Source organism: Microbacterium sp. TPD7012 (assembly GCF_003075395.1).
Classification (GTDB): Bacteria; Actinomycetota; Actinomycetes; order Actinomycetales; family Microbacteriaceae; genus Microbacterium.
Genome location: NZ_QDFV01000002.1, coordinates 286,487 through 401,829, shown reverse-complemented (window position 1 = coordinate 401,829; position 115,343 = coordinate 286,487). Strand labels below are relative to the sequence as shown.

At 67.7% G+C, this 115,343-nt stretch carries 101 protein-coding genes and 2 tRNA genes (2 of these 103 running past the window's edge); 36 read left to right on the top strand and 67 right to left on the bottom strand.

Annotation, left to right across the window (positions count from 1 at the left end):
* The 16 genes from DC434_RS05880 to DC434_RS05805 all read right to left on the bottom strand — a co-directional run.
* Positions 1-1,434 carry the 5' portion of an AAA family ATPase gene (locus DC434_RS05880; protein ID WP_165808012.1) on the bottom strand. 501 nt of this gene lie to the left of the window's left edge, so only the first 1,434 of its 1,935 coding nucleotides appear in the window; the start codon lies at positions 1,432-1,434; its stop codon lies off the left edge, out of view.
* 217 nt (positions 1,435-1,651) lie between these two features.
* Positions 1,652-2,002, bottom strand: a complete 351-nt coding sequence (locus DC434_RS05875; protein WP_165808011.1) for an ArsR family transcriptional regulator — start codon at positions 2,000-2,002, stop codon at positions 1,652-1,654.
* Between the two features lie 108 nt (positions 2,003-2,110).
* Positions 2,111-2,488: a RidA family protein gene (locus DC434_RS05870; RefSeq protein WP_116634350.1), complete on the bottom strand. Its 378-nt coding sequence runs from the start codon at positions 2,486-2,488 to the stop codon at positions 2,111-2,113.
* Between the two features lie 26 nt (positions 2,489-2,514).
* Positions 2,515-3,618 carry an alanine racemase gene (locus DC434_RS05865; RefSeq protein ID WP_116634349.1) on the bottom strand — a complete coding sequence of 368 codons (1,104 nt, stop codon included), beginning with the start codon at positions 3,616-3,618 and terminating at the stop codon, positions 2,515-2,517.
* On the bottom strand, positions 3,615-4,613 hold the full coding sequence (locus DC434_RS05860; RefSeq protein WP_116634348.1) for an oligopeptide/dipeptide ABC transporter ATP-binding protein: 999 nt from the start codon (positions 4,611-4,613) through the stop codon (positions 3,615-3,617). The genes DC434_RS05865 and DC434_RS05860 overlap by 4 nt, the downstream gene beginning before the upstream one ends.
* Positions 4,610-5,587 carry an ABC transporter ATP-binding protein gene (locus DC434_RS05855; RefSeq protein ID WP_243408864.1) on the bottom strand — a complete coding sequence of 326 codons (978 nt, stop codon included), beginning with the start codon at positions 5,585-5,587 and terminating at the stop codon, positions 4,610-4,612. The genes DC434_RS05860 and DC434_RS05855 overlap by 4 nt, the downstream gene beginning before the upstream one ends.
* Before the next feature lie 14 nt (positions 5,588-5,601).
* Complete coding sequence (gene opp4C, locus DC434_RS05850; protein WP_165808010.1) at positions 5,602-6,474, bottom strand: oligopeptide ABC transporter permease; 873 nt, start codon at positions 6,472-6,474, stop codon at positions 5,602-5,604.
* An 8-nt stretch (positions 6,475-6,482) separates the two neighbouring features.
* Positions 6,483-7,442, bottom strand: a complete 960-nt coding sequence (locus DC434_RS05845; protein WP_116634345.1) for an ABC transporter permease — start codon at positions 7,440-7,442, stop codon at positions 6,483-6,485.
* A 17-nt stretch (positions 7,443-7,459) separates the two neighbouring features.
* Complete coding sequence (locus DC434_RS05840; RefSeq protein ID WP_116634344.1) at positions 7,460-9,073, bottom strand: ABC transporter substrate-binding protein; 1,614 nt, start codon at positions 9,071-9,073, stop codon at positions 7,460-7,462.
* Between the two features lie 36 nt (positions 9,074-9,109).
* Entirely contained in the window at positions 9,110-9,967 is an 858-nt protein-coding gene (locus tag DC434_RS05835) for a fumarylacetoacetate hydrolase family protein (RefSeq protein ID WP_165808009.1), read from the bottom strand.
* Between the two features lie 82 nt (positions 9,968-10,049).
* Positions 10,050-11,591, bottom strand: a complete 1,542-nt coding sequence (locus DC434_RS05830) for an amidohydrolase family protein (protein ID WP_165808008.1) — start codon at positions 11,589-11,591, stop codon at positions 10,050-10,052.
* Positions 11,588-12,910: a glutamate-1-semialdehyde 2,1-aminomutase gene (locus tag DC434_RS05825; RefSeq protein ID WP_116634341.1), complete on the bottom strand. Its 1,323-nt coding sequence runs from the start codon at positions 12,908-12,910 to the stop codon at positions 11,588-11,590. Before DC434_RS05825 ends, DC434_RS05830 begins: the two co-directional genes overlap by 4 nt.
* A gap of 17 nt (positions 12,911-12,927) precedes the next feature.
* Positions 12,928-13,770, bottom strand: a complete 843-nt coding sequence (locus DC434_RS05820; protein WP_116634340.1) for an amidohydrolase family protein — start codon at positions 13,768-13,770, stop codon at positions 12,928-12,930.
* Positions 13,767-14,573, bottom strand: a complete 807-nt coding sequence (locus DC434_RS05815; protein WP_116634339.1) for an IclR family transcriptional regulator — start codon at positions 14,571-14,573, stop codon at positions 13,767-13,769. Before DC434_RS05815 ends, DC434_RS05820 begins: the two co-directional genes overlap by 4 nt.
* Before the next feature lie 117 nt (positions 14,574-14,690).
* Positions 14,691-16,367 carry a sialidase family protein gene (locus tag DC434_RS05810; RefSeq protein ID WP_165808007.1) on the bottom strand — a complete coding sequence of 559 codons (1,677 nt, stop codon included), beginning with the start codon at positions 16,365-16,367 and terminating at the stop codon, positions 14,691-14,693.
* A gap of 122 nt (positions 16,368-16,489) precedes the next feature.
* Positions 16,490-17,485: a zinc-binding alcohol dehydrogenase gene (locus DC434_RS05805; protein ID WP_165808006.1), complete on the bottom strand. Its 996-nt coding sequence runs from the start codon at positions 17,483-17,485 to the stop codon at positions 16,490-16,492.
* A 170-nt stretch (positions 17,486-17,655) separates the two neighbouring features.
* Between DC434_RS05805 and DC434_RS05800 the strand changes: the two genes are divergently transcribed.
* The 3 genes from DC434_RS05800 (at position 17,656) to DC434_RS05790 (ending at position 20,514) form a co-directional block, all read left to right on the top strand.
* Positions 17,656-18,630: an acetylxylan esterase gene (locus DC434_RS05800; protein ID WP_116634336.1), complete on the top strand. Its 975-nt coding sequence runs from the start codon at positions 17,656-17,658 to the stop codon at positions 18,628-18,630.
* A gap of 23 nt (positions 18,631-18,653) precedes the next feature.
* Positions 18,654-19,832 carry an SGNH/GDSL hydrolase family protein gene (locus DC434_RS05795; RefSeq protein ID WP_165808005.1) on the top strand — a complete coding sequence of 393 codons (1,179 nt, stop codon included), beginning with the start codon at positions 18,654-18,656 and terminating at the stop codon, positions 19,830-19,832.
* A gap of 205 nt (positions 19,833-20,037) precedes the next feature.
* Entirely contained in the window at positions 20,038-20,514 is a 477-nt protein-coding gene (locus DC434_RS05790) for a hypothetical protein (protein ID WP_133192781.1), read from the top strand.
* Between the two features lie 18 nt (positions 20,515-20,532).
* On the opposite strand, the gene DC434_RS05785 is transcribed toward DC434_RS05790, so the two are convergent.
* On the bottom strand, positions 20,533-20,910 hold the full coding sequence (locus tag DC434_RS05785; RefSeq protein ID WP_116634333.1) for a hypothetical protein: 378 nt from the start codon (positions 20,908-20,910) through the stop codon (positions 20,533-20,535).
* An 85-nt stretch (positions 20,911-20,995) separates the two neighbouring features.
* Positions 20,996-21,418 (bottom strand): hypothetical protein, encoded by a 423-nt coding sequence (locus tag DC434_RS05780; RefSeq protein WP_133192780.1) that lies wholly within the window; start codon positions 21,416-21,418, stop codon positions 20,996-20,998.
* A gap of 261 nt (positions 21,419-21,679) precedes the next feature.
* Between DC434_RS05780 and DC434_RS20415 the strand changes: the two genes are divergently transcribed.
* A complete protein-coding gene (locus DC434_RS20415; protein ID WP_116634331.1) occupies positions 21,680-21,964 on the top strand; it encodes a helix-turn-helix transcriptional regulator in 285 nt (94 codons plus the stop codon).
* A gap of 1 nt (position 21,965) precedes the next feature.
* Here the strand turns inward: DC434_RS20415 and DC434_RS05770 are convergent, their stop codons facing one another.
* From DC434_RS05770 to DC434_RS05755, 5 genes are read right to left on the bottom strand one after another with little or no spacing between them, the layout of a single operon-like run.
* Entirely contained in the window at positions 21,966-23,012 is a 1,047-nt protein-coding gene (locus DC434_RS05770; protein ID WP_116634330.1) for a TniQ family protein, read from the bottom strand.
* 5 nt (positions 23,013-23,017) lie between these two features.
* The gene (locus tag DC434_RS19950) at positions 23,018-23,974 is read right to left on the bottom strand and encodes a hypothetical protein (RefSeq protein WP_133192779.1); all 957 of its coding nucleotides are present in this window, start codon (positions 23,972-23,974) and stop codon (positions 23,018-23,020) included.
* Positions 23,971-25,062 (bottom strand): TniB family NTP-binding protein, encoded by a 1,092-nt coding sequence (locus DC434_RS05765; RefSeq protein WP_116634329.1) that lies wholly within the window; start codon positions 25,060-25,062, stop codon positions 23,971-23,973. The genes DC434_RS19950 and DC434_RS05765 overlap by 4 nt, the downstream gene beginning before the upstream one ends.
* Positions 25,062-27,071: a DDE-type integrase/transposase/recombinase gene (locus tag DC434_RS05760; RefSeq protein ID WP_116634328.1), complete on the bottom strand. Its 2,010-nt coding sequence runs from the start codon at positions 27,069-27,071 to the stop codon at positions 25,062-25,064. Before DC434_RS05760 ends, DC434_RS05765 begins: the two co-directional genes overlap by 1 nt.
* The gene (locus tag DC434_RS05755) at positions 27,068-27,811 is read right to left on the bottom strand and encodes a TnsA-like heteromeric transposase endonuclease subunit (protein WP_116634327.1); all 744 of its coding nucleotides are present in this window, start codon (positions 27,809-27,811) and stop codon (positions 27,068-27,070) included. Before DC434_RS05755 ends, DC434_RS05760 begins: the two co-directional genes overlap by 4 nt.
* A 386-nt stretch (positions 27,812-28,197) precedes the next feature.
* Between DC434_RS05755 and DC434_RS05750 the strand changes: the two genes are divergently transcribed.
* The 3 genes from DC434_RS05750 to hrpB all read left to right on the top strand — a co-directional run bounded on the left by DC434_RS05750 (position 28,198) and on the right by hrpB (position 33,079).
* Complete coding sequence (locus DC434_RS05750; protein WP_116634326.1) at positions 28,198-28,626, top strand: MarR family transcriptional regulator; 429 nt, start codon at positions 28,198-28,200, stop codon at positions 28,624-28,626.
* Positions 28,627-28,721: 95 nt separating this feature from the next.
* Entirely contained in the window at positions 28,722-30,317 is a 1,596-nt protein-coding gene (locus DC434_RS05745; RefSeq protein WP_116634325.1) for an SPFH domain-containing protein, read from the top strand.
* Between the two features lie 209 nt (positions 30,318-30,526).
* Positions 30,527-33,079: an ATP-dependent helicase HrpB gene (gene hrpB, locus DC434_RS05740; protein ID WP_116634324.1), complete on the top strand. Its 2,553-nt coding sequence runs from the start codon at positions 30,527-30,529 to the stop codon at positions 33,077-33,079.
* A gap of 112 nt (positions 33,080-33,191) precedes the next feature.
* Here the strand turns inward: hrpB and DC434_RS05735 are convergent, their stop codons facing one another.
* The 5 genes from DC434_RS05735 to DC434_RS05715 all read right to left on the bottom strand — a co-directional run bounded on the left by DC434_RS05735 (position 33,192) and on the right by DC434_RS05715 (position 37,933).
* A complete protein-coding gene (locus DC434_RS05735) occupies positions 33,192-33,926 on the bottom strand; it encodes an ABC transporter permease (protein ID WP_207769912.1) in 735 nt (244 codons plus the stop codon).
* Positions 33,923-34,705, bottom strand: coding sequence for an ABC transporter ATP-binding protein (locus tag DC434_RS05730; RefSeq protein WP_207769911.1), 783 nt, complete (start codon positions 34,703-34,705; stop codon positions 33,923-33,925). The genes DC434_RS05735 and DC434_RS05730 overlap by 4 nt, the downstream gene beginning before the upstream one ends.
* Positions 34,706-34,900: 195 nt before the next feature.
* Complete coding sequence (locus tag DC434_RS05725; RefSeq protein WP_116634323.1) at positions 34,901-35,497, bottom strand: TetR family transcriptional regulator; 597 nt, start codon at positions 35,495-35,497, stop codon at positions 34,901-34,903.
* 30 nt (positions 35,498-35,527) lie between these two features.
* Positions 35,528-36,286 carry an AAA family ATPase gene (locus tag DC434_RS05720; RefSeq protein WP_116634322.1) on the bottom strand — a complete coding sequence of 253 codons (759 nt, stop codon included), beginning with the start codon at positions 36,284-36,286 and terminating at the stop codon, positions 35,528-35,530.
* Between the two features lie 150 nt (positions 36,287-36,436).
* Positions 36,437-37,933, bottom strand: a complete 1,497-nt coding sequence (locus DC434_RS05715; protein ID WP_116634321.1) for an L-serine ammonia-lyase, iron-sulfur-dependent, subunit alpha — start codon at positions 37,931-37,933, stop codon at positions 36,437-36,439.
* A 125-nt stretch (positions 37,934-38,058) separates the two neighbouring features.
* On the opposite strand from DC434_RS05715, the gene DC434_RS05710 reads away from it, so the two are divergent.
* Complete coding sequence (locus DC434_RS05710; protein WP_116634320.1) at positions 38,059-38,370, top strand: hypothetical protein; 312 nt, start codon at positions 38,059-38,061, stop codon at positions 38,368-38,370.
* A 91-nt stretch (positions 38,371-38,461) separates the two neighbouring features.
* Here DC434_RS05710 and DC434_RS05705 read toward each other — a convergent pair whose 3' ends face one another.
* On the bottom strand, positions 38,462-40,192 hold the full coding sequence (locus DC434_RS05705) for an FAD-binding protein (protein ID WP_116634319.1): 1,731 nt from the start codon (positions 40,190-40,192) through the stop codon (positions 38,462-38,464).
* Between the two features lie 77 nt (positions 40,193-40,269).
* Here DC434_RS05705 and DC434_RS05700 point away from each other — a divergent pair, with 77 nt between their 5' ends.
* Positions 40,270-41,199 carry a LysR family transcriptional regulator gene (locus tag DC434_RS05700; protein WP_165808004.1) on the top strand — a complete coding sequence of 310 codons (930 nt, stop codon included), beginning with the start codon at positions 40,270-40,272 and terminating at the stop codon, positions 41,197-41,199.
* 85 nt (positions 41,200-41,284) lie between these two features.
* A complete protein-coding gene (locus tag DC434_RS05695) occupies positions 41,285-42,625 on the top strand; it encodes an alpha/beta fold hydrolase (RefSeq protein ID WP_116634317.1) in 1,341 nt (446 codons plus the stop codon).
* 102 nt (positions 42,626-42,727) lie between these two features.
* Here DC434_RS05695 and DC434_RS05690 read toward each other — a convergent pair.
* Both DC434_RS05690 and DC434_RS05685 read right to left on the bottom strand, forming a co-directional pair.
* Positions 42,728-42,800 (bottom strand) — tRNA-Arg (locus DC434_RS05690).
* 77 nt (positions 42,801-42,877) lie between these two features.
* Positions 42,878-43,462, bottom strand: a complete 585-nt coding sequence (locus DC434_RS05685) for an asparagine synthase (protein WP_116634316.1) — start codon at positions 43,460-43,462, stop codon at positions 42,878-42,880.
* Positions 43,463-43,593: 131 nt separating this feature from the next.
* On the opposite strand from DC434_RS05685, the gene DC434_RS05680 reads away from it, so the two are divergent.
* Positions 43,594-44,433, top strand: a complete 840-nt coding sequence (locus DC434_RS05680) for an SDR family oxidoreductase (protein WP_116634315.1) — start codon at positions 43,594-43,596, stop codon at positions 44,431-44,433.
* A 16-nt stretch (positions 44,434-44,449) separates the two neighbouring features.
* Here the strand turns inward: DC434_RS05680 and DC434_RS05675 are convergent, their stop codons facing one another.
* The 6 genes from DC434_RS05675 to DC434_RS05650 all read right to left on the bottom strand — a co-directional run bounded on the left by DC434_RS05675 (position 44,450) and on the right by DC434_RS05650 (position 48,869).
* Positions 44,450-45,298 carry a hypothetical protein gene (locus DC434_RS05675; protein WP_243408828.1) on the bottom strand — a complete coding sequence of 283 codons (849 nt, stop codon included), beginning with the start codon at positions 45,296-45,298 and terminating at the stop codon, positions 44,450-44,452.
* Positions 45,299-45,318: 20 nt separating this feature from the next.
* Positions 45,319-45,564, bottom strand: a complete 246-nt coding sequence (locus tag DC434_RS05670; RefSeq protein WP_116634313.1) for a hypothetical protein — start codon at positions 45,562-45,564, stop codon at positions 45,319-45,321.
* A 106-nt stretch (positions 45,565-45,670) separates the two neighbouring features.
* Positions 45,671-46,330 carry a GntR family transcriptional regulator gene (locus DC434_RS05665; RefSeq protein ID WP_116634312.1) on the bottom strand — a complete coding sequence of 220 codons (660 nt, stop codon included), beginning with the start codon at positions 46,328-46,330 and terminating at the stop codon, positions 45,671-45,673.
* An 88-nt stretch (positions 46,331-46,418) separates the two neighbouring features.
* The gene (locus DC434_RS05660; RefSeq protein ID WP_116634311.1) at positions 46,419-47,060 is read right to left on the bottom strand and encodes an NAD(P)-binding domain-containing protein; all 642 of its coding nucleotides are present in this window, start codon (positions 47,058-47,060) and stop codon (positions 46,419-46,421) included.
* A gap of 70 nt (positions 47,061-47,130) precedes the next feature.
* Positions 47,131-47,565, bottom strand: a complete 435-nt coding sequence (gene sufU, locus DC434_RS05655) for a Fe-S cluster assembly sulfur transfer protein SufU (protein WP_116634310.1) — start codon at positions 47,563-47,565, stop codon at positions 47,131-47,133.
* The gene (locus DC434_RS05650) at positions 47,562-48,869 is read right to left on the bottom strand and encodes a SufS family cysteine desulfurase (RefSeq protein ID WP_116634309.1); all 1,308 of its coding nucleotides are present in this window, start codon (positions 48,867-48,869) and stop codon (positions 47,562-47,564) included. The genes sufU and DC434_RS05650 overlap by 4 nt, the downstream gene beginning before the upstream one ends.
* A gap of 161 nt (positions 48,870-49,030) precedes the next feature.
* Here DC434_RS05650 and DC434_RS05645 point away from each other — a divergent pair, with 161 nt between their 5' ends.
* The 3 genes from DC434_RS05645 to DC434_RS05635 all read left to right on the top strand — a co-directional run bounded on the left by DC434_RS05645 (position 49,031) and on the right by DC434_RS05635 (position 51,150).
* A complete protein-coding gene (locus DC434_RS05645; protein WP_116634308.1) occupies positions 49,031-49,921 on the top strand; it encodes an RNA polymerase sigma-70 factor in 891 nt (296 codons plus the stop codon).
* Positions 49,918-50,298: a siderophore-interacting protein gene (locus DC434_RS05640; RefSeq protein WP_133192778.1), complete on the top strand. Its 381-nt coding sequence runs from the start codon at positions 49,918-49,920 to the stop codon at positions 50,296-50,298. Before DC434_RS05645 ends, DC434_RS05640 begins: the two co-directional genes overlap by 4 nt.
* Positions 50,299-50,397: 99 nt before the next feature.
* Positions 50,398-51,150, top strand: a complete 753-nt coding sequence (locus DC434_RS05635; protein ID WP_116634306.1) for an NAD(P)H-binding protein — start codon at positions 50,398-50,400, stop codon at positions 51,148-51,150.
* A 90-nt stretch (positions 51,151-51,240) separates the two neighbouring features.
* Here the strand turns inward: DC434_RS05635 and DC434_RS05630 are convergent, their stop codons facing one another.
* Positions 51,241-52,002: an SDR family oxidoreductase gene (locus tag DC434_RS05630; protein WP_116634305.1), complete on the bottom strand. Its 762-nt coding sequence runs from the start codon at positions 52,000-52,002 to the stop codon at positions 51,241-51,243.
* A 91-nt stretch (positions 52,003-52,093) separates the two neighbouring features.
* On the opposite strand from DC434_RS05630, the gene DC434_RS05625 reads away from it, so the two are divergent.
* The gene (locus DC434_RS05625) at positions 52,094-52,741 is read left to right on the top strand and encodes a LysE family translocator (RefSeq protein ID WP_116634304.1); all 648 of its coding nucleotides are present in this window, start codon (positions 52,094-52,096) and stop codon (positions 52,739-52,741) included.
* Between the two features lie 13 nt (positions 52,742-52,754).
* Here DC434_RS05625 and DC434_RS05620 read toward each other — a convergent pair whose 3' ends face one another.
* The 3 genes from DC434_RS05620 to DC434_RS05610 form a co-directional block, all read right to left on the bottom strand.
* On the bottom strand, positions 52,755-53,555 hold the full coding sequence (locus tag DC434_RS05620) for a DUF1206 domain-containing protein (protein ID WP_116634303.1): 801 nt from the start codon (positions 53,553-53,555) through the stop codon (positions 52,755-52,757).
* 61 nt (positions 53,556-53,616) lie between these two features.
* Entirely contained in the window at positions 53,617-54,267 is a 651-nt protein-coding gene (locus DC434_RS05615; RefSeq protein ID WP_116634302.1) for a GyrI-like domain-containing protein, read from the bottom strand.
* Positions 54,268-54,361: 94 nt separating this feature from the next.
* Complete coding sequence (locus DC434_RS05610; protein ID WP_116634301.1) at positions 54,362-55,225, bottom strand: GyrI-like domain-containing protein; 864 nt, start codon at positions 55,223-55,225, stop codon at positions 54,362-54,364.
* Positions 55,226-55,390: 165 nt separating this feature from the next.
* Between DC434_RS05610 and DC434_RS05605 the strand changes: the two genes are divergently transcribed.
* Positions 55,391-55,906: a hypothetical protein gene (locus DC434_RS05605; RefSeq protein WP_116634300.1), complete on the top strand. Its 516-nt coding sequence runs from the start codon at positions 55,391-55,393 to the stop codon at positions 55,904-55,906.
* Between the two features lie 7 nt (positions 55,907-55,913).
* Here DC434_RS05605 and DC434_RS05600 read toward each other — a convergent pair whose 3' ends face one another.
* The gene (locus tag DC434_RS05600) at positions 55,914-57,242 is read right to left on the bottom strand and encodes an aspartate aminotransferase family protein (RefSeq protein WP_116634299.1); all 1,329 of its coding nucleotides are present in this window, start codon (positions 57,240-57,242) and stop codon (positions 55,914-55,916) included.
* 121 nt (positions 57,243-57,363) lie between these two features.
* Here DC434_RS05600 and DC434_RS05595 point away from each other — a divergent pair, with 121 nt between their 5' ends.
* Entirely contained in the window at positions 57,364-58,890 is a 1,527-nt protein-coding gene (locus tag DC434_RS05595; protein ID WP_165808003.1) for a PucR family transcriptional regulator, read from the top strand.
* Between the two features lie 34 nt (positions 58,891-58,924).
* On the opposite strand, the gene DC434_RS05590 is transcribed toward DC434_RS05595, so the two are convergent.
* Positions 58,925-60,490 carry a CoA-acylating methylmalonate-semialdehyde dehydrogenase gene (locus tag DC434_RS05590; RefSeq protein ID WP_116634297.1) on the bottom strand — a complete coding sequence of 522 codons (1,566 nt, stop codon included), beginning with the start codon at positions 60,488-60,490 and terminating at the stop codon, positions 58,925-58,927.
* Positions 60,491-60,674: 184 nt separating this feature from the next.
* Here DC434_RS05590 and DC434_RS05585 point away from each other — a divergent pair, with 184 nt between their 5' ends.
* From DC434_RS05585 to DC434_RS05565, 5 genes are all read left to right on the top strand, one after another.
* Positions 60,675-61,058, top strand: a complete 384-nt coding sequence (locus DC434_RS05585) for a hypothetical protein (RefSeq protein ID WP_116634296.1) — start codon at positions 60,675-60,677, stop codon at positions 61,056-61,058.
* Between the two features lie 53 nt (positions 61,059-61,111).
* Positions 61,112-62,113, top strand: coding sequence for a LacI family DNA-binding transcriptional regulator (locus tag DC434_RS05580; RefSeq protein ID WP_116634295.1), 1,002 nt, complete (start codon positions 61,112-61,114; stop codon positions 62,111-62,113).
* A 115-nt stretch (positions 62,114-62,228) separates the two neighbouring features.
* Positions 62,229-63,149, top strand: a complete 921-nt coding sequence (locus tag DC434_RS05575; RefSeq protein ID WP_116634294.1) for an NAD(P)-dependent oxidoreductase — start codon at positions 62,229-62,231, stop codon at positions 63,147-63,149.
* Positions 63,149-64,048, top strand: a complete 900-nt coding sequence (locus DC434_RS05570) for a 5-dehydro-4-deoxyglucarate dehydratase (protein WP_116634293.1) — start codon at positions 63,149-63,151, stop codon at positions 64,046-64,048. Before DC434_RS05575 ends, DC434_RS05570 begins: the two co-directional genes overlap by 1 nt.
* The gene (locus DC434_RS05565) at positions 64,045-65,115 is read left to right on the top strand and encodes a mandelate racemase/muconate lactonizing enzyme family protein (protein ID WP_243408827.1); all 1,071 of its coding nucleotides are present in this window, start codon (positions 64,045-64,047) and stop codon (positions 65,113-65,115) included. Before DC434_RS05570 ends, DC434_RS05565 begins: the two co-directional genes overlap by 4 nt.
* Positions 65,116-65,143: 28 nt before the next feature.
* Here the strand turns inward: DC434_RS05565 and DC434_RS05560 are convergent, their stop codons facing one another.
* The 5 genes from DC434_RS05560 to DC434_RS05540 all read right to left on the bottom strand — a co-directional run bounded on the left by DC434_RS05560 (position 65,144) and on the right by DC434_RS05540 (position 71,354).
* Positions 65,144-67,174: a beta-galactosidase gene (locus tag DC434_RS05560; RefSeq protein ID WP_116634292.1), complete on the bottom strand. Its 2,031-nt coding sequence runs from the start codon at positions 67,172-67,174 to the stop codon at positions 65,144-65,146.
* 10 nt (positions 67,175-67,184) lie between these two features.
* Positions 67,185-68,123, bottom strand: a complete 939-nt coding sequence (locus DC434_RS05555; protein WP_116634291.1) for an aldo/keto reductase — start codon at positions 68,121-68,123, stop codon at positions 67,185-67,187.
* Positions 68,120-69,037: a carbohydrate ABC transporter permease gene (locus DC434_RS05550; protein ID WP_243408825.1), complete on the bottom strand. Its 918-nt coding sequence runs from the start codon at positions 69,035-69,037 to the stop codon at positions 68,120-68,122. The genes DC434_RS05555 and DC434_RS05550 overlap by 4 nt, the downstream gene beginning before the upstream one ends.
* Positions 69,034-69,987 carry a sugar ABC transporter permease gene (locus DC434_RS05545; RefSeq protein ID WP_116634290.1) on the bottom strand — a complete coding sequence of 318 codons (954 nt, stop codon included), beginning with the start codon at positions 69,985-69,987 and terminating at the stop codon, positions 69,034-69,036. The genes DC434_RS05550 and DC434_RS05545 overlap by 4 nt, the downstream gene beginning before the upstream one ends.
* 68 nt (positions 69,988-70,055) lie before the next feature.
* The gene (locus DC434_RS05540) at positions 70,056-71,354 is read right to left on the bottom strand and encodes an extracellular solute-binding protein (protein WP_116634289.1); all 1,299 of its coding nucleotides are present in this window, start codon (positions 71,352-71,354) and stop codon (positions 70,056-70,058) included.
* A 165-nt stretch (positions 71,355-71,519) separates the two neighbouring features.
* Between DC434_RS05540 and DC434_RS05535 the strand changes: the two genes are divergently transcribed.
* A complete protein-coding gene (locus DC434_RS05535; RefSeq protein ID WP_116634288.1) occupies positions 71,520-72,674 on the top strand; it encodes an ROK family transcriptional regulator in 1,155 nt (384 codons plus the stop codon).
* A 114-nt stretch (positions 72,675-72,788) separates the two neighbouring features.
* A complete protein-coding gene (locus DC434_RS05530; protein ID WP_116634287.1) occupies positions 72,789-74,951 on the top strand; it encodes an alpha-galactosidase in 2,163 nt (720 codons plus the stop codon).
* Positions 74,952-74,997: 46 nt separating this feature from the next.
* On the opposite strand, the gene DC434_RS05525 is transcribed toward DC434_RS05530, so the two are convergent.
* The 7 genes from DC434_RS05525 to DC434_RS05495 all read right to left on the bottom strand — a co-directional run bounded on the left by DC434_RS05525 (position 74,998) and on the right by DC434_RS05495 (position 84,830).
* Positions 74,998-77,037, bottom strand: a complete 2,040-nt coding sequence (locus DC434_RS05525; protein WP_116634286.1) for a beta-galactosidase — start codon at positions 77,035-77,037, stop codon at positions 74,998-75,000.
* Positions 77,027-79,222 (bottom strand): glycoside hydrolase family 36 protein, encoded by a 2,196-nt coding sequence (locus DC434_RS05520; RefSeq protein WP_116634285.1) that lies wholly within the window; start codon positions 79,220-79,222, stop codon positions 77,027-77,029. Before DC434_RS05520 ends, DC434_RS05525 begins: the two co-directional genes overlap by 11 nt.
* Positions 79,215-80,111, bottom strand: a complete 897-nt coding sequence (locus DC434_RS05515; protein WP_116634284.1) for an ATP-binding cassette domain-containing protein — start codon at positions 80,109-80,111, stop codon at positions 79,215-79,217. The genes DC434_RS05520 and DC434_RS05515 overlap by 8 nt, the downstream gene beginning before the upstream one ends.
* Positions 80,108-81,004, bottom strand: coding sequence for an ABC transporter ATP-binding protein (locus tag DC434_RS05510; RefSeq protein ID WP_116634283.1), 897 nt, complete (start codon positions 81,002-81,004; stop codon positions 80,108-80,110). The genes DC434_RS05515 and DC434_RS05510 overlap by 4 nt, the downstream gene beginning before the upstream one ends.
* Positions 81,001-82,014 carry an ABC transporter permease gene (locus DC434_RS05505; RefSeq protein ID WP_116634282.1) on the bottom strand — a complete coding sequence of 338 codons (1,014 nt, stop codon included), beginning with the start codon at positions 82,012-82,014 and terminating at the stop codon, positions 81,001-81,003. The genes DC434_RS05510 and DC434_RS05505 overlap by 4 nt, the downstream gene beginning before the upstream one ends.
* 61 nt (positions 82,015-82,075) lie before the next feature.
* Positions 82,076-83,065 carry an ABC transporter permease gene (locus DC434_RS05500; RefSeq protein ID WP_116634281.1) on the bottom strand — a complete coding sequence of 330 codons (990 nt, stop codon included), beginning with the start codon at positions 83,063-83,065 and terminating at the stop codon, positions 82,076-82,078.
* 61 nt (positions 83,066-83,126) lie between these two features.
* Positions 83,127-84,830, bottom strand: coding sequence for an ABC transporter substrate-binding protein (locus DC434_RS05495; protein ID WP_243408824.1), 1,704 nt, complete (start codon positions 84,828-84,830; stop codon positions 83,127-83,129).
* A gap of 156 nt (positions 84,831-84,986) precedes the next feature.
* Between DC434_RS05495 and DC434_RS05490 the strand changes: the two genes are divergently transcribed.
* Positions 84,987-87,209: an alpha-galactosidase gene (locus tag DC434_RS05490; RefSeq protein ID WP_116634279.1), complete on the top strand. Its 2,223-nt coding sequence runs from the start codon at positions 84,987-84,989 to the stop codon at positions 87,207-87,209.
* Between the two features lie 58 nt (positions 87,210-87,267).
* Here DC434_RS05490 and DC434_RS05485 read toward each other — a convergent pair whose 3' ends face one another.
* Positions 87,268-88,284, bottom strand: coding sequence for a Gfo/Idh/MocA family oxidoreductase (locus DC434_RS05485; protein WP_116634278.1), 1,017 nt, complete (start codon positions 88,282-88,284; stop codon positions 87,268-87,270).
* Between the two features lie 13 nt (positions 88,285-88,297).
* Positions 88,298-90,796 carry a glycoside hydrolase family 2 protein gene (locus DC434_RS05480; protein ID WP_116634277.1) on the bottom strand — a complete coding sequence of 833 codons (2,499 nt, stop codon included), beginning with the start codon at positions 90,794-90,796 and terminating at the stop codon, positions 88,298-88,300.
* Between the two features lie 127 nt (positions 90,797-90,923).
* Here DC434_RS05480 and DC434_RS05475 point away from each other — a divergent pair, with 127 nt between their 5' ends.
* Positions 90,924-92,078: an ROK family transcriptional regulator gene (locus DC434_RS05475; protein WP_116634276.1), complete on the top strand. Its 1,155-nt coding sequence runs from the start codon at positions 90,924-90,926 to the stop codon at positions 92,076-92,078.
* 29 nt (positions 92,079-92,107) lie between these two features.
* Here the strand turns inward: DC434_RS05475 and DC434_RS05470 are convergent, their stop codons facing one another.
* Positions 92,108-93,103, bottom strand: coding sequence for a nitrilase family protein (locus DC434_RS05470; protein ID WP_116634275.1), 996 nt, complete (start codon positions 93,101-93,103; stop codon positions 92,108-92,110).
* A 95-nt stretch (positions 93,104-93,198) separates the two neighbouring features.
* Between DC434_RS05470 and DC434_RS05465 the strand changes: the two genes are divergently transcribed.
* The 4 genes from DC434_RS05465 to DC434_RS05450 all read left to right on the top strand — a co-directional run bounded on the left by DC434_RS05465 (position 93,199) and on the right by DC434_RS05450 (position 99,674).
* Positions 93,199-94,083: a LysR family transcriptional regulator gene (locus DC434_RS05465; RefSeq protein WP_116634274.1), complete on the top strand. Its 885-nt coding sequence runs from the start codon at positions 93,199-93,201 to the stop codon at positions 94,081-94,083.
* Between the two features lie 195 nt (positions 94,084-94,278).
* Positions 94,279-98,259: an Ig-like domain-containing protein gene (locus DC434_RS05460; protein ID WP_207769910.1), complete on the top strand. Its 3,981-nt coding sequence runs from the start codon at positions 94,279-94,281 to the stop codon at positions 98,257-98,259.
* 89 nt (positions 98,260-98,348) lie between these two features.
* Positions 98,349-98,954: an SGNH/GDSL hydrolase family protein gene (locus tag DC434_RS05455; protein ID WP_116634273.1), complete on the top strand. Its 606-nt coding sequence runs from the start codon at positions 98,349-98,351 to the stop codon at positions 98,952-98,954.
* A gap of 39 nt (positions 98,955-98,993) precedes the next feature.
* Entirely contained in the window at positions 98,994-99,674 is a 681-nt protein-coding gene (locus tag DC434_RS05450; RefSeq protein ID WP_116634272.1) for a GntR family transcriptional regulator, read from the top strand.
* On the opposite strand, the gene DC434_RS05445 is transcribed toward DC434_RS05450, so the two are convergent.
* Genes DC434_RS05445 through DC434_RS05415 form a run of 7 tightly spaced genes read right to left on the bottom strand, consistent with a single transcriptional unit; the run spans position 99,653 to position 107,368 of the window.
* On the bottom strand, positions 99,653-100,474 hold the full coding sequence (locus DC434_RS05445) for an amidohydrolase family protein (protein WP_116634271.1): 822 nt from the start codon (positions 100,472-100,474) through the stop codon (positions 99,653-99,655). The genes DC434_RS05450 and DC434_RS05445 overlap by 22 nt on opposite strands.
* Entirely contained in the window at positions 100,471-101,427 is a 957-nt protein-coding gene (locus tag DC434_RS05440; RefSeq protein ID WP_116634270.1) for an aldo/keto reductase, read from the bottom strand. Before DC434_RS05440 ends, DC434_RS05445 begins: the two co-directional genes overlap by 4 nt.
* Positions 101,406-102,188 (bottom strand): ribonuclease activity regulator RraA, encoded by a 783-nt coding sequence (locus DC434_RS05435; RefSeq protein ID WP_243408823.1) that lies wholly within the window; start codon positions 102,186-102,188, stop codon positions 101,406-101,408. Before DC434_RS05435 ends, DC434_RS05440 begins: the two co-directional genes overlap by 22 nt.
* Positions 102,189-102,238: 50 nt before the next feature.
* A complete protein-coding gene (locus DC434_RS05430) occupies positions 102,239-104,161 on the bottom strand; it encodes a hypothetical protein (protein ID WP_116634268.1) in 1,923 nt (640 codons plus the stop codon).
* A gap of 4 nt (positions 104,162-104,165) precedes the next feature.
* The gene (locus DC434_RS05425; RefSeq protein ID WP_116634756.1) at positions 104,166-105,089 is read right to left on the bottom strand and encodes a carbohydrate ABC transporter permease; all 924 of its coding nucleotides are present in this window, start codon (positions 105,087-105,089) and stop codon (positions 104,166-104,168) included.
* Between the two features lie 29 nt (positions 105,090-105,118).
* Entirely contained in the window at positions 105,119-106,051 is a 933-nt protein-coding gene (locus DC434_RS05420; protein ID WP_116634267.1) for a sugar ABC transporter permease, read from the bottom strand.
* A gap of 60 nt (positions 106,052-106,111) precedes the next feature.
* Entirely contained in the window at positions 106,112-107,368 is a 1,257-nt protein-coding gene (locus tag DC434_RS05415; protein ID WP_116634266.1) for an extracellular solute-binding protein, read from the bottom strand.
* A gap of 90 nt (positions 107,369-107,458) precedes the next feature.
* Here DC434_RS05415 and DC434_RS05410 point away from each other — a divergent pair, with 90 nt between their 5' ends.
* Entirely contained in the window at positions 107,459-109,837 is a 2,379-nt protein-coding gene (locus DC434_RS05410; RefSeq protein ID WP_116634265.1) for a glycoside hydrolase family 95 protein, read from the top strand.
* 12 nt (positions 109,838-109,849) lie between these two features.
* On the opposite strand, the gene DC434_RS05405 is transcribed toward DC434_RS05410, so the two are convergent.
* A tRNA-Ser gene (locus tag DC434_RS05405) sits at positions 109,850-109,938 on the bottom strand.
* An 86-nt stretch (positions 109,939-110,024) separates the two neighbouring features.
* The gene (locus DC434_RS05400; protein WP_116634264.1) at positions 110,025-110,753 is read right to left on the bottom strand and encodes a FadR/GntR family transcriptional regulator; all 729 of its coding nucleotides are present in this window, start codon (positions 110,751-110,753) and stop codon (positions 110,025-110,027) included.
* Positions 110,754-110,875: 122 nt separating this feature from the next.
* Here DC434_RS05400 and DC434_RS05395 point away from each other — a divergent pair, with 122 nt between their 5' ends.
* The 5 genes in view from DC434_RS05395 to DC434_RS05375 are tightly spaced (each overlapping or abutting the next) and all read left to right on the top strand, a layout consistent with a single transcriptional unit that may run on beyond the window.
* Positions 110,876-112,234 (top strand): MFS transporter, encoded by a 1,359-nt coding sequence (locus DC434_RS05395; RefSeq protein WP_243408822.1) that lies wholly within the window; start codon positions 110,876-110,878, stop codon positions 112,232-112,234.
* The gene (locus tag DC434_RS05390) at positions 112,231-113,970 is read left to right on the top strand and encodes a dihydroxyacetone kinase family protein (RefSeq protein WP_116634262.1); all 1,740 of its coding nucleotides are present in this window, start codon (positions 112,231-112,233) and stop codon (positions 113,968-113,970) included. Before DC434_RS05395 ends, DC434_RS05390 begins: the two co-directional genes overlap by 4 nt.
* Positions 113,963-114,433, top strand: a complete 471-nt coding sequence (locus DC434_RS05385) for a ribose-5-phosphate isomerase (RefSeq protein ID WP_116634261.1) — start codon at positions 113,963-113,965, stop codon at positions 114,431-114,433. The genes DC434_RS05390 and DC434_RS05385 overlap by 8 nt, the downstream gene beginning before the upstream one ends.
* Positions 114,433-115,224, top strand: a complete 792-nt coding sequence (locus DC434_RS05380) for a triose-phosphate isomerase family protein (protein WP_116634260.1) — start codon at positions 114,433-114,435, stop codon at positions 115,222-115,224. The genes DC434_RS05385 and DC434_RS05380 overlap by 1 nt, the downstream gene beginning before the upstream one ends.
* A protein-coding gene (locus DC434_RS05375; RefSeq protein ID WP_116634259.1) for a TIM barrel protein crosses the window boundary here: on the top strand, positions 115,221-115,343 show its 5' portion. 672 nt of this gene lie beyond the right edge of the window; only the first 123 of its 795 coding nucleotides appear in the window; the start codon lies at positions 115,221-115,223; the stop codon falls past the right edge of the window. The genes DC434_RS05380 and DC434_RS05375 overlap by 4 nt, the downstream gene beginning before the upstream one ends.

Here is a 115,343-nt window from a genome sequence, read left to right as displayed (position 1 = left end):
GGCCTGTCGAAGCAGGGTGGGCAAGAGGATCGCCTCGCAGGGCCCCTCTCCGATCAGTGCGTGACGAGCAGGCGTGAACGTCGCCGCGACAGCACCCATGCTCTTGAGCAACGGTGAGAACCCGGCACCTGCCTCCCAGAACCCGTTGCGCAGCAACGATGTCCCCGCGTCGATTGGTTCCACGACGCGCACCCCGTTGCCGAGATCATGCGGAAGGCAACCGAAGGAGTGCGTCGTGTACAGCACTTTCGATGTGTACTCTTGACGCGCAAGGACCCCGACGAGGTCGGCTTGCGCGTCGTAGTGAAGGTGAGTCTCGATCTCATCCGCAAGCAAGATCGGACGACCGCGACCACCATGGGTGAACGCGAGCAACGCAGCGAACCATCGCAGTCCATCACTCCGATCCGCAAGGCTCGAGTATCCCTTGTCGTTCGGCGTCGTCACTTGAACGACGAGAAGGCCATTCTGGACATCGATCTGCAGAGCGATTTTCTCCTGATTCCAGCTCTCTGCGTAGACGTCTCGTAGACGATCATTCGCGTACGTCCGTCGGGTTGAAACGTCAGCGTAGTTGGCGTCTCTTACTTCCTGGCGCAGCGCGACGAGATCGAGTTGAGCCAGCCGCGCAAGATGTGCCAGAGCCGGGCTCGGTTGATCGGCTTCGGACTCTAGATCGTACTCGGACCGCAAGTTGTGATCCTCAGGGCCAAGGAGCCGCATTTCGGGCAGGCGGGCAAGAAGCACAGCTGCCGCTATCGCGGCCGGCTCGGGTTCAGCCTCCTCCTGGACACTCGCTCTCAGGCCCGCGACGAGGCTACGCAGCCGATCCGGCCACACCGAGATGGCTTCGTTGGGGAAGGCCGTGGCGTCGATTGCTCCTGCCTCCAGGACCCCCGCAGCACCCTCGGCAGAATCAGCGATGACGTCCAAACTCCCCACTGCCGTCGGCATCTCACCTTCCGCGAGGATTGCGATGACGCTGTCGATCAAGTCAAGGTCAACCGCGACGTACTCAGCCATCCTCGCGAAAGCAGGCCTCAACTCGCCCATCAAACCACTGAGCGCTACCCGAGGCTCCGGGTCTCTGCTGGGCCTCGACGGGTGAAAGTCGATCACTCGACCGTCAGTCCCTATCTTCGAGACGACGATTTTCTCCACATCGCCACCACCGCGAATGTGCTCGATTGCTTGCCTGTCGTCCTCCTCGAGCTGGAGTTGCCAGCGGAGCGAAGGAACGGTGTCGACCGATCGCCTCGGGTGTTCCGAGCGATCGAACGGCTCGTCGTGGTTCAGATGCGTGAGAGCCCGTAGCAACGAGCTTTTCCCGGCTTCGTTCGGCCCGACGAACGCGATCAAGTCGCTGTGCAGTTTGACCGATGTCGGCGCAAGGAAACGGCGATACCCCTCGAGCGTGAACGTGATGAGTTTCATGACGCGTACCGGCGTGCCTCTCGGTAGGGGAATGTTCTCCGAATCTAGCGCGACGCGCCGAGCCATGATCCTTTCTCGATTCGCCCCAGGCTCAGGACCATCTCCTATCGCGCGTCTCGCGCGACCTCGCACGACGGCAATTGGTCAATTGGGCTCGACCTCAGAGCGGAAACGTTGCCAAGCCGCGTTCGAGATCGGCGCCTCGTTTGGGGCAGCATTACTCCCCGGCGACCGCGTCGAATAGCGCCCAGGCGGCATCCTCGCACCGCTCGGATATCGCCGCGTACACGCGGACCGGCTTGTCGCTCCAGTCCACGTGTCGCACATCGTGCACGACAAATCCGCCCGCCTCGAGGATGCGAAGGTGATTGTGGAGCGCGCTGCGACAGCACTCCACATGCCGCATCAGTTCCGTTCCCGTTGAGTAGGGCGCGTTTCGAACGGCCATCAGGATACGAAGCCGGAGAAGCGGTATGCCCAAGGTCTGGACAATCTCGCTGAGTTCCAACTGCAACTTCCCCTCGCGACCTCGATCTTCGTTCGGTTGGCTGACCGCATGCTTGGACATCGTCGGCGAGCTAACTCGAGGCTCGAAGTAAACCGCGAGCTGAGAAGACTCGGGCCCTTGGTCTCGCGTCGTCGTCATCTCCCGCGTTGCCACCTCAACCCCGCGACCTCAGTTGTTGGCGACGACGACAACGACAGCATCAAGCTCGATGTCGAAACCGCGGAGCGCGACCTCGATGGTGGTCCGCGCCGGGAACGGTTCAGAAAGGTACTCGCGAGCGATCTCGTTGAACACGGGAAAGTCGTCCAGGGAACGCAGATACGCGCCGAGACGGACCGCGTTGTGGAGGGTGGAACCGGCCGCTTGCGCAACGGTCTCCAGGTTCTGGAATGTTGCGCGCACCTGGTCCGCAAAGGAGTCGCCGACCCGCTGACCTTGCGCGTCGAACGGACCTTGGCCCGCGAGAAAAGCCAGATCCCCGGCCACGACCGCCTGTGAGTACGGCCCTCCGGGTGCGGGTGCCTCAGTGCTGGTGATCTTGTTCATGTGCAGTCTCCTCCGTTGGATTGTTCTCAATGCCGGGCGAGGACTCGCCAGGTCTCGACCACGATGTCGTTCTCGGTGATGACGACTGTGCTGTGCATGTTCACGACACCGCACGCATGATTGGGGCGGATGCGGACAATATCCCCGACGCGAAGGCTGGTCGCGTGCCGGAGAAATCCGTGCTCCTCGTGCGCTGTTGCGATCTGCCCTCCGCCGGGCGACACGACGGTGCCGAGTCGCCCATCACCGTGAAGAGATCCGTCACTCGACAGCGCCTTGATTCCTGCATCGACAATGACCACGGAGTCACGTTGCGTGCTGACGACACGGCTCAGCACAGAGACGGCAACGTCGGCCGCCTGCATTGTGCCGATTGCCACCTGGTTCTCGTCGCCGAGCACGTACGTCCCCGGACGAGCCTCAGTGATGCCAGGGACGGTGGGCGCTGACCACGCGCCTGCGGTCGATCCGACCGAGACATCGCGGAGGTCGAAGCCCTCATCCCGCAACGCATCAGCGACCTCGACGAGGAGCCTCCCTGCCGCAATGCCCGTCAGATGCCGCAGGGCGGAATCGGCCCCCATCCCCTGAACGTGCCCCTCGTGCGTCCACACTCCCCGCAGATGAAGACCCGGCAACTCGGAGATAGCGTGTGCGACCTCGATCGCGCGCGACGGGTCGACTCCTGTACGCCCGAGACCGGTGTCGATGTCGAGCCTGATCGGAATGGTCATGCCGACGGAAGATGCGGCATCCGATAGGTCTGACAAGCACTCTGCGGAATCGACCCCCACGATGATCTCCGTGCTCCGCGCCGCAGAAAGAACGGAACGGACGCGCGCCTGCCCGACGGGCGGGTAAGCGATGAACACGGAGGGAGAGCCCTCACCCGCCAGCGCCTCGAGCTCAGCAGTCGTGGCTGCGGTATGCCCGATCGCGCCGTGACGCAACTGAAGTTGGGCTGCTTCAGCCATTTTGGTTGTCTTCCAGTGAGGCCGAAGTGCGACACCTAAAGTCTCAGCGTGGGTGGCCATGGTCCGGATGTTGCGCATCAGCACATCGCGGTCGATGACAACGACGGGTGTCGGGAGGTTCCGAACATCCTCTCCGATGAAATGATCGAGGGTCATGCGCCTGACCGCCTAAAATCGATCGCCACGTCCAACGGATAGAAGCATGCGACCGTGCGGTCGGTCTGACCAATACGCGTGAGTTCCGGTCGTTCTTGGGCGCACTTCTCGTCGGCGCGCCAGCAGCGAGTGCGGAAGCGGCAGCCGGACGGCGGGTTGATGGGGGAAGGTACGTCGCCCGTCAGGACAATGCGCTCGCGTCGCTGAGTCGGATCCGATGACGGAGTCGCGGAAGCGAGGGCCGCGGTATACGGATGCGCTGGATTGGAAAGGACGGACGAGACGGGCCCCTGCTCGACGACTGTTCCCAAGTACATGACCAGAACGCGATCCGCGACGTGGCGGACGACGTCGAGGTCGTGCGAAATCATGATGTAACTGAGGTCTCGATCGTGCCGCAGATCCATCAACAGGTTGAGTACCTGGGCCTGGATCGAGACGTCCAGCGCTGAAACCGGTTCGTCCAGGATCAAGAGATCCGGATCGAGAGCCAAGCCACGTGCGATGCCTATGCGCTGGCGTTGGCCACCAGAGAATTCGTGCGGATATCTGTTGAGCGCGCTTTGAGGAAGTCCAACACCATCGAGTATCCGTTCGACATCCTTGCGCGACTGAGTCCCGTGCCACATACCGAAGGCACGGAGGGGCTCTGCCACGATTTCCTGAACCGTCATTCGAGGGTTCAGCGACGAATGGGGATCCTGGAAGACGAATTGCACGTTTCTACGGAGCTGATGCCGGCGCGATCTCTTGGCAGCACCGAGATCCTCGCCGCGAAACGAGATTCGACCGCCCGAGGCATGCTCGAGTTGTGCGATTGTCTTTCCGGTCGTTGTCTTGCCGCAACCCGACTCTCCAATGATCCCGAGAGCCTCACGCTCGCGTACCGAGAATGAAACGCCGTCAACCGCGCTGACCGTCTGGCCACGGGGAGCACGGTAGGTCACGGAGAGGTTCTCGACGGAGAGGATCTCGGACGCATCATCCTTTTTCACTGAGCCACCTCCTGCATGTCACGGAAGTGACACGCGCTCAAACGACCGTCGGCACTTGGTGCTAACACTGTGGGTTCTTCAATGCACCGGGCAGATTTGAAAGGAGCGGTGCACCTGACGGCGAAGGGACATCCTTGGCCCAGATCGGAAAGCGAGGGAGGTTGTCCCGGAATCGCAGCGAGACGCAACCCCGGGGTTGATCCACTGGGGCGACTCTTGATCAACGCAACGGTGTATGGGTGGCGGCTGTCGGAGAAAAGTTGGGCTGTGGTCGCCGACTCGACTACTTGTCCCGCGTACATCACAACGACCCTGTCCGCGTATTGGGCTATCACACCGAGGTCGTGCGTGATGAGCATCATCGCCACACCGAGTTTCGCTTGGGCGTGTCGGAGAACTTCGAGAACCTGCGCCTGGATGGTCGCATCGAGCGCGGTCGTCGGTTCATCCGCGATCACGAGTTCCGGATCGTTCACCAGGGCCATTGCGATGACTGCTCGCTGGCGCATCCCGCCGGACCACTGGTGAGGAAATTGCTTCATCCGCCGCTGCACGTCCGGAACCCCCACAAGCGTAAGTACATCGGCGGCACGCTGGCGCGCCTGATCGCGGGGGGCACGGCGATGGTGGATTCGATAAGCCTCCTCGATCTGCTTACCGACGCGTATGACGGGGTCCAGTGTTGTCATCGGGTCCTGGAAGATCATGCTGATCCGCTTGCCTCGAATACTGCGCATCACCGCAGGGGAGACTTTTGACAAGTCTTCACCATCGAAATCGAGCGAACCAGCGGTGATGCTCACGGCGGCCGGCAGCAGACCCATCATCGAGAGAGCAGTCATGCTCTTTCCTGAGCCGCTCTCGCCGACAACTCCCACCACCTCACCCGACCTCACATCGAATGAAACATCGCGGAGAATCCGAAGCGAATCGCTCTTGCGCTCGACTCCCGCGCTAAGACCGGAGACCTCCATCAGGGACCGAGTAGTCATTTGTTCCTCTTCGGGTCGATCGCGTCACGGATTCCGTCGCCCACAGCCATCGCGCACAGCACTGTCAATGCGATCATGATTCCCGGTGGCAACCACAACCACGGCATGGAAGAAAGAACGGTCAGTGACTGTGCTTCGGTGAGCATGTTTCCCCAACTCGCTTGCGGCGGACGCACTCCGGCACCAAGAAATGACAACGCCGATTCCAGCAGTACTGCTTCGGACACCAGGAGGGTTGCCGCAACGATCACGGGTGGCAGGACTCCAGGGAGAAGATGTCGGCGGATGATGAACCAGTTGCCGGAACCCGACACCCTCGCCGCCTGAATGAACTCCTGCTCTCTAAGACCCAGCACTACTCCTCGGGCAATACGAGCTGACGCCGGCCAAGCAAGGCCCGCGATGATTCCGATCAGCATCGTGGCGCTCGGCCCGAGTATCCCGGCCACGACGATCACGACGAGGACGGTAGGAAGGGAAAGGAAGATGTCTACGATGCGGCTGATGACCGCGTCGATGGTTCCACCAAACCAGCCCGCGACGGCACCGACCAGAGCACCAATACAAACAGCGATGGCGGCGGCCAAGAATCCGATCGTTAGCGATACTTGCCCACCAGCGATCATCCGAGCCAACACGTCGCGTCCGGAGGAGTCCGTCCCGAGTAGGTGGTCAGGACTGGGTGGTCGGCGGACCGCCGCAAGATCGATCGCGCTTGGGTCAATGGGGATGATTAGCGGGGCAATAAGGGTTAGGACGACGATCAGCAACAGAGTCAATGTTCCGATCAACGCGAGCGGATTGCGTGCGAATCGTCTCCAGGCGAGCGCGCGGGGTGAACGCTCGGGTTTGGGCAAGAGGACGGTCATCGTGGCGCTCATCGACGTGATCTCACTCTCGGGTCGACTACGGAATACATCAAGTCAGCGATCAGGTTGGCAATCAGTACCAGCGCAGCGATGTACAGGCCGAATCCAATGATCACGGGATAGTCACGCGTTGTAAGCGACGAAACTGCCAGCTGTCCCATACCCGGCCAGGAGAAGACTTGTTCAAGCACCACCGCGCCCGCCAGGAACACGGGCACATACAGAGCCAAGACCGTGACGAGCGAGATCAGACTGTTGCGGAACGCATGCGCGAGCACCCGACCAGGTGAAGCTCCCTTCGCAACGACAGCGCGAATGTACTCTTTCTCCAACTCTTCGAGCATTCCGCTCCGCACATATCGAGTCAACGGCGCTGCCACTGCGAGGGCAAGTATCCCGACGGGCATCACCATGTGAATCAGCAGATCTTGCAAGTCCGTCCTGCCCGATGAGTGCATCCCAGACGACGGTAGCCACCGCAGCTGGACCGCAAAAACATAGATGGCCAGCATCGCCAGAAAGAAGCTCGGTACGGCGATTGCGAGGACGCTCACGCTGGTGATTCCATAGTCGACGACGGTGTCTCGGCGCACCGCGGTCAGGATGCCGAGCGGGATGGCGATCAACAGGCCCAGGACTAGGGCGGTCCCTGTGAGCAGAATCGTCGGGCCCAGCCGGTCGAACAGAAGCTGCCCGACCGGCTGGCCGTTGGAGTACGAGTAGCCGAGATCTCCGCGAAGTAGCCCACCGAACCAGATGAAGAACTGTGTGGGCAACGGCTCGTTTAGGCCGAGCCTCTCGCGCATCGCGTCAATGTACGCTTGGCGATCCGCCCCTCCCGCCTCGGGCGGGATCATCATATCGACCGGATCTCCCGGCGCGAGACGCACCAGAAGAAACAGTCCTATAGCGATGAGGACGAAAACCAGGACGCTCGACGCGAGACGAGTCAGCAGAGATCTCAGCATGTTTACTCTCTCATCGGTCAGTCGCCGACGATCGTCCAGTCCGCAGCGTTCCAGAACCCGTTCGTGAAGTCACCGTGAGGCTCAAACCCCTGCAGACGACCGCTTGTAGCCCAGATGATGTTCGGGTTGTTGAGCCAGACGTAAGGCACGTATTCGTTGTCGATGCGGGCCGCCTCATGATAAATCTCGGCGCGTTCGTCCTGATCCGCAATCAGTTGTCCGGCAGCCATTGCGGCATCCAGGTCCTCGTTGCAGAACAGCGCAACGTTCGAGCCGGCAGGGAAGTGCTGTGTGCAAGAGACGATCGGAAAACTGCTGGCAGGATCCATCGGGTACACCCCGCCACCGAGCACGCCCATGTCGTAGCTGAGGTCTGTGTAGCTGTCGATGAGCGCCGCTCCGTCGACTTGATTCGCGACAGCCTTGATTCCCACCGCGTTGAGGTTTTCTATGACGACGTTGACAATCTGATCTCGATCGCGCTGACCGGGGATCCAAGACAGCTTTACCTCCTGCGAGGTGTCATATCCGATCTCCTTGAGTAGCTTTTCGGCCTTCTTCGGGTCGTATTCGTAGGCCTCGAGGTCGTCCGGAAGCGCCCACGATGTCATGATGTCGCTATTCAAAAGAGTGGCTTCGCCCCCAAGAACTCCGTCGATGATGCCCTGACGGTCGATCGCGTACAGCATTGCCTGTCGGAAGCGATGATCCGCGAACTGCGGCTTCGTCGTATTTACCGAGATTCTCGTAAAGCCGGGGGAAGGCTTCGACGTCACGGAGACCCCAGAGATTGCCGACACCGTGTCCAGATCCAGGGCCGATACCTGAGCAAGATCGATTTCCCCGGTGCCGAGCTGGGCAGTGGCAACATCGCTCGTGAGCATCTTCAGGAAGAGATGATCGATGCCGACCTTGGTCCGATAGTTCTCGTTGGCCACAAGCTCGATGTCCTGATCAACATTGAACTTCTTCATCGTGTACGGACCCATCCCTGTTGACGGGAGCTGGAACCACGGATCTTCAAGGAGAGCCGCGGGATCCTTCTCTCCTAGGACATGCTTCGGCAGGATATAGAACACCGGTCCATATCCGATCAACGCCATGAATCCGGCGTTCGGCTTCGAGAGTGTGAACTCCACGGTGTACTCATCGGGAGCTACGATGCCTGCGAGTTCACTCGCCGAACCATCCTGAACCGCGGCGAATCCTTCGACTTCGGCAAGGCGTGCTGACCATGCTCCGCCTACCTGGGGGTTTGCCGCAAGGTTGTACGTGAATAGCACATCCTCCGCGGTGAACGGCTCACCATCGCTCCACTTCAGTCCCTCCCGCAGGTGGAAGGTGAACGTTTTAGCGTCCTCCGAGATGTCCCAGCTCTCCGCAAGTCGCGGCACGTACTCGAAGTTTGGATCGGTCGTGAACAGGTTGTCGAAGATCAGCGACATCGTAAGCGCCTCCGCAGCCTGGCCCGGCTTGAGGGTGTTGAAGGTCGCGGGCTTTTGCACGAGATAGATATTTGCCGAGGTATCGACGTCTTCGTCGGGCTCAGGGGACTGCGGTGCAGCACAACCGGCGAGCAGCAGTCCTACAGCGACAAGAGCGCCGAGACTGGCGAGCAACTTTTTTGGCATGGATACTCCTTGGTTCGGGCGGTGCAGGGACGAGCGCTAGCCGCGGTTGCGGGGCGCCACGATTCGAGAGGTGAGGGCTCCCAGCCCTTCGATCTCAGCGACAACGACATCGCCAGGGTTGAGGTAGGTCCCGGTGGCCATCCCGACACCGGCGGGTGTGCCGGTGAGGATGATGTCACCCGGACGCAGAGTCATGAGTCGCGACGTGAACGAAATGATCTCAGCCACCGAATGGATCATGTCGGCGGTGTTACCGAGCTGCTTGGGCTCACCGTTCACCGTGAGCGTGATAGCTAGCTTCTGGGGGTCGAGGATCTCGTCGGTGGTCACCACGTAGGGCCCGAAAGGCGCAGAGCCATCTAGCCACTTGCCTGCAAGCCAGTCGAAGAAGTCAGTCGCGGCTTCGCCGTCTCGGGCGGCCCCAGTCACCAGGTTGCGCGCTGAGATGTCGTTGCTCGTCGAGTATCCGAAGACGAAGTTCAGCGCCTCGGTCTCGCTCACATCTTTCGCGAGGTGCCCGACGACGACGGCGAGTTCGGCTTCCCAGTCGAGTTGCGTTGTGATGGAGGCGATCTCGACCTCCGCATCGTCGCCGACCACAGTCGTGTCCGGCTTAAGGAAGAGGCGAGGAGTCGCCGTGCTCTTCTCGCGAGGCCTGTCGCCGCCTTCGATCACATGCTCCTGGTAGTTCGCAGCGACGGCGACGACCTTACCCGGATTCGTGAGCGGGGCGAGAATGCGGACGGCGTCGACCGAAATGACTTGACCGGTGCGCTCGAGCGGAGCGCCCTCGATGACCGCGCGAAGGTCTCCGGGGCCCGCGACAGCGATTCGATCCCCTTCAATCACACCGTGCAGGATCTCTCCGTCATGCTCGAAAGTTGCCAGCTTCATTTCTTCTCCTTTGAGTTGCGTTGTGAGTCTCGAACGCGGACGAGCGCTCCAAGCGCGAACGTGTCGTGACGGGATATCTCGTTCAAGTCGTCTCGCCTGCCCTACGCAGCCGACCGGGGCGCTCAGACGTCGGCCGGCCGTTCGCGACAACCTGCCTACCGTTAACGAAGACGTGGAGCAGGCCGGTGGCGGGCCTCGCCGGGTGACCGAATGAGGCATCGGAGTCGAAGGTGAGCTCATCGAACACGGCGATATCAGCCGGAGCGCCCGGCCTTAGACCGCTGGGGACTCTCACTCGCTCTGCTGAGGCGACCGACATGCGCCGAACCGCCGTCGCCAAGCCGATGCCGTTGTCCCTCATGCGTCGGAACGCCGCAGGAAACGCGCCCCACGATCGCGGGTGTGGTGCAGAGATCTGGTGGTCGGGCGAGAGCGCCGTGCCATCGGATCCGATCGTGACCCAGTCTTTGCGCAGTGCGCTGTCGACGTCGCGCCAGAATCCGCTCTCGACGGCGACGTCTACGAGCCCATCGTTGGAAAGCAGAAGATCAGCAAGCCAGGCCCACGGCGCAGAGTGATTCACCGGCGAGTCGCCGACAGCCTCCGCGGAACGTGCGGCTTTCATGATGATGATCTGATCCGGGCGCCAACCGGACGCCTCAAGCAGGGCCGCGAGCAAAGAGGGATTGCTTCCCATTTTCAAGACCTCGCTAGGTCCGCCCGCTCGAACTGATGATGGCAAGATCTGAACAAGGGTGGTGTGACCGGCGATGTACGGGTAGCAGTCGGCCGCGATGTCGAAGCGGTCACGGAGCGACTCGACGTGCTCAAGAATGTCAGCGAAGCCCGGCTCAGGGCTAGTCGCGCGCAGGTGAGAGATCTGAATTCGGGCGCCGCCCGAAGCCTCGACTACCTCAGCAACCGAGCCCCGGATCGCTGCGGCCCGATAGTCCCTCAAATGCGCGGCGAACAAGGCTCCGGCGCTGGCGACCTCCTCGCCGATCGCCCTCAGTTCCTCTGGAGGCGCTGACTCGCCGGGCGCATACATGAGCCCGAGGCTGGCGCCTACGCAACCCGTGTCCAGTGCTTCACGGACGACTCGGGCTGTGGCTTGAATCGTGGGATCGCCTGTAGTTTGACCGGCAGCCGTATGACGCGCAGAGCCGTGCCCGACGAGGGCAGCGACGTTAGTGGTGGACGGTGTGCGATCCAGCGCGTCGAGCCACTCACTGACGGTAGACCATGGGCGAGGTGTCTCCGGGGTCACATCGATGGTCGCGATGAGCGATGCGAAGGTCCGGGCATCGTTCCCCGTCGGCGCCGCGGACATCCCACAGTTGCCCACTACTTCGGTCGTGATGCCCTGCGTTATACGACTCTCGTTCACGGGATAGGCGAAGCGGGTCAGGTCGGAGTGGCAGTGGATGTCGACGAATCCCGGCGACACCACATGTCCTGTGGCATCGACTACCGCTGCGTCATAGCCAGACTCGGGTCTCGACCCTCCCGGGACAAGTGCCTCGATCCGGCCTCCAGAGATGAGGACGTCGCCGACCCAAGGAACGCCTCCGAAGCCGTCAACGACGGTCCCGTTGGCGACTACCGTGCGTGTGGGTGCGCTCACGACTTGAGGTCTCCGGTTTCGAAGTCGCCCGCGATGCACATCGACGCCAGGACATCTGCGGCTGCGTCGAGCGTCCGGTCGATGTCATCTTCGGTGTGTGCGAGGGAGATGTGGTTTCGTTTAAGCGCCATCGGATACATGAGGAAGCCCGCGTCGGTCATCTTTCGATGGAACTTGGCGTACGCATGGTCGTTGTTGCGCTGTAGATCCCGATATCCACGCACCTCCCCTTCGAGGAAGTAGGTGACGAAGACGGACCCGAGTCCGGTAACGACTGCGGGAATGCCGAGTTCACGCGTGATGGAACGCATGCCATCACGCATCCGGTCGCCAAGCGTTCTTACGTGGTCGTAGAATCCGACCGCCGGGTCGGACAGGACTCCGATCGTCGCGATCGCTGCAGCTGTAGAGGCCGAATTGCCGTTGAAGGTTCCGGCCAACATCACCGAACCCCCAGCGGGGCTGAAGTTGCTCATGACTTCACGCGACCCGGCAAGTCCTGCTACGGGGAATCCGTTACCCATCGCCTTGCCGAACGTTGTGAGGTCGGGCGTGATCCCACACAGCTCTTGATAGCCGCCGAGAGCATGTCGAAACCCGGTGATGACCTCGTCGAAGATGAGGAGGGATCCGTGCGATCGGGTGAGTTCACGGAGCCCCCGCAGGAACTCCGGGTCAGGCAATAGGGTCCCGACGTTGTGTGGGACCGGCTCCACGATTACGGCTGCGATCTCGTCGCCGTTTTGCCGAAAGAGCTCCTCGACCGAGGCAAGGTCGTTGAACTCGGCGATGAGGGTGTGGCTGAGCGCTTCGTGGAGGATGCCGGTCGAGTTCGGGTCCCATCCGTACGCTCGATCGGGCGCGGAGATTACGTTGCGCGCAACCGCGTCGAACGACCCGTGAAAGCAGCCCTGGAACTTGACGATGTAGTGGCGGCCGGTGGTTCCTCGAGCGAGGCGAATCGCCTGGAGCACTGATTCGGATCCGCTCATCGTGCTGATGACCATCTCCGCGGAAGGAATGGCATCAACTACGAGTTCGGCGAGCTGCAGCTCGAGCTCTGTAATTCCCAGCCCGGCGAGCCCCATCCGCCGCGATGCGTCATCGACGGCGGCGGTCACGCGCTCATCCGAGTGGCCCAGAAGAATCGCCCCGAATGCGGCGTGATAGTCGATGTAATCGCGGCCGTGAACGTCAGTCATTTTGGCCCCATGGGCAGAGACGAACATCCACGGTTCGCCGATTGCTCGCGTAGCGGAGTTCACGCCCCCAGGGATAATCTCCGCGGCGCGGGTCGGGGATACTTCAGTTTTCTGCATAGCGTAGGCCGGTACTTTCAGGTTCGCGGGTCGGTCAGTCCCAGCAGAGAGAGTGTGTCTCGGTGCAGGATCGAATGGATGGTCTCTTCTCGAACGAAGGGGAGTGTCCCCGCGCGCATGGCCGCGATTTCGTTCAGGCGCTCGATGGCCTGCGCGGGGGTCCACAGGGGGTAGTCCGAGCCGAAGAGGAGCTTGTCGACGGACTGCCACTCCTGCGCGTGCACAAGAGCGAGAAAGGCATCCATGGGCCGCGACGGGACCCCGGAAACGTCGGCGAACACTCGGCTGTTCTTGCGGAGAACAACGTTGGTGTCGCGCTGCCACGGGTGACCCATGTGGGCCATCACCTGGACTAGATCTGGGTGTCGGCGAGCGACCTCATCGATCACTAGTGGCTGGCTAACTGCAAGGCTGCCGACCGGACTCGGGGTCGCTCCCATATGCCACAGCGCCACCATGTTTCGCGAGGTGAGGATGCGGTAGAAGTCGTCGAACTCCGCGGCGAGTGGATCGAATAGCGCCAGAACCGGGTAGAGCTTCACACCCTGCAATCCGAGCTCATGGGCCTCGTCGAGCTGGTCGCGCCAATCCGAGTCGGACGGGTCGATGGCGCAGAACCCGATGGTGGGCGTTTTCACCTTCGCAATGAAGTCAGCAACGAAGGCGTTCGGCGTGCGCACGTTTGGCAAGGTCGCCCCCATTCCAAAAGTGACCGCTACATCGATGCCCACCATCGCGGCGTCGAAGCTCTCCGGCGTGACAACGGGGTACGGCTCGCCGTAGGCACCCTCCCAATGGTCTTTGTGCTCGGATCCCCAGTGCTCGGGAAGGTGGCAGTGGGTGTGGATGTCGATGATCATTCGATGGCCAATCTCGATCGAAGGTTGTTGAGGACAATGCCGAGACGCGGGAGCTCAGCGACAGCCTTTGCTGCGCTCACGAGCTTTCGATGCACGCGCTCTTCGTCGTCGGCTGCGAGTTCGCCGGCTGGCCCCGAGACGCTGAGAGAAAGCACGACGTCGTGGCTAGTCGGCACGAGAACCGCCATGCAACGCACCCCTCGATTGCGTTCCTGGTCGTCAATGCTGAATCCACGCTCGCGGATGCGACTCAAGTCGGCGACGAGTTGGCGGCGCGTCCGAATCGTGCGATCGGTGAACATTTTGTACGGCTCTCGTCCTGGGAGGTGATCACTCACCCGCGCAGGGTCAAGCGCGGACAGCAACATCTTGCCGAGACCTGTGCAGTAGGTGTGGTCAAGAAAGCCGCCGGCCGAAAGGCGCAGCGCTCGAGCGGGTTCCTCAACATCGAGGTGCAGCACCGACTCTCCCTGAAGTATGCCGAGGTTCGATGTGAACCCGAGTTCGTCAGCGAGCGCCTTCAAGGTGGGGGCGGTCACTTCAGAAAACTCCACCGGTGTGAGCGTCTCGGCGAGAGCGTAGACGCTCGGACCGGGAGCGTAGACAGGCGGCTGCCCGAACCGAGAAACGAATCCTTCGCGCTCCATCACCGACAGGAGGCGGAGCAACGATGGCTTGGGCATGTCGAGGGTTCGCGCAAGCTCGGCCAACCCAAGTGGCTGTCCTCGCTCACCTAGAGTTCGGAGTGCGATCAGCCCACGCATGAGGCCTTGAGAGTGGTAGTTGGTGGAATCCTGTTCCATGTCCTAAACATGATGTGGGCCGCCGTTCCATGTCAAGAAACTCAAAAACAGAACGGCCGCGATGCAGAGCACCACGGCCGTTCCTGCATCTTCACAGAGGAAGCAGCGAGGATTGAACTAGTTCGCGTAGTCAGCTCTGGTTGTGAAGATTGCGGACATCGTTCGATTTGAGACGTTGTAGCCGAGTGTTAAGTACTCACCCGGCGAAACCTCGATGTTGGCCGGATTCGCCTGGTCTGTGGTGGCGGCGTCGTACACGAGCGTAGATCGCACGGCCAGGCCGTTCCAGGAACCTGATGGGTCGTCGATGATGATCCCCTCAGTTGGCCGGCCGGGGAGATTCGGATTGCCGTAAGTGAGAAGGACGCTCCCATCGTCAAGAACGATCTGCGAGTGCGCCTCGGCGGGGATGTCCGTTGCTGATGGCGTGGTCCATGTGAACCCGTTGTCGAAGGACCGCGACAGGTAAAGTTTTCGAGGCGTCGCACTCGTCCTTATCGTCGCGACCAACTCGCCGGACGGCAGGACCGACAGATTGGGCTCCAGGTACGAAATCGACCCCACGCCTAGAGTTACCTCGTTGGCGGCGTCCCAGGTCACGCCACCATCGGTGCTACGCACAACGGTTGCGCGGATCCGGCTATCGGTCGGTGTGGTGCCATACAGCGGGATTAGCAGGTCACCCGACGCCAGTTCGACGATTGGCCCCTTGTGGGCGCTCCAGCCTCCCGCGTATGAGTCCGGCCAAACCGGACCACATGCGCAGCTCATCTGCGTTCCGACGGCACTCGGACTGGACCATGTGAGCCCACCGTCCGTAGATCGCATAACGAACGTGCCGTGGGCGACGTAGGGCGTTGCGGTCCACTCCATATAGAAGTAGGTAAGTAGAAGCGTCCCGTCGTTGAGAGTTGTCAACTGTGGTCCGCGCGGATCGTGGGTCTGGTCGGTTACCAGAATGGGCGACGACCAGGTGAGCCCGTCGTCGCTGCTACGCACCAATTTGATCAGGCCGTTAGTCGCTCCGTGAGAGGGACCTTCATAGTAGGCGGCAACAATGGTGCCGTCGAGAAGCTTCGCGGCGCCGGGGAAGCGAATCTGTTGCCCGACGGGCGCAGTTGCGGCGAGAGTTGACGAGAACGCCGGTATCGAGTTCGCGACACCAAAGTCGTCCACGTACAGCTGGAGACCGAGTGGTGTCGTTCCCGCAGAGTTAATGATCACCGATTCCATCGTCGTGCCGGTCGATGCTCGAGCACTAGTCGAGAAACGGGCACGATCGACGCCGATCGTCGCCCAGGTAGAGGAAGCATCCAGGCGCACCTCGAACCACTCCGTCGTCGGATTGACTCCAGGTGCCGTTCCAATTACCACCCAGTTAGTACCATTGAAGACCGACACGACGACGTCGGTACCCGATCGCTCGAGGAAGAACCGCCACAGGCCCGTGGTGTCCGCCGACGTCTTGCCAAGTGCTATCACTACGCCGATGTCCATCTGCGGGGCAGTCAACTGCATCGTCACCGACTTCTGCGCTGACGCGGTGCTCGCGCAGACGAGCCGCGGGTAGTTCGATGCGGACGCATCGATGAGTCGAGCGGCCCTGTTTCCTCCCGGTGCCCCGGCGATTGCCGCAGATTGTACCGTCACGTCTCCCAGGGTGGTGCACCCTGTCGGCGCGACCCCAGTTGCCTCGGAGTTGAAATCGCGGACTGATCCGACAAATGGTGCGGCCGTCGCTGGACTCGCGGCAATCGTACCCGCGACGATGGCAAGTCCTGCAACCAGGGTCACTAATGGACGTAACTTTCGATACCGCATGGGCTAGGCCTCCTTGCCTGGACCGACCCAGTGTCGGTCAGTTCCTGGAAGCTAGAAGGGGCTCCAGTTCCATGTCAACGATGGAACCGGAGCCGCTAGCGCCAGTCGATGCTGACGCCGCCGATACTGCTGTCGCCTCGGTCGAGACGTGCGTAGATCTCGGGGATCTGCTGCGGCTTGATTCGCGTGGTTATTGCCGCGGAGACATCCAGTTTTCCGGCCGCGAAGTAGTCCAGGATCAACTGAAGATTGCGGGGGCGGGTCCATCTCATGACGTCCTCGGAGACTGCGGTCAGCGGATGCGCGTAAGAGGTCGTGAAGGTGATCTCTTTCGTCATGAGGTCGTCGGCGATCATGTTGAATTTCGGTACATCGGTGTGCCGTGCTACCACGACGAGGCGACCTCTTCGTCGCAGGATGCCATAGGCGGTGGCCACTGCACGCCACGACGACGCACTCTCGATCACGAGATCCACGCCGCTACCGCCGCTGAAGGCGTCGACGGTGGGGCTAAAGGTAGCTGAGGCCGGGCTGCAAACGACATCGGCGCCGACTGCGCGCGCGATTGACAGGCGCGCTTCGTCCAAGTCGATGGCGAGGGTGCGAAGTCCCCACGCCTTCGCCACCGCGATCGTGACGAGACCGATGATTCCCTGACCAATAACTGCGACGCTCTCACCGAAAGAGGGCTCTCCTCGCCGCAGTGCGTGTAGACCAACCTCGCACAACATTGAGAACGCCGCCTGATCTAGCGGTGCGCGCTGGTCGACGATCAAAGCCTGCTCTGCGGGAATGCTCTGAACTTCGTCATGAGTCCCGGGGAAGAAGACATGGTCGCCCACCCGAAGATGTTCGACGAGGCGACCTGCGCGCTCGACGACTCCGACCGCGCTGTAGCCGGCGGCCATCGGAAAAGTCGACGGGTTCTGCGCGACGGTTTCGTTTCGAAACATCCGGAGTTCAGTCCCCGCGCTCATCGCCGAGAACAGTGTCCTCACCAGGACATGATCCTCGGACAACTCGGGAATCGGCAATTCAAGCAGTTGAGCGTCGCGCGGGGCGACGATCCGAAGACCTTTCAAGATGTTCACTCTCACTAGGGCGCAACTCAGCGCAGACTTGAGTGAAGTCAAGACAGATTGGCAGTTCCATGTCAACTCTTCCTGAATCGACGTGGAACACGAATACGACATATCCTGTGGCCGTGAACCCGCGCTTCACGTCGATAGGCGTGGTCACGTCCTGATTGAGAGGCCCCGCCGTGCTCGTTGATCTTGAAGAAGATGCCCTTTGGGAATACCGCTCACAGCAGCACGAGCCCGAGGACTTCGATTCGTTCTGGGCGGAAACACTGGCCGCATCTGCTCAGTTCCCTCTCAACGTTCGGTTCGCCCGAGTCGATGCCCGTCTGACGAATATCAATGTCTACGACTTCAGCTTTGCGGGATTCGACGGTCAGACAGTTAGGGGATGGTTGCTCGTGCCCACGGGCTCCGACCAACTGCTGCCGACAACAGTCAAGTTCGTCGGATACGGAGGAGGGCGGGGCCACATTCTAGAGAACCTCGTCTGGCCATCTGCGGGCTTCGCGCACGTCGTGATGGACACTCGCGGTCAGGGCGGCGTTCGGCGCATCGGAGCAACACCCGATACCAGCATCGCGGGGCCGAGTACACCTGGCTTTATGACCAGAGGAATCGACTCCCCGTTCAACTATTACTACCGACGGCTCATCGTCGATGCAGTGCGCTGTGTTGCAGCCACCAGAGAGCTGCCAATGGTGGATACCTCGCGCATCGCGGCCGTTGGTCGCAGCCAAGGCGGAGGTCTCGCATTGGCCGTCGCAGGGCTCGACCCAGAGCTAGGTGCGCTGGTCAGCCAGGTCCCCTTCCTTTGCGACATGTCTAGAGCGACCCGCATCACGAACGACGCTCCCTACTCCGAGATCGTTCAGTTCCTCGCTACCTATCGCTCAGACTCTCCTCGCGTGCTTGAGGTCCTCAGCTACTTCGATGGGGTGAACTTCGCATCGCGAGCGCAGGCGCCTGCTTGGTTCTCTGCCGGTTTAATGGATTCCACTTGTCCACCCTCCACCGTCTTCGGCGCATTCCATCGCTATGGTGGCGAAAAGGACATGATGATCTGGAAGTACAACGGTCATGAGGGAGGCGACTTTGATGATGAACAACGCGCCCTCGACGCTCTCAACGAACGCTTCGGCCCGGGCCAGCGTTGATGGACCGACGTCGGGAGCTTCGCATGTTCACCTACGTCGCTACGGACGAACGGTTCAGGTACGAGGGCGCTCCCGGGCTACGCCGACGGAATGACGGCACCGTCGAAGTTCGACGCATTCCCGAAACCTACTGGCATCAGTTCCCCTCTGAGGTGATGAAGCTCGTCTGTGATACCAGCGCGGGCGCGCGCATCCGGTTCAGGACGTCAGCGACTCGGATTGAAGTCCAATTCTCCGCACATCAGATCGCCACCGTCGGGTCCGGGTTCCCACACATGGGAATGCAACTTATCCGAGGAGATCGGGTGAGCAGCTACTCGGGTCAGCCGCCGCTTGCGTCGCTGGATCCTGGCGATCGCTCGGTCGTCTACGACCCGCCTCGGGACGAGGTTGCCGTCTTCGATAATCTCGGCGGAGTGGAAGATGATGTCGAGCTTCTGCTGCCGAACGGCGCCGTAGTCAACATCCTGGGGTTTCGTGCGGACGCGGAAATAGTCGCCAGCGCTACGGAGCCCGGGCCACATTGGATCCACTACGGGAGCTCCATCAGCCACTGTTCGAGCATGCTCGAACCCCTTTCCTCGTGGCCAGTCGTAGCGGCGCGCAGGCTAGGCCTATCCCTCTGCAACCTCGGCTTCGCTGGCAACGCGATGCTCGATCCGTTCGTCGCGCGCACGATCCGAGATGCCCCCGCCGATGTCATCACTCTGAAGATCGGCATCAACCTAATCAACTCCGACGCGATGACTTTGAGAGCGTTCGGGCCAGCGCTCCACGGTTTCCTCGACACCATTAGAGAAGGACACCCGACCACTCCCGTCCTCCTGGTCTCACCCATCGCATGCTCCGCAGTTGAAGAGCTGCCCGGTCCGACGATCGTCGATGCGTCCACCGGCACCACGAGTGTCGTCCCGATCGACGATGTGAGAGGAACTGCAGCTCTAACGCAGAGTCGGATCCGGACACTGATGGAGCAAATCGTCAAGTCTCGCAACTCGATCGATGCTCAACTCACGTACTTGGACGGTCGATCCCTCTTCTCTGAAGCAGATGAGGCAAGTGGACACCTGTCTGACGGGCTTCATCCAGATCTCGTGGGCAACCAGATCATGGGTGAACGCTTCGTCGCAATGTTCAGGGACCGACGAGTCTTGAAGAGAACACCCGCCTCACAATCCCGCCCATCCCGCAGCCCCGGCTAGAAGAACCTCGAATACGATCGACGGGTGCTCGCCTGCCGATCTGGCGCACGACAAGAGCTACGACTAGCATCACCGCACAGGCAGAGTTGTCGCCGGCTGTGCGTTGCCCGCCTCACGGTCAACGAAGCGGGTCGTCTTGAGCCACGACCAATGAGGAAATGAACTCGTGCCGGATAGGATCGCCAGCCCGCGGAAGGCGCTCCTGGTGCTCGATGTGGACGGCACAATCTCTCGGCTCTACCGCGAGGAAGAGTACGCGCTCCATCAGGACGATCCAGGGTGGCGTTCCTGGATGACCGTCGACGATGGCGTGGTAGACGCGCTCGACGATCTCGCGCAGGGCCCCGGCGTACAAGTCGCCTGGCTAACGACCTGGCCGCGCGATCAGGTCGGCTGGTTGATCCGAGGGCCGCTACGCGGCAAGCTCGGTGGCCCGTACGTACAGTGGCAAAATTGGCCCAAGCGCGGGTGGCGGACATCAAGCCTGATTTCGCACGTCCGGCAGACCACTCCTGAAGCGGTCGTGTGGGCGGACGATCGCGCTCCAGGAGACGCCGAGCGGCGAGTGGAAGCGATGACAGAAGTTCCATCGCTCGTGGTCCGCCCCGACAAGTTCGTGGGAGTCACGCTCGCCGACGTAGAGAGGATCGGCCAATTTCTGCAGAAGCACCTCGAACTTTAATCATCCGCCGGGCGACTCTCATTCAACCGTCGCTTCGGCCATGGCGCGAGCGTGACTTTCGCATAGGGCCCACACCCACATACGGATCGTATAGTTCCTCGCCGGCGCCCCGCACTCTTCGCACGTCGTCGTGCTCTCCCACTCCGCGGCGAGGATCGCGGCGCTGAACTCTTCGTTGTAGTCGTACACATCCTCGGACGACCGCGCGTAAAAGCTCAGCGAGCCGAACTTCGACTTCACCTGCTGAACGACGTAGCCCGGAGCGATCGCGGTGAGCCGTGTGTCGAGCCGATCGAGGAGCGAGTACCAGCCAGGGCTCACATCGATGGTCTCCGGCCAGCCCGGTTCGATACGAGCGACAATCCGCTGAATCCCGGGCGGAGTGTTCTCCGTCATGTCGTCCCCTTCTTGATAGGAGTTCTCTGCTCTTGACGACGCCAGCAGGCTAGAGCTGACTCGCTGGCACCCGCACGAGGGGAGCCTACGCACCTTGGCTTGCTTCGTCTGCCAACTCCGACGGCTTCGCGCGCGGGACCAGTGACGTGTGCTGCGAACCGTTGCGAGCGATGGCCGCGGCTCGGGACTGCTGACGCAGCCGCGAATGCTCACGGAACGCGCGCCCCACGCGAAGGCTGCGCATCACCGCTTTGTCGAAGCTGATCATGCCTCGCCGGCGCCACTCGATGGCGGCGTGACCGCGAAACCCGGTGATCGCCCGGCGACGCTCCATGAACTCCAGCTCCGGGAACGGGCCCGGCAGTCCACCGGTATCCGGGAGGAGGTGAGTGAAGAGTTCAGCGAAGGTCGGGCCGAGCCCTGTCCGACGCCGAGTCTGCGCGACGAAGATCGCGGCGGCCAGCGCCCACTGCTCCGCGGTGTCATCGCCAGTGAACTCCTCGAACATGTACACCCACTCAGTGGGTGGCGGGGTCTCGATTCCCTGCCACCAGATCGGGTACGCCTTACACATGACGTCAACCATCGCATCCGCGGTCGCTTGCACGGGCCAACCCCGCGGCGCGACCGCCAGTCATCGGGATGGCAGCACACGTGCAGGGGAACAGCGGAGCAATCCGACGAGGGTGATGATTGTTTCGTATGGCCTCCCGAATTATGCCATACGGATTAGGCCATACGAGGAGTGACCCGTCGCGACGCTTGGTAGGTGCCTCGACGGAACGATGAGATTGAAGCGGAGTGGAGCGCATACTCCCAGCGCTTCGCGACTTCGCTTCGTTCTGCGCGGGAGCGTGCTGGGCTGAGTCAGGAAGATGTGGCGTACAGGTCGGGTCTCACGCGGTACACGTACCAGAAGTACGAGAAGGGCGAGTCGCGCCCAGGGAATCCGGCGAACCCGACGCTGCGAACGATGCTCGCGCTCTCGCAGGTGCTTGGTATGCCTCTGGGTGATTTGATCCCGGATGGCGCCCCGGATCTCCGCAGCCGCTAGGTCACGGCAGCGCCAACTCATCTGGTTCCAGGGGATGTCTTCGGGTCACGCTCAGTCGAGAGGTGCCCTCAGTGTGGCCTCGCATGAGTCCGTCCAGTATTCGTGGCGAGACGTGCCGGAGCAGGCATGCCCGCTGCGTACCCGACGCGACGATGAGCGCGCGATCTTGCGGGCATAGAGCATTCTTGGCGCTCGTGGTTCGCCTGAGCCCCGCAGCGTGTAGGACCGCACGGTGCGCGTGACCGATGACGGCGCCCGCCCAGTCGTGGAGGCGCTCGTTTACGGTTACACCCAGCGTGTTTGCGATGACGTTCGCGAAGCCGTCGATCTGCGGCAGTGCCGATCGCGACACCTGGAGGACGCCGCGGAGTATTCGTGGGCTCATAGCGACTTCGACAACTTTCACTACCTCGGGATAGCCGCACAGCATCACTTCCTCAAACGTGGTCGGTGCAGGCAGGCCGAGCCGTTGGGCGCGCTCCTCGAGGAACGTGGCCCCGTCGGACCCTTGTGACCATGCGAGTACCGCTGCGGCCGCGAGGTTGTATTCGCCGGTGTGCAAGGCAATGCCGCGCTCCCACAGTGGTCCACGCAGGGTCTCTTCCGTGCGGCTCGCGGATGCTCCGACAGGGATCTTGACGGTCAGTTCTCTGAGGGTCCAGCGGCTATGACTCAGGCAGAGAGGTCCTGTTCTGGCTCGGGTGGTGGTTGCGAGACCGCCGGCACATTCCACGCAGGCAGTACGTGGTTCGGCAAGCGTGCGGCACCGCGGGCACTTCTGAGGCTTCCAGCGCGGATGACCGCAGCGAGTCCACATCCCGTGGTCTTCGAACGACACCTCGAATGCGTCATCGGGCAGGCCGCAGAGCCGGACGAGCGCGAGCGCGATACGTGGATCGTTTTCGCTCCACGTTGAACGCCCCGCCTCTCGAATCAGCATGCGTCGAATCTCCCCAACCTCCAGGCAGTGCGTCTGGGCGATGCGCCCGATATACCCACTGACCGTCTCGGCGGCCACCGGGGCGATATAGATGGGCAGGGTACGCATCGCGCCTATCGATGGCGTGGAGGTTGGTCGCGCCACGTCGGCAATGGACGACGAGCGTCGTCGTGGCGCAGAAAGACCGCTCGAATGCGAGGGACATTGTCACGGATCCGGACACCAAGTGCCCCCATCTCAAGGGACCGCCCGTGCCGTATGGGCTTGGTTGCTGAATCGCCTAGTCGTAGTTCACGACCGGAGGCGCAGAACATCTCATTCACGGAACTGAGTCGGTTCCGTGATCGCGACGCGACTGCCGTCGCAGCTGCCTCGATCATCGCGGCGACGGGAAGGTGCCCGATCTGTCTGTTGCGAAGAAACGCCTGCGCCGAAGGCGCCGTGAGGAATGCGGTCAGTTCGACAGCCTCAGGATAGAAGTCACGCATCTGCTGGTCGGCGCCGCCGGTGTATGGAGCACCATCGACGAGTTCACGGTAGGTCGAGATGATCTCGCAAGCGAGCTCGATCTCGCCCGTGTCGAGGCCGATCCCACGCGCCCAGAGGGTTCCTGTCAGGCATCTTTCCGCGCGGGCATACGCGACGGGGATCCCAATCGCCTCGTCGCGTCCGTCGTAGTGCCAACGCTCGTGGCGTGCGCAGAAGGCGCCGGCCCGAGATTGGACCTCGACATTCATACCGCTCGCGCACCGCCGACACATCGTGACCGGCTTGGGAAGCGCGGAACAGCGCGCGCATTGCGCGTGGGCCCAGTTGTTGTGGATGCAGCGGCTGAAGAGTCGGTTGGTGGTGTCATCTCGGTCGAACCAGTTCGCTGGCAGATCGTCGAGTTGCGCGACCACGTCGGGCGCGGCCTCCGGCGTTGTCCGCAACGGAAGCCCCTGTTTCGACTTACGGATGGCGGTCCAGAGTTCCCCGGCTGTCAGAGAATTGCGTTCGACGAGCCTGCTGTAAAGGCTCCGCACGGTCTCGCCCGGGAGCGGGCTGACCGTCGCCGGCAGCACTCTCATCTGCCAGCCTTCACCCGTCGCCCTCGTGGTCGTCGTGTGCTCTGTGCCGCTTCATCGGCTACGCGATCTTCGAGTCGCCGTATCGTCTCGAGAACCACCAGGAGATGATCCAGGTCGAGTTGTTCGGAACGATCACGAATCGCATCGCGAGCGCAACGCCGAATCGCCTTGGCCATGCGTCCCAGCGATCCTCGCGAGATCTCGCGAAGCTCCGCGGCAATCTTCAGAATGTTGCCTTCAGGCTGACGGATGAGGCAGAGCGAGTCTTCAAGTTCAGTGAGGACTCTTCCCCAGACTGCAGCTCCCTCGTTTGTTGCCACGTCATATTCGTCGAACTGGACAGTCTCGAATCTGGCCATGATCTGTTCCCCCCGCGACCCCCAGAAGAGCCCGTTCTGCGCGACGTTCACTCCGGCGTAGATCATCGTTCCGGGACAGCGTTCCGAGAGTTCCTTGAGCGCATCCGCCGCTTGTTCGCTCGCGCGATAGCGCAGATCGAGGCGATGGATGTCGTCGATGATGACGATCTCCGTCTCACATGCCCGCATCACGTTGCTCACCCGACTCAGCAGCGTCTCGTAGGACGCTGTCTGAGAGAAGGGGAGCGCGTAGAACTCCGCGAGCTTCTTCATCATCGTCTTCTCGGTTGCGTGCGTGGGAACCTGGGCGAAGGCGACGGGGATCAGGTCCTTTCTTCGAGTACCCGCACGTTCTCGCCGCGCTCGTTCATATGCTCGCCCGAATTCTTGGACGGCCGTCGTCTTCCCCATACTGGGTCGTCCGGAGATGACGACTCCGGATTTGCTCGCGTCGGGCGAGCGATTGTCGGCCATCGCACTGCTGGCTGCCGCAACGAATCTCCGAAGTGAGGGGGTGGCGATACGAGCACCCACCGACATGAAGCGCTCGCGAGCGATGTTGTAGATGGCTCGATCCGATGAAGCCATCTCTTCGTAAGCGCTCATGGTGCAAGGCGCGGGTCGTGGAGCATCGAACTCGACGAACTCCCGCCATCCTTCCTTCGTCGTGTAGTCGAAGTTCACCGTCGGGGCATCGAAGTCGAACTGGGCGAGCAACTCGTCGAACATCACTCAGTTCCTTCCGCTTGACGCGTGAGCCCGAACGGAGGCGCCACCGGCCAGCTGGATGCAGCCTCTTCGGTCGAGTCGTCGCTGCTGGTCGGCGCGATCTCTCGCTCCGAGTCCGTAGATGCTGGGGAGAGCGTCGCCAACTGGTTGGTGATCCCGAGAGGGTCGGTCATGTTTGACTTCGCGCGCTTGCGCTCGCGTGAGGTCAGGGACTTGTTGCCGGTGCTCATGAAGCGGCGGAGGACCTCGTTCAGGTCATCATTCGTCGGCGCTTCCTCACCGCGCACCGCGGCTTGTGCGCGTGCGATTCGCCAGATCTCGTCGGCCATCGGCATGTTCGAGTAGGGGGATCGCCAGCTAAGGGGGATGAACTCGTCCTCGAGTTGAAGCCAGACGATCATCGGGTTGTATGGATCGACGTGAATCGGCCATTGCCCCGCGTGCCGGCGATCGGGCGACCGCTTGTTGCGCAGGTTACCCAGCGCTTCGGAGTCGTATCGTCGGAGATCGAGGTTCACTCCGTAGTGATGGATTCCACGCCATTTCTTCGGGAGCAGTGCGATGTAGTGATCGGCGGTGAGCGGGATCAGCAGCTCGGGGACAGCTTGTCGGTATGCGCTCACCATCTGATTCGGGCTGAGCTTGAACTTCGGGTGGCGTGGGTCCCGTAGTGAGCCGTGGGGGCGGTTCTGCCAGATCGCCGCGATCCAGTCTTCGAGTAGCTCCTGCAGTTGTTCGAGCGTGAGCAGCCGGTCGGTCGGGAACCTCTCGTCGCCGCGCATATCGGCGCTTTCGCCGAGAAACGAGACCACGTACTGCGTGAAGCGGTTCTTGATCGTGCGGAACATGCGCTCGATCTTTGCCTTTTGGGTAGGCGTGTATGCCGCCGCGAGGTTCAGGGAGATGCCGAGTGTGCGACATGCATCGGTGAAGTGTCTCGACACATAGGATGCTCCTCGGTCGGTGGTGATCGTCTCGGGGAAGATGTACTGTTGCGCGTCGCGTGCGTCCTCGAAGCGTTGCGCAATGAGGTCGTCGTCTCCCACCCAGGCTTGGGCGATATTTCGACGGTTGGCGCGAACGCCCTCGGGCCGGTAGGCGTATGGGACGAGTGCGCGGGCGAGCAGGACAACGAGATCGATGCTGCGAGTGCCGATCGTCACGATCGCGCCCGGAACACTTCGCGAGCACTCGTCGAGCAGGATCGTCAGGTCGGGGCGCACCTGTTCCCCGTCGCAATCAACGAGGATCTCCATCGGCGTCGTGTCGATGAGTACCTGCTCGCCGGGGCGCATGCCGGTCCGGTTGCCGAAGACGTGGCTGGGCTGGTTCGCCGTCGTCCTGCGCGTGCGCGCCGTTCCGAATGTGTGCCGTCCGGCTTCCAACCGTTCCATCAGGCGATAGACCGTTGCCCTGCTGGGCACGTCAACCGCGCCTTTTCCATACCGGGTTTCGAGATCGCGCTCTACCATCCAGATCAGGCGGTCGGCCGTCCCGGTCGACGCTCGAGTCTGACCGTCCATCGCGGAGACGATCGCTTCTATGAGACGCGGATCCTGTGTTGATCGAGGCCTGTCCGCCATCCCGAATCGGCGCCGGTCAAGAAGCCCAGCAACGCCGAACTCGTCGAGAGCGGCAAGCTGCCGCGTCACCTTTATCGCGTTGTAGTCCGTCCCAAGTCGACGATTCACATTGTCGACGGTCACCTGGTAGGCAGGCGTCTTCTTCGTCCCGGCTTCAAGGAGGTCCGAGAGTCGGTCGAGTTCTTCGAGCCACACGTCCACAACTTTGCGGTCCGCGGGTGGGAGCTCGTCAAGGACACCCAAATCCAACACGTCGGTCGTCGACCGCACTGTTGCCGGCTCGCCGCGTTCAGCGAGATCGGCGTTCAGTACCTCGAGATCCTCGCCCATCTCGGCGTTGCGTAGCGTGGTGTAAGTCGCCCGGACAGCGACGACTTGCAGGTCTTCGTCGTTCCACCTCACCAAGTCGCCGGGATGGACGATCATCGGTCTGGCCCGAATCGGACTACGGCGGACATGCTCAGCGGACGGCTGAGATCACATCGAGCAATGTCGGACCATATGAGGGCGTATGCCGCTCCGAGTGCACTGTTTGGCGCGTCGTCTAGCAGCGCGACGAGGTCGACAAGTCGGATCGCGCCGTAATCCGGCAGATCCCTGAGAGCCACGCCCTCGAGCCACTGCGGGTCGCGGTAACGCAACAGGAACCTCAGGTTCTGTTGCGTCGCTCCGGGTAGATCGTCGAACACGAGGTAGTCCCATCCCAGAGCGGCCGCCATCCGCCGAGTCAGCTCGAACTTCGCCGCATCCTCCGGTTCGATCTCTAACCTCTCCCTCACGTCGACGAGAAGAGCAGTGCCGTCCTTGCGGCGAACGAAGTAGTCGGGGGCATGTCGGCGCTTCGGGTTGCGCCAATGAATCCACATCGGCTGACTCGACACCGCCTCAGCACTCCGGGTTCGATCGAGACTCATCAAGAACGCCCGCTCCCAAAAGGACTCGAAGGGCACGTGCTGGCCCGTCGAGGCAAGCCAGAAGCGTCCCTCGACATTGCGCTTGTGGGGGTAGTCCGGAAATTTCCGGACTGGGGCCGTCTCCTCGAAGGCGATCGACCCGGCGTCCGGCGGTGTCGCCTCCCGAGCGAACCCGTGAAGCGAGTATCGAATTGTGGCCGCCAGGGCGTTCGTTCCATCGATCGCCTGAAGCCAGTTGGTGGTCAGCGTCATTGCGGACTCCGTTCGGCCCCGGTGTCCGTGGAGGTGTTCCGCGGTGCGGGTCCTGACTTGTCCGGCAAGTTACTCCGCCGTTGGGCGCGGAACCGGCAACACGCCGCCGATCTACAACTCGGGTGCGAATCTACAACTCCCGTGCGACGTTCTACAGGTAGATGAGATTTCTACAGATCCGGTGAGACAGGACACCTCACCCACGTCACAAAGTTTCCGTGACCAAACCGTTGCATTCGTTACCTCGCCGTTATACAGTGATCACACGGTGAATGTTTGCTGTGGCACTCACCGCATGTGATTGCAGGACACTCTTGGTGCAAGGGACAAGGGCCGGTCGGGAGCCTCTCCGACCGGCCCTTTACTGTTGCCAGTATTCTGTGACCATGACCGATCGCAAGCTCGCCCTGGAGGCCTGGGAGAGCCTGTTCCGCGCGCAGCACGAACTGTTCGACGAGATGGTCACCGACTTCGAGCACGGCGATCTCGCACAGGCCGAGTACGACGTGCTCCTCACGGTGACACGCTCCCCCGGCATGACCGCCCGCCTTCGCGACGTCACGAACAACATGCTGATCAGTCAGCCCAGCGTCTCGCGACTGGTCGACCGCATGGTCACGCGCGGCCTCGTGGCGAAATGCCCCGACCCCGACGACGGCCGTGGCGCGTTGATCCGAGCGACGGATGCCGGGGCCCGCACGTTCCGCGCTCTCGCGACGATCCACGGTCGTTCGATCGCCGAGCGCATGTCGCGCCTCGACGACGACGAGCTCCGCACCCTCCGCGACCTGGCCGAGAAGCTCCGCCGCGGTTGACCCTTCTCACCGCGCTCCGCCCGATCTGGCAGGGTGGAGCGTGAAGGCGCGCAGCATCGCGCGCCACCCCTTGGGGGGAAGAGGGAGGGTCATTCATGGAGATCGCCGGAATCATCGGCATCCTCGTCATCGTCGGCATCGCCGTCGTCGTCGTTGTCGTCGTCCTGCTCATCCTGCTGCTGTTCGCACGCAGCTGGATCAAGGTCGCCCGAGCCGACGAGGCTCTCGTCATCTCGGGACGCAAGCAGAAGGTGCAGCTCGCGGTTCTCGGTGCCGACGGATCGAGCCGCGACGAGATGTCGGAGTCGCCCGTCACGGTCATCGTGAACGGCAAGTCTCTGGTCAACCCGATCACCCAGCGCCACGAGATCATCTCGCTCCGCTCGCGCCAGGTCTCCCTCAACGCCGAGGCGCAGTCGCTCGACAGCGTCACCCTGAACGTCGACGGCGTCGCGATAGTGAAGATCGGCTCCGACCCGCTCCTCGTGCGCCGCGCCGCCGAGCGCTTCGCCTCACAGGACACGGCCATCGAGCAGTTCACCACCGAGCAGCTCGAGGGTGCCCTCCGCGGCATCGTCGCCACGCTGTCGGTCGTGGAGCTCATGCGAGAGCGCAAGAAGTTCTCCGATCAGATCGCCGCCGACGTCTCGCAGGAGCTCGCCGAGCAGGGCCTGATCCTCGACTCGTTCCAGATCAAGGGCATCACCGACAAGGTCGGCTACATCCAGTCGCTCGGTGCCCCCGAGATCCAGGCGAAGCGTCAGTCGGCGGAGATCTCGCAGACCAACGCCGACCGTGCGATCAACCAGAAGAACATCGCCAATCAGGAAGCCAACCTGGTCGAGCAGACCGCGCTCGACACCAACACCGCCAACGCGAACGCCGGCATCGGCCGGGCGCGCGCCGAGGCGGAGCAGGCCGAGAACCTCGCCCGCGAGCAGGCGCAGCAGGCCGTTCTGCAGCAGCAGGCCGAGAACCGGCAGGCTCAGCTCGACGCCGACGTCAAGCGCGTCGCCGACGCGCAGCGCTACGAGGCCGAGACCCGCGCGCAGGCCGAGCTCTACACCCGTGAGCGCGCCGCAGAGGCCGCGGCGATCGAGCAGGTCAAGCAGGCCGAGGCCCGCACCCGCATCGCCGAGCAGCAGGCTCAGGCCGACAAGGCCCGCGCCGACGGTGAGGCTGCCGCGGCCGTGGCGAGCGCCACGGGTGAGGCCGACGCGCTCCGCTCCAAGGCCGAGGCCGAGGCACACGCCCGTCGCCTGCAGGCCGCCGCCGAAGCCGAGGCGATCCGCGCCACCGGTGACGCCCGCGCCGCCGCACTCGAGGCAGAAGCCAAGGCCATCGCCTCCAACCAGGACGCCTTCCTCTCGCAGCGCGTGCTCGAGGTGCTGCCGTCGATCATGGCCGAGTTCGCCAAGGGATACGGGGCGATCGGCAACGTGTCGATCATCGGCGGCTCCGGCGAGGACGGCGCATCGAGCGTCGTCGGCGCCGACAGCGCGAAGGCCCTGCGCTCGGTGTTCGACAGCGTGCACTCGGCGACCGGACTCGACCTCGCCGGCATCATCCAGGGCCAGGCCGTCGGTCGCGGCATCGGCGAAGGCGTGGCTGCGGCTGCTCCTCCCGCCCCGCGCACCCCCGCGCCGACCACCCCGCCGCCGCCCGCTCCTCCGGCATCTGCCGCGGAGTAGAGCACAGGACACAGCGGATGCCGCGGCCGATTCGGTCGCGGCATCCGTCGTCTGCGGGCAGTCGCGCGTGTGCAATTCAGCAAGAACGGCGCGCAAGCGGTCGGATTCGGCCTGCGCGGCGCTGATCCGCTGCGTTTTGACTGAATTGTGAACGAGCCACCGAGCTGCCCGACCCGCCTGGCCGCGCGCCGACCGGGCAGACTGGGACGATGACGTCCGCCGCCTTCGACCTCGCGACGATCGGTGCGGGCCTCTCGTTCGCGGCCGCCGTCGACGAGCTCTCGACGGCCCTCGACACGAGCACGTCCGTCGTCGTGAGCGCCCCTCCCGGCACGGGCAAGACCACGCTCGTGCCACCGCTGCTCGCCTCGCGCTGCCCGGGCCGCGTGATCGTCACCCAGCCGCGTCGGGTCGCCGCCCGCGCCGCCGCGCGTCGACTGGCACAGCTCGACGGCTCGCCGCTCGGCACCCGCGCGGGGTTCACCGTCCGCGGCGAGCGCAAGGCCGGTGCGGACACCCGGGTCGAGTTCGTCACGGCGGGTGTGCTCCTGCGGCGTCTGTTGGATGACCCAGGACTCGCCGGGGTGGATGCCGTGATCATCGACGAGGTGCACGAGCGCGCCCTCGAGACCGACCTCCTGATCGGCCTGCTCTCGGAGGTGCGCGAACTGCGCGACGACCTCGTGCTCATCGCGATGTCGGCGACTCTCGATGCCACGCGGATCGCCGCTGTGCTCGGCACGGACGAACAGCCCGCTCCGATCGTCGACCACGTCGTGCCCGCCTTCCCGCTCACCGAGCGTTGGTCCCCGAGTCCCGCGCCACGCCTCGACGAACGGGGTGTCACCTGGGCGTTCCTCGATCACGTCGCTCGAGTCACGGCATCCGCTGCCCGGGAGCTGCATCACGACGACCCCGCCGCCGACGTGCTGGTCTTCGCGCCCGGCGCGCGCGAGGTGTCGGAGATCGCGCGCCGCATCCGCAGCGCGACCGAGGCGTTCGACGTGCGGGAGCTGCACGGACGGATGCCCGCCGCCGATCAGGACGCCGTGATCCGCGGACGCCGCCCCGGCGAGCTGGCCCGCATCATCGTCACGACCTCGCTCGCGGAGTCGTCGCTCACCGTGCCCGGCGTGCGGCTCGTGGTGGACACCTGCCTGGCCAGGGGCCCGCAACGCGATGCGGCCCGCGGGATGACGGGGCTCGTGACCACCGCCGCCTCCCGCTCCTCGTGCGTGCAGCGCGCCGGGCGCGCGACCCGTCAGGGGCCGGGGTCCGTGGTGCGCTGCGTCGACGAGCGCACGTATGCCGCTGCTCCCGCACGGCCGACGCCCGAGATCGCCTCGAGCGATCTCGCGGATGCCGCCCTGCTGCTCGCCTGCTGGGGTGCGCCCGGCGGAACGGGTCTGCGCCTGATCGACCCGCTGCCCGCCGAGAGCCTGGCAGACGCCGTCACGGTGCTGCACGATCTCGGCGCGATCGACGACGACGGCCGCGCGACCGCCGAGGGCCGCGCCCTCGCACGCATCCCGACCGATCCCCGGCTCGCCCGCGCCTTGCGCGACGGCAGTCCGGTCGTCGGCACTCGACCCGCCGCCGAGGTCGTCGCGCTGCTGGGTGGCGACGTGCGCACCGCCGACGCCGATGTCGCACAGGCGCTCATCGCGCTCCGTGGCGGCCGGACGCCCGATGCGCGTCGGTGGCGCAGCGATGCCGATCGCCTCGAAAGGCTGACGCCGTCAGCGCCCGGCGCGCGCTCCGATCTCGACGGCACAGGGCTCGTGATCGCGCTGGCGTTCCCCGAGCGCGTCGCCCGACGCGTGGACCACACGGCGGGCGGAGCGACGTTCCTGCTGGCGTCCGGCACGCGCGCCGGAGTGAGCGGTCCGCTCGCCGCGCTGGAATGGCTGGCCATCGCCGATGTCTCGCGTGCGTCCGGCCGCGCGGCCGCCGGCTCCGGGGCGATCGTCCGGTCCGCGGCGGCGCTCACCGAGGAGCAGATGGAGAAGGCGGCCAGCCACCTGCTCTCGGATCGAGTCGAGGCGGAGTTCGTCGGAGGTCGCATCCAGGCGCGCCGCGAGCGTCGGGTGGGCGCGGTCCTGCGATCCTCGGCGCCGGTGCGGGCGTCGGCCGACGAGGGGAGGGATGCCGTTCGCCGAGCACTTCGGCGCGAGGGGCTGAGCCTGTTCGTCTGGTCCGAGACCGCGGTCGCGCTGCGACGCCGCCTGGCGCTGCTGCACCGAGAGCTGGGATCGCCCTGGCCGGATGTGTCGGATGCCGGGCTCCTCACGGCCCTCGACTCCTGGCTCGCGCCCGAGCTCGATGCGCTGGCCGGCGGCACCCCTGTGGCCCGGCTGGACCTGACCACCGCGCTGCGCCGCCTGCTCCCCTGGCCCGAGGCCGGGCGCATCGACGACCTCGCGCCCGAGCGTCTCGAGGTCCCCAGCGGATCCCGCATCCGCATCTCGTACCCGGACCCCGACGACACCGACACCCGCCCCGTCGTGGCCGTCAAGCTGCAGGAGTGCTTCGGATGGGCGGAGACTCCCCGGCTGGTCGATGGGCGCGTGCCTGTGCTCTTCCACCTGCTCTCCCCTGCCGGGCGTCCGCTCGCCGTCACCGACGACCTCACCTCGTTCTGGTCGGGTCCGTACGCCCAGGTGCGCGCCGAGATGCGCGGCCGATATCCGAAGCATCCGTGGCCCGAGGATCCCTGGTCCGCTGCACCGACCAGGCACACCAAGGGCCGCGCCGCGCGCTGAGCCGAGCGCGGGGCTTTCACAACTCAGCCAGTTATGCGCGCGCGCCCTGGAAACCGGTCCGTCTGGCCGCGTTCTGCGGCGTTCTTGCTGAATTGTGAACGGGCAGGGTCGATCAGCGCGTGCGCCGCCGCAGAGTCAGGGACGCGAGCACCAGCGCACCGACCGCGAAGGCGACCACGATCAGCAGCGGCCCGAACACGTCCCACCCGTCGTCACCCGCCGCGACCGCGTTGATCGTGTCGATAGCGTGGCTCAACGGCAGCCAGTCGGAGATCGCGTGCAGCACATCGGGCATCCGGTCGCGCGGCATGAACAGTCCGCCGAGGATGATCTGCGGGAACACCAGCAGGGGCATGAACTGCACGGCCTGGAACTCGGTCTGGGCGAAGGCGCTCGCGAGCAGCCCCAGGGCCGTGCCGAGCAGCGCGTCGACGACCGCCACCAGGCCCAGCTGCCAGAGCGGGCCGTCGACGTCGAGCCCGCACACGCCCACCGCGAACGACACCGTGATGACGGCCTGCAGCAGCGCCATCAGCCCGAAGGCGAGTGCGTAGCCGAGGATGAAGTCGGCTTTGCCGAGCGGCGTCGTCATCAATCGCTCCAGCGTGCCGGACCTGCGCTCGCGCAGCGTCGTGATCGACGTGACGAGGAACATCACGACGAACGGGAAGAGCGCCAGGATCGCGCCGCCGAACTGGTCGAACACCCCGTCCTGATCGCTGAAGAGCCAGGCGAAGAGTCCGACGAGAAGGCTCGGTGCGACGAGCATCAGCGCGATGGATCGTGGGTCGTGCCGCAGCTGCGCGAGCACGCGACCTGCGGTGGCCAGCATCCGACGGCCGTTCACCGCCCCGCCTCCTCGTGGTGATCGCGTGCATCCCTGCGGGATCGACGCGTGTCGCCGTACACCTCGCGGTCACGTTCGATGAGCGCCAGGAACGCGGCCTCCGGGTCGGCGGTGCCGGTGTCCTGCAGGAGGGCCGCGGGAGTCGTGTCGGCGATGATCCGGCCCTCGCGCATCAGCAGCAGACGGTCACAGCGGAGCGCCTCGTCCATGACGTGACTCGACACGATCAGGGTCACCCCCCGATCGGCGAGCTCGCGGAACAGCCCCCAGAGCTCGGCGCGCAGCACGGGATCGAGACCGACGGTCGGCTCATCGAGCACGACCACCTCCGGCGAGCCGATGAGCGCCATCGCGAGCGACACTCGAGTGGCCTGCCCGCCGCTGAGCGAATCGACCAGCTGACCGCTCTGCGGCCCCAACCCGACCTCGTCGATCACGCGGTCGACGTCGGATCTCGGCGCCTTCAGCAGGGCAGCGAAGTAGACGAGGTTCTGTCGCACGCTGAGGTCGCCGTAGACCGCGGCACCCTGGGTCCCGTATGCGACGCGTCGGCGCAGCTGGCGGGATCCACCGGGCTCACCGAGAACCATCACCTCGCCGGACGCGATCTTCTGCACGCCGACGATCGTGCGCATGAGCGTGGTCTTGCCGCACCCCGACGGCCCGAGCAGTCCGGTGATCTGCCCCCGCGGGATCGCGAGGTCGATGCCGTCGAACACGTGCGTGCTTCCCCGCCGCACACGCAGCTGTGAGATCTCGACAGCCGAGTTATTCATCATGTGATGAATTATGCGCCTCGGACCCGAGCACGTCAACGATGCCGACACCCACCGCACAGCTTCGGAGGGGCGACACACGCGCGATCCTCCGCCGACACCGGCGCGGCGGATGCTGTCTCCGAAGCTGTGCGCGGGCGCGGGGCGGGGGTGCGGCAGCGGCGGGGTGGGTGGGACCGCGGCGGGGTGGGGCGGGGGTCAGGCGAAGAGGTAGCGCTGCACCGTGGGGCCGATGCGGGCGACGAGCTCATCGACGGATGCCGCGGCGATGGGCGCGATCTTGAGCACGTAGCGCGTGAGGAGGAGCCCGGCGATCTGCGAGGCGACGAGTGTCGCGCGCAGCTCGGCATCGCCCACTCCCAGCTGCTTCGCGATCCGACCGATCAACTCCCGCGAGAGGAAGCCCGCGAGGAGCGGCGTCGTGAGCCGACTGCCGATCGCCGTGCGCATCAGCATGACACCGCGACGGCGGATGTCGGGCTGTTCGAACGCCTCGAGAACGTAGCGGACGAGGCGCTCGCCGACCTCGTCTCGGGGCCCGCTCACGATGCCGGGGACGTCGATGTCCGGACGGAGCGGGATGCCGACGGCCTCCGCGAACAGGTCGGCCTTGGTGCCGAAGTAGTGGTGCACGAGCGCCGAATCCACGCCGGCGCGCGCGGCGATCGAGCGCACGGTCGCGCCGTCGTACCCCTGCTCGCCGAACTCGTCGACGGCCGCCCCGATGATCCGCTCTCGCGAATCGGAACCACCCCGCGGGCGCCCGCGACGACGCAGCGGCTTCTGCTCGGTCATGCCCGCCAGCCTACGACGCCGCCACCACCGCTAGTCGAGCAGGTGCCGAAGGTAGCGATCGGGACTGTCGAGGAACGAGCGCCAGTGGTTCACGATCTCGAGATCGTCCCACTCGGTCGGCCGGATCCCCCAGTCTCCGACCTCGAGGATGCGGGCTCCGGGAAGCGCGGCGAGCACCGGTGAGTGCGTCGCACAGAGCACCTGCCCGCCCTCGTCGGCGATCCGCCGGAGCACCGCGATCAACGCGAGCGTCGAGTTGAACGACAGCGCCGCCTCCGGCTCGTCGAGGCAGTAGAAGCCGGGATCGTCGAAGCGGCTGTCGAGCAGCGCGAGGAAGGACTCTCCGTGGCTCATCTCGTGAAACGGGACGTCGGGCCCGCGGGTCGACGGGTTCTCCTCGAGATATGTGTAGAACGAGTGCATCGTCTCGGCTCGCAGGAAGAAGCCCCAGCGATTCGCGCCGACGCCGCGCTGCAGACGCAGCCAGTCCGACAGGGGCGACTCCGTCGGGCGGGTGCGATGCCGAGCCTGCCGCGAACCGCCCTCCGGCGACAGGCCGTAGGCGATCGCGATGCCCTCGACGATGGTCGACTTGCCGCTGCCGTTCTCTCCCACGAGGAAGGTCACCCCCGGGTCGAGCTCGAGTCCCTCTCGGAGCACCTGCGCCACCGCGGGGATGTTCGTCGGCCAGTCGGTGCCCGCCTCGGGAGCGTCATCGGCAGGCTGCACCGAGACCACGGGCTGCTGCTTTCGTCGACGCGAGGTCGGCAGCCAGAAGTCACCCGTCATGCTCACTCCCCCGGCATCCGCTCACTCAGGGAGACTAATCGCGACTCCCGACAAAGGCGACCCACCCCTTCTCATGCGAGCGGCCCCCGTGAGGGCGCGCACCGAGGGGCCGCTCGTACACAAGGGGAGCGCTCGGCGAGACGGGAGGGGTCAGCACTCGATGACGTTGACCGCGAGGCCGCCCTCGCTGGTCTCCTTGTACTTGGTCGACATGTCGGCCCCGGTCTGACGCATCGTCTCGACGACGGCATCCAGCGACACGTAGTGGCTGCCGTCGCCGCGCAGCGCGAGCCGCGCGGCGGTGACCGCAGTCGAGGCGGCGATCGCGTTGCGCTCGATGCACGGGATCTGCACGAGCCCGCCGATCGGGTCGCAGGTGAGGCCGAGGTGGTGCTCCATCGCGATCTCGGCCGCGTTCTCGATCTGGCGGTTCGTGCCGCCCATCATCGCGGTGAGGCCGCCGGCCGCCATCGCGCACGCGGAGCCGACCTCGGCCTGGCATCCGCCCTCCGCCCCGGAGATCGACGCGTTCGCCTTGAAGAGCGATCCGAGAGCCGTCGCCGTCAGCAGGAAACGACGGATGCCGCGGCGGCGGTTCGCCTCCGCGAGGGCGTCGGGGTCGTCGATCGCGCCGACCGCGACCAGCGAGGCCTCCGCGCCGAAGCCGAGGAGGGCGCTGCCGACCAGCTCTCCGTAGGGGGTGACGGCATTGCCGGCTCCGAGCCCGGAGTCGGCCATGAACCGCCACCAGTACATGCCGACCGCAGGGAGGATGCCCGCCGCACCGTTGGTCGGAGCCGTGACGACGCGACCGCCGGCCGCGTTCTCCTCGTTGACGGCCAGAGCGAAGGCACCGAGCCACTCGCCCGGGAGCTCACGGTGCCCGTCGGCTTCGGACTCCTCGAGCTGCGCGCGGATCGTGCCGGCGCGACGCTTCACCTTCAGCATCCCCGGCAGGACGCCGTCGGAATGCAGCCCCGCGTCGACACAGGCGGACATCGCGTTCCAGATCGCATCGAGCCCCGCGGCGACCTCGTCCTCGCTTCGCACCGAGGACTCGTTGAGTCGCGCGAGCTCGGCGATCGACAGCCCGTTCTCGTCGCAGAGGGCGAGCAGCGACGCAGCATCCGTGTACGCGTAGGGGAAGCTGCCGGTCGTGAGCCTCGCCTCCTCGCCGTCGCGGCGGATGAAGCCCCCGCCGATCGAGTAGTAGGTGTCTTCGGCGACGACACCGCCGTCGGCGTCCCACGCGGTGATGGTCATGGCGTTCGGGTGGCCGGGGAGCCGCGTGCGCGGTGCGAAGACGATGTCCTCCTTCGCGAAGGCCACCTCGTGCACGCCGTTCAGCCTCAGCGGCTCGCCGGGCGTGTAGGCGGTCCACGCCGAGCGGACTTCGGCGGGGTCGCATGTCTCCGGCGAGAGCCCGCGGAGCCCGGCGACGACGGCATCCGGTGTGCCGTGGCCGATCCCGGTCGCGCCGAGGGAGCCGTAGAGCGTGCTGCCGATACGGGCGACGCGGTCCAGCGCGCCGCTCGCGTCCAGCCGCTGCGCGAAGGCGAGAGCCGCCCTCATCGGTCCGACCGTATGGGAGCTCGAAGGTCCCACTCCGATGGAGAAGAGGTCGAAGGCCGAGACATACGCAGTCACAGGTCCAGGCTACGCCGCATTCCGATGTTCGGTTCACCCCCGTTAACCTGGCGTCCGTCAAGCCCCTTCAGCGGGGGTGGGCGCCGGGGCATCCTGATCGCGACCACATCGCGAAAGGGGCCATCATGACCGACAGCACGCCAGACCAGGAATCCGCACCCGCGGCCGAGGTGGAGGATGTGAACGCGCAGACGCCGGAGCAGGTGCACACGACGGATGACGCCGAATCATCCGGCGAGGCGACGACCCCTGCCGAGGCCGAATCACCCGAGCAGGCCGACCCGGAGGAGATTCCGACCACGGAGCAGCTCGAGGAGCCCAGCACCGAGAAGAACCCCGGCGAGGAGCCGAAGGCCCCGAAGCGCGATGACCCCGAACCCGACCATGAGGCGGTCGGGATCGGGGTCATCGACACGGAAGAGCCGCAGGCCGGCTGAGCCCTTCGACAGGCTCAGGGACCCAGAGGCGGGCCCTTCGACAGGCTCAGGGATCCGGGGATGGGTCGCTGAGCCTGTCGAAGCGTCGAATCTACTCGACGAGCTTGCCCTCGGTGTCGACCTCGCGCATGAGCTCGGCGATCTCGGCCGGGATCTCCGGGATGGCCTCCCGGGTCACGCCGTCACGCGGGCTCCACACGAGGTTCACCTGCAGCGTCGGGTCGTTGTCGGGGAAGTCGCTGCGGTTGTGGCATCCGCGGGTCTCCCGTCGCTCCAGCGCCGCCTCGAGCGTGGCGCGAGCGGCGAGCGCCGACGCCTTGAGATCGAACGCGTGCGCGAGATCCTGGAATCCGGCGATGTCGGGGTGGATGCCGACGTCCTCCATGCGCCCCTCGATCATGTCGAGGTCGGCGAGCCCCGCGCGCAGCCCGTCCTCCGAGCGCACCACGCCGGCGTACTCGGTCATGAGGTTGCGGATCGCGCGCTGCAGCGCCCGGACGTTCTCGCGGCCGTCGGCGGCGAGGAGATCGGCGATCTCGGCGCGTGCCTGAGCGACCGCCTCCGGCGAGCGCCGCTGTGCATCGAGCCCTGCCGCGTGCGCCATGGCCGCCTGCCCGACGATGCGCCCGTAGACGAGCAGCTCGATGAGCGAGTTGCCGCCCAGGCGGTTCGCGCCGTGCAGTCCGCTCGAGGCCTCGCCGATCGCGTAGAGTCCGTCGACGTCGGTCTGGTGGTCTTCGGGCCGCACCCACACGCCGCCCATCGAGTAGTGCGCCGTGGGGGCGATCTCGATCGGATCGGTCGTGATGTCGAGCATCTGCAGCTCCATCATCGTCTGGTAGACGCGGGGCAGCCGGGTCATGATCGTCTCGCGCGGCAGGTGCGAGACGTCGAGCCAGACGCCGCCGTTCTCGGTGCCGCGTCCCTCCGCGATCTCGGTGTAGGCGGCGAGAGCGACGCGGTCACGCGTCGACAGCTCCATCCGCTCCGGGTCGTACCTCTCCATGAACCGCTCGCCGAGCGCGTTGCGCAGGATGCCGCCCTCACCGCGTGCCGCCTCGGAGATGAGCGTGCCGGCGGCGTTCTCGGGCTCGATGATGCCGGACGGGTGGAACTGCACGAGCTCCGGGTCGCGCAGCCGGGCCCCGGCGTCGACCGCGAGGCGGAACGAGTCGCCGGTGTTCTCATCGCGACGCGACGAGGTGCGACGCCAGATGCGGTTGTGCCCGCCGGCGGCGAGGATGACGGCATCCGCGTGGATCAGGTACCGGGTGCCGTCGGCCTGGTCGAAGCCGTAGGCGCCGAACACGACGTTGTCGCGCACGAGCAGACGCGTGATGTAGACGTGGTCGAGGATCGGCACCTCGAGCTGCTCGGCCTTGCGCACGAGCGTGCGCTGGATCTCGAGGCCCGTGTAGTCGCCGGCGAAGGCCGTGCGACGGAAGGTGTGGGCGCCGAAGAAACGCTGCGAGATGCGGCCGTCGTCCTCGCGCGCGAAGTCCATGCCCCAGCGCTCGAGATCGCGGATGCCGCGCTCGGCGCCCTGCGTCACGATCTCGACCGTGTGCGGATTGGCGAGGAGGTAGCTCTCCTTGATCGTGTCGGCCGCGTGCTGCTGCCAGCTGTCATCGGCATCCATGGTGCCGAGCGCGGCGTTGATGCCGCCGGCGGCGAGGGAGGTGTGGGCATCCTGTCGGGGGCGTTTGCCGACGGCGAGGACGTCGATGCCGTGTTCGGCGACCTCGATCGCCGCCCGCAGCCCGGAACCACCGGTCCCGATGACCAGGACGGTGGTGGAGATCTGACGTTCGCGTGTACTCATGCATTTCACGCTAGTTAGGCGATCCTAATAACTCCAATGCATAGTTCGACTTCGAACCATGCAGGTAGGCTATGGTCATGAATCTCGAGCAACTGCGCGGGTTCGTCGAAGTCGCCCGGCTCGGCCACTTCACCCGCGCCTCCGAGCACCTGCACCTGGCGCAGCCGTCGTTGAGCCGCCAGATCTCGACGCTCGAGCGCGAGCTGGGGGCCGAGCTGTTCCATCGCGCACGCGGTCACATCGCTCTCACCTCCGCCGGAGAGACGCTGCTCCCCCGCGCTCAGCGGATGCTCGCCGAGGCCGAGGCCATCCGCGAGGAGATGGACGAGCTGCAGGGCCTGCGCCGCGGGCGCGTGCGACTGGGGGCTCCTCCGACGCTGTGCATCAGTCTCGTGGCCGAGGCGATCAGCGTCTTCCACTCCGCGCACCCCGACGTCGATCTGCACCTCATCGAGAGCGGCTCGCGCCTTCTCGTGGAGCAGCTCGCCGTCGGCGCCGTCGACATCGCGCTGATTACCGAATCGGACGGACCGCCGCCATCGGGGTTCAGTCTCACGCGCACACCGCTGCTCACCGAGGAGCTCGTCGTCGTCTCCGCGGCATCCCGGCCACCGGTGGCGGTGACACCCGCGATCGGACTCGAGCATCTCGCCACCCTCCCGCTGATCGCGCTCGACGAGACCTACGAGCTGCGCGCCACGACCGACGCCGCCTTCCGCTCGGTGGGGCTCACACCGACGCATGTGCTGGAGGGCGCCGAGATGGACGCCGTGCTGCGCTTCGTCGAGCGCGGGCTCGGCGTCGCGGTGGTGCCGGCGATGGTGCTGCTCGACCAGCCGGCGCTGCGATCAGTGCGGCTGACGCATCCGATGATGACGCGGATCGTGAGCCTCGCACACCGATCGGACGTGACGCCGGCCGTCGCCGTGGCCGCCATGCGGAAGGTCATCCTGTCGACCGCCGCCGAGGTCGCCCGCCGCGACCCGGCGATCACGAGCCTGCTCTGACGCGGTCCGGCTCATCCTCCCGAGGTATCGGATTCCACCCCGAGGATGACGACCCGCGCAGGCGCCGGCTCCTAGCGTGGAATACATGCCCTGGCTCGACATCGCGGTGGCCGTCGGCCTCATCGCCACCCTCCTCACCGCGCTCACGACACGCAAGCGCTCCCTCACTCCGGTCTCGGTTGTCGGCGGTGCGGCGTTCATCCTTCTCGGCGTCGCGTGGTGGGTGGAGGGCGACCGCTGGCAGGTCATCGCTCTGACCGTCTGCGGTGCGCTCGTCGCCGGTCTCGCCGTGTGGGCGCGGTCCGGCCGGCTCACGGTGCTGTCCCGTGCGGCATCCGTCGTCGTCGTGGCCGCGCTCGTCATCGTCGCCGGTGCCGCGTGGGGACTGCCACCGCTGCGGGTGCCCGTGCCGTCCGGCCCGCAGGCCGTGGGTGTGGGGTCGACGGTGTGGATAGACGACACCCGCGATGCGCGCGGCGGCGACGGGGGCGAAGGCGAATCCCGATCGATCCCGGCCACGGTCTGGTACCCGGCCTCCGCCTCGGGCGAGGCCGCCGCCTACCTCCCCGATCGAGGACGAGTGGATGAGCTCACCGGCGGGCTGGCCGCCCAGTACGGCATGCCCGCCCTGATGTTCGACGGCGTCGCCCGCGCTCGCGCCAACGCCACCGAGGATGCCCCTCCGACCGACGGCCGCTTCCCCGTGGTCGTCGCATCACCGGGCTCGGGGAGCACCCGATGGCTGATGACCTCGTGGGCGGAGGAGCTCGCGAGCCACGGCATCATCGTCGTGGCGCTCGATCACCCCTACGACTCGGCATCCGCCGAGCTGGCCGACGGCTCGACGGCCGACAGCGAGCTCGTCGCGACCGGAGATGACGAGTGTGACCAGGCCGCAGCCGACGCCGCGGCGGCGATCCGCGCGCAGGACATCAGCGCGGTCATCGACCGGATCGATCGAGGAGACGCCGGGCTCCCGGCGCTCGACCATGCGGATCCGTCGCTCATCATCGCAGCCGGGCATTCGCTCGGCGGCGCCGCCGCGGTCGAGGCCGCACGGATGGACGATCGGATCCGGGGCGTGATCGACATCGACGGGATGCCGCGCTCCCCCGCCGGCACGGACCTCGGCCGTCCCGTGGTCTTCCTCGTCGCGGGAGACAGCGACCCCAACCCGGAGTACGAGACCGCGGTGAACGGCTTCCTCGCGCACGGGGATGCGGAGCGCGTGACGCTCGACGGCGTCGCCCATCTCGGCTTCGTCGATGCGGGACTGATCCTCGCTCCGCTGCCGACCATCACCGGGATCCGGGGGCCGGAGGGTCCGCGTCTCTCGGCGCAGGCGACGCTGGCCCTGGTGGATGCCGTGACCTCGGATGCACCCCTCGACCAGAAGGCGCTCAGCGGGATCGGCGTCGTGGGCTGATGAGCGGGTCGGGAGCACCGCCCGGTCGCACGCGAGACCCCGGACGAAGCAGAGACCCCGTCGCTTTCGCGACGGGGTCTCTGTCACTGTCTCAACACAGTGTGCGCCCGAAGGGACTCGAACCCCTAACCTTCTGATCCGTAGTCAGATGCTCTATCCATTGAGCTACGGGCGCATGACTCGCGCTGCGGTGAAGCTCAGCGGGCCGACGATAAGCCTACAACAGTCCCGACGCGAAAGCGAAACGAGGCCTCACTCCGACGCAGCGTCGGCCGTCTCCTGCTTCTTGCGGCGCTTCGCCCGTGCACGCTGCTCGGACGACAGTGCCTGGAGGTCGACGAGACGGAGCGCCTGCATGCGCGCCTCGCGCATCTTGCCGTACTCCGGATCCTGGTCAGGACGCATGCCCTCCACCCGTAGGCGACGGTCGAGGTTGTGCCGCACGTCGGCCCAGGCGGCCTCGCGCGCCTCTTCGACGATGACGCTCAGCCGCTGCCGGTCCTGCATGATCTCGCGCAGCTTCACGGCGACGCCGGTGGACTGCTTGGCCCGTCGGCGGAGGTTGCGCACATCGCGGTCGCGGTAGTCGTGGGTGCCGTGCGGATCGGAGTGACGACCGCGAGCGCGCTTGCGCAGGGCGGTCACGTTCGCAGCGGCCTCTTCGGCCTCGGCGGCCATCGCCCCGAGCGCCTCCCTGGCATCGGCGATGTACTTGTCGGTGTCGAAGACGCCGTCCTCGGCGATGGTGCCGACGAGGATGTGGTTCTTCACGGCGAGGCGCGCGGCAGCGGTCGCGATCGCAACGCCTTCGGCGATGGCATCCGCTGTTCGTCCCACCGCGACCTCCTCTCCTCGAGCGTACCGGTATGCCGCCGGAGCGGTGTGGGTGAGAATGGGTACCGGTTCAGCATCCCCCATCGGTCCGACATTCGCCCGGTGCGACCCGTGACGCGTCCGCAGGAGGCCGCATGAAGCATCTCGACCTGGTCGGCAGCACCACCGTGATCACGGGGGCGGCGAACGGCATGGGTGCAGACATCGCCCGACTCCTCGCGGCCCGCGGAGCGCATCTCGCGCTGATCGACCACGACGCGGCGGCCCTGTCGGCGCTGGCCGACGGGCTGCGCGGGTCCACGGTCACGACGCACGTCATCGACCTCCGCGACGATGACGCCGTGTTCGCCGGCGTCGCGGAGATCACGGGCGTGCACCCGCGCATCAACGCGCTGATCACCTGCGCCGGCTCGTCGATGCTGGGCACCCTCGACCAGCTCACGATGGAGGAGATGCGCTGGCTCACCGACGTCAACCTCTGGGGAACGGTCTCGGTCACCAAGGCGCTGCTCCCGGCGCTGCGCGCAGTCCCCGCCGCGCACATCACCCACCTCGCCAGCGTCTACGCCCTGGCCGCTCCCGCGGGACGGATCCCCTACGCGATGAGCAAGTTCGCGGTGCGGGCGTTCTCCGAGGCGCTGCGGCACGAGCTCGAGGGCAGCACGGTCTCGGTCGGCGCGGTGTATCCCGCCGGCGTGCGCACCGGGATCATCCTGCACGGCCGCTACGCCGCGGCGATCGATCCCGATGTCGCCGCGCGAGCCGCCGCCGCGCAGGCGGCGATGTACCACACCGAGCCCACGGATGCCGCGGCCCGGATCATCCGCGCGACGGAGCGCCGCGCGGCGCGCACGATGGTCGGGCGCGAGGCCCGCCTGATCGACGTGCTGGTGCGCGCCACGCCGTCGGGCTACTGGCGGGCGATGCGCCGGCCCCTGCGCGCGGCGATCGACACGACGACGCCCGTCGCCTGACCGCGCGACAGAGCGGTCACTGGACCGCGCCGACCCAGATCCCGGATGCCCAGGCCTGCTGATCGCCGTCGCAGCCGACCGAGCCCGGATAGCCGCGGACCACGGCCATACAGTTCGCCAGGAACTCGGGATCGGACCCGAACATCGAGTCGTACGCCGACGACGAGGTCAGGGAGCCCCAGACGCGGAACTGGTAGATGTGCGCGAGCTCGTGCGCCATCGCCCAGTTCAACCGCCCCTCGTCCCAGTCGGCGACATCGGCGCGGTACTTGATGTACCCGTTGCTGTTCGCACAGGCCGGCGCGCTCCCACCGGCGCAGGACGACGACTCGTAGAGACCCACACCCGCACCCCCGACGCGGTCGAGAGCCGCGCGCACCCTGGCGTAGCCGCCCGGACCGCTCGTCGCCCACGGGGGGCCGTCGGGGCCGGCATACTGCGCGGCCTGGACCGACTCCCAGCTCGCCACCTCGGAGCCGACCTTGGCGGTCAGTGCGTGGATCGTCGCCGTCGCCGCCACCACGGTGGCGGGATCCGCCTTCTCCGCGAGGACCGTCTGCTGTGTCGAGAGCGCCGACGCGAGATGCGTCGCGGTGTCGACCTTCCCCTGCGCCCCGTCGAGCGCCGCGCTCAACCCCGCGAGCTCGGTGACGAATGCCGGGCGCACCTCCAGCACGGCAGCACGATCCTCCGCGTCCTGCTCGGCCCGGTCGACGGCGCCTTCGAGGTAGTCGGTGCGCTGCGCGGCGGAGTGCGACTGGGCTGCCAGCGCACGGAGCTCAGCGACGGCCTCCGCCCGCTCCTGGTCGAGTCCGGCGGCGCGCGCCGCGATGCCGGCGCAGAGCAGGATCGCGGACACGACCATGACCGCCAGCATCCGGCGCATTACTTCAGGAATCCGGTGGTGTCGGCGAGCTTGGCGTCCTGTTCGGCGATCTGAGAGCGCAACGTCGTGAGCTTCTCGGCCAGCTCGAGGTTCTCGCCGCGCGACGCATCGAGCTCCTGCTCGACCTGCTCGATCTGCGCCTTCACCTCGGCGACGGCCGAGGCGCGCTCCTGATCGGCGACCATCACGACGACGGCTCCGCCGACCAGCAGCAGGCTTCCGACGACGACAGCAAGATTCCGCATCTCGCTCCCCAGGGCAATCGCGACAGCTCCGGAACCGTTCCGATGTGCCCAATATACAACTGGGGCGCGGGCCGACCCACCCCGTCGCCGCTCGCGCGTCGCCGGGTCAGATCACGACGTCGTTGTCCGCGAGCCGCAGCTGGGCCGCCAGCTGGCCGCTCGCGAGATGCTCGGGGACGATGCGGCGCAGCGCATCCGTGTCGCGGGCGCTGATGGCCTCGAGGATCGCGCGGTGCTCGGCCGCCATCGCCAGCAGATCGTCGTGCTGCCCGAACAGCCAGCGCAGACGTGTCGCGAAGACGTCGATCAGTTCGCACAGCATGTCGTTCCCGGCGAGGACGGCCGCGACCTCGTGGAACTCCCCGGCCGCCATCCGGGCGGCCTCCGCGTCACCAGCCTGCGCGGCGGCGAGCTCCCGCTCATACACGTCCCGGAGTCGCACGATGCCGGCTTCATCATGTCGCTCGGCCGCGAACACGAAGATGAGCGTCTCGACGGACTCGCGCACCTCGGCGAAGTCCCTGATGTCGCGCTGCGTGAATTCCCGCACGACGGCCCAGCTGCGCGGTCGCGCGACGACGACACCCTCCGAGACCAGCGTGCGGATGGCCTCACGCACCGGGAGGCGCGAGACATCGAGCTCGGCCGCGATGTCCCGTTCGACGAGTCGCGATCCCGGAAGGCGTCGGCCCAGGACGATGTCGTCGCGCAGAATACGCGTCACCCTCACCGACTCCAGTTCGCCGGTCGCCCCCGCCGCCGTCATGTCCGCATTCTCTCACCTGGACGACGGTTCACCAACTTTTGGTATCCCAACCGTGACGGGAGGGGACCACGGGCGGCGGGGCCGCCGTTCAGGGCAGGCGGTTCGCGATCGCGAGGTTGGCCTCGAGCTCCTCGGCGTTCTGCCGCACGACGTACGCCGGACGGTCGCGCTCGACGCGCCAGGATTCGCTGAGCGGTCCGACGTTGACGGTGTCGAACCCGGCCTGGTCGTAGAAGCGCGTGACGAAGGCCACGGCCTCGGCATCGTCACCCGCGGTGGCGAGCGCCCGGCGGTCGGGGGTGCCGGCCGGGGTCCCCTCGCTCGTGATCGCGGCGGCGTAGATGTGGTTGAACGCCTTGGCGATCCTCGAGGTGGGAAGCTGGCGCTGCAGCAGCTCCGACGTCGTCGTCTCGCCCTTGTCGAGCGCCTCGATGTGGCCGTCCCGCTCGAAGTAGTAGTTGTTGGTGTCGAGGACGATCTTGCCTGCCAGCTCCTCGACCGGCAGGCGATCGATCGCGTGCAGGGGCACCGTCACGACGACGGCATCGCCGGCCGTCGCCGCCTCTGCCGCGGTCGCCGCGGTCGCCCGCGGTCCGAGCTCTGCGACGAGGTCGGCGAGCGTCTCCGGGCCGCGCGAGTTGGCGATCACCACGTCGTAGCCGTTCGCCACCGCGACCCGCGCGACCTGGCTGCCGATGTGTCCTGCACCGATGATTCCGAGAGTTGTCATGCTCGGGGCAACGCCGCAGCGCCGGGGCTATTCCCGGACGTGACGCCGTGTGACCGCGTCCCGCGCGGAGTCAGCTCCGCGTCAGCGCGTCCTCGGCGGCGACCCAGGCGAGCATCGCGCACTTGACCCTGGCCACGTACTTCGAGACCCCGCCGAGCGCGGCCGCGTCGCCCAGCAGCTCCTCGTCGGGTTCGATCTTCCCCCGCGAGCGCATGGCCTCGCGGAACGCCGCGATCCGGATCTCGAGCTGCTCGACCGAGAGACCCTCCGCGAGTTCGGCGAGCAGAGAGGCGGAGGCCTGCGAGATCGCGCAGCCGTGCCCCTCCCAGGCGATCGCCTCGACGGTCCCGTCGGCGGCGCGGTGCACCTGCAGGGTCACCTCATCCCCGCACGTCGGGTTCACCTGATGCGACTGCGCGGGGATCTCGTCACGCAGCCCGTACCCGTGCGGCGTGCGGGAATGGTCGAGGATCAGCTCCTGGTACAGATTCTGCAGATCGCTCATGCGCCCCTCCGGAAGAAGTCGATCGCGCCGGCGACGCCGTCGATCACCGCGTCGACCTCGGCATCCGTCGTGTAGAGATAGGTGCTCGCCCGCGTCGACGAGGTGACGCCGAGGCGGCGATGCAACGGCTGGGCGCAGTGGTGCCCGACGCGCACGGCGATGCCGAGGTCGTCGAGGTACTGGCCCACGTCGTGCGAGTGGATGCCGGCGACGTCGAAGCTCGCGAGCCCGACCCGCGGCAGATCGATACCGGCGCCGAGGACGCGCACGCCGTCGATCGCGGCGAGTCCGTCGACGAGTCGCCGACCGAACGCCGCCTCATGGGCCGCGATGCGCGGCATCCCGACAGTCGTCAGGTAGTCCACCGCGGCGGCGAGCGCGATCGCCTGCGAGACGCGCTGCGTTCCGGCCTCGAACCGCTGCGGCGGCGGAAGGTACTCGGCCTCGGTCGTGGTGACGGTGGTGATCATCGAGCCGCCGGTGAGGAACGGCGGCATGGCCTCCAGCAGCGCACGCCGACCGTACAGCGCGCCGATGCCCGTGGGGCCGAGCATCTTGTGGCCGGAGAGCACGGCGAAGTCGACGTCGAGCGCGCGCACGTCGAGAGGCAGATGCGGGGCCGACTGGCAGGCGTCGAGCAGAGTCAGCGCTCCGACCCCCCGGGCGAGCGCGACGAGCTGATCGACCGGATTGATCACGCCGAGCACGTTCGAGACGTGCGTGAACGCGACGAGCTTCGTGCGCTCCGTGATGAGGTCGGCCGCGACGTCGAGGCGGAGGGCGCCGTCGTCATCCAGCGGGATCACCCGGAGCGTCGCACCGGTGCGGGCGGCGAGCTCCTGCCACGGGATGAGGTTGGCGTGGTGCTCCATCTCGGTCGTGACGATCTCGTCGCCCTCGCGGAGACGCAGTCGTCCGGCCGCCGCTCCCCCGCGGCCGACGGACGCGTTCGACAGCGAGTAGGCCACCAGGTTGATCGCCTCGGTGGCATTCGAGGTCCAGACGATCTCATCGTCGTCGGCGCCCACGAAGTGCGCCACCGTGCTGCGGGCGTCCTCGAAGAGCTCGGTCGCCTCGGCGGCCAGGGTGTGAGCGCCGCGGTGCACGGCGGAGTTCATGGTCGTCGCGAACGCGCGCTCGGCATCCAGGACGGCGAGCGGCCGCTGCGAGGTCGCCCCCGAATCCAGATAGGCGAGCGGATGCCCCTGCACCTGCGTCTGCAGGATCGGGAAGTCCTCGCGGATGCGGCGGACCTCGGCCTCGCTCAGAGGGGCGATCACGTCGACTGCGGGCGAATTACTCATCGTTCCAGTTTCCCACCTGACGGCGCGGACGGGGCGATGTCACAGATCCGAGAGTTGTCCGGTCACAGCTGGTGTCACGGATCCGGCCGCTGTCCGGTCGCAGCTGGAGACAGGTGCGTGCGCGACGGCGCGCGTACGATGACCACGAAGGGTGGAGCCGCATGCAGCAGGAGCCGATCACCGAGCTGGACGACGCGATCGCCGTCTTCGATGCACACAGGCGGCGACTCTTCGGCATCGCCTATCGGATGCTCGGCACCGTCTCGGATGCCGAGGACATGGTGCAGGAGACCTGGATCCGCTGGCAGAACACTGATCGCGCCGACATCCGCGAACCCGCCGCCTTCCTCGCGACGATCACCACCCGGCTCTCCATCAACGCCCTGCAGTCCGCGCACTCGCGGCGCGAGACCTACATCGGTCCGTGGCTTCCGGAACCGGTCAACACCGACGACGACCCCGCTCTCGGGGCCGAGAAGGGCGAGGCCCTGCAGTACGCGGTGCTCATCCTGCTCGAGAAGCTCACCCCCACCGAGCGCGCGGCCTACGTGCTGCGCGAGGCCTTCGACTACCCCTACCCGCGGATCGCCGAGGTCATCTCGTCGACGGCGGTCAACGCCCGGCAGCTGGTGAGCCGCGCCCGCGGTCACCTCGCCTCGGCGCGGAAGGCCGAGGCGAGCAAGAGCGAGCAGCGCCGACTGCTCGAGGCCTTCCTCTCCGCCGCACAGCGCGGCGACGTGAGCGCCCTCGAATCGATCTTCGCCGCCGACGTGGTCAGCTACACCGACGGCAACGGGGTGAAGCTCGCCGCCCGGATCCCGATGTTCGGCCGCACGCGGGTCGCGAAGTTCACCGCCGCCTTCGCCGATCACTTCTGGACGGGGAAGACCATCGGCTGGGTCGAGGTGAACGGCCAACCTGCGGCGACTCTCCTCGTCGACGGCGAGGTGACGACGCTGGTCACCGTCGTCACGGGAGAGGACGGCATCGAACAGGTGCTCTGGGTCATGGCTCCGGACAAGCTCGGCAACGCCGAGCTGGTTCGGGGATGACGACACGTCCGTCTCGGTGGTGGCGACGACGACGTGAGAGCGTGCAGGACGCGGAGCTCGTCGCTGCGCTCGCGACCGCGATGATCGTCAAGGATGCGGCCGGGATCCGGAGGCTGCTCGACGCCGAGGTGACGATGGTCGTCGACGGCGGTCCGCTCGACCTCGGCGGCGAGCTGATCGGTCGCGACGTCGCGGCGGTCGAGCTGCTGTCGTATCCGCCCGACCTCGCGGTCGTGGGCATCAACGGCGCACCGGGCATCGTGGCGCGGCGCGACGGCGAGGTCGTCGCGACCGTCAGCGCGGTCGCACGGCGCGGGCTCATCGTGACGCTGTGGTCGGTCCGCAACCCGGACAAGCTGCGGCACTGGGATTCCTGAGCAGAGTCGGCGCGCACCCGTCACAATCGCGGGTGCCGCGCGGACCTAGCTGTGGGGCGACATCACTCTCATCGCATCCGCGCCCCAGAGGGAGTCACCATGAACATCGTCGTCATCGGCGGAACAGGGCTCATCGGCGCCCGCGTCGTGCAGCAGCTCCGCATGCAGGGTCACCAGGCGCTGGCCGCGGCGCGCGCGACCGGGGTGAATTCGTTCACCGGGGAAGGCCTCGCCGACGCGCTCGAGGGTGCGGAGACGCTCATCGACGTCTCCAACTCCTCGTACACCGACCCGGCGGGAGCTCTGGAGTTCTTCTACGGCTCGACTCTGAACCTGCTGAGCTACGGTGCGGCTGCCGGCATCCGTCATCATGTCGCGCTCTCGGTGGTCGGAACCGACCGCCTCTCGCGCGCCGAGGGCGGCTACTTCCGGGCGAAGGAGCTGCAGGAGCAGCTGATCCGCGACTCCGGCCGGGAGTACTCGATCGTCCACGCCACGCAGTTCTACGAGTTCATCCGGAGCATCACGGACGCCGCGACGATCCACGACACCGCCCGCCTCGCCGACGCGCTCATCCGACCGATGGCGGCCGACGACGTCGCCGCGGCCGTGGTCGCGACGGCGCTCGACGCACCCCGCAACGGCATGATCGAGTTCGGCGGGCCGGAGGAGCACGCGATCGCCGATCTCGCACAGCGCGAGCTGCGCTTCCGACACGACGAGCGCGAGATCGTCGCCGACCCCCTGGCGACCTACTTCGGTGCTGCCCTGGCGCCGCGCGACCTCCTCCCCGGCGCCCACGCGACCCTCTCGACGCGGACCTTCCACGACTGGCAGGTCGGCAGGGGCTGACGTCCCCGCACGGGACCAGTCGAAGTGCGGGAAGCATGCAGAAGGGGCCGGGATCCATCAGGATCCCGGCCCCTTCGTCGTGGAGAGCTGTCAGCGCGTGGGCGGCGGATTCAGCGGCAGCCAGTCGGCGAAGCGCGTCTCGAAGATCTGCGCCCCGGAGCCCGGGAGCAGCATCTCGGTCGTGAGCCGCTCGCCGAAGTAGGTCGCGTCGGGGTCGACCACCACCGGTCGCGGGTCTTCGCGGAACGTCAGTCCGGTCCGCACGAAGTCCGCCAGGGTGAACTGCTCGGGACCGGCGACCTCGGTGATCCCGCCCGTCGGCGACCCGACGGTGGCGCGGGCGACGGCCGTCGCGACGTCGTCCGCGGCCATGGGCTGGATGAGAGCCGAGGAGAGGCGCACCTCGTCGCCCACGGTCGCGCTTCCGGCGATCGCGCCGACGAACTCGAAGAACTGCGTGGCATGGACGATCGAGTATGGGATCCCCGAGTCCGCGATCAGGCGCTCCTGCTCGACCTTGGCGCGCATGTATCCGCTGTCGGTCATGCGCTCCGCTCCGACCACCGAGAGCGCGACATAGTGACCGACGCCTGCCTCCGACGCGAACCGGGTGATGTTGCCCGTCGCCGTGGTGAAGAAGGCGAGAACATCGGCGTCGGCGAAGGACGGCGAGTTCGACACGTCGAGCACCGCCGATGCGCCGGCGAGAGCCTCGGCGAGCCCGGCTCCGGTGAGCGTGTCGACTCCGGTGTTGGGCGATGCGGCGACGGCCTCGTGTCCGTGTTCGGCGAGCAGTCGGACGACCTTGGATCCGATCAGACCGGTGCCTCCGATGACGACGATCTTCGACATGGGATTCCTTCCGTGAAGGGGGGCGCCGAATGCGCCCGCTCTGTCGGCTATGACCGGGCACCTCGACGATCCGTGACAGTAAGCTCGCACCATGTTCAGCGCCGAGACCCTCGTGACCTTCATCATCGCGGCCTTCGTCATGGTCGTCATCCCCGGTCCGACCGTGCTGTTCACGATCGGGCGCGCGATGGCGCTGGGGCGCCTGGGCGGCTTCCTCAGCATCCTCGGCACGGCCGTCGGCTCGATCGTGCTCGTGGTGGCCGTCGCCCTGGGTGTCGGCACCGTGGTCGCGCAGTCGGCGGTGCTGTTCACGATCGTGAAGGTCCTCGGCGCCGGGTACCTGGTGTTCCTCGGCATCCAGGCGATCAGGCACCGGAAGGACGCGGCGAGCGCGATGTCGGGTGCGCAGCCGCAGCGCTCGCGTCCGCGGCTGCTTCTCGAGGGCTTCGTGGTCGGCGTCACGAACCCGAAGTCGATCGCCTTCTTCCTGGCGATCCTCCCTCAGTTCGTCGACCTGCACGCCGGCTCCGTCCCGGCGCAGCTCTTCGTGCTCGGGGTGATCGTCGTGACGATCGGCGTCGCCTGCGATGCCGTCTGGGTGCTTCTGGCCAGCGCGGCACGCGACTGGTTCGGACGGTCCCCGCGCCGGATCGAGGCGATGGGCGCGACGGGTGGGGCCCTCATGATCGGCCTCGGCGCCTTCCTCCTCGTCTGGAGCGAGAAGCCGGCGACCACCTGATCCCCGTGTGCGACTACATCCGCGCGTAGCGCGAGCGTGCGATGCAGAAGAGCCCGTAGACGGCGAGCCCCACGCCCACCGCGCAGAGGATCGCCGGTCCGAGCGGGAGTGCGACCAGACTGCGCAGGGCACCGTCGAGACCCGCCGACTTCTCGGGGTCGTTCGTGAACGCGGCGACCACGAACAGCACGCCGGTCACCGCCACCGCGATGCCCTTGGCGATGTAGCCCACCACTCCGAAGGTCACGATGCCGCCGCGCTCGGCACCGGAGGGCAGATCGAGCAGCTTCTCGAAACCGCGCGTGAAGCCGCTCACGACGAACCCGACGCCCACCCCGCTCACGGTGAGTCCGATGATGACGAGCACGACGACGCCGGCGGGTGCCGCGAGCATCACCTCGCTGAGGGTCTGCGAGGCCTTCTCGGAGGAGACCCGGCCGCCGAACGCGACGATGAGGGCCATCCCGGCGATGACGAGATAGGCGAGGGCGATGCCGAAGAACTTGACCCGCTTGCCCCACTTCTTCGTGTCCGCCGGGTCGGAGGCGAGGAAGGCGCTCGCGATCTGCCACCCGGCGAGGCCGATGAGCCCCGCCGCGATCACACCCAGCAGCAGCCCACCGACGGGACTCAGCCGCACCTGCTCCATGGCGCCGTCCTGGTCGGCGTCGCCGCCGGCGCCCACGGCGAGCGAGACGGCGAGGCATCCGATGATGATGTGGATGACCCCGACGATGACGAAGCCGACACGAGCGATCCGGCGGAACCCGTCGGAGCGCTGGGCCGCGCGCGCGGCGTCTTTGGCGGTGGTCATCGCTGCAGACTACGCCGGTCGTGGGCGGGGTGCCGAGGGGGTTGCCTTCCTCGCCACCGGCTCACTCGCCCGCCGATCCGTCGATTCTCACCACCGGCTGCCGCAGGATCGTGCGCAGCTTCGACGGCTCGACGCGACGCATGTCGCTCAGATAGATCTCGTGATGCAGCCCGGTCATCTCCAGCCCGTTCTCGGGGATGAAGCGATGGTGCAGGTCGTCGAGCACCGGTCCCTCGTCGTCGAACGGTCCGACATGCAGCGTCTGCACGCTCAGCCCCTCGGCGAGCGTCTCGAGGCGCACCGACGGGAGCGCGGGTGACGGCTGCTCCTTCTTCTTGACCGCCTTCGTCTCGACGCTCGCGACCGCATCGGCGAACATCTCGGGGGTGACGTGGTCGGGGACCATGATCATGAGGGTCCAGAACCAGGCCGACTTGTCGCGCTGCGAGGTGAACGACTCCATGTCGGGCGCATGCCAGAGCCCTTCGAGCGGCATCACCACGGTGTCGATGCCGAGCTTCTCGCGACTCGCGAACTTCAGGGTATAGGCCAGGGGGAACAGCGCCGTCACGGCATCCCGATACGCCTGCGCCGTGTTGGGATCGCCGGTGCCGTCGACCATCAGATACTGCAGGGGCGGCACCTCGACCAGGCGGATCACGCCGCGCTTCGCCTGATACGCGTCGAGTGTCTTCTTGGGATCGATCGCCATGGCACGCCTCCGTGTTCGTGCCACCAGTGTGGCAGGGCCCGCCGACATCGGGCCGGGGACCGCGGTGATCGCGCTCCCCGGCCCGGCCGGGTGCTCAGCCCTGCTCGACCGGCAGCCAGAGCTCGCAGGACGCGGTCGTCCCGGTGAACTCCAGATACCGGACGATCGACGGACCGGGCCGCAGCCGCCAGGGGTTCGACGGGAACCACTCGGTCGCCGTCGCCGCCCACAGGTTCTGCAGCGTCTCGGGGAACGGGCCGCTCGACGCGAAGACCGCCCACGCACCCGCCTCGAGGCGGATGGCGTCGAGGTCGTCGGGCACCGGCGTCGACGCCTGCAGGGCGACCCCGTGCAGGTACGTGAGCATGCTGCCCTCCGGCGCGTCGGGCTCGACATCGGCGGTCACCGCCAGGATGCCGCTCGGCTCGGCGTCGCCGAGCGCCTTGAGGCGAGCGTGCTCGCTCGGCGGGATGGCGGCGATGTGCTGCTGGATGTGAGGGTTGACGCCCTCGTGGATGAGCGGGACCTCGGCCGAATGACCGGCGAGGACGAGCTCGGGCTGCTGCGTGATGGTGACATCCATCGGGGTTCTCCCTTCGACGCTCAGGCGGAACCGGAGCGTGGGTTGTGTGCGGAGAGGACCCCCGTCTCGACGCGCATCGGTCGGGCCGATCCCGTGCACGGCGCGGAACGCGCGGCCGAACGCCTCGATCGAGCCGTAGCCGTGGCGCACCGCCACATCCAGGATGTTCGCGGCGCCGGCCACGAGTTCGGCGCCGGCCAGCGTCATCCGCCGCCGACGCACGTACTCCGAGAGCGGCATCCCCGCCAGTGCCGAGAACATCCGACGCAGGTGGTACTCGGTCGTGCCGTGCTCGCGGGCGAACCCGACGACGTCGATCTCCTCGCTCGCATCGGCGTCGACGAGATCGATCAGGGCATTGAGCGTGCCGATCATGAGGTCCTCCTTTCCTCACCATCGTCGGTGCCGGACGCACCTCGTCACCCGATCATTCTGGTCGGATCCGATCGGCCAGGGCATTCATCACACTCGATCAGCCAACTGTGAACAAGGGACGGCTAATGTTGATGTTCCTGGGGAAAACGGCGAAGGCGAAGCAACATGAAGGTGAACGATGTGCTCGCCGGCGTCCCCTTCCGGGCACCCGACCTCGACGATGCCGAGAACCCGTTCCTGCACACCGAGCTCTTCGTCGACGCGCAGGTCACCCGCATCCTCGTCGACGTCATGACCGGCACCGTCGGCATCCTGTTCGAGCTGCGGCAGGCCGAGCGCCTGCGTGCGAACACCGCGCTGCTGCGCGTGACCGGCGTGGCGCAGCAGAACTGGATCTGCACCGCGATGGCCAACGAGTTCACCGCCTGGTCGATCACGGGAGCCACGATCCACCAGCGACTCGGCGAGTTCCAGTTCGTCGCGCAGTGCCTTCCCGCGGGCGCCCTGCGGGTGGTGGGCTCCTCAGCGGAGTTCATCCTGCTGGAGGCCTCCGCTCTCGCGACCGCGCCGCCCGACTACCGGACGGACTCCCACGACCTGATCCGTTTCGGCGTCGCGAACGAGACCACCGAGTGCGAGGCGGTCGGCATCGCCCGCTCGGTGCAGACCGAGAAGGTCTGACGCGGGGTTAGCGCGAGAAGGCGGCGAGCGCTTCGTCGACGATGTCGAGGCCCCGTGTCGCATCCTCCGCGGTGATCACGCACGGCGGAACGACGTGGAGGCGGTTGTCGGCGAAGAACGGCAGCAGACCGCGCGCGAGCAGATCGCTCTTGAGCGCACCGATCGAGGCCGCCGGCAGCGGGGCCCGCGTCTCCCGGTCCTCGACGAGCTCGACGGCCCAGAAGACGCCGCTGCCGCGGACCTCGCCGATGACGTCGTGCTTCTCCGCGAGCTGCTCGAGGCGCGGTCCGATGACCTCGGCGCCGATGCGCTTCGCGTTGTCGACGACGCCTTCCTCGCGCATGGCCTCGATCGTCGCGACGACGCTGGCGGCCGCGAGCGGGTGGCCGGAGTAGGTGAGCCCTCCGGGGAAGACGCGCTCATCGAAGTGGTGTGCGATCTCACCGGGGATGATGACGCCGCCGATCGGCACGTAGCCGGAGTTGACGCCCTTCGCGAAGGTGATGAGGTCGGGGCGCACGCCGAAGGCGTCGAGCGCGAGCCACTCGCCGGTGCGGCCGAAGCCCGCCATGACCTCGTCGAGGATCAGCAGGATGCCGTAGCGGTCGGCGATCTCGCGCACGCCTTCGAGGTAGCCGGGCGGCGGAGTGAGGATGCCGGCCGTCCCGGGCACGGTCTCGAGCAGGATCGCGGCGATGCTGTCGGGGCCCTCGGCCTGCACGACGCGCTCGAGGTGGTGCAGCGCGCGGGCGGACTCCTCCTCGGGCGTCGTCGCCCAGAACTCCGAGCGGTACAGGTACGGCCCGAAGAAGTGCACGTGCCCGCGGGAGTACTCGTTGGGGATGCGGCGCCAGTCGCCGGTCGCGACGACGGCGGCTCCCGTGTTGCCGTGGTACGAGCGGTAGGCCGAGAGCACCTTGTCGCGCCCGGTGAACAGGCGGGCCATCCGGATCGCGTTCTCGTTTGCGTCGGCACCGCCGTTGGTGAAGAACACCTTCTCGAATCCCTCGGGAGCGATGTCGACGATCAGCCGCGCGGCCTCGGCGCGCACGGCGTTGGCGTGTGCGGGAGCGACGGTCGTCAGCACCTCCGCCTGCGCCTGGATGGCCGCGACGACCTTCGGATGCTGGTGCCCGATGTTCACGTTGACGAGCTGGCTCGAGAAGTCGAGGAACTGATTGCCGTCGGCATCCCACACCGTGGTGCCCGAGCCACCGGCGATCGCCATCGGCGCGAGCGAACCCTGGGCCGACCACGAGTGGAACACCCGCGAGCGGTCGGCGTTCGACACCTCGGCGTTGGTGAGGGTCGAGGCGGAGGGGGTGCTGGTCGTCATGGAGAGCCCTTCGAAGTCGGCGGCACCCCGATCATCTCAGGTGGGCGCGCGGAGAACTCGCGACAATCCGTCTACCAACCGACCACTTGACGGACAGAACGGCATCGGACAGGATGCGGGAGTGCCCGCCACCCTCCGCGCCCTGCTGAACGAGTCGCGCTTCGACCTGCGTCCGGTCAGCGGCGTCGACGACGCCCTGCTCGCGCAGGCCGTTCTGTGGGCGCACAACTCGGACCTCCCCGATCCGACCCCCTGGCTCGACTCGGGGGGTCTCCTGCTGACCGACGGCGTGCAGTTCGACGCACCCGACCCCGAGCCGGCGCACCCCTATGTGCAGCGGCTCGTCGATCACGGCGTGCTCGCGCTGGGATTCGCCACCGGGATCGTGCACGAGCGCATCCCGAGCGAGCTGACCGAGGCCGCCGCGGCCCGGGGCCTCCCTCTGCTCGAGGTCCCGAGGGACACCCCGTTCATGGGGATCATCCGCTTCATCTCCGACGCGGTGGCCGACGACGACCGGCAGATGCTGGAGCGATCGCTGCGCGCGCAGCGCTCGGTCGCCCGCGCGGCCCTGCGGCCCGACGGACTCGCCGAGATCCTCCGCGAGCTCGAGCGCAACCTGGACTGCTGGGTGGCCCTCTTCGACGCCTCCGGCGCGCGCGTGAAGGTGCCGACGCTGCGGGAGATCCCGTCGTCGATGGCACCCGAGATCCAGGATGCCGTGGCGAGCATGCTCGCGCGCAGCCGCACGGCGGCCGTGCGGCTCAGCGTCACAGGAGCGGACGAGGTCACGCTGCAGACGCTCGGTCAGCGCGGAGATCTGCGCGGCATCCTGGCCGTCGGCACGGGCACAGGGGCTCTCGATCGGGCACGCGCCGACCTCGTCGATGCGGTGATCGCGCTCGCCAGCATCGCTCTCGAACAGAGCCGCACGCTCGACGACGCGCGGCGGCGCCTGCGCTCCGGCGTGCTCGAGCTGCTCATGGCCGGCATCACCGCGGTAGCGCAGCGCACCGTGGCGCACCTGTGGGGGCCGCTCCCCGACGGCCCTCTCCGGGTCGGCGGCATCGCCCTGCCGGACGACGCGGAGGGCGGCGCGCAGGCCCTGCGTTCCGCCCTGGAGCTGCTCGCCGTCGAGAGCCGTGGAGCGGTGTTCTTCGCGGAGCGCGGCGACCGTGTCGTGACGGTCACGCCCGACGACGGCAGAGCCGGATTGCTCGCGCTGCTGAATCGCCACGGCGTCGCCGCGGGTTTCTCGGCGGCCGCGAGCTGGGACCGGCTGACCGAGGCGATGGCCGAATCCGAGCGGGCGCTGGCCCGGACGACGCCGCACGAGCCGATCGCCGAGTTCGACGACATCGCCGGGGCCGGACTGCTCGGACACCTGGAGCACACGCAGGCGCACGACATCGCGAGACGGATGCTGCTGCCGCTCGAGAGCGCCAACGACCCGGCTGACCTGCGGCGCACCCTCGAGGTCTGGCTGGAGCACAACGGCGCGTGGGATCCCGCGGCCAAGGCGCTCGGCATCCATCGGCACACCCTGCGCGCCAGGGTCGATGCCGCCGGCGCGCTGCTCGCGCTCGACCTCGACACGTTCGCGGCGCGCGCCGAGCTCTGGGGCGCCCTGCAGCTCACGCAGCGCTGATCCCCCCTCCTCCTCTCTCGCCGAGAAGAAGGGCTCAGTTGTTCTGGGGGAAGCCGAGGTTGATGCCGGTGTGGGCGGAGTCGTTGCGGGTGGCGGGGTCGATCCACCGGGCGGTGACGGCCTTCTCGCGGGTGAAGAAGTCGAAGCCGTGCACACCGTAGGCCTTCGCGTCACCGAACAGCGACTTCTTCCAGCCGCCGAACGAGTGGTACGCGACCGGGACGGGGATCGGGACGTTGATGCCGATCATCCCGACCTGCACCTCGTTCTGGAACCGGCGGGCCGCGCCCCCGTCGTTCGTGAAGATCGCCGTCCCGTTGCCGAACTCGCCCGAGTTGATCAGGGCGAGGCCCTCGTCGTACGAGGCGACCCGGACGACGGAGAGCACCGGCCCGAAGATCTCCTCCGTGTACGCGCGCGACGTCGTGGGGAGGCCGTCGATCAGCGTCGGGCCGAAGAAGAAGCCGTCCTCGTGACCGTCGACCGTGAACCCGCGGCCGTCGACGACGATCCTCGCCCCGTCGGCCTCGGCGATGTCGACGTAGGAGGAGACCTTGTCGCGGTGCACGTCGGTGATCAGCGGGCCCATGTCGGGCTCGACGCCGTCGACGCCGGCGCCGTTCCCGATCTTCAGAGCCGCGATGCGGTCCGTGATCTTCGCGATCAGATCATCCGCGACCGGCTCCACGGCCAGGACCACGCTGATCGCCATGCAGCGCTCGCCCGCCGCGCCGTAGCCGGCGTTCACGGCGTTGTCGGCCACCAGGTCGAGGTCGGCATCCGGCAGCACGAGCATGTGGTTCTTCGCCCCACCGAGGGCCTGCACCCGCTTGCCGTGCTTCGACGCGGTCTCGTAGATGTACTGCGCGATCGGCGTCGACCCCACGAAGCTGATCGACTGCACGACGGGAGAGGTGAGCAGCCCGTCGACCGCGAGCTTGTCCCCCTGCAGCACCGTGAAGACGCCATCGGGAAGCCCGGCCTCCTGCCAGACCCGTGCGAGCCACAGGGCGGCGGACGGGTCCTTCTCGGACGGCTTCAACACCACCGCGTTGCCGGCCGCGATCGCGATCGGCACGAACCACAGCGGCACCATCACCGGGAAGTTGAACGGCGAGATCACCCCCACCACGCCCAAGGGCTGCTTGAGGGAGTACACGTCGATGCCCGACGACGCGTTCTCACTGAACGCGCCCTTGATCAGGTGCGGGAATCCCGTCGCGAGCTCCACGACCTCCTGCCCACGCAGGATCTCCCCCATCGCATCCGACACGACCTTCCCGTGCTCGGAAGTGATCAGCTCCGCCAGCTCCTGCTTGCGGGCGTTCAGGATCTCCCGGAACGCGAACAGCACCGACTGCCGCTTCGCGATCGAGAACCCCGACCACACCCGGAATCCCGCCTCCGCCGACGCGATCGCCTCATCGATCTCGGCCTGATCCGCCAGCGCCACATGCGCCTGCACCGCACCGGTCGCCGGGTTGAAGACCGGAGCGGTCCGCCCCGACTCCGACGGCCGCAGCGCGCCATCGATCCAATGCGCGATCACAGGAACGGAGGATGCCGTCGTCGAGGCGGCGGACGTGTCAGTGATGGTCATTCTTCACCTCGGGGTCGTCGGGGGTGGTCGACCTCAGTGAAGCAGGACACGCGCAGGCGGAGACGTGCCACTACGTCCTGACACCACGAATCTCATCGACAGTCAGGCAGCACCGCGGCCCCGACGTCCGCCGCGAACGAGATTGGCTACTGTCGATCGGGAGAGCGAACCGGGAGGCGTCCGCATGGAGAAGCGACGATGGAGCGGCGCCGTCGTCCCCGCGCTGGGACTGATCGCCGCGTCGACCGCCATCGCCTGGACCGTGACCATCGGGCTTCCGGTCACCGTCCGCACGGAGTCCGGGTTCGCCGATGTCGCCTTCGGCTGGCCGCTTCCCTGGTACCACCAGGATCTGTCGCGCTTCGGGTACACCGACCTGCCCGTCGACGTCACCGTCGTGGGAGACCGCGTCGAGCCGGTGCCGACCCAGGTGGACTGGCTCGCGTTCACCGGCGACGTGGCGCTGACCGCGCTGGTGCTCTGGGCCGCCGTCGCCCTTCTCGTCGGAGGTCTCGCCCGGCTCCGCTCGCGATCTCAGCCGAAGCCGCCGCTGGACAGCCCTCGCTAGGATGGCCTGGTTCGCCGCCCGGTGACGATTCGCGGGCGCGCAGAGGGAGAGAGATGCCACGGTCGAGCCGGAGGACTCGGATCACCGACGTCGCCCGGCTCGCGGGAGTCTCCCTGTCGACCGTGTCGCGGGCGATGAACGACAACCCCACGGTCGACCCCGCCCTGGTCGCGCGCGTCAAGGCCGCAGCCGCCGAGCTCGGGTACACCGCGAATCCCGTCGCGCGCAGCCTCGTGCTGGGGCGCACGCAGACGGTCGCCGTGGTCGTCCCCGACCTCGAGAATCCCACCTTCCAGGCGATCCTGCGCGGACTCAGCCATGCCGCGGCATCCGACGGCTATCACGTGCTGATCGCCGACTCGGTCGAGGATCTCGACAGCGAGCGCGCCCTCGCCCGGACCACACGGCTGCGCACCGACGGCCTGGTGCTGTGCTCGCCGCGGATGCCCGCGGACGAGCTGACCGACCTGCTCGCCGATGTCTCCCCCGCCGTCGTCATCAATCGCGAGGAGCTCCCCGACATCCCGGTGATCGCCGCCGACTACGGCGCGGCACTCGGCGAGCAGATCGAGCACCTGCGCGCGCTCGGTCACACGCGCCTCGCGTATCTCGCCGGCAGCACCCGCAGCGCGTCGCACCACGCGCGGCGAGAGGCCATCGCCCGCGCTCGGGTCGACCATCCGCAGATCGAGGTTCTCGAGATCCCGACCGGCGTCGACTTCGAGAGCGGTCGCGCGGCGGCGGATGCCGTCGTCGATTCGCGGGCGACGGGCGTTCTGGCCTTCAACGACCTGGTCGCGATGGGGCTGCTCACCGCGCTCGCCGATCGCGGCATCCTGGTCCCTGCCGACATCTCGGTCGTCGGCTTCGACGACATCCCCTTCGCCGCACACGCCCACCCTCCGCTGACCACGTCCGCCGTGCCGGCGCACGAACTCGGAGCGCGTGCGTGGCAGGCGATGCACGAGCAGCTCGAAGGGCATGCCGCCCCCGGCAGGCAGACGCTCGTGCCGCGGATGGTCGTCCGCGCGAGCACCGCTCACGTCGCGCACTGACCGCAGCGACTTCCTTGCCACCCGGCCAGACCGCTGTGTTAGCGTGAGATGAGAAAACGTTTCCTGGAGGTCCTGCGATGGCGAAGAGCTCTCCCCCGTCGATCGGCGCATCGTCATGAGGATCGTCGTCACCGGCGGCTCCGGACGACTCGGGCGTTCCCTCGTCTCCGATCTCGCGGGTGCCGGGCACGAGCTGGTCTCGCTCGATCGCACCCCGACGTCGTCGCTCGACCGCGACGGCGTGGAGCAGGTCGCCGTCGATCTCGTCGACGCCGGCGCCACGGTCGATGTCCTCGCCGCCGCTCGCGCCGATGCCGTGATCCACCTCGCCGCGATCGCGGTGCCGTTCAGCGCACCGGAGGACGAGATCCTGCGCACCAACGCCGCCCTGGCCATGTCGGTGCTGGGTGGCGCCGTGACGGCCGGTGTCCCGCGGATCGTGGCGGCGTCCAGCCCGACGGTGATCGGCTACGGCGCGCCGGCCGGGTGGGCGCCCGAACGGCTCCCGCTCGACGAGGAATCGCCGACCCTGCCCTGGAACGCCTACGGCCTCTCGAAGCTGGTGATCGAGCACACGATCGGGATGCTGCGGCGTCAGACCGGCGACAGCACCCGGTTCGCGGCGTTCCGCCCCTGCTACGTCATCGCGCCAGAGGAATGGGCCGGTGCTCCGACCCAGCAGGGGCACACGGTGCGGGAGCGGCTCGATGACCCGGCGCTCGCCGCACCCGCCCTGTTCAACTACGTCGACGCGCGCGACGTCGCGACCTTCGCCGACACGCTGGTGCGAGGACTCGACGACATCCCGAACGGCGAGGTCTTCTTCGTCGGGGCCGACGACGCTCTCGCCCGCCAGCCGCTCCGCGAGCTGATCCCCCGGTTCCACCCCGGAGCCGCGCCGGCCGCTGAAGCCCTCGACGGCACGGCATCCGCCTTCAGCTCGGCGAAGGCCCACCGGCTGCTGGGCTGGTGGCCGACGCGCACGTGGCGCAGCGAGCTCGCCCCCTCGACATCCCTCCCCACGAAAGGTCTCTGATGGACTTCCGCGGCATCCTCTTCTTCCCGGTCACCCCCTTCGACGCCGGCGGTGCCGTCGACCACGATCTGCTCCGCGCGCACGTCGACGCGGGCGTCGCCGCCGGAGCGGGCGGGGTGTTCCCGGCATGCGGCACCGGAGAGTTCCACGCGCTGTCGGCGTCCGAGGCCGCGTCGGTCACGCGGACGTCCGTCGAGGCGGTGCAGCGACGGGTGCCGGTGATCGCCGGTTCCGGCGGCCCTCTGGGCCACGCGCTCGAGGTCGCTCGCGCGGCGGCGGATGCCGGCGCCGACGGACTGCTCGTGCTGCCGCCGTATCTCGTCGGGGGCACCCAGCAGGGCCTCGTCTCCTACGTCGAGCAGATCGCCGCGGCATCCGCGCTCCCCGTCATCGTCTACCACCGCGCCACGGCGCAGTTCACCGTGGACGGCATCCGCCGGCTCACGCAGAACCCGAAGGTCGTCGGGTTCAAGGACGGCACCGGAGACATCGGCACGACGCAGCTCATCGTGCGCGCGATCGCCGAATCCGGGCGCACGGACTTCGCCCTCTTCAACGGGCTGCTCACCGCCGAGCTCACGCAGGCCGCCTATCGGGGCATCGGCGTTCCGCTGTACTCCTCGGCCGCGTTCGCGATGATCCCCGAGGTCGCGAACGCCTACTACCGGGCCTACGTCGACGGCGACGAGGAGCGCAGACTCCGCATCCTCGACGGGTTCTACCGTCCGCTCGTCGCGCTGCGGGACGAGACTCCCGGTTTCGGAGTCTCCCTGATCAAGGCGGGTCTGCGTCTCTCCGGCGTTCCGGTCGGCTCGGTGCGGGCTCCGCTCGTCGACCCGACACCGGATCAGGAGGCGCGGCTCGGCGAGATCCTGGCGGCAGGACGCGCGCTCCTGTGACCACGATCGAGCGGTTCGAGACACGCCTTCAGCGCATCCCCCTGACCCGACCCTGGGGAGCCGACGTGACCTCGGTCGGGGTGATCGCCACGCACATGGTCCGCTCCGACGGCGCCGAGGGCTGGGGGTTCTCGTGGACCCCGCAGATCGGGGCCTCGGCCGTGCACTCTCTGCTCGCGGACGACATCACCGCGTTCGCCCTCGGACGCTCGGCGGGCCCCGGCGAAATCTGGCAGAGCGCCTGGGAGCATCTGCACGAAGCGGGCGGGGGCGGGATCACGACGATCGCGCTCGCCGGACTGGACCTCGCACTCTGGGATGCCGCCGCCCGCGCCGACGACGTGACGGTCTCCGCACGGATCGGCCGGCGGCGGGACCGGGTACGGGCGTACGGGTCAGGCGTGAACCTGCACTACTCGCAGGACGAGCTGCTCGCGCAGGTGCAGCGCTGGATCGATGCCGGCTTCCCGGCCGTGAAGATCAAGGTGGGAGGGCCCGATCTCGCCGAGGATGTGGACCGTGTGGCCGGTGTGCGCGAGCTGCTCGGCCCCGACCGCGCGCTGATGATCGATGCGAACCAGCGGTGGGATCTCGCGCGTGCGACGACGGCGATCGAGGCGCTGTCGGCCTTCGACCCCGCCTGGATCGAGGAACCGCTGCGGGCCGACGACCTCGCTGCGCACTCCGAACTGGCGCGCCGTATCGACGTTCCCGTCGCCGTCGGGGAGAACATCCACACCGCGCACCGCTTCGCCGACTTCCTCCGTGCGGACGCCGCGCAGATCCTTCAGCCGAACATCGTCCGCGTCGGCGGCATCACGCCTTTCCTGCGCATCGCGGAACTCGCCGCGGAGCACGGCGTCGCGGTGCACCCGCACCTGCTCCCCGAGCTCTCCGGGCAGCTCGCGATCACGCTGGACGGAGACCCCTGGGCGGAGGATGTGGAGGATGCCGGGTTCGGCGCGCTCGGTGCCCTGGCCGACCCCGCGCCCGTGCGGATCGCCGACGGCTACCTGACCGAGGCGCCGCATTCCGGGCTCGGCATCCGTTTCGCGCCGGTGCTCTGACCGCGAGGCGACACAGGGACGCGACGCGTCAGCTGCTCGACGCCGGACTGATCGACCAGGAGCGCGAACGCTCCCGGATGACCGCGACCCCGCCCGGCTCCAGCACGATGCTGTCGGACGCGCCCGTGAGCAGATCCGTGCCCTCGCCGACGACGCGGGCGGGGTGCTCTCCGTGGTGCAGCAGGAACAGATAGTCCCCGGCTGCACCACGGCGGCGGACCGCCTCGACACCGAGCTCACGCGCCTCGGGGAACAGCTGCTCGACCCCCGATCGTGCGGCGATCTCGGCCAGGAACCCGTCCAGCGACTCCTGCTCGAGCTTCGTCGAGACGTACGTCACGGCGCCCTCTCCGTGCGCGCGTCGAGTGATCGCAGGCATGCCGGCGAGCGGCCCGGTCTCGTAGCGTGCGACGACGTCGGCTGTCTCGGTCCGCAGCAGCTCCGTCCAGGAACCGCCTGTCATGCCGTTGCTGAGCGACACGTGATCGCCGTCGGCGCGCGGGAAGATCTGCTCGCCGCGGACGCCGAGCAGCGACCGCAGCATCCCGGGGTAGCCCCCGGTCACGATTCTCTGATTCTCGTCCGCCAGTCCGGTCGCGAACGTCACGACCAGGTGCCCGCCCGCGTGCACATACTCCTCGAGCCACTCCGCGGTCGCAGAGGTGATCGCGTACAGCGCGGGGACCACGAGCATCCGGTATGCGGACACGTCGGCTCCGGGGCGCACGAAGTCGACGGAATGCCCGCCGCGCCACAGCGCCCGGTGCGCCGCGCGCACCTCGTCCGAGTAGGTGATCGCGTCGTTCGGGAGGTGCGGGGTCTCGAGCGACCACCAGCCCTCGGCATCCCACACGATCGCCGCCTGCGATTCGGTCACGGGGCCGTCCTCCGGCGGAGCCGCCACCTCGGCGATCTTCTCCAGGATGTCGCCGAGTTCGACGACCGCCTCGAAGGCCCGGGAATCGGCCCCCGCATGCGGCACGAGCGCGCCGTGCCAGAGCTCGGACCCGCCGGCGGATGCCCGCCACTGGAAGAACAGGGAGCTCTGCGATCCCCTCGCGATGTATCCCAGGGAGTTGCGGATCATCCGATCGGGCTGCTTGGTGAGCGTCTGCTCGCCGACGCGGATGCCGGTCGCGTTCTGCTCCATCAGCACCCACGGCCCGCCCGCCCACGACCGGGTGAGGTCGGATCCGTAGGCGACATGCGCCTCTCCGTCGGGGCCGTCGGTGTCGAGGTAGTGGTCGATCGACACGACCTCCTGCTCCGAGCTCCACGACCATTGATCGAGGAAGTTCCACGTCGGCAGCATGAAGTTCGTCGTCATCGGCGCCGTCGAACCCGTGGCGCGGATCTCCGCCCGCTGCTCGCGGTAGGCCGCGAGCATCTCGTCGGAGTTGAAGCGACGGAAGTCCACGAGGTGCGCCGGGTTGTGCAGGTACTGCGTCTGGAGCGGGGGAAGGATCTGCTCCCAGTCGCCGTACCGCTGCGACCAGAAGGCGGTGTACCACGCGGCGTTGAGGGCGTCGAGCGAGCCGTACTTCGCCCGCAACCATTCGCGGAAAGCGCGAGCGGCGTGCGGCCCGTAGTCGACGGTGCCGTACTCGTTGTGGATGTGCCAGCCCTGCAGGCCACGGTGCGCGCCGTACCGCTCGCCGAGGAACCGGGCGATGCGACGAGCCGCCTCGCGATAGGCCGGGGCGCTGATCGCGTACGTGTCGCGCGAGCCGTGGAGGACCGCGGTGCCGTCGGCGCGGATCGGCAGCGCATCAGGGTGCGCGACCGTGAACCACGGGGGCGGCGAGGCCGTCGGCGTGGCCAGGAAGAACCCGATGCCGGCGGCGTCGAGGCCGGCGATCACCTCGTCGAGCCAGGCGGCGTCGAATTCGCCCTCGCGCGGCTCGAGCATGGCCCAGGAGAAGACGCCGATGGTGACCGTGTTCACCTTGGCGCGCCGCATCAGCTCGATGTCCTCGGCCCAGGTCTCGCGCGACCACTGCTCGGGGTTGTAGTCGCCCCCGAACAGGAACCGCCCTGGTGAGTACTGCGTGTTCGGCATCCGTCGTCCTTCAGGTGGAGAGATGGGAGAGGTCGGTGTCGATGATGTCCGCGACCTCGTTCCAGAGATCCGCAGGCACGCGGATGCGGTCGTTCTCGACGAGTTCGTCGACGCGCTGTGGCGCGGAGACGCCGACCACCGTGGAGGCGATGCGCGTGTCCCGCGTGGAGAACTGCAGCGCCACGGCCGGCAGCGGCACGTCGTGGCGCGCGCAGGCCTCTCGCAGCCGCGCCGTCGTCGCGACGATCTCGTAGCTGGGTGGCCGGTAACGGTACGTGGGTCGAGCGGCAGCAGGACGCGCGAGGATGCCGCTCGCGTACGGGGCCGCGTTCACGAACGCGACCCCGCTCTCGATCGCGTGGTCGATGAGCGATCCCGCCGACCGATCCAGCAGCGTGTAGCGGTTGTGGTTGAGCACGACGTCGAAGACTCCGAGATCGACGTACCGTCGCATCTCCCCGAGGTCGCCGCCCGCGACGCCGATCGCGTCGACGAGACCCTCCCGCTTGAGGTCGACCATCGCCTCGACGGCGCTGCCGGGGCCGACCATCGTGTCGAAGTCGAACCACTCGGGGTCGTGCAGGTAGAAGACGCCGAAGCGGGCACCGCCCAGCCTCGCCGTGCTCTCCAGGAAGGAGCGGCGCACGCGTTCGCCCGAGAAGCTGGTGTCGCCGGGAAGCGGGTCGGCTTTCGTGGCGAGCACGAAGTCGTCCGGAAGCCCCCCGGATGCCTCGATGGCACGGCCGATGCGCCGTTCGCTCTCTCCGCCGGAATACTGATTGGAGGTGTCGATGGAACGGACGGGGCTCGCGAGGAGGTGCTGCACGGTGCGGATCGCGACGGTCTCCTCGACGTCGTAGCCGTAGGTCGTCGCGGCTCCGCCGAGCGGGCTCGCTCCGACGCTGAGCGGAGGCAGGACGCGCGCGGGTATCGCCTCGGGCACTGTCATCCCTTGATCCCTCCCGACACGAGATCCAGACGCCAGTACCGCTGAAGCGACAGCACGAGAGCGACGAGCGGGATGATCGAGATCGCTGCGCCGGTGATCGCCACGGAGTACAGCGCAGGACTGCCCGAGCCCTTCGACAGCAGGGTGAACAGGCCGACGGTGAGCGGGTACAGGTCCTGATCCGAGAGCATGATGTACGGCAGCAGGAAGTTGTTCCACGTGCCGATGAAGTGCAGGAGGAAAACGGTCACCATGCCGGGCACCATCAGCGGCAGCACGATCATCCGGAAGATGCGCCATTCACCGGCGCCGTCGATGCGGGCGGCCTCGAGGGTCTCCTGCGGGACGGCCGACATCGCATAGACCCGGCAGAGGTAGATCCCGAACGGGCTGACGATGCTCGGCAGCAGCACCGACCACTGCGTCCCGGTGATCCCCACGGTGGACATCAGCAGGTACTGCGGCACCGCCAGCACGATGCCCGGGATGAGGATGCCGACGAGGAAGCCGAAGAAGATCGCGTTCCGTCCGCGGAAGCTGTACTTCGCCAGAGCGAAGCCCGCCATCGCCGAGACGAAGACGGAGAGGACCGAGGCGACGCCCGAGTAGAGCAGGGAGTTGAGGCACCAGAGGAGGTACTGGCCGTCCTCATAGGTGAACACCTCGACCAGGTTCTCCCAGAGGCCGCTTCCCGGCGCGAAGGTGAACGTGGTGAAGAGCTCGCTGCGGGACTTGGTCGCCGCGGTGAAGACCCACGCCACCGGGATCAGGCAGTAGATCGCGCCGACGATCAGCACGATCGTCGGGAGCACGCCCCAGCCGCCCTGACGGCTGCGCTCGCCGGCTCGCCGGGAGCGCGCGGAGCGGTTCTTCTCGTCGCCGAGCACGATCGATCGCGTCATCGTGGAGGTCATGATTCCATTCCGTTCCGTCGGCGGTTCACGAGCCGGAGGACGAGCGCCGACACGAGCACCGTGCCGACCGCGAGAAGAGTGGACGCTGCCGCTGCCTGCGGCAGATTGTCCGTGCCGAACGCATCGCGGTAGATGGCCATCAGGGGAACCCAGCTCGCCGAGATCGTGCTGGTCATCGGCCGCAGGGTCGCCGGCTCGCTGTAGAGCTGGATGGTTCCGATGAGGGAGAAGAACCCGGTGAGCACGAGCGCCGGCATCACCAGCGGGATCTTGATCCGCCACGCGATCTGCAGCTCGTTCGCGCCGTCGAGCCGCGCCGACTCGTAGATGTCGGCGGGGATGCCGCGCAGCGAGGTGTAGATGATGATCATGTTGAAGCCGACGCCGCCCCAGATCGCGATGTTCGCGAGGGAACCGAAGATGCCCGACTCCTCGAGGAACGGGATGGGGCCGAGGCCCGCCGCCTTGGTCAGGAAGGAGAACGGGCTCGTGCTCGGCAGGTACATGAAGCCCCAGAGGAGCGCCGCGACGACGCCGGGAACCGCATAGGGGATGAAGATCGCCGTCCGGCTGAATCGCTTGGCGCGCACCGCCGGCGCGTCGAGCAGGAGAGCGAAGAGCAGCGCGAGGCCGAGCGTCAGCGGGATCGCGATGACCCCGTAGATCAGCAGCCTTCCGAACCCGGCGAGGAACGTCTCGTCCTGCAGCACGGCGAGATAGTTCTCGAACCAGACGAACACGTCCTGCTTGCGGCCGAGCGCCCCTCCCGTCACCCGGTAGGCACGCAGGCTCAGCCAGATCGCATACGCGACCGGGATCACCGTGAAGACGATGTAGAGCACGATCGCGGGCGTCGTGAACAGATAGGGCGCGAGTCGATTCGACCTCGCCCGTCTGGGCTTCGACGATGCGGCCGCCGTCGCGGCTCGTCGCGGGGTTGCGGTGGTCATTCCTGCCTCGCTTCTGTCTGCGGTCGGCCGGCGGGAGGGGTGCCGAGAATGTCGGCACCCCTCACCGGTCAGTCGTTCGTGACGGTGAAACCGCTCTTGACCATGTCGTCGATCACGGCCTTCTGAGTGGCGATGAAGGCGTCACGCCAGGGAGTGCCGTTGTCGATGGCCTTCTGCAGCTCGTCGGCGAACACCGTGCGTGCGAGATTGACGTTCGGGCCCCAGGTGACCGGGATCGTGTCCGCCGAGATCTCGGCCGCGACGCTGTAGAAGTCGGTCTGCTGCGGCATCAGGGCCGGAGGATCGTTGCTCTCGGTCATCTCCTGGCCGGCGATCGCCGCCGGATACAGGGACTGCGTGTTGATCATGAGGTCGTTGCCCTCTTCCGAGGCGTTCAGCCACTTGGCGAACTTCGCGGCCTCCTCGGGGTGGTCGCTGCTCGTGGTGACCACGAGAGCGGATCCGCCCTGGTACGGCACGGCCGCATCGCCTTCGGTCCACTGCGGGAGCGGAGCCATCTCCCAGCCGCCGCTCGTGTCGGCCGCGACGTTCTCGATCACGCTGGGCGCCCAGACCGCCGAGGGCCAGGAGAGCATCGTGCCGTTGTTCAGCGCGGCGTTGTACTCGGGCGTCAGCAGCGGGTCCGTGCTCACCAGCCCGTCCTCGACGAGCGCCTGGAAGAAGTCGGCGACTTCGAGAGACGGTTCGTCGGCGATGCCGACGGTCCACTCGTCACCCTCGCTCGACCACCACTGGGCACCGGCCTGGGTCGACACGCCCGCCCAGAATCCGAACTCGGCAGGCGGGAGGGTCGCGATCACCGTCGCGGGATCGGCGGCCTTGATGGCTTCGGCGGCCGTCCGGAACTCGGCCCAGGTCTTCGGCGGCGTGACGCCGAGCTCCGCGAAGCGATCGGCGCGGTAGACGTTCGCCATCGGCCCGACGTCCTGCGGGATGCCGTACACGACGCCGCCGAAGGTGGTCTGCGCCCAGGTCCCCTCGGTGAAGGCGTCCTCGACGTCGCTCACGTACTCGGTGATGTCGGCGGGAACGTCTGCCACGATCATGGCGGGGAGGGTCGTGTACTCGACGAGCGCGACGTCCGGTGCGTTCCCCGCGCGGTTGGCCGTCAGTAGCTTCGCCGAGGAGTCGGTCCCGCCGCCGGCATCGGTGTATTTGACCTGGATGTCGGGGTTCTCCTTGTTCCACTGGTCGACGACGTCCTGCGAGTTCGAGGCCCACGCCCAGTACTCGAGCTGCACCGGGCCGTCGCTGTTCGCGTCGGAACCTGAGCAGCCGGCCAGGCCGGCGACACCGATGATGGCAAGTCCCGCCACGGCGGCGGCAAGCGGTCGATGAGTGCGCATCAACATCTCCTTTGATTGCTGTGTGCGCCGGACTCTCCGGCATCGGGACCGGTCACAATGCCGGCTCACCTAGATTGCCGTCGCCCGCCGCGTTTGTCAACAAGTGAAACTAACTTCGCGAATTCTTCGTACGGCATGATGGGGGTGAACGAAGAGAGAACCGTCATGCCGAAGAGTTCCGCACCCGCAAACGTCGAGGCCCCCGCCTGGCCGAAACTGAATCACGGCGAGCGTGAGACGCTGCGCGAGGTCCTCATCCACGGGCCGCTCCCCCGCGCCGAGATCGCCCGTCGCCTGGGTGTCTCCCGTGCCAGCCTCACCCGCATCACCCGCAACCTCCTCGACCACGGTCTGATCATCGAGGGGGCGACCGAGCAGCGCGCATGGACGGGCCGCCCGAGCGAGCTGTTCGACATCGCACCGGAAGCCCGACACTTCTTCGGCGTCAAGCTCACCGGCGACGCGATCTTCGCCGCCGTCGTCGATCTCGGCGCGCACGAGGTCGCGACCGCCGAGGAGGCGCTCGAGTCGCGAGACGTGGCCGACGTCGTGGCCAGGATCGCGGAGATCTTCACCGGCTTCTCGGAGCAGTTCGACGACATCGTCGCCGGCGGGGTGTGCGTCGCCGGCGATCTGACCCAGGACCGGCAGCTCGTCGTCGACTCGCCGTTCCTCGGGTGGAAGGATGTCCCGCTCGCCGAGATTCTCACTTCCGAACTGGGCATTCCGATAGCCACGGAGAACGACGTCCGTGCGCTCACCGCCACCGAGCACTGGTTCGGCGCCGGGGCCGGATGCCCGTCGCTGGCGCTCATCACGGTGGGCGCCGGCATCGGTCTCGGCCTCGTGATCGACGATCGCCTCGTCGCCGGATTCCATGGCCGAGCGGGTCGCCTCGACCATCTGAAGATCGACGGCGCCGGCCCCTTCTGCCCCGAAGGCCACCGTGGGTGCGCGTCGGTCTACCTCACCAACGAGTGGATCGTCCGATCGCTGCAGGGAGCCGCCGCCGACTACCCGGAGGCGGTCGCGCATGCCCGCCACGGGCATCCCGCAGCTCTGCAGGCCTTCCGCGACGCCGGCACCGCACTGGGCGTACTCATCGCGACCGTCGCCAACGGCATCGATCCGCAGAAGATCATCCTGACCGGCGACGGGCTGCCGGTGTGGGAGCTGGCGGAGCCCGAGATCCGTGCCGCGATCGACGGGGTCCTCAGCGCGGGATCCGAGCCGCTCGAGCTCGACGTGCAGCCCTTCCAGTTCAACGAATGGGCGCGCGCGGCCGCGGTTCTCGGCATCCGCACGGTCCTGCGCTTCTAGACCGCGTTAGTTTCGTTTGTTGACAAACGCGCCGATTCCCAGCAAGCTGTGACGCCGGGGGCCTTCGCCTCCGAGCCGTCGAAGCACGGCCTCTCCGAGGAAAGCGCAGCGCCCATGACATCGACCGACCTGCGATCGGCTGACACGCGGGCGGACCTGCCCGGTACTCGGCACCACGCCCTCCGCGGCGGCGGCGTGGAGGTGGCCGTGGTGTCCCGAGACGACGGCCTTCCGGAGGTCCTGCACTGGGGCGGCCCCCTCGGCCCTGCCGACAGGCAGGAGCTGGTGCTCGCCTCGCGTCGTCAGGTCTCGCCGAGCGCACTCGATGCGGAATGGCCGATCACCCTCCTCCCGAGCGAGCACGACGGCTGGGAGGGACGCCCGGGATTCGCCGCTCATCGAGCGGGACGCATCTGCGTGCCGCGATGGCACAGCGTTGAGACCCGAGGTGACGAGACCGGTCTGCGCGTCACGGCGCACGCCGACGGCCTCGAGCTGCACACGGACATGCATCTCGACGACGCCGGCGTGCTCCGTGTGACCCACGAGGTCGTCAACACCGGTGACGACGACCTGGAGCTGCTCGCGCTCGAGGCGACCATGCCGGTCGGCGACCTCGCCGCCGATGCGCTCGACTTCTCGGGCCGGTGGACCAGGGAGCGCAGCCCCCAGCGCACGCGTCTCCTCGAGGGCAGCCGCGTGCGCGAATCCCGCCGCGGCCGCACCGGGCACGATTCGCCGATGCTGCTGACGCTCGGCACCGCCGGCTTCGGCGACCGCACCGGTGAGGCGTGGGCCGTCCACCTCGCCTGGAGCGCCGACTCCGTCTACCGCCATGACGCCCTCCCCGAGGCTCCGACTCTGCTCGGCGCGGGACCGCTGCTGCGCGCCGGCGAGATGGTCCTCGCACCCGGAGACCGATTCCGGGCCCCCACGGCGGCGTTCGTCTGGAGCGACCGCGGGCTCGACGGGCTCGGTGCGCGCCTGCACGCCTCGCTCCGCGCGCGCGTCGGCCATCCCTCCACGCGGCCGGTCACCCTGAACACCTGGGAGGCCGTGTACTTCCACCACGACATCGAGCGGCTGCGCACCCTCGCCAAGACGGCGGCCGACATCGGCGTGGAGCGCTTCGTGCTCGACGACGGATGGTTCCTCGGCCGACGCAGCGACGTCGCCGGCCTCGGCGACTGGAGCGTCGACCTCGAGATGTGGCCGGAGGGGCTGCATCCGCTCGCCGACGAGGTGCGCCGCCTCGGTATGCAGTTCGGGCTCTGGTTCGAACCCGAGATGGTCAACGTCGACTCGGACCTCGCGCGGGCGCACCCCGATTGGCTGCTGCAGGATCCGGAGGCGGGCGTGCGCACCTGGCGGAACCAGTACGTGCTCGACGTCGCGAACCCCGCCGTGTTCGAATATCTCGTCGAGTCCATCTCGCGGGTGGTGTCCGAGTACGGGCTCGACTACATCAAGTGGGATCAGAACCGCGACCTCATCGAGGCGGTGCACGACGGCCGTGCCGGCGTGCACCGCCACACCCTCGCGGTGTACGCCCTGCTCGACGCCGTGCGCAGGCGGCATCCGGGTCTGGAGATCGAGTCCTGCGCCTCCGGCGGAGCACGTGTCGATCTCGGCGTGCTGGAGCGCACCGATCGGGTCTGGGCGTCGGACACCAACGATCCGATCGAGCGCCTCGACATCCAGCGATGGACCGAGCTGCTCCTCCCCCTCGAGCTCATCGGCTCGCACGTGGGACCCCCGGTGACCCACACCACTCGTCGTGAGACGAGCCTGGGCCTGCGCATCGCCGTCGCCCTGTTCGGCTCCTTCGGGATCGAGTGGGACATCACCGAGTGCACGCCGGACGAGCTCGACCAGCTCCGTGACGCGATCGCCGCGTACCGGCGACTGCGCGGCCTGCTGCACACCGGCCTGCTCGCCCACCCCGCCGGCGGCGACGACGGGCTGCGCGTGACCTCGGTCACGGCACCGGATGCGAGTCGCGCCGTGGTCAGGGTCGCGCGGGTGACGAGTTCCGACCGGGCGCTTCCGCGCCTGCTCCGACTCGTCGACCTCGATCCGGACGCGCAGTACCTCGTGCGGCCGGTGGCGGAGCTGCGGATGCCGCGAGCGATCGAACCCTCCCCGCCCCCGTGGCTGGAACGCGGACACGTGGTGCTGACGGGCGCGTCCCTCGCGCAGCGCGGCATCCGTCTGCCACTCCTCGGACCGGGACAGGCGCTCGTGCTCGAGGCGGAGCGGCTTCCCGCGGAGGGCTGACCGCGCCGAGGGCGGCGACCCGGAGTCCGGTTCGCCGCCCCGCCCGTCACTCCCGGATGACCGCGACCGCTCCTGCCGGGACGGAGACGCGACCGGTGTGCGCGTTCCCGGTGAGCAGATCGGTGCCGGATGCCTCGACCCAGCCGTCGTCGTCGGTGTGGTTGATGAGGAAGAGGTAGGAGGAGTCGTCCGAGCTCCGGCGCACCGCCTCGACGCCGCGCGAGACGACAGCCGTCGGCGCGACCCCGGCCTCATCGAGCAGACGCTCCGCGAGCGCGGCCAGGCCCGCCACATCGAGATCGGTGGACAGGTACCACGCCGTCCCGGCGCCCACCCGGCGGCGGGTGAGCGCGGGGTGACCGGCGAGCGGCCCCTCGGCGTACCCCGCGACGACCTCGACGCCGTCCTCCGGCCGTGGATGCCGCAGCCGCTCCGACCACCGGCGCCCGGTCCAGCCGTTGTCCAGGGCGAACGACCGTTCGCTCTCGAGCGGGAAGAACTCCTCGCTCGTCACGCCGACCAGCGAGCGGAACGCGCCGGGATACCCGCCGATGTGCACGGTGCCCGCCTCGTCGACGATGCCGGAGAACCAGGTCACCAGCGCGATTCCGCCGGCCTCGACGTACTTGTGCACCGCGCGCGCGTTCTCCTCCGACACCAGGTACAGCCCGGGGACGATCACGAGCCGGTAGTCGTCCAGCCGCGACCAGGGCGGCACCACATCCGTGGTGACGGCGCGCTCGAACAGGACGTTGTGGACGGCCCGCGCGGTGTCGGCGTAGCGGAGGTTGTTGGCGGGCTTGAGGCCCGACCGCAGCGCCCATCCGGCCTCGTTGTCGTGCAGCAGGGCCACCTCCGCGGGGGCGACCACCGTGTCCCGCACCTCGGCGAGCGCAGCCATCTGCGAGCCCAGCGCGACCACATCACGGAAGACCCGGCTGTCACGACCCGCGTGGGGCAGCATCGCGGAGTGGAACTGCTCGGTCCCGGACTTCGAGGCTCGCCACTGGAAGAACATCGCGCTGTTGGAGCCGCGGGCGATGTGTGCGAGCGCGTGGCGGCTGATCTCGCCCGGAGCCTTGGGCTGATTGATCGGATGCCAGCTCGACGCGCCCGTCGCATGCTCCATCAGCATCCAGGGTCGGCCGCCGGACATGCCGCGCATGCGGTCGCCGCTGAAGGCCAGGTCCTGGTGCTTGAGAGGGTCGGGGCCGAACGTGTAGTGGTCGTTCGCCACGATGTCCATCTCGTCGGCCCACCGCGTGTAGTCGACCACGTCGGGACCGAGTCCGACCATGAAGTTCGTGGTGATCGGGAGTTCCGGGGTGAAACGCCGCAGCGCCTCCTTCTCTGCACGGTACTGCGCGAGGAGCTCGTCGGACGAGAAGCGCTCGTAGTCGAGCAGATGTCCCGGGTTGTGCGCGGTGACACCCCAGGGCGTCGTCACCTCCTCGAAAGAGGAGTAGCTGTTTCCCCAGAACGACATGCCCCAGGCCGCATTCAGCGCGTCGACCGTGACGTACTTCTCGGCCACCCACTCGCGGAATCGGGCGTTCGAGACCGGGCAGTGGCAGCGTGCGTTCCCGCCGCCGAGCTCGTTGCTCACGTGCCACATCAGCACGGCGGGGTGTCCGGCGACGTGCTCGGCGAGGCGCTCCACTATGCGTACGGCGTATTCCCGGAACACGGTCGACGACGGGCACCAGCCGAGTCGTCCACCCGGCGCGAGGGGGTGTCCGTGGATGTCCTGCGGCAGGATCTCGGGGTGCAGGCGGTGCAGCCACATCGGCACCGCGGCCGTGGGGGTAGCGAGATCGACGGCGATCCCGTTCTCATGCAGCAGATCGAGCATCCGATCGAGCCACGAGAAGTCGAAGACGCCCTCGCGCGGTTCGTGGATCACCCAGGAGAACACGCCGAGGGTCACGAGGTTCACCCCCGCCTCGCGCATCAGCTCCATGTCCTCGAGCACGACGTCCCACGACCACTGCTCCGGGCTGTAGTCGCCGCCGAAGGAGAGACCGTCGGTCGGCCAGTCGACATGTCGACGAGGGGCGTCGTTCAGGATCTCGGTGCTACTGGTCATCGGGGTTCCTCTCAGGGGAAGGGGTGGGGGGTCTCCGGGTCACCCGCAGCACGCGTGCGGTGGGCGCCGGCACGTCGACGGTGACGGCGAGTTCTCCGGCCGTCGCATCCCAGCGCCAGGACCAGCCGTCGGGGGCATCCGGGAAGAACGCCTCGACGGTGATCTGAACGTCACGGAATGAGGGCAGGGGGACGATGACGGTGCCGGTCGCCCCGGGGCGACGCCACAGGCTGAGGAACGCCGACCCATCGCCCGGGTCTCCCAGACCCAGGGCGACCCAGGGGTCCTCCCAGGCGGGGAGGCCCAACGGCCAGAACGGCATCGCCTGCTCGATCATGCGCAGCACCACCCGGTGCGCGTCCAGCGCGGCGCGGACGAGTGCGCGCTCGTCGGCTGCCATGCGATTGAGATAGCCCGAGAGGTAGAGCCGCCCGAGCACGCCGTTGACGAGTGCGAAGACCATCTCCTCGCGCGTGCTCCCCGCCACCGGATACGCCCAGTTGCCCGCCTGTTCCGGGAGCATCGCGGCGGGAGCCGCGGCCGCGATCGTCGCATACATCACGGGATCCTGCTGGTCGGAGGTGGACTGCAGGTGGAGCCGCGAGAGCATCGCCTGATCGATGCGCATCGCCCCGGACGCGCAGCTCTCGATCAGCAGATCCGGATGCCGCGCCTGCCAGCCGTCGATCACCTCGAGGAGAGCGCGGTTGTGCGCGAGGAGTCCGGCGCCGGGAGCGAGGCCCCCGGCATCCGTCCCCGGTCCGGTCATGGTGTTGTCATCCATCTTGATGAACCCGATGCCGTAGTCGGCGACCAGCCGATCCACGACCTCGTCGACATGCGCGCGTGCGGCCGGGTCGCGCAGATCGAGCAGGTGACGGCCGTGCTCGGCGAGACGCACGCCTCCGCGTGAGAAGAAGGCCGAGTCGGGAAGCGCTCGACCGGAGGATGCGACCGCGAGCGGGGAACGCACGCCGATGACCTCGGGCTCGAGCCAGAGACCGGCGATCATGCCGTGGGCGCGGATGCGGTCGATGACCTCCTCGATGCCGTCGGGGAATCGCCGTGCAGCGGGCTTCCACTCACCGACCGAGTCCCACCAGCTCCCCTCCGCGTACCACCCGGCGTCGATGCAGAAGACGTCGGCGCCGATCGCGGCGGCCGCGTCGATGAGCGGAAGCAGCTTCTCGGTGGTCGGGTCGCCCATGAGCGTGTTCATGTAGTCGTTGAACACGATCGGAAGCCGCCGGTCCGCAGACCTCACATGACGCAGCGCACGGCGCTGCGAGGTCAGGGCGGCGAGCACCTCGTCCACCCCGCCGGCCGCGAAGGCGATCGACGCCGGCACGGTCGTGAACGACTCCCCGGCACCCAGGCGTGTACTCCACTGATTGTCCTGATCGGTCGGGCCGGTGAGCAGCAGATAGGCGCCATGCCGCGTCTCGCCGATCTCGTAGCCCCACGGACCGTTGTGCTCCACCTGCCAGGCGAGGGCGTGGTCGCCGGTCCGGGCGAGCAGCATCGCGGTCGGCACCTGCTCCCCGCTCGACCAGGATCCCCGGTCGGCGACATGGATCCGGCTGCGCGGCGGCTGATGCTGCAGGTCGCGATCGATCCGGGCGAGACCGCTCTCGCGCAGCGAGCGCGTGGCCCAGCGGCTCTCCGCGACCCAGTCGTTCGCCGCCGTCGCCAGCAGGAAGCCGTCGACATCGGGAGCGGCGGTGAGGAACGCGCCGGTGACGAAGGTCGAGACGAAGTCGAGCACGATCTCCGCGGCGGCATCGATCTCCGAGGACGGCTCGAACGAGACCTCCGACCAGGTGCGGAAGCCGCCGATGCCCGGCGTCCGTTCGAAGACGCTCATGACCTCGATCCCCGTCTCGTCATCGCGCTGCCGCAGGCGCAGCATCCGCTCGTCGAGGATGTGGGAGGCGTGGCGGAGTCGCGCTCCGATGACCGTGTCGACGTGGCGGAAGCTGCCGGGGAAGCGGCCGTGGCCGAACCCGGAGAGCTCGACGAGCGGCTGCCGGAGAGAAGGGGGCAGCACCGGGATGCCCGCGCCCGACGTCGCGGGAGTCCCGAGGCCGACGAGCGACACCGGCGCATCCTGGCCGATCGCGAAGACGAGCTCCAGCGCGTCGTCGCCCCAGCGGAGGACGTCGTCGCCCTGACGCGCCTCAGGCACGCGCCGGTTCCCGCTCCGCGCTCTCCCAGGTCTGCGTGAAGTGGTTGTAGCAGACCGAGTTGTCCAGCGATGCGCGGTCGGGCGCCGCCTCGCTCGACACGACCTTCCCGATCTTCTCCGGGTCGGGCGCGGCGATCGCGAGCAGACGGGTGTAGTCGTGCTGCGGGTTGAGGATGACGTCGTCGGCGGGACCGCGCTCGACCACTCGTCCGTGGTAGAGCACGAGGATCTCGTCCGAGAAGTGCCGCGCGGTGGCGAGGTCGTGGGTGATGTAGAGCAGCGCCAGGTTGTCCTCGCGCTGCAGCCGCCCCAGCAGGTTCAGCACACCGAGGCGGATCGACACGTCGAGCATCGACACCGGCTCGTCGGCGATGAGCACCTCGGCACCGGGAGCGAGAGCGCGGGCGATCGCGACGCGCTGCCGCTGGCCGCCGGACAGTTCGTGCGGACGACGGATCGCGACGTCCTCCGCCGGCGTGAGGTTCACGCGGTCCAGCATGCTCAGCACCTTCTCGTGCACGGCGGCGGCGCCGGTCGCCCGACGGTGGATGCGGATGGGCCGCGCGATGTGGTGCTCGATGCTGTGGAACGGATTCAGCGACGCGAACGGATCCTGGAACACCATCTGCACGTGTCGGCGGTAGAGCGAGCGCGGCATCGCCGTGCCGTCGTCGAGCGTGACGTCGATCTGTCCCGACGTCGGCCTCTCGAGTCTGGCCAGCATCCGCGCGATCGTGGACTTCCCCGACCCGGACTCTCCGACGAGCGCGATCGTCCGTCCGGGGACGAGGTCGAACGACACTCCGTCCACTGCCCGGAACGCGCCGCGGCGCAGTCCCTTCCTGATCGTGTAGTCCTTCGTCAGATCGGACACCCTGATGGTCGTCATGAGCGCTGTACCTGCCCCTCGTCTGTGCCGGTTCGGATGAAGGCGCCGCGCGAACCGCTCAGGCTCGGGAACGACGACAGCAACTGCTGCGTGTACTCGTGCTCGGGTGAGCGGTAGATGCGATCGGCCGTGCCGAGTTCGACGATCTCGCCCTGCAGCATGATGGCGATGCGGTCGCTGATCTCCAGCAGCAGCGGCAGATCGTGGGTGATGAAGATGACCGCGAAGTCGAGCTCGTCCCGCAGACGGACGATCTCCCGCAGGATGTCGCGCTGCACGACCACATCGAGGGCCGTGGTCGGCTCGTCCATGATCATGACCTGCGGCTCGAGCAGCATCGCCATCGCGATCATCACCCGCTGCCGCATGCCTCCGGAGAGCTCGTGCGGGTAGGAGTGCAGGCGACGCCGGTCGACGCCGACCCGCTCGAGCACGTCGCCCGCGCGCTGGATGCGCTCGCGCTTCGACATCTCGGGGCGGTGGGTCAGCAGCACGTCCTGCAGCTGCGCGCTCACGGTGGTCACCGGGTTCAGAGCGTTCATCGCGCCCTGGAACACCATCGACAGCTTCGTCCAGCGGAACGCCCGGAGCTGATCCTCCTCGAGGGCCAGCAGGTCGAGATCGCTGCCGTCCCGGTCGTGGAAGATGATGCTGCCCGACGAGATGCGTGCGGGCGGCTTGTGCAGCCGGTTGATCGCATAGGCGAGCGTCGTCTTCCCGCATCCGGATTCCCCGGCGAGGCCGAGGATCTCGCCGGGCGCGAGCGTGAACGAGGCGTTCTTCACCGCCGTCACCGGGTGATCGACCTCGTAGACGACCGACAGGTCCTCGACGCTGATCACCGCCGGCCGAGCGGAACCGGTCCGGGTGCGGATCTCCTCCGAGATCGTCATGCTGCGGCCTTCCTCTCCCTGGTCGCACGAGAGCGCTCGAGGCGGGCGGCGACCCTGGCGCGCTTGCGGTGCAGCCGGACGTTCTTGAGCTTGGGGTTGATGATCTCGTCGATCGAGAAGTTGATGAGCGAGAGGCCCATGCCGAACAGCGCGATGATGAGGCCGGGCGGCACGAACCACCACCACGCGCCCAGCGAGAGCGCGAAGCCGTTCTGGGCGTAGAACAGCATGGTGCCGAGGGTGGACGAGTTCGACGCCCCGAGTCCGAGGAACGACAGTCCTGCCTCCCCGAGGATCGCGGCGATCACAGCGAAGACGAACTGCGACGCGAGCACGGGGAGCAGGTTCGGCAGGATCTCGACGGCGATCACACGTCCGGCGCGCTCTCCGGCCACCCGGGATGCCGCGACATAGTCGCGATTGCGGATGGACAGCGTCTGCGCGCGCAGCACTCGGCTGGACGCCGCCCATCCGGTGATGGCGAGCACGACCGCGATCGTCCAGAGGCCGCGCTGCGCCTGCGGGACGAACCCCGAGATCACGATCACGAGCGGCAGTCCGGGGATCACCAGGAAGACGTTCGAGAAGAGGGAGAACGCCTCATCCGCGAACCCGCCGATGTACGCCCCCAGGATGCCGAAGAACGCCGACAGGATGGTCGCGAGCACGCCGACGATGAGGCCGATCTGCAGGGAGCCGGCCGTCGCGTGGGCGAGCTGGGCGAACACGTCCTGGCCTGTCTGCGTCGTGCCCAGGATGTGCTCGGCGCTGGGTGGCTGAAGCCCCGAGTCCCGGATCGTGGTCGGATCCTGCACCAGGAGGGGACCGATGATGCCGAACAGCGTGATGCCGCCGACGAGCACGAGACCGAAGGCGAGCCACGGCGTCATGGTGGGCAGCATCATCAACCACGGCGAGCGCGGCTTCCTGCCGCGTTCGGCCGCCGCGGTGGCGAGGGCCATCGTCGCGTCGGGGACGTTGGGCTCGGTGCGGGGAGCGAGGTTCGTCATCGGCTGAGTCCTTCCGGGAAGAGCAGCACGCGCAGGGGCGTCGACATCGTCGCCGCCGACATCACGCGTTCACCCGCGTGCGGGGGTCGATGAGCCCGTAGAACAGATCGACGATGAGGTTGGCGACGAGCACAGCGAGGGTGATGAACAGGAACAGACCCTGCATCAGCGCATAGTCGTTGTTGGTGACGGCCGAGAGCAGCTTGGACCCGATCCCGGGGTAGGAGAACACCTGCTCGGTGACGATGGAGCCGGAGACCACGAAGCCGAGCGAGATCGCGAATCCAGCGATCGACGGCAGCACCGCGTTCCTCGCGGCGTACTGGCGCAGGATTCGTCCCGGGGTGAGGCCCTTCGCCTGCGCGGTGAGGATGTAGTCCTCCGAGAGTGTCGAGACCATCATGTTGCGCATGCCGAGCAGCCATCCCCCGACCGAGGCGATGACGATCGTCAGCGCGGGGAGGAACCCGTACTGGATCGCCGACCCGATGAACTCCCAGGAGAACCCGGGGTCCAGGATCACGTCGTATCCGCCCTGCGCGGGGAAGAGCTTGAGCGTCGAGGCGAAGAAGTAGACCAGCAGCAGTGCCAGCCAGAAGTACGGGACGGCGGCCAGCAGGGTGGTCGCGGGGATCAGCGAGTCGAGCCAGGTTCCCGGCTTCCAGCCGACGATGGCTCCGAGCACCACCCCGATGACCGTGGCGAGCACGGTCGACACTCCCACGAGCACGATCGTCCACGGCAGGGAGGTGTTGATCACCTCGATGACGGGCGTCGGGAAGTAGCTGACCGAGACGCCGAGATCGCCCCGGAAGATGTTGACGAGGTAGTTCCCGTACTGGACGAGGAGCGGCTCGGAGGAATCGCCACCGAGAAGGAGTTCATAGGCCTTGCGGGTGTCCGGGGTGACGATGCCGCCCCGTTGCTGCAGCTTGGCCAGCAGGATGTCGACGGGGTTCCCCGGCAGCAGACGCGGAATCAGGAAGTTGAGGGTCAGCGCCGCCCAGAGGGCGATGAGGTAGAACCCCAGCTTTCGGACGAAATAGTTCACGACGTCCTTCCCTGCACCCGCTCAGCCGGCTCGACGTTCTCCTTCTCGGTGGCGATCACGATCACTCCCCCGTCGGCTTCAGCGACTTGAAGATCTGCGCGTTGTCGGGCGATGCCCACACCGCCGGGAACGCGTAGAGGTCGTCCTGCGTCGGCCATCCGGTGAACTTGTCGGCGTTGAACTCGCTGGTCGTGCCACCCGTCAGGACGGGGATGTACGGCATCGCGGCGACGATCTTCTCCTGGATGATGTCGAACTGCACCTGCCGCGCCGCGGTGTCCTCCGGGTTCGTGGCCTTGAGCACCTCGAGCGCGGCATCCACCTCGGGGTCGCTGAACCGCGCGACGTTCTGCGGTGCGACCTCGCCGACCGGAGCGGTGAACGCGGTGTTGAAGTACTTGTCGTACAGGTAGTACGGGTCGGATGCGGCGCCCTGACCCAGCGAGTCGATCGCGAGCTGGTACGTGCCCTTGCCCTTCTTGTCGGTCCACTCGTTCCACGACGACTGCGAGACGCGGAGCTCGATGCCGGCGGCCTTGAGCTGCTGCGCCATGGTGTCGATCGCCGTGATGTAGTCGGTCCAGCCGGTCACGACCTCGACGGTGAGCGAGAGCTTCTCGCCGCCCTTCGCATAGATGCCGTCCGACCCCTTCGACCAGCCGGCGCCCTCGAGGATCCCGGCCGCCGTGTCGGGATCGGCGGCACCCGGCGCGACGGGCTCGGCGACAGCAGACGAGATCAGGTCCTTCTGCGTCGTGGTGAGCGCGAACGTCGGCGAGATCTCACTCGCCGTGTTCTGGAACGCGAGCGAGTTGATCTGGTCGCGGTTGAGGGCGGCGTAGACCGCCTGGCGCACGGCCGGATCGGTCTGCGGACCGGTGCAGCCGAGCTCGGCGCTCGAGCAGGTCAGCAGAGCGACCTGGTTCTGCGGGATCGTGATCGCGTCGTAGCCGGGGTAGGTCGTGGACACGTTCTCGATGTCCGGCACCGGACCCGTCTGCCAGTCGATGGTCCCCGCCTTGAGCGCGTCGACGCCGGCGGTGTTCCCGGACAGCGAGAGGTAGCGGATGCCCTTCACGGCGGGGGCGCCGTCCCAGTAGTCCTCGTTGGCGGTGAGCGTGAACGCCTGCGGCTTGAAGTTGTCGAGCGTGTAGGGGCCGGTTCCGACGGGCTTCTCCATCACATCGGTGGTGGGGTCGATCCCCGACCAGATGTGCTCGGGCACGATCGGAGTGCGACCGAGCAGCGTCGGTCCGCTCACGAACGCCGGGTGGTCCCAGGTGAAGACGACGTGCGTGTCGTCTGTGGCCTCGACGGTTCCGTCGAACCCGCCGTTGTTCAGCGAGGGGGTGTCGAGCAGCAGCTGGAACGTGAACGCCACGTCGTCGGCGGTGAAGTCCTCACCGTCCGACCAGGTCACGCCCTCGCGGAGCGTGACCGAGAGCTGTGTGCCGTCCTCGCTCCAGGTGTACTCGGTGCCGAGCAGCGGGGTGTACGGGTCGGTGTTGACGTTCGTGACGAAGAACAGGGACTCGAAGATGGTGCCGATGCCGCCGATCTGCGACGGCGAGTAGGGGTTGAAGTTGATCTGGTAATCGCCGGCCTGCCCCGTGTACGCGATCAGGGTGTCCGCCGATCCGGAGGCGGAACCGCCGGATGCCGGGGCGCAGCCGGCGAGCAGCAGGGTGGTGGCGACGGCGGCCGAGGCTCCTGTCAGAGCCATCCGGATGCCGGCGCGTGGGCGCTTCGTGCTGAGGAACATCATCGTCCTTTCCCAGGCGCGCTCACCCGAGAGGTGTCCGCGCCGACTGTGTGAATGGAAGGGAATCTCCATCTACCGCCCTCATTGTTACGTAGGTAAACTAAGTCCGTCAAGCACTTCCAGGAATCGACCGGACGGATCCCGTCCTCAGAGGGCACCATGACTGATCTCGCACTTCCGGATGTCCGCGGCGAAGTGGCCGCGCATCCTGCACCCGCCCCGCGACTCGCGCATCTGCGCGGCGACGGGGTGTCACTCGTCATCGACTCGGCGACGGGTCCCGGCACGGCGGGTGCCCCGGCGTCCATGCCCCAGGTGCTCTACTGGGGAGCCGACCTCGGCGACCTCGACGATCTCGACCCCGAGGAGATCGTCGCCGCGATGAGTCGGCAGGTTGCCGCGGGCACGCTCGACGCCGCCTGGCAGGTGTCCCTGCTCCCCCTCGAAGGGGAGGGCTGGGGCGGGCGGCCGGGTTTGAGCGCCGGGATCGCAGGCGTCCCCGTCCACCCGCGCTGGGCGCGCGTGGACGGCGCGACCGATCCCGTCGGCCGCCGGTTCTCGGCGACCGCGGAGGACGTCGTCAACGGACTGCGAGTGGACTCCGCCGTCGCCATCGAGGCGGGCGGCATCGTGACCGTGACGCACACCGTCACGCGAACGGGGGTAGGCGCCCCTGCGCTCACGATCGAATGGCTGGAAGCCACGCTGCCGGCTCCGAAGGCGGTCGATCACCTGACGACCTTCGCCGGCCGATGGACGCGCGAGAAGGTGCCCACGACCGGCACGATCCCCCGCGGCTCCACCACGCGGCAGACCCGGCGCGGGCGTGGCGGCCATGACGCTCCCACGCTCTCGATCGTCTCGATCGATCCTCCCCGCGATCGCAGCGGCGAGCTCTGGGCCGTCCACCTCGGCTGGAGCGCCGACTGCACCTACCGCAACGACCGGATGCCGGACTCCATCGATCTGCTCGGCGCCGGAGAGCTGCTGCGCACCGGCGAGATCACGCTCGGCCTCGGCGAGTCGTACACGACCCCCACGGCCTACTTCGCGTGGTCGGGGGCGGGCCTCGACGGTCTGTCCGAGCGGTTCCACCGGTTCGAACGCGCGCGCCCGAACCATCCGCGGTCGCCGCGGCCGCTCGTTCTGAACACCTGGGAGGCCGTGTACTTCGATCACGACCCCGCCTTCCTCCTGTCGCTCGCCGAGCTCGCCGCGACGGTCGGCGTCGAGCGGTTCGTGCTCGACGACGGCTGGTTCCTCGGCCGCCGCAGCGACATCAGAGGACTCGGCGACTGGTCCGTCGACCCTTCCGTCTGGCCCGACGGCCTGGGCCCGCTCGCCGACCGCGTGCACGCCCTGGGGATGGAGTTCGGCCTGTGGTTCGAGCCGGAGATGATCAATCTCGACTCCGAGCTCGCGCGTCGGCATCCCGAGTGGCTCCTGCATCCCGGCGATCACCTCCCGACTCCCGCGCACCTCTCGTGGCGCACGCAATATGTGCTCGACATCGCGCGCGCAGACGCCTACGAGCATGTCCTCGGGCGCCTCGACGCTCTCGTGACCGAGCTCGGGATCGACTTCATCAAGTGGGACCACAATCGGGATCTCGTCGAGGCCGTCCACGACGGCCGACCGGGCACCCACCTCCAGACCCGCGCGGTGTATCGGATGATGGCGGAGCTCAAGTCCCGCCATCCGCGTCTCGAGATCGAGTCCTGCTCGTCCGGCGGCGCGCGCAGCGATCTGGGCATCCTCGAGGTCGCCGACCGGGTCTGGGCGAGTGACTCGAACGATCCGATCGAGCGGCAGGACATCCAGCGATGGACGCAGCTGCTGCTCGCCCCAGAGCTCGTCGGAGGTCACGTCGGCCCGACGACGGCGCACTCGACCGGGCGCACGACGCCCCTCTCGTTCCGACTGGCCACGAGCCTGATGGGCTCGGCGGGCTTCGAGTGGAACATCGCGGAGTGCACCCCCGAGGAGCGCGAGGTGATCACCCGGTGGGCCGCGCTCTACAAGGAGCTGCGCTCGGTGATCCACACCGGCACGGCCGTGCACGCCGACGTGCGCGACCCGGCCCTCCGCGTCGTCGGCGCGGTCTCGCCCGACGGCGCGGAGGCCGTCTTCACGATCGCGAGCGTCGCGACGCTCGAGGACTCGCTCCCGGAGCGGATCCGACTGCACGGCCTGGAGGAGCACGCGACCTACGACGTGCGCGTGCGGGACGAGATCGGCGCCTCCCGGCACGGCTTCGCGACGCCTGCCTGGCTGTCGAGCGGCGCCGTCGCTCTGACGGGCGCGTTCCTCGGCACGGTCGGTCTGCAGATCCCGCCGCTCTGGCCGGCGCAGGCGATCATCCTCCACCTCACGCGCCGCTGATACACGTGGGGGGGCGAGCGCCGAGGTCGATCCGTCGTCCTGATCGACCTCGGCGCCGCTACCGGCTGCCGATCTGGCGCCGCACCTCGTCGAGGGCGCGCATCACCGCGACGGAATCGTCGAGGGAGTGCAGCGGAGACTGCATTCTGCCCTCGGCCAGGTACGTCGCGACAGCGGTCGCCTGCCACGCGAGCCCGTCGCGCCCCACCAGCCCGCTCTCGTCGCGCCAGCGGCGCTCGTCGCCGCCCCGGGCGATGCGAAGCGCGGCGGGGAACACGAAGCTCGTGTCGAAGTGGACGCTCCCCGATGACCCGTGGATCGCTGCCAGCCCTGGCGTCGTCACCGTGCTGGACGCGCTGAGCGCCGCGTGCACTCCCTCCGCGTTCTCGAGGAGGACCACCGCTTCGGTCTCGACGCCGGTGGGGGCCAGCGTGCCGCGCGCCACGACCGAGGTCGCCGCGCCGAGCACCGAGTGCGCGAACCAGAGGCTGTAGACCCCGGCATCGAGCATCACCCCTCCGCCGACCGCCGGATCGAAGTTGCGATCCGCGGGGTCGTACCGCCAGCGCCAGCCGAGGTGCGCGGTGACCAGCCGCACGTCGCCGAGCTCCCCTTCCGCCAGGAGTCGGGCGATGAGCTGCGACTGCGGCAGGTACCGCGACCACATCGCCTCCATCGCGAAGACGCCGGCGGAACGGGCCGCGTCCGCGATCTCCGCCGCCTGCGCGGCGTCGAGAGCGAGGGGCTTCTCGATGAGGACATGCTTGCCCGCAGCGATCGCCGCGAGCGCCAGCGGATGGTGCTGCGCATGCGGCGCCGCGATGTAGACGACATCCACGTCGGGGTCCTGCAGAAGAGCCTCATGGCCCTCGTACGGACGCGGGATGCCGTGCCGCACGGCGAACGCGCGGGAGCGATCGGCGGATCGCGACGCGACAGCGAGCACACGCTGATCGGTGTGCCGGTGCAGCGCGCTCACCCAGTCCTCGGCGATCCCCCCGGGCCCGAGCACGCCCCAGCGGGCGACGGGTCCGCCCCGCAGGGGGGTGACGGTCGTCGTCGGAAGGCTTCTCACCCGCGCGCCCCTCTCAACCGACCTGATCGTCGAGAACGCTGCGGCCGCGGTGCAGGGAGTTGGCGTGCCGCAGCACGTCCGCCGCCAGCAGGCCCGAGCGATCGAGCCCGGACCCGGTCGTCACCCGGAACACCGCTCGCTCCCCCGCGAGCAGGGTCACCATGCCCCGATCCACGCGCGCACCGATGTCGAAGCGATCCACGAGCAGCGTGATGTCGCGGGCGTAGGAGCGCGCGGTGACGACGACGGTCGCCGCGCCGGTCTCGGCATCCGCTTCTCCGATCTCCGCGACGAGCGGGTCCGGGTCGAGCGCCTGGTCCAGGATCTCGACCGGATTGTGGATCGCCGTGGCGAAGCCGCCCAGCCGTGCGGTGAGGATCTCGCGGGAGCTGTCGCCGAAGGCGGCGAGCTCCGTCGGGATCGCCACCGTCGACTCTCCCCGGGCGGGGACGGATGCCGACGCTGAGGCCTCCGCGAGCACCGTGCCGTCGAAGAGCGTCCGCTGCAGACGGATGTCGCCGTTCCACGGGTCGTCGGAGTCGTTCAGCACGATGAGCGCCAGGCCCTCGTCGCGCGGCTGGAACGTCGCGAGCCGCGGCTCGTAGACGTCGCGCAGTGTGTACCAGAGCGGCTTCCGGTGCTCGGCGAAGTCGACAGCCGCCCACGAGACGACCGGCCAGTTGTCGTTGAGCTGCCAGACGATCGCGCCGGTGTTGCGGGGCGACAGCGAGCGGAAGTGCTCGATGCCGAACCGCACGGCGGCGGCCTGATTGAGCTGCGTCGCCCAGTGCCACTCCTCGATCGAACGGGGCTCGGGCAGGTGCCCCTGCATGCCGCGCTCGAGCTTCAAGTTGCCGTCGTTCGCCTTCTGATGCACGAGCATCTGCGCGCCGTAGGGTTCGAGGGGCTCATCGTGCACGACATCCACCAGCGTCGACCAGGCGGGAGGACCCTGGAAGCCGAACTCCGAGACGAACCGAGGGCGGTAGTGGCGGTACACGGAGTAGTCGACGGTGTTCCACACGTCCCAGATGTGCATCGTGCCGTGAGCGTCGTCATTGGGATGGAGGGCTTCGTCGAAGGAGTACGGGCTCGCGGGCGAGTAGAAGCGGCTCGGGTCGAGCTCGGCGACGAGTCCCGGGAGGAGCGAGAGGTAGTAGCCGAGCCCCCAGGTGCGGCCCTCGAGCCTCTCCTGCCAGCCCCAGTCGTGGTAGCCCCAGATGTTCTCGTTGTTCCCGTTCCAGATGACCAGAGAGGGGTGCGGGCTGAGTCGCGTGATCGCCTCGCGCACCTCCGCCTCGACCTCGACGGCGAGCCACTCCTCCTCCGCGTACGCGGCGCAGGCGAAGAGGAAGTCCTGCCACACCAGGATGCCGGCCTCGTCGCAGGCCGCGTAGAAGTCGTCGGACTCGTAGATTCCGCCGCCCCAGACGCGGAGGAGGTTCATGTTCGCTTCCGAGGCGTCGCGCACCCTGCGGCGATAGCGGTCGGCGTCGATCTCGGTGAGGAAGGCATGATCGGGGATCCAGTTCGCCCCGCGCACCTGGATGACCTCGCCGTTCACGCGCAGCACGAAGGGGGAGCCGTCGGCGTCGGGCGCCGTGTCGACGTGCACGCTGCGGAATCCGATCCGCGACGACCAGTGCGCGACCGGGGCGGACGAGTGTGCCACCTGGACGTCGACGTCGTGGAGCGGCTGGTCGCCATGCCCGATCGGCCACCACAGCGGGACATCGGGAACGTCGAGCTGCAGCCGGATCTCGGAGGTTCCCGGCTCGACGTGCTGGGTGGCGGAGACCCCGGCGGCGGATGCCGAGACCTCCCAGCCGGCCTCCGCTGAGCCGTCAGCCCATTCGAGCGCGACGCGCGCGTCCAGTCTCCCGTCGACACCGTCGGCGCGGTGCGAGAGATCGACCAGGGGCCGAACCGACGCGATGCGCACGCCCGACCAGCTGTCGAGGCCGATCGCCTTCCAGATGCCGCTGGTGGCGACGTCGATGCCCCAGTCCCAGCCGAAGTTGGATGCCGTCTTCCGCAGAGCGTTGTACGGGTGGTGGTTGGCGTGCGGCCGGGGGCCGTGGGCCGCGCTGCGCGCCTCGGCTTCGGCGACCGGCGAGGCGAAGGTGATCGCAAGCGTGTTCTCGCCGTCGATGAGGAGCGGGCGCACATCGAAGCGATGGCTGCGGTGCTGATTCTCGGTGCGGCCGACCAGCGAGCCGTTGAGCTCGATGGTGGCGACCGTATCGAGACCGTGAGCCACGAGGTCGTGGCGATGCGACCCGTCGTCGTGCCAGTCGAATCGGGTCTCATAGCGCCAGGCGGTGCTCCCGATCCACTGCTGCTCCGCCTCGTTGTCTCCGTCGAAGGGCGGGGCGATGACGCCGGCCGCGAGGAGGTCGGTATGCACGCAGCCGGGAACCGTGGCAGGGATCGAGATGCCGAGGACGGCGTCGGGAACAGGCCCCTCCACAGCCGAGAGGGTCCAGTCTTCGTGGAGGGTACGGAATGCCATGAGCGTCCTTGCGTCGGGGGCCGAATCGGGAGGGGTGGTGCGCCTGCTACTTTATTACAGAGCGTAACAAAGTCGATAGTGTCCCCGAGGGATATGATCCGGGTGTCGATGAGCGAAAGCAGGACAGGTGGACGACGAACGAGGCGGTTCGGCATTCGATGCCTGGCCCTACCTGACCGGCGTGGAACGCGGCGCGCTCCGGGAGCTGCTCATCCACGGCGCACTCCCCCGAGCCGAGATCGCACGTCGGATCAATGTGTCCAGAGCCAGCCTGACGCGCGCCTCTCGTGTCCTCATGGAGCACTCGCTCGTGGCCGAGGACGAGATCGCGCTGCGTGGGGCGATGGGACGGCCGAGCGAGATGCTCGTCGTCCGCGAGGACACCCACCACCTCCTCGGCATCAAGCTCACGGGTGATTCGGTCTTCGCGGTCGTGACCGACCTGCGCGCACGCAGCGTCGCCGAGGTCGAGGAGCGCCTCGTCTCGACCTCCGTGGAAGACACCGTCGACCAGATCGTCCGCATCCATGAGCGCTTCTCCCGAACCTTCCGTGATATCCGCGCGGCCGGAGTCTGCCTCGCCGGCGATCTCGCTCAGATCGACGGGCGGCAGATCGTCGTGGCCTCGTTCTTCCTCCGCTGGCACGACGTGCCGCTGGCCGAGCTCCTCCAGCAGCGGCTCGGCATCCCGGTCACGGCCGACAACGACGTCCGAGCGCTCACCGCCGCGGAGCACTGGTTCGGCGCCGGAGCGGGCTGCGACTCCCTGGCACTGGTCACCGTCGGCGCAGGCATCGGATTCGGACTGGTCATCGAAGGACGCGTCGTCACCGGGCACAACGGCCGTGCGGGACAGCTCGACCACCTCATCGTCGACTCGAACGGCCCGCCCTGCGGACTCGGCCACCGCGGCTGTGCGAGCGCCTATCTTCCGAGCGCGAGCATCGTGACGGCGATCGGCGTCGAGGGCCTCGACTACCCCGGTGCGGTCGAGCTCGCCCGAGCAGGCGACCCGGCGGCCAGGCGCGCATTCGAGGATGCCGCGCGCGCCCTCGGTGTGATGATCGGGACGATCATCAACGGTCTCGACCCGGAGAAGATCGTCCTCACCGGCGACGGCCTCGCCGTGATGGAGATCGCGGGCGGCGAGGTGATGCGGTCGATCGAGGCCGTGCGGCTCCCGAGCGAACAGCCGGTCCCCCTCGACGTGCAGCCCTTCGAGTTCACGGAGTGGGCGCGCGCCGGCGCCGTCGTCGCCCTCAGGAGTCTGCTGCGGTTCTAGGCATGCAGCCCGGCGTCGACACGGCCCGGTCAGCCCTCGATCCGGAAGTCGTCCGGGACGGGGACATCGGAGTGGCGCGCGGTGCGCGCGTCGCGTTCCAGACCGGAGCGCTGCGTGAGGATGCCGTAGAGCTCCGGGCGGCGGCCCAGGAGCCACCGGCGACCGGTCGACAGCGGAAGGAGATCCATGTCGAGGTCGGCGGTCACCACCGCTTCGTCGGCGACGGGCGTCTCGGCGACGATCCGCCCGTACGGGTCGAGGATCATCGCGTTCCCCGTGCGGATCTCGTCGTCGTCAGGGCCGATGCCGTTGCTGAAGAGCAGGAAGATCCCGTTGTCGTGTGCGCGGGCAGGGAGCCAGCGCAGGAGCCAGCCTCGCCCGTTCGGACCGTCGACCGCCTCCCGCAGTGCCTCGGGGTTCTCGAACCGGTCGCGCCAGAGCTCGGACGGAATCACCTTCATGCCGTGCGGGCTGCGCGAGCTCGTGCCGCCGGTCTGGTGGGGAGCGATGAGCACCGTCGCTCCGAGCAGCGCGACCGCTCGCACGTTCTCGACGAGGTTGTTGTCCCAGCAGATCAGGATGGCCATGCGCACGCCCCAGGGCGTGTCGAACACCGTGAAGTCGTTGCCGCTCGAGATCGCCTCGTGCTCGAAGGCGTGGAGCTTGCGGTGGATGTGCACGGTCCCGTCGGGGAAGCACACGGCGTAGGAGTTGAACAGCTCGTCGCCGTCGGACTCCAGGAAGCCCGCTCCGATGCCCACGCCGAGGTCAGCGGCGATCTCCTTCAGGGCCCGGACCAGCGGCCCATCAGCCGGCTCTGCGAGTTCACGCAGGCGCTCGGTGGTCGACGTGGTGAGGTGCCAATACGCCACCAGGCACATCTCCGGGAACACGACCAGGCGCGATCCGTCCTCGGCCGCAGACATGGCGAGGCGCCGCACCGTCGCGAGGTTGCCGGCCTTGTCCGCCGGAGCGGCTTCGAACTGCACCACGGACACGCGAAGGTCGGCTGCGGATTCGGTCATGGGGTCTCTTCCCTTCGTCGAGGACTGCTTCCACTCAACTCGATTCATTGCATGACATCCAATGAATTCTCACTAATCAGATATATCCTCTGGGAATGGATATCCGATTGTTGCGCGCCTTCGTCGAGGCCGCCGATCGGCAGACCTTCAGCGAAGCCGCGACAGCACTCTCCATCACCCAACCCGCGTTCACCAAGCAGATCCAGCAGATCGAATCCCTGGTGGGAACACCCCTGTTCCACCGCGGACGTCACGGTGCCGTGCTCACCGCCGCCGGCGCGGAACTCATGAGCGAGGCCCGCGCGATCGTCGACCTCGCCACTCGTTTCGAGGCACGGGCGAAGCGCGTCGGCGACGGAGAAGAGGGTCATCTCACCATCGGCTTCGGGCTCTCCAGCATCGGGGTCGCACCCCGGGCGGTCGCGGCCTTCCGCGTGAGCTCCCCCAGGGTCTCCGTGCGCTTGGAGGACATGTCGTCATCGGCTCAGGTCGACGGTGTACGACGTGAGGAGCTGGATATCGGGTTCACCCGTCTTCCGGTTCCGCACGACCTCCGCGCCGTCTCCGTCCTCTCGGATCATCTGGCGATCGCTCATCCCGGCCACTGGGTGCCTCCCGCAGACGACACGGCGCTTCCGCACTGGCTCGACGAGCATCCGCTCGTCCGGCTGTCCGTCGGCCGCGGCCCGGGACTCGCTGCTCAGGCCGCCCGCTATGTCGCGGATGTCGGAGCCCAGCCGACCATCGTCCAAGAGGCCGACGACCTCCAGACGGTCCTCGCGCTGGTCGCCGCAGGAATCGGCATCGGGATCGTGCCGGAGAGCGCGCGCAACATCGCGCCCCGGCACGTGGGCATGCGGCGCCTGCGCGGGGCGAGCGCCTCCTGGAAGGTCGGAGTGGTCTGGAACCCGCGGAACGAGACGCCGGTCGTCCGCTCGTTCCTCGACGCGCTCGCGACGCTGCCCCCCGTCGAGGCCTGACGCGGTCGGACGACGACCTCGGCGCTCCGCTCGCCTCGCAGCGTCACGGCGACGAGAGCCTGATCCGTGAGCTCCTTCGAGTGCGTGCATCTTGCCTCTTTTCGTTTTCTCGATTATCGATTATTGTCGGATCTCACGCATGGTCCGCAGCTGCCCGCGCAGCGCGTGCCGAACTCACCGAGGAGAAACGACGCAATGAAGCGCATGCCCATCGCCCTCTGCACCGCCTTCCTTCTGGCCGTCGGCCTCGCCCTGGCACCCGCAGGCGCGCAACCCGCATCTGCGGCCGGTCCCTTCGAGGTCTACGTCTCCCCCGACGGCGATGACTCCGCCGCCGGCACGGAGGATGCGCCGCTCAAGTCACTCGAGGCCGCGCGCGACGCGCTTCGAGTCGAGCGTGTGGCGAACGGCCTCGACGAAGGCGCGACCGTCTACCTCCGCGGCGGCTCGTATCCACGCTCCGAGTCGTTCGAACTCACCGCGGAGGACTCGGGGACCGCTGATGCCCCGATCACGTACCGCTCCTACCCGGGCGAGACCGCGCGTCTGACAGGGGGCGTCGAGCTCGACAAGAACGCCTTCGTGCCCGTGGACGATCCTGCGGTACTCGACCGGATCATCGACGACTCCGCCCACAGCCGCGTCCTCCAGCTCGACCTCGGAGCGCTCGGCATCACGGATTACGGCCAGGTCAGCCGCCACGGATACTGGAAGGCCAACGACGTCAGCGAGACGCCGCCCATGGAGCTCTACGTCGGCGGAGAGGGCCAGACGCTCGCGCGCTGGCCCAACACGGACACCGTGCAGATGGGCGAGATCCTCGATGCCGGCCCGGTGCAGGGCGACGCGGACCTCCAGGAGCGCGGCGGCACCTTCACGTACACCTACGACCGCCCTCAGTATTGGACGGAAGCCGAGGACATCTGGCTCGACGGGATCTTCGGATACAGCTGGGAGTGGTCGTACAACCGCATCGAATCGATCGACACCGAAGCCAAGACGATCAGCCTCGCCTACGGCGAGATGTCAGGCCTCATGAAGACGTGGTTCGAGGACTTCCATTTCGCGGAGAACCTCCTCGAAGAGCTGGATGCCCCCGGCGAGTACTACATCGACCGCGATGCCGGCATCCTCTATCACCTGCCGAACGCCGCGTTCTCGACCACGGACGCCGAAGCCACGGTCACGATGCTCGACGAGCCGATGATCTGGACCGATGAGACATCGCACGTGCGCTTCGACGAGCTCGTCCTCGAATACGGACGCGCGACGGCCGCCGTCATCCTCGGCGGAGCCGATGTGCAGATCACGAACAGCGACATCCAGAACTTCGCCGACGGCGGCGTGCTATTCAACACCCCGGGTCGCTACACCTACGACGAGATCCCGGTGAACCGAGGCGGCGTCGACCACGCGATCGTGTCATCCGAGCTGCGCCACATCGGCGGAGTGGCCGCCGTGCTCCAGGGCGGCGATGCCGAGACGCTGACGCCTGGCAACATCCGGGTGGAGAACTCGCACATCCACGACTTCGCCTACTACCACAAGGCCTACAACCCGGCGCTGATGTTCGTCGGGGTCGGCAACATCGGGCGCGGGAACGAGATCCACGATGCGCCTCACCCCGGGATCATCGTGCACGGCAACAATCATCTGATCGAGTACAACGAGATCTACGACATATGCAAGCTGTTCCAGGATCTCGGCGCGATCTACATGAACGCCGGCGCCACTCCCCAGCAGCGCGGCACGGTCATCTCGAGGAACTACTTCCATGACACCGGAATCGGCCGCCTGGGAGTGGAGGGCATCTATCCCGACAACCTCACCCGCGATCTCCTCATCGAGGAGAACGTGTTCTACCGGATGGGCAACGACGCGATCAAGAACGGTTCGGGCGACTACATCACCGCCAGGAACAACGTCTTCGTCGACACGCACATCCCCTACAACAACTACGAGATGTGGATGGGGGACGAACCGGGCAACAAGGTCGACACCGACTACATGCCGGGATGGATCGAGCTGTTCGAGGAGAACAACGGATTCGTCGACACTCCGTACGCCGCGCAGCACCCCGAGCTGCTGACGTTCTTCGAGGAGGACCATCACTTCCCCGCGCACAACGTCTTCGAGCGCAACGTCACCTGGAACCCGACGATGCCTCGCAGCGGTGATGTCAACGCGCATGGCGCCCGTGATGTCGTGGAGCTCATGAGCTACGCGGACAACTGGGTGACCGACTCCGATCCCGGTTTCGTGGACTGGCAGGGGGAGGACTTCCGGCTCGCCGAGGATGCAGCCGTCTTCGACGCGGTGCCCGGCTTCGCCGCCATCCCGTTCGATCAGATCGGCCTGCAGGGTTCGGTCGGTGTCAGCGACGGCATCGACTCCATCCCGCTCCAGTCGATCCACCTCCCCGCCGATGAGGCGGCCGTGCCCCTCGGCCAATCCCTGTCCCTCGCGGCCGAGGCGGTGCCGTGGAATGCGGACGACACCTCGGTGACCTACACGAGCAGCGACCCGGCGGTGGCGTCCATCGATGCCGGTGGCGTGCTCACCGCTCTCGCTCCCGGCTCGGTGACGGTCACGGCGACCTCGGTCGCCGACCCCGGCCTCGCCGATCAGATGGTCGTGGTCGTGCTCGACGGAGACGGCGTGCTGCACTTCACCGACTTCGAATCCGGCGGCAACGGGTGGCCGGTCGACGGCAACCTCACGCTCGTCGAGGACGAGAGCGGCGACCACTGGTACCGCGTGCGCGGAGGGGCGAACGGACAGCTGGATCGTCAGTTCGGCGAATACGTGCTCCAGTTCCAGATGCGCACCCCGGAGGAGCTCACCGAGGGCGGGCAGATGCTGATCTACGACCGCAGCGGAGCGACCACCGCGGGATACGTGCGCTATCAGCACCTCGCCGCCGGTTCGGAGTGGATCATCTTCGACGGCGCGTGGGGAACGGTCGAATCCGTCGTGCTGCCTGCGGGCGAGGGCCTCGCTCCCGACACCGTCTACGACATCGAGCTGGTGGTGACGGCATCCGGGATCCGAGTCAGCGTCGATGGCGAACTCGTGATCGACGGCGAGAACCCGGCGCCCGAGGTACGCGGGAAGGTCGGGTTCTACGTGCAGGATCTCGCACACGTCGAGTTCGACGACGTGCGCCTGTCGCTCGTTCCCGTGGAAGTGACGGGCCTGACCCTCTCGCACGAGTCGGTCGGGCTGGCGGCGGGCGAGCGCCTCACCCTCACCGCGTCCGTCACCCCGCCGGATGCGCGTGCCGATGTCACCTGGACGAGCGCCGACCCGGCCATCGCCTCGGTGGCGGAGGACGGGACCGTCGTCGGCGTCGCCGCCGGAGACGTGGTGATCACGGCGACCTCCGTGGTGAACCCCTCGGTCACGGCTGCCGCGACCGTGGCCGTCACCGATCCGGAGTACGCCGTGATCGATCTCGGCGACCGACTCACCGATGTGGAGGGATGGCCGGCGTCGGAGGCCGTCTCGGTGGGCGACGCGGGCGTCTCGGTGACCGCCGAGGGGGTGGTCGGCTACGCCGCGGAGACGTTCGGCGACGGGCTCCTCAGGTTCGATGCCACCGTCGACGCCTTCGAGGACGGCTGGTTCGGCTTCGCGGTGCGCTCCGACCGTCCCGGCGATCCCCCGTGGGTCGATGGGAACAAGGGCTACCTGGTCGTCATCAAGGAGGACGTCATCGAGTTCCAGAGCTGGAAGCCGGGCCAGACGATGATCGACGTCATCCCGAACTCGACGATCTCGGCTGGCACGCCCCACACCATCGAGTTCGGCGTCGTCGCCGCCGGAGCCGAGGCCACCGCCGGTTCCCGGCTGGTGCTGCGCGTCGACGGCGTCACGGTGTGGAGCCGGGTCGATTCGGACGCGGCGAACACGATCGCCTCGGAGGGCTACCTGAACGTCTTCCATTACGTCGAGGGCAACGGGCTGCTGCTCGCCCCGACGGTGGGCTCGTCGGAACCCGGAGAGCCCGGAGAGCCGGGCGGCCCGAGCGGGCCCGGGGCGCCGACCGGGCCTTCCGCATCCGGCGGCGGTCTCGCGCTCACGGGCGGCTCCGTCGGCTGGGCGGCCGGTGCGCTCGCGGCGGTGCTGCTCATCCTGGGCACGGCGTTCGTCCTGCGTCGACGGTCACGCGTCTGATCCGACGGAAGGGGCGGTCGCATCGGCGACCGCCCCTTCCGCATGTTTCTAGCGATTATCGATAGAGTGGTGGCAAGGAAAGGAAGCGGATGTCAGCACACGAGATCCTCATGTTCGTCGGCGACTCGATCACCGACGCGGGTCGCGATAGGAGCCGGCCGGATTCCCTGGGTGACGGGTATGTCTCCCTGGTGGCCCCCGAGCTGCCGGGTTCCCGGATCATCAATGCCGGCATCGCCGGCGACCGCGTCCGCGACCTGTCCGCCAGATGGGAGCGCGACGTCCTGTCCCACTCCCCCTCCACACTCACCGTGTATGTCGGCGTCAATGACACCTGGCGCCGGTTCGACGACGGAGATCCGACGACCTCGCAGGAATTCGAGGACGCCCTGGGCGACCTCCTCGACGTCTGGCCGCGCGACCATGCTCCCCGCCTGATCCTCATGGAGCCCTTCCTGCTTCCCGTGCGATCGGAGCAGCGCGAGTGGCTCGACGACCTTGCAGGGAAGAGGCGCGCGGTCGCCGCCATCGCTGCAGAGCTCGACGCATCGTTCGTCCCGCTGCACGGCATCCTCTCCGAGGCCGCGGCGGGTGTCGGCGGCGAAGCCCTCGCCCCCGACGGCGTGCACCCGACAGCCACGGGATCCCGCATCATCGCGGACGCCTGGCTCGACGCGTACAGCGGTCGGGCGTGACGCTGTGAACGATTGTCATAGAGAGGTTATGGTGTGCACATGAGCGATGTGTTCAGCTCGGTCACCGGTCTGCAGAAAGGCCTGCTCTCCGACCAGATCTATGTGCTGATCAAGGCCATGATCAAGGATGCGACCCTGCACCCGGGAGAACAGCTCGTCGAGTCTCAGCTGGCCCGCAAGCTCGAGGTCAGTCAGGCCCCGGTCCGCGATGCGCTCAAGCGGCTCTCGCACGAGGGTCTGGTGACGCACATCCGTCACCAGGGCAACTTCGTCGCCAGGTACTCCGACGAAGAGGTGGAGCAGGCGAAGGTCGCTCGAGCCGCTCTCGAATCGCTCGCCGGCTCGCTCACCTGCGGTCGTCTGGATGACGCGACGCGGCGCCGCCTCAGCGGCCTCATCGACGAGATGCACACCGCCGCCCACGACCTGCGCCTCGGTGAGTTCCGCGAGCTCGACTTCGCGTTCCACCGGGCGGTCATCGAGGCGAGCGGCAACGGCTATCTCCCTCGGATGTGGGACATCATCGAGCCGAGCCTGCGATCGATGCACGTGCTCGGCGACCCACATTTCCCGGGAGACTGGGTACAGGTGGCGGATTGGCACCGCAGCCTCCTCGATGTGCTCGAAGGGTCCGATCCGGCCGCCGCCGCAGAGCTCTTCCGCGCCCACGCCGCCGGAACGCTGCTCGTCCCGACCGATCAGGACGAGGCGAGCGAGTAGGTCCGCGCGGCGGTACCCGACCAGAATGCTCGCGCACCGACAGCGTCCAGCTCTCCGACGGCTTCGGCCGTCAGACGGATGAGGTCTCGGTAGGGCAGCACCCGAGACGACATCGGCCAATCGCTGCCGAACATCAGCCGGTCCACTCCGACCGCGGCCTCGGCATCGGCGAAGAGCGAACGCAGTCGCCGCACATCGCCCGGCGTCCGTGCGACGCCGGAGAACTTCGCCACGACCGCGGGCAGGTCGACCAGCGACCGCAGATCATCACGCCATCGCCGGGTCGGCTCCGCCATCCCGAGACCGAGGTGGCACACGACGATGGCGAGTGACGGATGCCGTTCGGCGAGCCCTCGCACCGCGGGGAGCTGCTCGGCCCGGATGAGCACCTCCATGACCCTTCCCGTCTCCGCGAGTCCCTCCGCGAGCCTTTCGAGGTGCGGCACGTCGGCGAGATCCGCCCGAGCGGCGGGTGCAGCCACGCGCATGCCGGCCACGCGGCCGCCGGATTCCTCGATCGCGGCACCCGTCGCGCCGCTCCACTCCTGATCGTGCGGCTCGTATTGCAGCACGACGCGGGCTGCCGGCAGCGACGACACCTCGCTGAGCAGCCATCGCGCCTCGCCGAGGGTGTCCGCCGCCTGCACGGCGAGGACCGAGCGCACGTCCGTTTCCGCCAACGCCCCGCGCAGCTCGGATGCCGTCACCGATCGCGGCAGCCGGAGGTCGTCACGGAACCAGGGGATCGACATCCGCTCGACGTCCCACAGGTGCACGTGCGCATCGACGATGGGAGTCATCGAGCGATTCCGGATGCCGCCTCGTCCAGCTCCTCCCAGAGCTCACCGGGGAGCTCGGCCTCGAGTCCGTCGGCGAAATCGTCCACCTCGTGCGCCGTGCGAGCACCGACGACGATCCCCTCCACCTCTGCGTATCGCAGCGGAAAGCGCGCCGCCGCCCAGGCGAGCGGAACACCCCACCGGCGGCACACCTCCGCGAAGGCATCCGTCTGCTCGCGGTGCCGATCGGAGGCGGCGTGATAGTCGAAGTAGGGCGAGCCCACCGGGTCGGCGAGGATCCCGGAGTTGAACACTCCAGCCCCGATGATCCCGACGCCGCGCTCACGGGCGAGCGGCAGCAGCTGCTCCTCGGCTGACCGATCGAGGAGGGTCAACCGGCCCGCGGGCATGACGACATCGACCTCCGCTTCCGCGACGAAGCGCACCAGCGGAGCGGTGCGGACCATACCGATTCCGATCGCGCGCACGACGCCCTGGTCCCGCAGATCGTGAAGAACGGGCATCACCTCGGCGAGTGCGAGATCGACGTCCTCCGGATCATGCAGGTGCAGCAGATCGATCCGATCGGTGCGCAGGCGACGCAGACTGCCCTCGAGGCTCCTCAGGACTCCGTCGCGGGTGAGGTCGCCTGTGGTGTCGACGCCGATGCCGCCGGTCTCCACGGTCGCCCCGTCGGCGGCGACGATCCTCCGCCCGATCTTGGTCGCGATGACGACGTCGTCGCGCGGCACCCCGGCGAGAGCGGCGCCCAGGCGTCGCTCGCTCTCCCCCGCCCCGTAGTGCGGGGCGGTGTCGAAGAAGCGGATGCCGCGCTCGAGGGCGCGCGCGATGGTCGCCGTCGCGGCGTCATCGGGGACGGGTGTGTAGAGGTTCCCGATGGGCGCGCACCCCAACCCCGCCAGCAGCGAACCCGATCGGCCGCTCGCCGGCCTCAGGCTCGGGCGGAGAGCCACGACTCGTACTCCTGCCGAGCGTCGGGCGACAGCGGGTAGTAGTCGCTCAGGACCGCTCCCTCCTCCAGCCGCTGCCTGCTGAAGACCTCCCACTGCTCGTGATCCTGCGCCGCATCGACGACGTCATGAGCCAGCCGCTGCGGAACGATGACGGGGCCGTCGTCGTCTGCCACGACGAGGTCACCGGGCATGCAGAGGGTACCGCCGACGGCGACGGGCACATCGTACGCCCACGGGAAGAGCTCGGATTGCGAGGCGTAGTGCGGCGTGGTGCCTGTGGACCAGACGGGGATGCCGAGGTCGCGGATGCGACCGGCATCGCGGATGCGTCCGTCGACGACGATGCCCGCCCCGCCCTTGCGGGCGAAGTAGCTGGCGAGTATGTCTCCGATGCAGCCGGAGAATCGGCTGCCGTAGGCCTGGATGACGAGCACGTCTCCGGGTTGCACCGTCTCGAGCACCTCCCACAGCGCCGTGTGACGTTCGACGTACTCCTGCCCGAGCCCGGAGGCCATGTCCTCCCGCTGCGGCATGAACTGCAGGGTGAGGGCGGAGCCGACGACGCGCTGTCCCGGTGAGAGCGCCTGCGGTCCGTCGACGAACGAGCGGGTGATCCCCATCCCGTGCAGCTTGGCGCACGCCGTCGCCGACGACACCGTCCCCATTCTCGCGATCGACTCGACGTCGGCGCGTTCGAATCGTCCGCCGCGCACGGGAAGGTCGAAGTCTGGTCGAGCGAGCTCGATCGGGGAATCGGACATGGGTGGAGCTCCTTGTGCTCTGGATGGCGTACTGCCGGCGATGTCGTCGGTCATGAGGTTGCCCTGCCGGGGCGCTTGTGGGTGGGACGATCGGATGCCGCCACCGTGGTGAGCGTGAGCCGTGCACCGTGGGCGGGAGGCAGCACGACGACGACGTCCGGGACGTCGAGGTCGCGGTGTTCGGAGAAGCGCTCACCGGGAACCGAGGCGAAGGTCGTGGACGCGCCGGGATGCACGCCCCCGCGTTCGCCCTCGCTCGTGACGCCGCTGATCCGCTTCTCGCCGAATCTCGACGGCCGAACCCGTACGCGGCGCGTTCGGGTGTGGGAGGTGTTGACGAGTTCGAGCTCGATCTCGGCTCCGTCGAGTCGGTGCACGAGGGCCGCGACATCCGGCGGCAGACCGGGTCGGGCCGCATCGACATCCTCATAGGCGACGGCCATGAACGGGAGTCCTCCGTTGTAGAGGATCTGCGGCGTCCCGCTGATCAGCTGACCGAGCACCTCGGTGACGACCGGGTTCACGCGCTGCCAGAAATGGAGGTGATCGCCGTCGGGATCGAGTTCGTCCGAGTCCATGATCGCGACGCGGCGCGCGATCTGACCGAGCGCCATCGACAGTGCCTGCTCGGGGTAGTCGGGGAGCCTGCCGGCGAGGAACTCGAGCCACGGCGCCTCATGTCCCGCCTCCAGCTTGTCCCGGAACGGCATCACCGGGTGCTCCGTGCGCGGGTAGCCGTCGATGACGCGGATGAGCCTCTCGAGGTCGGCGGCGTCTCTCGACCACCACCACAACCACGTCGGGAGGTCGAGGGAGAGCGGGCCGTAGTCGAACCAGCCGTCGCGGCCGTAGCGGTAGGGGACGAGAGTCATCGGCTCTGACGCGGCCGAGCCGAGTTTCGCGAGCCAGCTGCCGCGCATGCTGAAGGGCGTCTCGGCGACGGATGCCGTGATCGAGTGGTCGAGCACGGTGTCGAGCGCTGTGCGGGCGAGGTCGAGATATCGGTCGTCGCCGGTGACGAACGACGCGTTGATGCCGCCGATGAGGGCGACCATCCCGACCGAATGCAGACCGTGCGGCCATCCCCAGCCGTAGTGACCGCCGTACCAGCGACCGTCGTGGCGCCCTCCGGTGATCCCCTCCGGCGACACGTTGTCGGGGATGAGCCCGCCGTGATCCGCGGCCCGTCCGATCCAGCCGTCCACGTATCGCTGCACCCAGGACGCGGCCGCCGGGTCTCCGTCGTAGAGCCACCGGTTGACGACCAGGCTCGTCGATGCGAGATTCACGGGGACATCGCCGATCGCGAGCTCCTGCATCGCACGCCCCATGGTCTCGGCGTTGGCGGGACTCGCGAGATCGTCCCACGTGCGGATCCCGTCGAGGTGCTCGAGCGGCAGCCCGTACGGTCGCATCTCGGGCTGGCTCGCCGAGTACGCCTGCCATTGCCTGCCGAGCCCGGTGAGTGCGCCGAGTGCTCCGTTGTGGGGAGCCCGGATGATGTTCGCGGTCGGGTCGTAGTTGCCGTGCGCGGCATCCGTGTAGAGCTCCGCGAATCGCCGGGCTCGATCCGCGAATCGCACGTCGTCGGGGTCGGCAGCGCACAGCGCGTAGAAGAACAGCAGCGACTCCCCCTGATGGAACCAGTCGTATCCGTTCTCGAACTCCTCCGTGAGCATGCCTGCCTCGGTGAGCTGCGCGGTCACGCCCTCCCAGTGCCGCTTCGCGGCGATGAGGATGTCGTCGCTGCCGCCGAGCGCATGGAAGGTCGGCCAGTTGAAGAACGGCTCGTAGAAGTCGTCCACACCGTCTCGACTGTCGAACGAGCCCGACCAGTTCAGCCGGCCGTCACCGCCCGTGTACCTGTCGGAGAAGCTCCTCCAGGCGACCTCGATCTCGTCGAAGACGCGGCGCTGGAGGACGGCCCAGGCCGGGATGGCACGGAGCGGCGTCGAGGGGATGTCGATCGTCACGGGGTCAGCCCTTCGTCGCGCCGGCGACGAGGCCGCCGATGATGTGGCGCTGCATGACGATGAAGAACAGGACCGCGGGCGCGACAGCGAGTAGAAGGGTCGGGAAGACCGTCGTGTAGCTCGTCGAGAACTCGCCCACCGCGGCGTAGACCCCGGTGGTGACCGTGTAGATGCCGGAGCTCGGTCCCAGGATGATCTGGGGACTGGCGAAGTCGTTCCACACGCTGATCGAGTTGAGCACGACGACCGTTGCCACCACCGGCTTCATGATCGGGAAGATGCACGACCAGAAGGCCCGGATGCGACCCGCTCCGTCGAGGGAGGCGGCCTCGTCGATGTCCCTCGGCACGGTGCGGAGATAGGCCGCGAAGAGGAAGATCGTCACGGGCAGCGTCGCCGCCGTCTCGAAGAGGAGGAACCCCGGGATCGTGTTGATCAGTCCGAGCAGTCGGAGCACGAAGACGACCGGGATGAGCGTCACCTGCCCGGGGATGAACAGCCCCGAGACGAAGACCAGGAGCAGCCCCAGATGCCATCGGGAGCGACCTCTCGCGATCACGTAGGCGACGGGGGCGGCGAGCGCGATGCCGAAGACGTTGACCAGCACCACGAAGAGCAGCGTGATGCCGTAGGCGCCGATGACGTTGAACTTCTCGCTCGTTATCGCCTCGGCGAGGTACTCGAGAGTGAAGATGCTCGGATCGATCGCGAGAGGCGAGCGGATGATCGCCTCCTGCGGCTTGAACGCGCTGATGATCATGATGTACAGCGGCACGAGCATCACGAGCGCTCCCGAGCCGAGCAGCACCCATTTGAGGGTGGCGCCCACACGAGCGAGTGGACCGCGGGATCGGATCCGACGGGGACGGCGTCGACGCGGTCCCTCCAGCGGCTCGATCTCCTCGATGATGCCAGCGGATACCGTCATGATCGTCCTCGTCTGCGTGGTGGTCATCATCAGTCCGTCACCTTCTTCTCGGAGCCGCGCCTGGCGAGCGTCACGGCCAGACCGAGGACCGCGGTGACGACGAGGAGGATCACCGACTGGGCTGCGCCGAACCCGAGCTCGGCCTGGGCGAACGAGTCCTTCAGCACCTGGTAGACGATCGTCTGCGTCGATCCGGCTGGACCGCCGTCGGTCAGCGCGAGCACGATGTCGTAGACCTTGAGCAGGCCGACGAGCGTCAGGACGAGGTTGACGGTGACGACCGGAGCGATGAGCGGGATGGTGACGTGCCGGAACTGCTGCCAGCGGGACGCGCCGTCCACCGTCGCCGCCTCGTAGAACTCCGCGGGGACGGACTTGATGCCGGCGATGTAGAGGATCATGTTGAAGCCGAAGTGCGACCACACCACCGTGAAGATGACGCTCGCCTTGGCCCATCCCGTGTCGGTGAGGAACGGCAGCGCCGAGATCCCCAGCTGCTCGAGCAGCCCGTTGGTCGCGCCCTGGGGCGCGAGTATCGCCGACCAGAGGAAGCCGATGATGAGCGCGCTGATGATGTACGGGTAGAAGAAGATCGTCCGCATCACGGTGTTGGCACGGCCGGGTCCGGCGATCAGAGCGCCGACCGCGAGCCCGGCGACGTTGCAGAGCACCGTGCCGATGAGGGCGATGGTCGCCGTGAAGATCGCGGCATCCACCGTTCGCGGATTGCGGAAGGCGGAGAGGTAGTTCTCCACCCCGACGAACGTGAAGTTGAGGCTGTAGCCGTTCCAGTCGGTGAAGCTGAGCACGACGGCGAGGATCATCGGGATGATGAACATCGCGATGAACACCAGCAGTGCGGGGCCGCCCATGATGATGCCGGGCAGCCGGTGGCGCCAGACCTGCGCGGCGCTCCGCGACGCGCGAGCCGCAGTCGGGCGGAATGTGGCACTCACTGCCATCAGGGACCTCCGTCGTCGAGGGGGGGACCGGGGGTGCTGCAGCACCCCCGGAGTGGATTGCTAGCGGTTGGCGTCGAACCAGGCGTCCATGGCGGTGAGCACATCCGCAGCCGGCACACCGCCCAGCAGAGCCTGCGTCTGAGCGTTGATCTCGGTCGAGTACCCGCCGGGCAGAACGCGCTCGCCGTAGCCTTCACCGGTCGGGGTGTAGTCGGCGGCAGGCGTGTCCGCGACGATCGCGAAGAGCTCCTCGCCCAGCGCGGTCATGTCGTACTCGTAGCCGTCGCGGAAGTTGCCGTCGACCACGAGCTGATCCATGACCGCGGTCTCATCCGTGGTGAGGTACTCGATCAGCTTCGCCGCGGCGTCCTGATGCTCCGATGACTTCATGATGAGGTACGGGCTCGCGATGTTGGCACCCATCGCGGGGTTGTCCACGCCCGCGACGGCGGGTGCGCGGAAGACGCCGATCTCGGGAGCGTCCTCGGTCTTGGCCTCGGTGCCCGCGAACCAGCTGCCCATCGGGTAGATCGCGCTGCTGCCCGCGAGGAAGGCCTGTTCCGCATCGGGATACTTGACCCCGAGCGCATCCTGGGGGATGTAGCCGGCCTTCACCCAGTCGGCATACTGCTCGACGGCATCCGCGTACGTGTCGCTGAAGGTGAGCTCACCGCCGTCCATCTCGGCGAACCAGTCCGGGTGCTCCGCGATGATCGAGGGAAGCCCGATCGCCTGGAGCAGGTGGCTGGACATCCAATCGCCGCCGGTCTGGAGGGGAACCCACCCCGCTGCGGACAGCTTGCCCAGTGCGGTGTCGAGCTCCTCGAGGGTGGTCGGGACCTCGGCGATGCCGGCTTCTTCGAACGCGGCCTTGTTGTAGAACATGAGGCTCTGCAACTGGACGCCGATGCCGGCCATGTAATAGGCGCCGTCGATCGAGTACTGGTCGGCGAGAGGGCCTTCCGACGCCCATTCGTACTTCGAGAGGTCGACGAGCTCCGGGGCGAGCTCGAGCGACGGAGGGATGCTCTGCACGATGTCTGGCACGTCGCCGGACGCCAGCAGTCGCGGCACCGCCGCTGTGACTCCCTCGGCACCGGGGTTCTGGATGACGACGTCGATGTCGGGGTTGGCCTCTTCGAAGGGGGCGACGAGATCGTTCCACCACTCCTCGGTGAGATTGGGGGTCACGTTCACGAGCATGCGGATCTCGGTCGCGCTCCCGTCGCCCTGACCTCCGCCCGTGGCACACCCGGCGAGGGCGGCCGTGGTCGCGGTGAGGGCAGCGGCAAGCGCGAGTTTCCGTCGTCTGAGCATCGTCGATCCTTTCAAGAACACATCGTTGTGGAAGAACAGTCATAACATACAGTAATCGATAATCGTTTGTCACCTCGAAGAAGACAGGTCATGGTTCACAGCCTCGAATACTCCCATCCCGCAGAGACCTTCGACGAGGCCCTGCCGCTCGGCAACGGCCGCCTCGGCGCGATGTGCTCAGGCGACCTCCTTTCCCCTCGCCTGCAGATCAATGACGACACCGCGTGGTCAGGCGGACCGGGCTCTGAACTGCTCGCACCGGTCGCGGCCGATATCGCGTCCGAAGCGCTCCGTCGCGCGAGAACCGCGGTCTCCGAACAGCGATACGCCGATGCCGAGCACGCACTGCGCGCGCTCCAGCATCGCCACAGCCAGGCCTACCTCCCGTTCGCCGACGTGGAGATCCGCGTCGATCCGCCTCCCCACGCATCGACCGACACGGTCGACCATTACCATCGAGAACTGCACCTGCCGACGGCGACTCACACGGCGTCCGGGCGCGTCCGCGGCGTCGACCTCACCCACGTCACACGGGTGAGCGCGCCGGACGGCGTCCTGATCCACGACATCACGGCGAGCGAACCGGTCGACATACGCGTCCGCATGACCAGCGCGCTCAGAGTCCTCGCGAACCGGCGCGGAACGGGAGTCCTCGAGATGCTGCTCCGCATGCCGGTCGACGTCTTCCCACCCCACACGGATGCCGACCGGCCGGTCCGCTACTCCGATGACGTCAGCGAGTCTCTGCAGGGCGCCGCGGTGATCGCCGTGGAGCACGACGGCGTCACGGATGAGTCGATCACAGAGGCGATCGGGGTGCGATCTGCGACGAGACTGACTCTCGTCCTCGCCACCGCGACGACCTACGCCGACGACGGCCGCGCCCTGCGCGGCGATGCCGAGTCGGCGTCGCGCGAGGCGGGTCGCCGGGTCCGCTCCGCACGGGACCGCGGGCTCGATCTCGTGCGGGCCGATCAGGTGGCGGATCACGCCGCGCTCTACGAGAGGACCGTGCTCCACCTCGGCTCCGGGGCCACCGCGGGCGACACCGGGAGGCGCCTGGAGAACCTCGACGTCGGAGGTGTGCGACTGGAACGCGATCCCGCGCTCGCTGCCCTGCTCTTCAACTACGGTCGGTACCTGCTCATCTGCTCGTCGCGGCCCGGCACGCTCCCCGCCAATCTCCAGGGCATCTGGAACGACAGCATCCGTCCGCCGTGGAGCTGCAACTACACGCTCAACATCAACCTGCAGATGAACTACTGGGCGGCGGATGCCGTCAACCTGGCCGAGACGGCCGAGCCTCTCGATCGCCTCATCGGACGGCTCGCGGAACGGGGCACGGAGACCGCTCGCCGACTGTACGGCACCGACGGGTGGGTGGCGCATCACAACACCGACGCCTGGGCGTACACGCAGATGATCGGGCACGGCACGCACGATGCCAAGTCGGCGTTCTGGCCCATGGGCGGCCTCTGGCTCGCCCGCCGCTTCATCGATCACGCCTCCTACGGCGATTCCCGCGCGGTGCTCGAGCGACGATTCGGCATCCTGGCGTCCGCGGCACGGTTCGCGCTCGCCATTCTCCGGGCGGCGCCGGACGGACAGCTCGGGACGTCCCCCTCGACGTCCCCCGAGAACGACTTCGTGACCGCTGAGGGTGTGGGTGCCGTCGCGGCATCCGCGGCTCTGGATCTGGACCTGGTGCGCGACCATCTCCGCGCTCTGATCGACGCAGGGCGCGTTCTCGGACGCGCGGACGACGAGGTGGTGCTCGCCGCGATCGACGCCCTCCCCCGCATCCCGGGACCGCGCATCTCGAGCTCCGGCAGCATCGCCGAGTGGGCCGGCGATCTCACGCCGACCGACCCGCATCATCGTCACCTGTCCCCGCTCTACTTCCTCTATCCGGGCCCGGGCTCGAGCGATGCTGCACTCCTCGCCGCGGCCAGTCGATTCCTCGACGAGCGAGGCGACGAATCCACCGGGTGGTCTCTGGCGTGGAAGCTCGCGTTGCGAGCGCGGCTGCGGCAGACGGAGCAGATCGATCGACTGCTGCAGCTGATGTTCCGCGACATGTCGGTCGATCGCGGAACATGGGTGGGCGGCCTCTACCCCAACCTCTTCTCGGCGCATCCGCCGTTCCAGATCGACGGCAACCTCGGCTACCTCGCCGCGGTCGTGGAGATGCTTGTGCAGTCCCACGAGGGCGCGCTCGATCTGCTCCCGGCAGTCCCCCGCTCGTTCGGGCCGGGGCGGGTCACAGGGCTGATCGCGAGACCGGGGATCTCCATCGACATGGAGTGGACTTTCGATGCGTCGGGGACGGCGCAGCTCATCGCTGCCGAACTGGAGTGCCGTGCGACGGACGCGCTCGGGCCGCGCATCGTGCTGGCACCCGGCATCACGACCGAGGTCGTCTTCAGACGCATCGGAGATCGGGTGCGACTCGGAGGAGGGATCGTCTGAACGATCCAGGTGCGGAGACGAGGGGATTTGAACCCCTGGTCCCCGTGAGGGGACTCCACCTTAGCAGGGTGGTGCACTCGGCCGGACTATGCGACGTCTCCAGGCATCCGACCCGAAAGCACGGATGCACCTAGCCATCATAACGGGTCGGATGCGCAGGCACGAACCGAGCGGATGAGCGCCGTCGTCAGGCGTCGAGGAGACGCGTGGTCGCGGTCGACATATGGATCGCCATGGCGGATGCCGCGGCATCCGGATCGCCGGCGCGGACGGCATCCAGCACGGCGCCGTGCTCGGCGACGGCCTGCTCGGCGTGCGCGGGGTCGTGCACGGCACGATCGGCGTACACCTGCAGCAGCGATCGCACGACATGCACGTGATCGGTCAGCGTCTCGTTCCCCGCCGCCTCGGCGAGCGCGTGGTGGAAGTCGAGGTCGGCGCGGGCGAAGGTGGCGAGGTCGTCGATGCTCGCCCGCATCCGCTCGACGCTCTTCTCGAGTCGCTCGATGATCGCGGCGTCGGCTCGGGCCGCGGCCAGGCGCGCGACGAAGATCTCGAGGCCCTCGCGCAGCTCCAGCAGCTGGGCGGTGTTGCGCTCGCCGATCAGCAGGCCCCAGCGCAGAGTCTGCGGCAGCAGCTCGCTCGCCGCTCCCCGGAGGTAGGTGCCGGAGCCGGGGCGGACATCGACGATCCCCAGCAATTCCAAGGCGGCGAGCGCCTCGCGCACGGCGGATCGACCGACGCCGAGCGATGCCGACAGCTGGCGCTCCGGAGGCAGGCGCGTGCCAGGGGCGATGGATCCGCCGGTGAAGAGATCGAGCAGCCGACGGGCCACCTCCGACACCGGCGTGCCCGAGGGGATCGCGGTCAGCGCAGCGGCGATGTCGTCGACGGGTTCACCGGGAAACGCGGGCATGGTTGCCAACCTACCGTCACCGAAATACCACGAGCGACTTGAAATTGGTCAACCGGTTGTGCAGTATGGATGATGCGCACCGGACGAAACCCTGCGCGATCACCGTCGATACAGGAGTCACCGTGGACACCACCCAGACCGAAACGCCTGTCGCGAAGTCCGCGATCCGCAAGGTCTCGATACGCCTCGTACCGTTCGTGGCACTGATGTTCTTCATCAACTACCTCGACCGGACGGCGATCGGATTCGCCTCTCCCAACGGGATGAACGACGACCTCGCCCTGAGCGCCGCGCAGTTCGGCTTCGCCTCGGGGGTCTTCTTCATCGGCTACATCCTGCTGGAGGTGCCGTCGAACCTCGCTCTGCACAAGTTCGGGGCGCGCCGCTGGCTCGCCCGCATCATGGTCAGCTGGGGCATCGTCGCCCTCCTCTTCACCTGGGTGCAGAACTTCGAGCAGCTCGTCGTGCTCCGCTTCCTGCTCGGTGTCGCCGAGGCCGGCTTCTTCCCGGGCGCGATCCTCTTCCTCAGCCTCTGGGTGCCGTCGCAGTACCGCGGTCGCATCCTCATGCTCTTCTACCTGGCTCAGCCGCTGACCACCGTCATCGGCGCCCCGCTCGCCGGAGCGCTCATCCAGCAGCACGGGGTCTTCTTCGGCCTCGAGGGCTGGCGCTTCATGTTCATGGGCGTCGCGATCCCCGCGATCGTCGTCGGCGTCATCGCCTGGTTCTACCTGAAGGACAAGCCCTCCGACGCGAAGTGGCTGACCCTCGAGGAGCAGACCTGGCTCACCTCGGCCCTCGAGGCTGAGCGCAAGACCACCGCGGCGAGCCAGAAGCACGTCTCCGTGCGCTTCGCGTTCTCCAGCGGACGCGTCTGGATGCTGTCGTTCATCTACTTCGGCTTCATCTACGGCCTCTACGCGCTGGCGTTCTTCCTGCCCACGATCATCGAGGGCTTCCAGACGGCGACCGGCGGCACGTTCGACGTGCTGCAGAAGGGCCTCATCACCGCGATCCCGTACCTCCCGGCCGCCGTCGTGATGTACTTCTGGTCGCGTGACGCCGGCAAGCGCGGCCTGAAGACCTGGCACATCGCGATCCCCGCGGTCGCCGGTGCGGTCTCCATCCCGCTGGCGCTGTTCACCGGATCCCCCGTGGCGACCATCGCGGTCATCACGGTCACCGCCTGCGCGATCTTCGCGGCCCTGCCGAACTTCTGGACGCTCCCGACGCAGTTCCTCACCGGCGTCGCGGCGGCCGCAGGCGTGGCGCTGATCAACACGATCGGCAACCTCGCCGGCTTCAGCGCCCCGTACATCACGGGCGCCGTGCACGACTGGACCGGCGGCTACCAGGTGCCGATGTTCATCGTCGGCGGGTTCATGCTGCTCTCGGCCGTGCTGATGGTGATCCTCGCCCGTCGGAGCCGCGTGCTCCCCGGCGCCACCGCCCCCACACCCGCCGTGGAGGAGACGCGATGACCAGGCTCTGGAACGACCCCGCCGACTTCGCGGACGAGATGATCGCGGGCTTCATCGCCGCGAACGAGCGCTCGGTGCGTGGGGTCCCCGGCGGAGTCGTGCGCAGCACGGTCGTCCCCGAGGGCCAGGTCGCCGTCGTGATCGGCGGCGGCTCCGGCCACTACCCTGCCTTCGGCGGACTCGTCGGCCAGGGTCTCGCCCACGGCGCCGTGATGGGCAACCTGTTCGCGTCGCCCTCCACCCAGCAGGTGCACACGGTGGCGAAGGCCGCGAACCGCGGTGCGGGAGTCTTCCTCAGCTACGGCAACTACGCCGGCGACGTGCTGAACTTCGACGCCGCACAGGAGAAGCTCCGCGCCGAGGGGATCGCCTGCGAGACGGTCACCGTCACGGATGACATCTTCAGCGCCTCGGTCGACGAGAAGCACAAGCGCCGTGGCATCGCCGGCGACCTGACGGTGTTCCGCACCGCGGCCGCCGCCGCCGAGGCGGGCTACGACCTCGCCGGCGTCACCCGCGTCGCGACTCTCGCGAACGAGCGCACGCGCTCCTTCGGCGTCGCCTTCTCCGGATGCACGCTCCCCGGTGCCCCCGAGCCGCTGTTCACGGTCCCCGCCGGGCGGATGGCGATCGGTCTCGGCATCCACGGCGAGCCCGGCATCGAGGAGACCGACATCCCGTCGGCCGACGGCCTGGCCGAGCTCCTCGTCAGCCGACTGCTCGACGAGGTTCCCGCGGGTGTCGAGACCTCCGGCGCGCGCGTCGTCCCGATCCTCAACGGCCTGGGTTCGCTCAAGTACGAGGAGATGTTCGTCGTCTACCGGCGCATCGCGCAGCTGCTCGCGGATGCCGGTCTCGTCCTGGTCGACCCGCACGTCGGCGAGTACTGCACGAGCTTCGACATGGCCGGCACCTCGCTCACCCTGTTCTGGCTGGACGACGAGCTCGAGCAGCTCTGGGACACCCCCGTCGACACCCCCGCCTATCGCCGGGGGTCGGTGCTCGCCGCCGCGCGCGCTGAGATCGTCGAAGCGGATGCCGTCGCCGCCGTCGCCGTCGAACCCGGCGACGAGGAGTCCGTGGCCGTCGCCGCCGTCGTGCAGGCCGCCGTGCAGCGCATCGCGGACACGGTCGACGAGCACGTCGAGGAGTTCGGCCGCATCGACTCCATCGCCGGCGACGGTGACCACGGCATCGGCATGCAGCGCGGCTCGCACGCGGCCCTCGCCGGCGCCACGGCCGCCGCTCAGGCCGGCGCGGGTGCGGCGACGACGCTCGCGCATGCCGCCGATGCCTGGGCCGACCGGGCGGGTGGCACCTCCGGCGCGCTGTGGGGCGTCATCCTGAACGCGATCGCGACACGGCTCGGCGATGCCGGACGACCGGATGCCGCCGCGGTCGCGACCGGCGTCGCCGCGGGCACCCGCGGAGTGATGGAGTACGGCAAGGCCGAGGTCGGCGACAAGACGCTGGTCGATGCCCTCGTCCCCTTCAGCAGCACCCTCACCTCTGCGACCGACGGAGGAGCCTCCTTCGTCGACGCGTGGCGGACCGCCGCGGATGCCGCCACGCGCGCAGCCGCCGCCACGGCCGACCTGCTCCCCCGCATGGGCCGCGCCCGCACCCACGGTCAGAACAGCGTGGGAACCCCCGACCCCGGCGCGCACTCGCTCGCGCTGATCGTGACGGCCGTCGGCGACGTGTTCGCCGACCTCGAAAGGAACCGCAATGACTGACACCCTCCGCCTCGTGATCGGCAGCGACGACGCCGGTTTCGACTACAAGGAGATCCTCAAGAAGGACCTCGAGGAGAACGGCATCGTCGCGAGCGTCGTCGACGTGGGAGTGGATGCCGACGGGCACACCGCGTATCCGCGTGTCGCGATCGCCGCCGCCGAGCTCGTCGCTGCGGGCGAGGCCGACCGCGCCCTCCTGATCTGCGGCACCGGTCTCGGCGTCGCGATCGCCGCCAACAAGGTCCCCGGCATCCGCGCCGTCACCGCCCACGACTCTTTCTCGGTCGAGCGCGGCGTGCTCTCCAACGACGCGCAGATCCTCACGATGGGTCAGCGCGTCGTCGGCATCGAGCTCGCCCGCCGTCTCGTGCGCGAGTGGCTGACGTACCGCTTCGACCCGAGCAGCGCCTCGGCCGAGAAGGTCGCGGTCATCGGCGAATACGAGTCCACCGGATCCTGCTGATGACGAAGGTGACGGTCGGCGTGAGCCTGAAGATGTACTTCGGTCATCAGCAGGCGGCGACATGGTTCGACGCGGTCGCCGCGCGAGTCCGCGCGCACGAGGCCGTGCGATCGGGCGCGGTCGAGCTCTTCATCACGCCGACGTTCCTCCAGGTGCTCCCGGCGATCGCCGCCTTCGACGGAACCCCGGTGCGGATCGGCGGACAGGACGTCGCCGCGGCAGACGGGGGCGCCTACACCGGAGAGGTGGCGGCGTCCGAGCTCGCCGAGGTCGGCGCGACGATCGCCGAGATCGGGCACGCCGAACGCCGCCGGCTGTTCGCCGAGACCGACGAGGTCGTGGCGCAGAAGACCGCCGCCGCCCTGCGCGCAGGCCTCACCCCACTCCTGTGCATCGGCGAGACCTCGCATCAGGATCCTGCGGATGCCGCCGAGGTCGCCGTCGCCCAGCTGCGCGCCGCCCTCGCCGATGCCCCGGCCGGCGCCGTGATCGTCGCGTACGAGCCCGTCTGGGCGATCGGCGCGCCCGAGCCCGCACCCCACGACCACATCCGTGTCGTCGCGGCCGCGCTGCGCGCCGCGCTCGATGGCGATGCCGATCGCGCGGACTCCACCGTCATCTACGGCGGAGCGGCCGGCCCCGGCCTTCTCACCGCGCTCGGCGACGACGTCGACGGTGTCTTCCTCGGCCGGTTCGCCCACGATCCCGACGCCCTCGTCGCCGTGCTCGATGAGGCGGCGGAGTTGGCGGCCCTTCGACAGGCTCAGGGACCCACGGGAGGTGCGGCGTGATCGGCCTCGGCACCTACGCCTATTTCTGGCAGCACTCCGAGCGCGCGCCCGAGCCGCTGACCCTGGTCGGCGCGTTCGAGGACACCCGCGCCCAGGGCGTCGACCTCTTCCAGATCTGC

Bases quoted from the DNA above. Each gene is read 5' to 3' on its own strand.
- DC434_RS05875 (WP_165808011.1), bottom strand. From the start codon at position 2,002: ATGTCCAAGCATGCGGTCAGCCAACCGAACGAAGATCGAGGTCGCGAG.
- DC434_RS05870 (WP_116634350.1), bottom strand. From the start codon at position 2,488: ATGAACAAGATCACCAGCACTGAGGCACCCGCACCCGGAGGGCCGTAC.
- DC434_RS05865 (WP_116634349.1), bottom strand. From the start codon at position 3,618: ATGACCCTCGATCATTTCATCGGAGAGGATGTTCGGAACCTCCCGACA.
- DC434_RS05855 (WP_243408864.1), bottom strand. From the start codon at position 5,587: ATGGAGGTCTCCGGTCTTAGCGCGGGAGTCGAGCGCAAGAGCGATTCG.
- opp4C (WP_165808010.1), bottom strand. From the start codon at position 6,474: ATGACCGTCCTCTTGCCCAAACCCGAGCGTTCACCCCGCGCGCTCGCC.
- DC434_RS05845 (WP_116634345.1), bottom strand. From the start codon at position 7,442: ATGCTGAGATCTCTGCTGACTCGTCTCGCGTCGAGCGTCCTGGTTTTC.
- DC434_RS05840 (WP_116634344.1), bottom strand. From the start codon at position 9,073: ATGCCAAAAAAGTTGCTCGCCAGTCTCGGCGCTCTTGTCGCTGTAGGA.
- DC434_RS05835 (WP_165808009.1), bottom strand. From the start codon at position 9,967: ATGAAGCTGGCAACTTTCGAGCATGACGGAGAGATCCTGCACGGTGTG.
- DC434_RS05825 (WP_116634341.1), bottom strand. From the start codon at position 12,910: ATGCAGAAAACTGAAGTATCCCCGACCCGCGCCGCGGAGATTATCCCT.
- DC434_RS05820 (WP_116634340.1), bottom strand. From the start codon at position 13,770: ATGATCATCGACATCCACACCCACTGCCACCTTCCCGAGCACTGGGGA.
- DC434_RS05815 (WP_116634339.1), bottom strand. From the start codon at position 14,573: ATGGAACAGGATTCCACCAACTACCACTCTCAAGGCCTCATGCGTGGG.
- DC434_RS05795 (WP_165808005.1), top strand. From the start codon at position 18,654: ATGTTCACCTACGTCGCTACGGACGAACGGTTCAGGTACGAGGGCGCT.
- DC434_RS05785 (WP_116634333.1), bottom strand. From the start codon at position 20,910: ATGACGGAGAACACTCCGCCCGGGATTCAGCGGATTGTCGCTCGTATC.
- DC434_RS05780 (WP_133192780.1), bottom strand. From the start codon at position 21,418: ATGTTCGAGGAGTTCACTGGCGATGACACCGCGGAGCAGTGGGCGCTG.
- DC434_RS05770 (WP_116634330.1), bottom strand. From the start codon at position 23,012: ATGCGTACCCTGCCCATCTATATCGCCCCGGTGGCCGCCGAGACGGTC.
- DC434_RS19950 (WP_133192779.1), bottom strand. From the start codon at position 23,974: ATGAGAGTGCTGCCGGCGACGGTCAGCCCGCTCCCGGGCGAGACCGTG.
- DC434_RS05765 (WP_116634329.1), bottom strand. From the start codon at position 25,062: ATGTTCGACGAGTTGCTCGCCCAGTTCGACTTCGATGCCCCGACGGTG.
- DC434_RS05760 (WP_116634328.1), bottom strand. From the start codon at position 27,071: ATGATCGTCCATCCCGGCGACTTGGTGAGGTGGAACGACGAAGACCTG.
- DC434_RS05755 (WP_116634327.1), bottom strand. From the start codon at position 27,811: ATGACGCTGACCACCAACTGGCTTCAGGCGATCGATGGAACGAACGCC.
- DC434_RS05750 (WP_116634326.1), top strand. From the start codon at position 28,198: ATGACCGATCGCAAGCTCGCCCTGGAGGCCTGGGAGAGCCTGTTCCGC.
- DC434_RS05745 (WP_116634325.1), top strand. From the start codon at position 28,722: ATGGAGATCGCCGGAATCATCGGCATCCTCGTCATCGTCGGCATCGCC.
- hrpB (WP_116634324.1), top strand. From the start codon at position 30,527: ATGACGTCCGCCGCCTTCGACCTCGCGACGATCGGTGCGGGCCTCTCG.
- DC434_RS05730 (WP_207769911.1), bottom strand. From the start codon at position 34,705: ATGATGAATAACTCGGCTGTCGAGATCTCACAGCTGCGTGTGCGGCGG.
- DC434_RS05725 (WP_116634323.1), bottom strand. From the start codon at position 35,497: ATGACCGAGCAGAAGCCGCTGCGTCGTCGCGGGCGCCCGCGGGGTGGT.
- DC434_RS05720 (WP_116634322.1), bottom strand. From the start codon at position 36,286: ATGACGGGTGACTTCTGGCTGCCGACCTCGCGTCGACGAAAGCAGCAG.
- DC434_RS05710 (WP_116634320.1), top strand. From the start codon at position 38,059: ATGACCGACAGCACGCCAGACCAGGAATCCGCACCCGCGGCCGAGGTG.
- DC434_RS05705 (WP_116634319.1), bottom strand. From the start codon at position 40,192: ATGAGTACACGCGAACGTCAGATCTCCACCACCGTCCTGGTCATCGGG.
- DC434_RS05700 (WP_165808004.1), top strand. From the start codon at position 40,270: ATGAATCTCGAGCAACTGCGCGGGTTCGTCGAAGTCGCCCGGCTCGGC.
- DC434_RS05695 (WP_116634317.1), top strand. From the start codon at position 41,285: ATGCCCTGGCTCGACATCGCGGTGGCCGTCGGCCTCATCGCCACCCTC.
- DC434_RS05680 (WP_116634315.1), top strand. From the start codon at position 43,594: ATGAAGCATCTCGACCTGGTCGGCAGCACCACCGTGATCACGGGGGCG.
- DC434_RS05675 (WP_243408828.1), bottom strand. From the start codon at position 45,298: ATGGTCGTGTCCGCGATCCTGCTCTGCGCCGGCATCGCGGCGCGCGCC.
- DC434_RS05670 (WP_116634313.1), bottom strand. From the start codon at position 45,564: ATGCGGAATCTTGCTGTCGTCGTCGGAAGCCTGCTGCTGGTCGGCGGA.
- DC434_RS05665 (WP_116634312.1), bottom strand. From the start codon at position 46,330: ATGACGGCGGCGGGGGCGACCGGCGAACTGGAGTCGGTGAGGGTGACG.
- DC434_RS05660 (WP_116634311.1), bottom strand. From the start codon at position 47,060: ATGACAACTCTCGGAATCATCGGTGCAGGACACATCGGCAGCCAGGTC.
- sufU (WP_116634310.1), bottom strand. From the start codon at position 47,565: ATGAGCGATCTGCAGAATCTGTACCAGGAGCTGATCCTCGACCATTCC.
- DC434_RS05650 (WP_116634309.1), bottom strand. From the start codon at position 48,869: ATGAGTAATTCGCCCGCAGTCGACGTGATCGCCCCTCTGAGCGAGGCC.
- DC434_RS05645 (WP_116634308.1), top strand. From the start codon at position 49,031: ATGCAGCAGGAGCCGATCACCGAGCTGGACGACGCGATCGCCGTCTTC.
- DC434_RS05640 (WP_133192778.1), top strand. From the start codon at position 49,918: ATGACGACACGTCCGTCTCGGTGGTGGCGACGACGACGTGAGAGCGTG.
- DC434_RS05635 (WP_116634306.1), top strand. From the start codon at position 50,398: ATGAACATCGTCGTCATCGGCGGAACAGGGCTCATCGGCGCCCGCGTC.
- DC434_RS05630 (WP_116634305.1), bottom strand. From the start codon at position 52,002: ATGTCGAAGATCGTCGTCATCGGAGGCACCGGTCTGATCGGATCCAAG.
- DC434_RS05625 (WP_116634304.1), top strand. From the start codon at position 52,094: ATGTTCAGCGCCGAGACCCTCGTGACCTTCATCATCGCGGCCTTCGTC.
- DC434_RS05620 (WP_116634303.1), bottom strand. From the start codon at position 53,555: ATGACCACCGCCAAAGACGCCGCGCGCGCGGCCCAGCGCTCCGACGGG.
- DC434_RS05615 (WP_116634302.1), bottom strand. From the start codon at position 54,267: ATGGCGATCGATCCCAAGAAGACACTCGACGCGTATCAGGCGAAGCGC.
- DC434_RS05610 (WP_116634301.1), bottom strand. From the start codon at position 55,225: ATGATCGGCACGCTCAATGCCCTGATCGATCTCGTCGACGCCGATGCG.
- DC434_RS05605 (WP_116634300.1), top strand. From the start codon at position 55,391: ATGAAGGTGAACGATGTGCTCGCCGGCGTCCCCTTCCGGGCACCCGAC.
- DC434_RS05600 (WP_116634299.1), bottom strand. From the start codon at position 57,242: ATGACGACCAGCACCCCCTCCGCCTCGACCCTCACCAACGCCGAGGTG.
- DC434_RS05590 (WP_116634297.1), bottom strand. From the start codon at position 60,490: ATGACCATCACTGACACGTCCGCCGCCTCGACGACGGCATCCTCCGTT.
- DC434_RS05585 (WP_116634296.1), top strand. From the start codon at position 60,675: ATGGAGAAGCGACGATGGAGCGGCGCCGTCGTCCCCGCGCTGGGACTG.
- DC434_RS05580 (WP_116634295.1), top strand. From the start codon at position 61,112: ATGCCACGGTCGAGCCGGAGGACTCGGATCACCGACGTCGCCCGGCTC.
- DC434_RS05575 (WP_116634294.1), top strand. From the start codon at position 62,229: ATGAGGATCGTCGTCACCGGCGGCTCCGGACGACTCGGGCGTTCCCTC.
- DC434_RS05570 (WP_116634293.1), top strand. From the start codon at position 63,149: ATGGACTTCCGCGGCATCCTCTTCTTCCCGGTCACCCCCTTCGACGCC.
- DC434_RS05560 (WP_116634292.1), bottom strand. From the start codon at position 67,174: ATGCCGAACACGCAGTACTCACCAGGGCGGTTCCTGTTCGGGGGCGAC.
- DC434_RS05555 (WP_116634291.1), bottom strand. From the start codon at position 68,123: ATGACAGTGCCCGAGGCGATACCCGCGCGCGTCCTGCCTCCGCTCAGC.
- DC434_RS05550 (WP_243408825.1), bottom strand. From the start codon at position 69,037: ATGACCTCCACGATGACGCGATCGATCGTGCTCGGCGACGAGAAGAAC.
- DC434_RS05545 (WP_116634290.1), bottom strand. From the start codon at position 69,987: ATGACCACCGCAACCCCGCGACGAGCCGCGACGGCGGCCGCATCGTCG.
- DC434_RS05540 (WP_116634289.1), bottom strand. From the start codon at position 71,354: ATGCGCACTCATCGACCGCTTGCCGCCGCCGTGGCGGGACTTGCCATC.
- DC434_RS05535 (WP_116634288.1), top strand. From the start codon at position 71,520: ATGCCGAAGAGTTCCGCACCCGCAAACGTCGAGGCCCCCGCCTGGCCG.
- DC434_RS05530 (WP_116634287.1), top strand. From the start codon at position 72,789: ATGACATCGACCGACCTGCGATCGGCTGACACGCGGGCGGACCTGCCC.
- DC434_RS05525 (WP_116634286.1), bottom strand. From the start codon at position 77,037: ATGACCAGTAGCACCGAGATCCTGAACGACGCCCCTCGTCGACATGTC.
- DC434_RS05515 (WP_116634284.1), bottom strand. From the start codon at position 80,111: ATGACGACCATCAGGGTGTCCGATCTGACGAAGGACTACACGATCAGG.
- DC434_RS05510 (WP_116634283.1), bottom strand. From the start codon at position 81,004: ATGACGATCTCGGAGGAGATCCGCACCCGGACCGGTTCCGCTCGGCCG.
- DC434_RS05505 (WP_116634282.1), bottom strand. From the start codon at position 82,014: ATGACGAACCTCGCTCCCCGCACCGAGCCCAACGTCCCCGACGCGACG.
- DC434_RS05495 (WP_243408824.1), bottom strand. From the start codon at position 84,830: ATGATGTTCCTCAGCACGAAGCGCCCACGCGCCGGCATCCGGATGGCT.
- DC434_RS05490 (WP_116634279.1), top strand. From the start codon at position 84,987: ATGACTGATCTCGCACTTCCGGATGTCCGCGGCGAAGTGGCCGCGCAT.
- DC434_RS05480 (WP_116634277.1), bottom strand. From the start codon at position 90,796: ATGGCATTCCGTACCCTCCACGAAGACTGGACCCTCTCGGCTGTGGAG.
- DC434_RS05470 (WP_116634275.1), bottom strand. From the start codon at position 93,103: ATGACCGAATCCGCAGCCGACCTTCGCGTGTCCGTGGTGCAGTTCGAA.
- DC434_RS05465 (WP_116634274.1), top strand. From the start codon at position 93,199: ATGGATATCCGATTGTTGCGCGCCTTCGTCGAGGCCGCCGATCGGCAG.
- DC434_RS05460 (WP_207769910.1), top strand. From the start codon at position 94,279: ATGAAGCGCATGCCCATCGCCCTCTGCACCGCCTTCCTTCTGGCCGTC.
- DC434_RS05455 (WP_116634273.1), top strand. From the start codon at position 98,349: ATGTCAGCACACGAGATCCTCATGTTCGTCGGCGACTCGATCACCGAC.
- DC434_RS05450 (WP_116634272.1), top strand. From the start codon at position 98,994: ATGAGCGATGTGTTCAGCTCGGTCACCGGTCTGCAGAAAGGCCTGCTC.
- DC434_RS05445 (WP_116634271.1), bottom strand. From the start codon at position 100,474: ATGACTCCCATCGTCGATGCGCACGTGCACCTGTGGGACGTCGAGCGG.
- DC434_RS05435 (WP_243408823.1), bottom strand. From the start codon at position 102,188: ATGTCCGATTCCCCGATCGAGCTCGCTCGACCAGACTTCGACCTTCCC.
- DC434_RS05425 (WP_116634756.1), bottom strand. From the start codon at position 105,089: ATGACGGTATCCGCTGGCATCATCGAGGAGATCGAGCCGCTGGAGGGA.
- DC434_RS05420 (WP_116634267.1), bottom strand. From the start codon at position 106,051: ATGGCAGTGAGTGCCACATTCCGCCCGACTGCGGCTCGCGCGTCGCGG.
- DC434_RS05415 (WP_116634266.1), bottom strand. From the start codon at position 107,368: ATGCTCAGACGACGGAAACTCGCGCTTGCCGCTGCCCTCACCGCGACC.
- DC434_RS05410 (WP_116634265.1), top strand. From the start codon at position 107,459: ATGGTTCACAGCCTCGAATACTCCCATCCCGCAGAGACCTTCGACGAG.
- DC434_RS05400 (WP_116634264.1), bottom strand. From the start codon at position 110,753: ATGCCCGCGTTTCCCGGTGAACCCGTCGACGACATCGCCGCTGCGCTG.
- DC434_RS05390 (WP_116634262.1), top strand. From the start codon at position 112,231: ATGACCAGGCTCTGGAACGACCCCGCCGACTTCGCGGACGAGATGATC.
- DC434_RS05385 (WP_116634261.1), top strand. From the start codon at position 113,963: ATGACTGACACCCTCCGCCTCGTGATCGGCAGCGACGACGCCGGTTTC.
- DC434_RS05380 (WP_116634260.1), top strand. From the start codon at position 114,433: ATGACGAAGGTGACGGTCGGCGTGAGCCTGAAGATGTACTTCGGTCAT.